Origin of the sequence: Rossellomorea marisflavi, from assembly GCF_009806575.1 — a bacterium.
In the GTDB taxonomy this organism is placed as follows: domain Bacteria; phylum Bacillota; class Bacilli; order Bacillales; family Bacillaceae_B; genus Rossellomorea; species Rossellomorea marisflavi_A.
On the sequence record NZ_CP047095.1, the window covers coordinates 4,138,862 to 4,253,080 of the forward strand.

At 48.1% G+C, this 114,219-nt stretch carries 120 protein-coding genes, 1 pseudogene and 2 riboswitches (2 of these 123 only partly in view); of the genes and pseudogenes, 47 read left to right on the plus strand and 74 right to left on the minus strand.

Annotated elements, in window-relative coordinates; all coding sequences use genetic code 11:
• Window positions 1–9, minus strand: the 5' end (the start) of a protein-coding gene (locus D5E69_RS21240) for an IS110 family RNA-guided transposase (protein ID WP_048007797.1). Its footprint begins 1,275 nt before the window's first position; only the first 9 of its 1,284 coding nucleotides appear in the window; its start codon is at window positions 7–9; its stop codon lies off the left edge, out of view.
• Between the two features lie 753 nt (window positions 10–762).
• Between D5E69_RS21240 and D5E69_RS21245 the strand changes: the two genes are divergently transcribed.
• A complete protein-coding gene (locus D5E69_RS21245; RefSeq protein WP_048004805.1) occupies window positions 763–1,512 on the plus strand; it encodes an RsfA family transcriptional regulator in 750 nt (249 codons plus the stop codon).
• A 40-nt stretch (window positions 1,513–1,552) separates the two neighbouring features.
• Here the strand turns inward: D5E69_RS21245 and lipL are convergent, their stop codons facing one another.
• Both lipL and pta read right to left on the minus strand, forming a co-directional pair.
• Complete coding sequence (gene lipL, locus D5E69_RS21250; RefSeq protein ID WP_414130893.1) at window positions 1,553–2,404, minus strand: octanoyl-[GcvH]:protein N-octanoyltransferase; 852 nt, start codon at window positions 2,402–2,404, stop codon at window positions 1,553–1,555.
• 95 nt (window positions 2,405–2,499) lie between these two features.
• Entirely contained in the window at window positions 2,500–3,471 is a 972-nt protein-coding gene (gene pta, locus D5E69_RS21255) for a phosphate acetyltransferase (protein WP_048004803.1), read from the minus strand.
• 291 nt (window positions 3,472–3,762) lie between these two features.
• Between pta and hemQ the strand changes: the two genes are divergently transcribed.
• Complete coding sequence (hemQ, locus tag D5E69_RS21260; protein ID WP_048004802.1) at window positions 3,763–4,509, plus strand: hydrogen peroxide-dependent heme synthase; 747 nt, start codon at window positions 3,763–3,765, stop codon at window positions 4,507–4,509.
• 217 nt (window positions 4,510–4,726) lie between these two features.
• Window positions 4,727–5,176, plus strand: a complete 450-nt coding sequence (gene gerQ, locus D5E69_RS21265) for a spore coat protein GerQ (protein ID WP_048004801.1) — start codon at window positions 4,727–4,729, stop codon at window positions 5,174–5,176.
• Window positions 5,177–5,222: 46 nt separating this feature from the next.
• Here gerQ and D5E69_RS21270 read toward each other — a convergent pair whose 3' ends face one another.
• The 4 genes from D5E69_RS21270 to D5E69_RS21280 all read right to left on the minus strand — a co-directional run bounded on the left by D5E69_RS21270 (window position 5,223) and on the right by D5E69_RS21280 (window position 6,922).
• On the minus strand, window positions 5,223–5,594 hold the full coding sequence (locus D5E69_RS21270) for a DUF423 domain-containing protein (protein ID WP_048004800.1): 372 nt from the start codon (window positions 5,592–5,594) through the stop codon (window positions 5,223–5,225).
• Between the two features lie 33 nt (window positions 5,595–5,627).
• Window positions 5,628–5,912 (minus strand): YwdI family protein, encoded by a 285-nt coding sequence (locus tag D5E69_RS21275; RefSeq protein ID WP_048004799.1) that lies wholly within the window; start codon window positions 5,910–5,912, stop codon window positions 5,628–5,630.
• A gap of 100 nt (window positions 5,913–6,012) precedes the next feature.
• A complete protein-coding gene (locus D5E69_RS23730; protein ID WP_372907019.1) occupies window positions 6,013–6,144 on the minus strand; it encodes a hypothetical protein in 132 nt (43 codons plus the stop codon).
• A gap of 112 nt (window positions 6,145–6,256) precedes the next feature.
• Entirely contained in the window at window positions 6,257–6,922 is a 666-nt protein-coding gene (locus D5E69_RS21280; RefSeq protein ID WP_159130230.1) for a uracil-DNA glycosylase, read from the minus strand.
• A 194-nt stretch (window positions 6,923–7,116) separates the two neighbouring features.
• Here D5E69_RS21280 and D5E69_RS21285 point away from each other — a divergent pair, with 194 nt between their 5' ends.
• From D5E69_RS21285 to bshB2, 4 genes are all read left to right on the plus strand, one after another.
• Window positions 7,117–7,467 carry a YflT domain-containing protein gene (locus D5E69_RS21285; protein ID WP_063191072.1) on the plus strand — a complete coding sequence of 117 codons (351 nt, stop codon included), beginning with the start codon at window positions 7,117–7,119 and terminating at the stop codon, window positions 7,465–7,467.
• A 151-nt stretch (window positions 7,468–7,618) separates the two neighbouring features.
• The gene (gene pdxK, locus D5E69_RS21290; protein ID WP_148794484.1) at window positions 7,619–8,428 is read left to right on the plus strand and encodes a pyridoxine/pyridoxal/pyridoxamine kinase; all 810 of its coding nucleotides are present in this window, start codon (window positions 7,619–7,621) and stop codon (window positions 8,426–8,428) included.
• 207 nt (window positions 8,429–8,635) lie between these two features.
• Window positions 8,636–8,983, plus strand: coding sequence for a YojF family protein (locus D5E69_RS21295; protein WP_048004795.1), 348 nt, complete (start codon window positions 8,636–8,638; stop codon window positions 8,981–8,983).
• A gap of 29 nt (window positions 8,984–9,012) precedes the next feature.
• Window positions 9,013–9,696: a bacillithiol biosynthesis deacetylase BshB2 gene (gene bshB2, locus D5E69_RS21300; protein WP_048004794.1), complete on the plus strand. Its 684-nt coding sequence runs from the start codon at window positions 9,013–9,015 to the stop codon at window positions 9,694–9,696.
• Window positions 9,697–10,166: 470 nt separating this feature from the next.
• Here the strand turns inward: bshB2 and D5E69_RS21305 are convergent, their stop codons facing one another.
• Window positions 10,167–10,487, minus strand: coding sequence for a hypothetical protein (locus D5E69_RS21305; RefSeq protein WP_159130231.1), 321 nt, complete (start codon window positions 10,485–10,487; stop codon window positions 10,167–10,169).
• A gap of 526 nt (window positions 10,488–11,013) precedes the next feature.
• Here D5E69_RS21305 and D5E69_RS21310 point away from each other — a divergent pair.
• Window positions 11,014–11,805, plus strand: coding sequence for an SDR family NAD(P)-dependent oxidoreductase (locus D5E69_RS21310; protein WP_148794478.1), 792 nt, complete (start codon window positions 11,014–11,016; stop codon window positions 11,803–11,805).
• Window positions 11,806–11,842: 37 nt separating this feature from the next.
• On the opposite strand, the gene D5E69_RS21315 is transcribed toward D5E69_RS21310, so the two are convergent.
• Entirely contained in the window at window positions 11,843–12,187 is a 345-nt protein-coding gene (locus D5E69_RS21315) for a hypothetical protein (protein WP_048004790.1), read from the minus strand.
• 266 nt (window positions 12,188–12,453) lie between these two features.
• Between D5E69_RS21315 and D5E69_RS21320 the strand changes: the two genes are divergently transcribed.
• The 7 genes and pseudogenes from D5E69_RS21320 (at window position 12,454) to D5E69_RS21345 (ending at window position 15,025) form a co-directional block, all read left to right on the plus strand.
• Window positions 12,454–13,029, plus strand: coding sequence for a sigma factor-like helix-turn-helix DNA-binding protein (locus D5E69_RS21320; protein WP_048004789.1), 576 nt, complete (start codon window positions 12,454–12,456; stop codon window positions 13,027–13,029).
• Window positions 13,030–13,034: 5 nt separating this feature from the next.
• Window positions 13,035–13,250, plus strand: coding sequence for a hypothetical protein (locus tag D5E69_RS21325; protein ID WP_048004788.1), 216 nt, complete (start codon window positions 13,035–13,037; stop codon window positions 13,248–13,250).
• 227 nt (window positions 13,251–13,477) lie between these two features.
• Window positions 13,478–13,606 (plus strand): annotated as a pseudogene (locus D5E69_RS24090) (peptidoglycan-binding domain-containing protein); the annotation flags it as partial.
• Window positions 13,607–13,675: 69 nt separating this feature from the next.
• Window positions 13,676–14,092, plus strand: coding sequence for a YcbK family protein (locus D5E69_RS21330; RefSeq protein WP_373921157.1), 417 nt, complete (start codon window positions 13,676–13,678; stop codon window positions 14,090–14,092).
• 30 nt (window positions 14,093–14,122) lie between these two features.
• Window positions 14,123–14,665, plus strand: a complete 543-nt coding sequence (locus D5E69_RS21335; RefSeq protein WP_048004786.1) for an N-acetylmuramoyl-L-alanine amidase family protein — start codon at window positions 14,123–14,125, stop codon at window positions 14,663–14,665.
• Window positions 14,666–14,711: 46 nt separating this feature from the next.
• Window positions 14,712–14,867 carry a YvrJ family protein gene (locus D5E69_RS21340; RefSeq protein WP_048004785.1) on the plus strand — a complete coding sequence of 52 codons (156 nt, stop codon included), beginning with the start codon at window positions 14,712–14,714 and terminating at the stop codon, window positions 14,865–14,867.
• Between the two features lie 8 nt (window positions 14,868–14,875).
• Window positions 14,876–15,025 (plus strand): hypothetical protein, encoded by a 150-nt coding sequence (locus tag D5E69_RS21345; RefSeq protein ID WP_156183323.1) that lies wholly within the window; start codon window positions 14,876–14,878, stop codon window positions 15,023–15,025.
• A 56-nt stretch (window positions 15,026–15,081) separates the two neighbouring features.
• On the opposite strand, the gene D5E69_RS21350 is transcribed toward D5E69_RS21345, so the two are convergent.
• Window positions 15,082–16,155: a PQQ-dependent sugar dehydrogenase gene (locus D5E69_RS21350; RefSeq protein ID WP_159130232.1), complete on the minus strand. Its 1,074-nt coding sequence runs from the start codon at window positions 16,153–16,155 to the stop codon at window positions 15,082–15,084.
• 52 nt (window positions 16,156–16,207) lie between these two features.
• Window positions 16,208–17,080, minus strand: a complete 873-nt coding sequence (locus D5E69_RS21355; RefSeq protein ID WP_159130233.1) for a Cof-type HAD-IIB family hydrolase — start codon at window positions 17,078–17,080, stop codon at window positions 16,208–16,210.
• 184 nt (window positions 17,081–17,264) lie between these two features.
• Between D5E69_RS21355 and D5E69_RS21360 the strand changes: the two genes are divergently transcribed.
• Complete coding sequence (locus D5E69_RS21360) at window positions 17,265–18,578, plus strand: short-chain fatty acid transporter (protein WP_048004782.1); 1,314 nt, start codon at window positions 17,265–17,267, stop codon at window positions 18,576–18,578.
• Between the two features lie 71 nt (window positions 18,579–18,649).
• On the opposite strand, the gene sda is transcribed toward D5E69_RS21360, so the two are convergent.
• The gene (sda, locus tag D5E69_RS21365) at window positions 18,650–18,784 is read right to left on the minus strand and encodes a sporulation histidine kinase inhibitor Sda (protein ID WP_148794474.1); all 135 of its coding nucleotides are present in this window, start codon (window positions 18,782–18,784) and stop codon (window positions 18,650–18,652) included.
• A 379-nt stretch (window positions 18,785–19,163) separates the two neighbouring features.
• On the opposite strand from sda, the gene D5E69_RS21370 reads away from it, so the two are divergent.
• Window positions 19,164–20,525: a YjiH family protein gene (locus tag D5E69_RS21370; protein ID WP_159130234.1), complete on the plus strand. Its 1,362-nt coding sequence runs from the start codon at window positions 19,164–19,166 to the stop codon at window positions 20,523–20,525.
• Window positions 20,526–20,609: 84 nt separating this feature from the next.
• Here D5E69_RS21370 and pgmB read toward each other — a convergent pair whose 3' ends face one another.
• From pgmB to D5E69_RS21415, 9 genes are all read right to left on the minus strand, one after another.
• Window positions 20,610–21,278 (minus strand): beta-phosphoglucomutase, encoded by a 669-nt coding sequence (gene pgmB, locus D5E69_RS21375; RefSeq protein ID WP_159130235.1) that lies wholly within the window; start codon window positions 21,276–21,278, stop codon window positions 20,610–20,612.
• A 36-nt stretch (window positions 21,279–21,314) separates the two neighbouring features.
• Window positions 21,315–22,550 (minus strand): ATP-binding protein, encoded by a 1,236-nt coding sequence (locus tag D5E69_RS21380; protein WP_048004961.1) that lies wholly within the window; start codon window positions 22,548–22,550, stop codon window positions 21,315–21,317.
• A gap of 51 nt (window positions 22,551–22,601) precedes the next feature.
• A complete protein-coding gene (locus D5E69_RS21385) occupies window positions 22,602–24,149 on the minus strand; it encodes a hypothetical protein (protein WP_048004780.1) in 1,548 nt (515 codons plus the stop codon).
• Between the two features lie 195 nt (window positions 24,150–24,344).
• Window positions 24,345–25,295: an L-threonine 3-dehydrogenase gene (locus D5E69_RS21390; RefSeq protein ID WP_048004779.1), complete on the minus strand. Its 951-nt coding sequence runs from the start codon at window positions 25,293–25,295 to the stop codon at window positions 24,345–24,347.
• 36 nt (window positions 25,296–25,331) lie between these two features.
• A complete protein-coding gene (locus D5E69_RS21395) occupies window positions 25,332–26,522 on the minus strand; it encodes a glycine C-acetyltransferase (protein ID WP_048004778.1) in 1,191 nt (396 codons plus the stop codon).
• Between the two features lie 253 nt (window positions 26,523–26,775).
• Window positions 26,776–28,911 carry an immune inhibitor A domain-containing protein gene (locus D5E69_RS21400; RefSeq protein ID WP_048004777.1) on the minus strand — a complete coding sequence of 712 codons (2,136 nt, stop codon included), beginning with the start codon at window positions 28,909–28,911 and terminating at the stop codon, window positions 26,776–26,778.
• A 323-nt stretch (window positions 28,912–29,234) separates the two neighbouring features.
• A complete protein-coding gene (locus D5E69_RS21405) occupies window positions 29,235–30,407 on the minus strand; it encodes a MalY/PatB family protein (RefSeq protein WP_048015000.1) in 1,173 nt (390 codons plus the stop codon).
• Window positions 30,408–30,413: 6 nt separating this feature from the next.
• Window positions 30,414–31,199: a DNA alkylation repair protein gene (locus D5E69_RS21410; RefSeq protein WP_231579010.1), complete on the minus strand. Its 786-nt coding sequence runs from the start codon at window positions 31,197–31,199 to the stop codon at window positions 30,414–30,416.
• Window positions 31,200–31,225: 26 nt separating this feature from the next.
• Window positions 31,226–31,864 (minus strand): YczE/YyaS/YitT family protein, encoded by a 639-nt coding sequence (locus D5E69_RS21415; RefSeq protein WP_048004775.1) that lies wholly within the window; start codon window positions 31,862–31,864, stop codon window positions 31,226–31,228.
• Window positions 31,865–32,109: 245 nt separating this feature from the next.
• Window positions 32,110–32,197, plus strand: a riboswitch (ZMP/ZTP riboswitch).
• Window positions 32,198–32,256: 59 nt separating this feature from the next.
• Between D5E69_RS21415 and D5E69_RS21420 the strand changes: the two genes are divergently transcribed.
• Together D5E69_RS21420 and D5E69_RS21425 are read left to right on the plus strand one after the other, a co-directional pair.
• Window positions 32,257–33,105: a bifunctional 5,10-methylenetetrahydrofolate dehydrogenase/5,10-methenyltetrahydrofolate cyclohydrolase gene (locus tag D5E69_RS21420; RefSeq protein WP_048004774.1), complete on the plus strand. Its 849-nt coding sequence runs from the start codon at window positions 32,257–32,259 to the stop codon at window positions 33,103–33,105.
• A gap of 113 nt (window positions 33,106–33,218) precedes the next feature.
• Window positions 33,219–34,724 carry an FAD-dependent oxidoreductase gene (locus D5E69_RS21425; protein WP_048014144.1) on the plus strand — a complete coding sequence of 502 codons (1,506 nt, stop codon included), beginning with the start codon at window positions 33,219–33,221 and terminating at the stop codon, window positions 34,722–34,724.
• Window positions 34,725–34,798: 74 nt separating this feature from the next.
• Here the strand turns inward: D5E69_RS21425 and msrB are convergent, their stop codons facing one another.
• Both msrB and D5E69_RS21435 read right to left on the minus strand, forming a co-directional pair.
• Entirely contained in the window at window positions 34,799–35,743 is a 945-nt protein-coding gene (msrB, locus tag D5E69_RS21430) for a peptide-methionine (R)-S-oxide reductase MsrB (RefSeq protein WP_269430429.1), read from the minus strand.
• A 2-nt stretch (window positions 35,744–35,745) separates the two neighbouring features.
• The gene (locus tag D5E69_RS21435) at window positions 35,746–36,114 is read right to left on the minus strand and encodes a CHY zinc finger protein (RefSeq protein ID WP_414894157.1); all 369 of its coding nucleotides are present in this window, start codon (window positions 36,112–36,114) and stop codon (window positions 35,746–35,748) included.
• A gap of 35 nt (window positions 36,115–36,149) precedes the next feature.
• Here D5E69_RS21435 and D5E69_RS21440 point away from each other — a divergent pair, with 35 nt between their 5' ends.
• From D5E69_RS21440 to D5E69_RS23740, 6 genes are all read left to right on the plus strand, one after another.
• The gene (locus tag D5E69_RS21440) at window positions 36,150–36,755 is read left to right on the plus strand and encodes an NAD(P)-dependent oxidoreductase (RefSeq protein ID WP_063191079.1); all 606 of its coding nucleotides are present in this window, start codon (window positions 36,150–36,152) and stop codon (window positions 36,753–36,755) included.
• Window positions 36,756–36,860: 105 nt separating this feature from the next.
• On the plus strand, window positions 36,861–38,258 hold the full coding sequence (locus tag D5E69_RS21445) for an MFS transporter (protein WP_249931531.1): 1,398 nt from the start codon (window positions 36,861–36,863) through the stop codon (window positions 38,256–38,258).
• A 140-nt stretch (window positions 38,259–38,398) separates the two neighbouring features.
• Window positions 38,399–39,868: a phospholipase D family protein gene (locus tag D5E69_RS21450; protein ID WP_048014141.1), complete on the plus strand. Its 1,470-nt coding sequence runs from the start codon at window positions 38,399–38,401 to the stop codon at window positions 39,866–39,868.
• A gap of 69 nt (window positions 39,869–39,937) precedes the next feature.
• Window positions 39,938–40,198 carry a GlsB/YeaQ/YmgE family stress response membrane protein gene (locus D5E69_RS21455; protein WP_048014140.1) on the plus strand — a complete coding sequence of 87 codons (261 nt, stop codon included), beginning with the start codon at window positions 39,938–39,940 and terminating at the stop codon, window positions 40,196–40,198.
• Between the two features lie 545 nt (window positions 40,199–40,743).
• Window positions 40,744–41,352 carry an IS110 family transposase gene (locus D5E69_RS23735; RefSeq protein WP_156185327.1) on the plus strand — a complete coding sequence of 203 codons (609 nt, stop codon included), beginning with the start codon at window positions 40,744–40,746 and terminating at the stop codon, window positions 41,350–41,352.
• Between the two features lie 135 nt (window positions 41,353–41,487).
• Entirely contained in the window at window positions 41,488–42,024 is a 537-nt protein-coding gene (locus tag D5E69_RS23740; RefSeq protein WP_053073103.1) for an IS110 family transposase, read from the plus strand.
• Between the two features lie 556 nt (window positions 42,025–42,580).
• On the opposite strand, the gene D5E69_RS23745 is transcribed toward D5E69_RS23740, so the two are convergent.
• The 20 genes from D5E69_RS23745 to D5E69_RS21560 form a co-directional block, all read right to left on the minus strand.
• The gene (locus D5E69_RS23745) at window positions 42,581–42,685 is read right to left on the minus strand and encodes a hypothetical protein (protein WP_231578687.1); all 105 of its coding nucleotides are present in this window, start codon (window positions 42,683–42,685) and stop codon (window positions 42,581–42,583) included.
• 82 nt (window positions 42,686–42,767) lie between these two features.
• Entirely contained in the window at window positions 42,768–43,160 is a 393-nt protein-coding gene (gene gvpU, locus D5E69_RS21470) for a gas vesicle accessory protein GvpU (protein WP_048004767.1), read from the minus strand.
• Window positions 43,161–43,208: 48 nt separating this feature from the next.
• Window positions 43,209–43,949: a GvpT/GvpP family gas vesicle accessory protein gene (gvpT, locus tag D5E69_RS23445; RefSeq protein ID WP_048012086.1), complete on the minus strand. Its 741-nt coding sequence runs from the start codon at window positions 43,947–43,949 to the stop codon at window positions 43,209–43,211.
• A gap of 109 nt (window positions 43,950–44,058) precedes the next feature.
• Window positions 44,059–44,379 carry a gas vesicle protein gene (locus D5E69_RS21480; protein ID WP_048012087.1) on the minus strand — a complete coding sequence of 107 codons (321 nt, stop codon included), beginning with the start codon at window positions 44,377–44,379 and terminating at the stop codon, window positions 44,059–44,061.
• Between the two features lie 13 nt (window positions 44,380–44,392).
• On the minus strand, window positions 44,393–44,677 hold the full coding sequence (locus D5E69_RS21485) for a gas vesicle protein K (RefSeq protein ID WP_048004764.1): 285 nt from the start codon (window positions 44,675–44,677) through the stop codon (window positions 44,393–44,395).
• Window positions 44,643–44,918 (minus strand): gas vesicle protein, encoded by a 276-nt coding sequence (locus D5E69_RS21490; protein WP_048004763.1) that lies wholly within the window; start codon window positions 44,916–44,918, stop codon window positions 44,643–44,645. Before D5E69_RS21490 ends, D5E69_RS21485 begins: the two co-directional genes overlap by 35 nt.
• 15 nt (window positions 44,919–44,933) lie before the next feature.
• Window positions 44,934–45,725 (minus strand): GvpL/GvpF family gas vesicle protein, encoded by a 792-nt coding sequence (locus tag D5E69_RS21495; RefSeq protein ID WP_249931532.1) that lies wholly within the window; start codon window positions 45,723–45,725, stop codon window positions 44,934–44,936.
• 5 nt (window positions 45,726–45,730) lie between these two features.
• The gene (locus tag D5E69_RS21500; protein WP_048004761.1) at window positions 45,731–45,991 is read right to left on the minus strand and encodes a gas vesicle protein GvpG; all 261 of its coding nucleotides are present in this window, start codon (window positions 45,989–45,991) and stop codon (window positions 45,731–45,733) included.
• Window positions 45,991–46,752, minus strand: coding sequence for a GvpL/GvpF family gas vesicle protein (locus tag D5E69_RS21505; RefSeq protein ID WP_048012089.1), 762 nt, complete (start codon window positions 46,750–46,752; stop codon window positions 45,991–45,993). Before D5E69_RS21505 ends, D5E69_RS21500 begins: the two co-directional genes overlap by 1 nt.
• Window positions 46,745–47,677 carry a gas vesicle protein GvpN gene (gvpN, locus tag D5E69_RS21510; RefSeq protein WP_048004759.1) on the minus strand — a complete coding sequence of 311 codons (933 nt, stop codon included), beginning with the start codon at window positions 47,675–47,677 and terminating at the stop codon, window positions 46,745–46,747. The genes D5E69_RS21505 and gvpN overlap by 8 nt, the downstream gene beginning before the upstream one ends.
• 18 nt (window positions 47,678–47,695) lie before the next feature.
• Window positions 47,696–47,962 (minus strand): gas vesicle protein GvpO, encoded by a 267-nt coding sequence (gene gvpO, locus D5E69_RS21515; RefSeq protein WP_048004758.1) that lies wholly within the window; start codon window positions 47,960–47,962, stop codon window positions 47,696–47,698.
• Window positions 47,963–48,007: 45 nt separating this feature from the next.
• Window positions 48,008–48,268, minus strand: a complete 261-nt coding sequence (gene gvpJ, locus D5E69_RS21520) for a gas vesicle protein GvpJ (protein WP_048004757.1) — start codon at window positions 48,266–48,268, stop codon at window positions 48,008–48,010.
• A gap of 14 nt (window positions 48,269–48,282) precedes the next feature.
• Window positions 48,283–48,738, minus strand: a complete 456-nt coding sequence (gene gvpQ, locus D5E69_RS21525; protein ID WP_048004756.1) for a gas vesicle protein GvpQ — start codon at window positions 48,736–48,738, stop codon at window positions 48,283–48,285.
• A gap of 11 nt (window positions 48,739–48,749) precedes the next feature.
• Entirely contained in the window at window positions 48,750–49,205 is a 456-nt protein-coding gene (gene gvpT / locus D5E69_RS21530; protein ID WP_048004755.1) for a GvpT/GvpP family gas vesicle accessory protein, read from the minus strand.
• A gap of 48 nt (window positions 49,206–49,253) precedes the next feature.
• Window positions 49,254–49,511: a gas vesicle protein GvpJ gene (gvpJ, locus tag D5E69_RS21535; protein ID WP_048004754.1), complete on the minus strand. Its 258-nt coding sequence runs from the start codon at window positions 49,509–49,511 to the stop codon at window positions 49,254–49,256.
• A gap of 339 nt (window positions 49,512–49,850) precedes the next feature.
• Complete coding sequence (locus D5E69_RS21540; protein WP_249931533.1) at window positions 49,851–50,402, minus strand: hypothetical protein; 552 nt, start codon at window positions 50,400–50,402, stop codon at window positions 49,851–49,853.
• Window positions 50,403–50,426: 24 nt separating this feature from the next.
• The gene (locus D5E69_RS21545; protein ID WP_048004752.1) at window positions 50,427–51,602 is read right to left on the minus strand and encodes a ParM/StbA family protein; all 1,176 of its coding nucleotides are present in this window, start codon (window positions 51,600–51,602) and stop codon (window positions 50,427–50,429) included.
• Between the two features lie 452 nt (window positions 51,603–52,054).
• The gene (locus tag D5E69_RS21550; RefSeq protein ID WP_200843172.1) at window positions 52,055–52,606 is read right to left on the minus strand and encodes a GNAT family N-acetyltransferase; all 552 of its coding nucleotides are present in this window, start codon (window positions 52,604–52,606) and stop codon (window positions 52,055–52,057) included.
• A 149-nt stretch (window positions 52,607–52,755) separates the two neighbouring features.
• A complete protein-coding gene (locus D5E69_RS21555; protein ID WP_048004751.1) occupies window positions 52,756–53,532 on the minus strand; it encodes a 3-hydroxybutyrate dehydrogenase in 777 nt (258 codons plus the stop codon).
• A gap of 78 nt (window positions 53,533–53,610) precedes the next feature.
• Window positions 53,611–54,891 (minus strand): GntP family permease, encoded by a 1,281-nt coding sequence (locus tag D5E69_RS21560; protein WP_148794465.1) that lies wholly within the window; start codon window positions 54,889–54,891, stop codon window positions 53,611–53,613.
• 156 nt (window positions 54,892–55,047) lie between these two features.
• Between D5E69_RS21560 and D5E69_RS21565 the strand changes: the two genes are divergently transcribed.
• The 4 genes from D5E69_RS21565 (at window position 55,048) to D5E69_RS21580 (ending at window position 57,750) form a co-directional block, all read left to right on the plus strand.
• The gene (locus D5E69_RS21565) at window positions 55,048–55,935 is read left to right on the plus strand and encodes a LysR family transcriptional regulator (protein WP_048015690.1); all 888 of its coding nucleotides are present in this window, start codon (window positions 55,048–55,050) and stop codon (window positions 55,933–55,935) included.
• Window positions 55,936–56,026: 91 nt separating this feature from the next.
• On the plus strand, window positions 56,027–56,416 hold the full coding sequence (locus tag D5E69_RS21570) for a carboxymuconolactone decarboxylase family protein (protein WP_159130238.1): 390 nt from the start codon (window positions 56,027–56,029) through the stop codon (window positions 56,414–56,416).
• A gap of 81 nt (window positions 56,417–56,497) precedes the next feature.
• Window positions 56,498–57,322, plus strand: coding sequence for a helix-turn-helix domain-containing protein (locus D5E69_RS21575; protein WP_063191286.1), 825 nt, complete (start codon window positions 56,498–56,500; stop codon window positions 57,320–57,322).
• Between the two features lie 59 nt (window positions 57,323–57,381).
• Window positions 57,382–57,750: a VOC family protein gene (locus tag D5E69_RS21580; protein WP_148794463.1), complete on the plus strand. Its 369-nt coding sequence runs from the start codon at window positions 57,382–57,384 to the stop codon at window positions 57,748–57,750.
• 61 nt (window positions 57,751–57,811) lie between these two features.
• Here the strand turns inward: D5E69_RS21580 and essA are convergent, their stop codons facing one another.
• The 6 genes from essA to D5E69_RS21610 form a co-directional block, all read right to left on the minus strand.
• Entirely contained in the window at window positions 57,812–58,288 is a 477-nt protein-coding gene (gene essA, locus D5E69_RS21585) for a type VII secretion protein EssA (RefSeq protein ID WP_159130239.1), read from the minus strand.
• Complete coding sequence (gene esaA, locus D5E69_RS21590) at window positions 58,278–61,310, minus strand: type VII secretion protein EsaA (RefSeq protein ID WP_048012096.1); 3,033 nt, start codon at window positions 61,308–61,310, stop codon at window positions 58,278–58,280. The genes essA and esaA overlap by 11 nt, the downstream gene beginning before the upstream one ends.
• Complete coding sequence (gene essC, locus D5E69_RS21595) at window positions 61,307–65,761, minus strand: type VII secretion protein EssC (RefSeq protein ID WP_148794461.1); 4,455 nt, start codon at window positions 65,759–65,761, stop codon at window positions 61,307–61,309. Before essC ends, esaA begins: the two co-directional genes overlap by 4 nt.
• 12 nt (window positions 65,762–65,773) lie before the next feature.
• A complete protein-coding gene (gene essB, locus D5E69_RS21600; RefSeq protein ID WP_159130240.1) occupies window positions 65,774–67,096 on the minus strand; it encodes a type VII secretion protein EssB in 1,323 nt (440 codons plus the stop codon).
• A 15-nt stretch (window positions 67,097–67,111) separates the two neighbouring features.
• On the minus strand, window positions 67,112–67,354 hold the full coding sequence (gene yukD, locus D5E69_RS21605) for an ESX secretion system protein YukD (protein ID WP_048004743.1): 243 nt from the start codon (window positions 67,352–67,354) through the stop codon (window positions 67,112–67,114).
• 74 nt (window positions 67,355–67,428) lie between these two features.
• On the minus strand, window positions 67,429–67,722 hold the full coding sequence (locus D5E69_RS21610; RefSeq protein WP_048004742.1) for a WXG100 family type VII secretion target: 294 nt from the start codon (window positions 67,720–67,722) through the stop codon (window positions 67,429–67,431).
• 540 nt (window positions 67,723–68,262) lie between these two features.
• Between D5E69_RS21610 and D5E69_RS21615 the strand changes: the two genes are divergently transcribed.
• From D5E69_RS21615 to D5E69_RS21630, 4 genes are all read left to right on the plus strand, one after another.
• Window positions 68,263–68,952: a response regulator transcription factor gene (locus tag D5E69_RS21615; protein WP_048004741.1), complete on the plus strand. Its 690-nt coding sequence runs from the start codon at window positions 68,263–68,265 to the stop codon at window positions 68,950–68,952.
• Window positions 68,949–69,950 (plus strand): sensor histidine kinase, encoded by a 1,002-nt coding sequence (locus D5E69_RS21620; RefSeq protein ID WP_159130241.1) that lies wholly within the window; start codon window positions 68,949–68,951, stop codon window positions 69,948–69,950. The genes D5E69_RS21615 and D5E69_RS21620 overlap by 4 nt, the downstream gene beginning before the upstream one ends.
• A gap of 104 nt (window positions 69,951–70,054) precedes the next feature.
• On the plus strand, window positions 70,055–70,816 hold the full coding sequence (locus D5E69_RS21625; protein ID WP_048004739.1) for an ABC transporter ATP-binding protein: 762 nt from the start codon (window positions 70,055–70,057) through the stop codon (window positions 70,814–70,816).
• Window positions 70,806–72,758: an ABC transporter permease gene (locus D5E69_RS21630; RefSeq protein WP_148794457.1), complete on the plus strand. Its 1,953-nt coding sequence runs from the start codon at window positions 70,806–70,808 to the stop codon at window positions 72,756–72,758. The genes D5E69_RS21625 and D5E69_RS21630 overlap by 11 nt, the downstream gene beginning before the upstream one ends.
• A gap of 306 nt (window positions 72,759–73,064) precedes the next feature.
• On the opposite strand, the gene D5E69_RS21635 is transcribed toward D5E69_RS21630, so the two are convergent.
• Genes D5E69_RS21635 through D5E69_RS21645 form a run of 3 tightly spaced genes read right to left on the minus strand, consistent with a single transcriptional unit; the run spans window position 73,065 to window position 75,090 of the window.
• Entirely contained in the window at window positions 73,065–73,982 is a 918-nt protein-coding gene (locus D5E69_RS21635) for a hypothetical protein (protein WP_048004737.1), read from the minus strand.
• A gap of 13 nt (window positions 73,983–73,995) precedes the next feature.
• Window positions 73,996–74,370: a hypothetical protein gene (locus D5E69_RS21640; protein WP_156489317.1), complete on the minus strand. Its 375-nt coding sequence runs from the start codon at window positions 74,368–74,370 to the stop codon at window positions 73,996–73,998.
• A gap of 60 nt (window positions 74,371–74,430) precedes the next feature.
• Entirely contained in the window at window positions 74,431–75,090 is a 660-nt protein-coding gene (locus D5E69_RS21645) for a hypothetical protein (protein WP_053072146.1), read from the minus strand.
• A gap of 572 nt (window positions 75,091–75,662) precedes the next feature.
• On the opposite strand from D5E69_RS21645, the gene D5E69_RS21650 reads away from it, so the two are divergent.
• Window positions 75,663–76,169, plus strand: coding sequence for a PH domain-containing protein (locus D5E69_RS21650; RefSeq protein ID WP_048012103.1), 507 nt, complete (start codon window positions 75,663–75,665; stop codon window positions 76,167–76,169).
• Window positions 76,166–77,608: a PH domain-containing protein gene (locus D5E69_RS21655; RefSeq protein WP_048012104.1), complete on the plus strand. Its 1,443-nt coding sequence runs from the start codon at window positions 76,166–76,168 to the stop codon at window positions 77,606–77,608. Before D5E69_RS21650 ends, D5E69_RS21655 begins: the two co-directional genes overlap by 4 nt.
• Window positions 77,609–77,708: 100 nt before the next feature.
• Here the strand turns inward: D5E69_RS21655 and D5E69_RS21660 are convergent, their stop codons facing one another.
• The 5 genes from D5E69_RS21660 to D5E69_RS21680 all read right to left on the minus strand — a co-directional run bounded on the left by D5E69_RS21660 (window position 77,709) and on the right by D5E69_RS21680 (window position 81,708).
• Window positions 77,709–77,864, minus strand: a complete 156-nt coding sequence (locus D5E69_RS21660) for a DUF1540 domain-containing protein (RefSeq protein WP_079514148.1) — start codon at window positions 77,862–77,864, stop codon at window positions 77,709–77,711.
• Window positions 77,865–77,934: 70 nt separating this feature from the next.
• Window positions 77,935–78,912 carry a hypothetical protein gene (locus D5E69_RS21665; RefSeq protein WP_148794452.1) on the minus strand — a complete coding sequence of 326 codons (978 nt, stop codon included), beginning with the start codon at window positions 78,910–78,912 and terminating at the stop codon, window positions 77,935–77,937.
• A 194-nt stretch (window positions 78,913–79,106) separates the two neighbouring features.
• On the minus strand, window positions 79,107–79,280 hold the full coding sequence (locus tag D5E69_RS21670) for a hypothetical protein (RefSeq protein ID WP_156183372.1): 174 nt from the start codon (window positions 79,278–79,280) through the stop codon (window positions 79,107–79,109).
• Window positions 79,277–79,954: an ABC transporter ATP-binding protein gene (locus D5E69_RS21675; protein WP_048004732.1), complete on the minus strand. Its 678-nt coding sequence runs from the start codon at window positions 79,952–79,954 to the stop codon at window positions 79,277–79,279. Before D5E69_RS21675 ends, D5E69_RS21670 begins: the two co-directional genes overlap by 4 nt.
• Before the next feature lie 11 nt (window positions 79,955–79,965).
• The gene (locus D5E69_RS21680) at window positions 79,966–81,708 is read right to left on the minus strand and encodes a hypothetical protein (RefSeq protein WP_213085568.1); all 1,743 of its coding nucleotides are present in this window, start codon (window positions 81,706–81,708) and stop codon (window positions 79,966–79,968) included.
• Between the two features lie 431 nt (window positions 81,709–82,139).
• Between D5E69_RS21680 and D5E69_RS21685 the strand changes: the two genes are divergently transcribed.
• Genes D5E69_RS21685 through D5E69_RS21695 form a run of 3 tightly spaced genes read left to right on the plus strand, consistent with a single transcriptional unit; the run spans window position 82,140 to window position 85,975 of the window.
• The gene (locus D5E69_RS21685; protein WP_063191279.1) at window positions 82,140–83,843 is read left to right on the plus strand and encodes a molecular chaperone HscC; all 1,704 of its coding nucleotides are present in this window, start codon (window positions 82,140–82,142) and stop codon (window positions 83,841–83,843) included.
• Window positions 83,840–85,315, plus strand: a complete 1,476-nt coding sequence (locus tag D5E69_RS21690) for a J domain-containing protein (RefSeq protein WP_048004729.1) — start codon at window positions 83,840–83,842, stop codon at window positions 85,313–85,315. Before D5E69_RS21685 ends, D5E69_RS21690 begins: the two co-directional genes overlap by 4 nt.
• Window positions 85,316–85,330: 15 nt before the next feature.
• Window positions 85,331–85,975, plus strand: coding sequence for a DUF1266 domain-containing protein (locus tag D5E69_RS21695; protein WP_048012110.1), 645 nt, complete (start codon window positions 85,331–85,333; stop codon window positions 85,973–85,975).
• A gap of 44 nt (window positions 85,976–86,019) precedes the next feature.
• On the opposite strand, the gene D5E69_RS21700 is transcribed toward D5E69_RS21695, so the two are convergent.
• From D5E69_RS21700 to D5E69_RS21715, 4 genes are all read right to left on the minus strand, one after another.
• Entirely contained in the window at window positions 86,020–87,375 is a 1,356-nt protein-coding gene (locus D5E69_RS21700; RefSeq protein ID WP_048004727.1) for a 6-phospho-alpha-glucosidase, read from the minus strand.
• Window positions 87,372–88,931 (minus strand): PTS transporter subunit EIIC, encoded by a 1,560-nt coding sequence (locus D5E69_RS21705; RefSeq protein ID WP_048004726.1) that lies wholly within the window; start codon window positions 88,929–88,931, stop codon window positions 87,372–87,374. The genes D5E69_RS21700 and D5E69_RS21705 overlap by 4 nt, the downstream gene beginning before the upstream one ends.
• Before the next feature lie 127 nt (window positions 88,932–89,058).
• The gene (locus tag D5E69_RS21710; protein ID WP_048012113.1) at window positions 89,059–89,853 is read right to left on the minus strand and encodes a MurR/RpiR family transcriptional regulator; all 795 of its coding nucleotides are present in this window, start codon (window positions 89,851–89,853) and stop codon (window positions 89,059–89,061) included.
• A gap of 66 nt (window positions 89,854–89,919) precedes the next feature.
• Entirely contained in the window at window positions 89,920–90,351 is a 432-nt protein-coding gene (locus D5E69_RS21715) for a MarR family winged helix-turn-helix transcriptional regulator (RefSeq protein ID WP_148794449.1), read from the minus strand.
• A gap of 174 nt (window positions 90,352–90,525) precedes the next feature.
• Here D5E69_RS21715 and D5E69_RS21720 point away from each other — a divergent pair, with 174 nt between their 5' ends.
• The 3 genes from D5E69_RS21720 to D5E69_RS21730 all read left to right on the plus strand — a co-directional run bounded on the left by D5E69_RS21720 (window position 90,526) and on the right by D5E69_RS21730 (window position 91,857).
• A complete protein-coding gene (locus D5E69_RS21720; protein ID WP_048004723.1) occupies window positions 90,526–90,924 on the plus strand; it encodes a CidA/LrgA family protein in 399 nt (132 codons plus the stop codon).
• A complete protein-coding gene (locus tag D5E69_RS21725) occupies window positions 90,897–91,589 on the plus strand; it encodes an LrgB family protein (RefSeq protein ID WP_048004722.1) in 693 nt (230 codons plus the stop codon). Before D5E69_RS21720 ends, D5E69_RS21725 begins: the two co-directional genes overlap by 28 nt.
• Window positions 91,590–91,701: 112 nt before the next feature.
• Complete coding sequence (locus D5E69_RS21730) at window positions 91,702–91,857, plus strand: hypothetical protein (protein ID WP_156183370.1); 156 nt, start codon at window positions 91,702–91,704, stop codon at window positions 91,855–91,857.
• A 157-nt stretch (window positions 91,858–92,014) separates the two neighbouring features.
• On the opposite strand, the gene D5E69_RS21735 is transcribed toward D5E69_RS21730, so the two are convergent.
• From D5E69_RS21735 to licT, 7 genes are all read right to left on the minus strand, one after another.
• Entirely contained in the window at window positions 92,015–92,980 is a 966-nt protein-coding gene (locus D5E69_RS21735; RefSeq protein WP_159130243.1) for a class F sortase, read from the minus strand.
• Between the two features lie 58 nt (window positions 92,981–93,038).
• Window positions 93,039–94,370, minus strand: a complete 1,332-nt coding sequence (locus D5E69_RS21740; protein WP_048012133.1) for a copper amine oxidase — start codon at window positions 94,368–94,370, stop codon at window positions 93,039–93,041.
• Window positions 94,371–94,650: 280 nt separating this feature from the next.
• On the minus strand, window positions 94,651–95,526 hold the full coding sequence (locus D5E69_RS21745; protein ID WP_159130244.1) for an EamA family transporter: 876 nt from the start codon (window positions 95,524–95,526) through the stop codon (window positions 94,651–94,653).
• A 40-nt stretch (window positions 95,527–95,566) separates the two neighbouring features.
• The gene (locus D5E69_RS21750) at window positions 95,567–96,691 is read right to left on the minus strand and encodes a 5-methyltetrahydropteroyltriglutamate--homocysteine S-methyltransferase (protein ID WP_048012116.1); all 1,125 of its coding nucleotides are present in this window, start codon (window positions 96,689–96,691) and stop codon (window positions 95,567–95,569) included.
• Between the two features lie 73 nt (window positions 96,692–96,764).
• Window positions 96,765–96,874, minus strand: a riboswitch (SAM riboswitch).
• A gap of 81 nt (window positions 96,875–96,955) precedes the next feature.
• Entirely contained in the window at window positions 96,956–98,410 is a 1,455-nt protein-coding gene (locus D5E69_RS21755) for a 6-phospho-beta-glucosidase (protein WP_159130245.1), read from the minus strand.
• Window positions 98,407–100,278 carry a beta-glucoside-specific PTS transporter subunit IIABC gene (locus D5E69_RS21760; protein ID WP_148794443.1) on the minus strand — a complete coding sequence of 624 codons (1,872 nt, stop codon included), beginning with the start codon at window positions 100,276–100,278 and terminating at the stop codon, window positions 98,407–98,409. The genes D5E69_RS21755 and D5E69_RS21760 overlap by 4 nt, the downstream gene beginning before the upstream one ends.
• Before the next feature lie 120 nt (window positions 100,279–100,398).
• Window positions 100,399–101,265: a BglG family transcription antiterminator LicT gene (gene licT, locus D5E69_RS21765; RefSeq protein ID WP_048004717.1), complete on the minus strand. Its 867-nt coding sequence runs from the start codon at window positions 101,263–101,265 to the stop codon at window positions 100,399–100,401.
• 328 nt (window positions 101,266–101,593) lie between these two features.
• Here licT and D5E69_RS21770 point away from each other — a divergent pair, with 328 nt between their 5' ends.
• Window positions 101,594–102,511 (plus strand): hypothetical protein, encoded by a 918-nt coding sequence (locus tag D5E69_RS21770; protein WP_048012119.1) that lies wholly within the window; start codon window positions 101,594–101,596, stop codon window positions 102,509–102,511.
• A 44-nt stretch (window positions 102,512–102,555) separates the two neighbouring features.
• On the opposite strand, the gene D5E69_RS21775 is transcribed toward D5E69_RS21770, so the two are convergent.
• The 5 genes from D5E69_RS21775 to D5E69_RS21795 form a co-directional block, all read right to left on the minus strand.
• Window positions 102,556–104,061: a tripartite tricarboxylate transporter permease gene (locus tag D5E69_RS21775; RefSeq protein WP_063191272.1), complete on the minus strand. Its 1,506-nt coding sequence runs from the start codon at window positions 104,059–104,061 to the stop codon at window positions 102,556–102,558.
• A gap of 24 nt (window positions 104,062–104,085) precedes the next feature.
• Entirely contained in the window at window positions 104,086–104,544 is a 459-nt protein-coding gene (locus D5E69_RS21780) for a tripartite tricarboxylate transporter TctB family protein (RefSeq protein WP_048015663.1), read from the minus strand.
• Window positions 104,545–104,558: 14 nt separating this feature from the next.
• Entirely contained in the window at window positions 104,559–105,566 is a 1,008-nt protein-coding gene (locus tag D5E69_RS21785; protein WP_063191271.1) for a tripartite tricarboxylate transporter substrate binding protein, read from the minus strand.
• 162 nt (window positions 105,567–105,728) lie between these two features.
• Complete coding sequence (locus D5E69_RS21790) at window positions 105,729–106,394, minus strand: response regulator (protein ID WP_048015662.1); 666 nt, start codon at window positions 106,392–106,394, stop codon at window positions 105,729–105,731.
• Window positions 106,391–107,980 carry an ATP-binding protein gene (locus D5E69_RS21795; protein WP_159130246.1) on the minus strand — a complete coding sequence of 530 codons (1,590 nt, stop codon included), beginning with the start codon at window positions 107,978–107,980 and terminating at the stop codon, window positions 106,391–106,393. The genes D5E69_RS21790 and D5E69_RS21795 overlap by 4 nt, the downstream gene beginning before the upstream one ends.
• Before the next feature lie 154 nt (window positions 107,981–108,134).
• Here D5E69_RS21795 and pepT point away from each other — a divergent pair, with 154 nt between their 5' ends.
• The 5 genes from pepT to D5E69_RS21820 all read left to right on the plus strand — a co-directional run bounded on the left by pepT (window position 108,135) and on the right by D5E69_RS21820 (window position 113,430).
• Complete coding sequence (gene pepT, locus D5E69_RS21800; protein ID WP_048012122.1) at window positions 108,135–109,367, plus strand: peptidase T; 1,233 nt, start codon at window positions 108,135–108,137, stop codon at window positions 109,365–109,367.
• Window positions 109,368–109,477: 110 nt separating this feature from the next.
• A complete protein-coding gene (locus D5E69_RS21805) occupies window positions 109,478–110,875 on the plus strand; it encodes an RQC-minor-2 family DNA-binding protein (RefSeq protein WP_159130247.1) in 1,398 nt (465 codons plus the stop codon).
• 152 nt (window positions 110,876–111,027) lie between these two features.
• Window positions 111,028–111,591: a DeoR family transcriptional regulator gene (locus tag D5E69_RS21810; RefSeq protein ID WP_048004709.1), complete on the plus strand. Its 564-nt coding sequence runs from the start codon at window positions 111,028–111,030 to the stop codon at window positions 111,589–111,591.
• 15 nt (window positions 111,592–111,606) lie between these two features.
• Window positions 111,607–112,950 (plus strand): PepSY-associated TM helix domain-containing protein, encoded by a 1,344-nt coding sequence (locus tag D5E69_RS21815; protein ID WP_048015660.1) that lies wholly within the window; start codon window positions 111,607–111,609, stop codon window positions 112,948–112,950.
• A 15-nt stretch (window positions 112,951–112,965) separates the two neighbouring features.
• Window positions 112,966–113,430, plus strand: a complete 465-nt coding sequence (locus tag D5E69_RS21820) for a FixH family protein (protein WP_159130248.1) — start codon at window positions 112,966–112,968, stop codon at window positions 113,428–113,430.
• Window positions 113,431–113,479: 49 nt separating this feature from the next.
• On the opposite strand, the gene D5E69_RS21825 is transcribed toward D5E69_RS21820, so the two are convergent.
• Window positions 113,480–114,219 carry the 3' portion of an SDR family NAD(P)-dependent oxidoreductase gene (locus D5E69_RS21825; RefSeq protein ID WP_048004706.1) on the minus strand. 16 nt of this gene lie beyond the right edge of the window, so only the last 740 of its 756 coding nucleotides appear in the window; its start codon lies off the right edge, out of view; its stop codon occupies window positions 113,480–113,482.

Genomic DNA, 114,219 nt, shown 5'->3' on the forward strand with positions numbered 1-114,219 from the left:
AAAATCCATAGTTGAAGTCTCCCTTCGGTACTTAATTCGAGGTCATGCGCATGACACTCTCTATCGTACCAAGGGAGCTTTTTTTATGCACATCGCTAAAATCCCGCTTTATCCTCATAATCTTTTATAACAGGAATGCTCCTCGTGCCTGCGGGGTCTCGGTCATCCCTCTTTTCCGAAGGAGTCCGGACCCCTTCGCTTCATTTCACTTTTTGGTAGGACTCAGGATCTCTTTCTACACTTTTCGTTATTTTGCAAAATGAACATGTCACTTTAGGTTATAAGTTTGATTTCATTCTTTCTCGCATTCTTTTACTTACATTAGCCGTCTGACCCTGTTTGTCTTCTGCTGTCTGTGATCAGTATGGAACACCAATATGCTCTTCTTTATAAACAATAAAACTTCCTTCTTGGTGAGGAAAGTTTTGGGTTATTTGAGTCGGTGCGCGGGCTTCTCCACAATGGGTTTAGCAGGCCGTGCTGATCTGTGTTGAGAGTTATGCAGGTAGGCGGTGCAAAGTCTGAAATTCAGATGGCCTAGCCATCTGGAATTGGCATTGATTTGTCCTTTTCAGACGGTTTTTCTACCTTTGATCCAACACCGTTCCATACGATACTCTTTTCGGCTTTGTTTTGCAAGGGAGGTTCACCCAAGCAACGAAACTAGCAGACCAGAATTTTTTTTAGCATATTCGTATAAAAATGGTGCGAGCTGTCAAAGATGATATCAACGACATATTACTATATGGGGGTTGAGAGGAAATGACAGTTAAATCAAGACAAGATGCCTGGACTGAAGAAAATGATCTTTTACTGGCAGAAACCGTCCTTCGTCACGTGCGTGAGGGCAGCACTCAGCTAAATGCATTCGAAGAAGTGGGAGATCAGTTGAATCGTACGTCGGCAGCATGCGGATTCCGTTGGAACGCAGTGGTGCGCCATCAGTATGAGAAAGCTCTTCAACTAGCAAAAAAACAGAGAAAGCAGCGCCATCGAATTCTGGGGAAAGATCAAGGTGGGAAGAAGAAGCTATTGTATCAGCCGCCTGCACCTTCCTTCGATGATCTGGATGCTATGTCTCTATCAATGCCGGAGGATGATGTTCCCTTCTCCCTTGATGAGTTCATCCATAAGCCCCAGTCAGAGGAAACAGGACAGCCGGAACAACCGGTACATGAAGCAGTACCCGTTGCCTCTAAAGGCGAAATGAGCATCGAGAAGGTCATTGCGTTCCTGCAACAGTACGCCCTTTCCAATTCCGATGTATACAAGATTGAGAATCAGCGTTTAAAGGGTGAGATCCATGAGCTCAGAAAAGAAAATGAGGCATTGGGTAAAAAGGTGAATGAGCTGGAGAACAACACAGTGACCATGCAGGAGGATTATGAAACCCTCATGCAGATCATGAACCGGGCACGTAAGCTGGTCCTGTTTGATGAGGATGAAGCTGCAAAATCACCGCGCTTTAAAATGGACCGCAACGGCAACCTGGAAAAAGTGGCAGAAGGTTGATAAAAGAGGGTGGCCCCGACAAACAATCGGGTCCACCCTCTTATTTCATTCCGAGTACCTTCGCATTCCTGTCTACGACGCGCTCGTAATATGCTTCATACATGGCGTATTCTTCCCCTTGGAGGGATGAATTGTAAAGCTGCCCGCTGAATGAGTGGAGGGACGTCAGGAACCTCATCATCACATCCTGGACCGTGAGCTCGACCCCCAAGAGTTCGGCAAGGCTCGCCATGACGCTTGGGTCGATATCAGGGAAGGTGAATTTCGATGGTTCACCCTGCAGCCCCACCTCGTAGAACCGGCGGATGAGCTCTGCACGTTCCGAGCCGCTTCCGTTGACGCAAAGGTAGATCTGGACCGCCACGCCTCCTCGGATCCTGCGCTGGGAGATGCCGGCGAACTTCCGGTCGTCGATACTCAGGTCATAGCCGCCGGGGCAGTAGGAGCGGGTGATTTCTTTCGCTTCGATCTGCCCGCTTACTTCCGGGAACATCTCTTTGACGAGAAGCCACATGGCATCATATCCCCTGTTGATGTCGATCCCCTTTTCCGAATCGGGGAAGACGAGGGATAGGTTGAGGACCCCCTCATCCAGGACGACGGCAAGGCCTCCTGAGTTCCGGACAATGTAGTGATACCCGGCTTCTTCAAGCACTTCAAGGGCATCATCCAGAAATGGGAGTTTGGTGTCCTGGATGCCGAGGACCACGGTCTGGTGGTGGACCCACGAACGGGCAGTGGGGTCGGAGTCTCCTGATCCCGTGACGGTGCATAGCGTATCATCCATCGCGAACGACTGCAGGGCACCGAAGACCGGTCCGAGGCTCGATTGATCAATCACCCTCCACCGGTCTTGGCGGAGGAGCTCATATACTTTATCTTTCTCCATCATGTTTCTCCTTCGTATATCTTCGATTTGTCCATTATAGCATAGCGCCCATAAAGCAAAAAAGACCGGTTCCCACCGTGGGAACCGGTCTAAAGCTCTTACAGTGCTTGAGCTGCCGTGATGAGGGCAAGCTTGTACACGTCTTCTTCATTACAACCGCGTGAAAGGTCGTTCACCGGCGCGTTCAATCCTTGAAGGATCGGTCCAACCGCTTCGAAATTACCAAGGCGTTGAGCAATTTTGTATCCGATATTCCCTGCTTCAAGGCTTGGGAATACGAAGACGTTGGCATTTCCTTGGATGTCTGCACCTGGAGCCTTTTTCTCTGCAACGGATGGAACGAACGCTGCATCGAATTGGAATTCTCCGTCCACTGTGATGGAAGGTGCTTTTTCTTTTGCAATGGTTACGGCGTCAACCACTTTTTCTGTTTCAGGTGATTTAGCAGATCCTTTTGTTGAGAAGCTCAACATGGCAACACGGGGATCGATATCGAACATTTCCGCTGTTTTTGCACTTTCAATGGCAATTTCAGCAAGATCTTGGCTGTCAGGGGAAATATTGATCGCGCAATCTGCAAATACATATTTCTCTTCTTCACGTACCATGATGAAGACGCCTGACGTTTTACGCACGCCTTCTTTTGTTTTGATGATCTGAAGGGCAGGGCGCACAGTGTCTGCTGTTGAATGAGCCGCTCCGCTTACAAGACCATGAGCTTGTCCAGTATATACAAGCATGGTTCCGAAGTAGTTTCCATCAAGAAGGATCTTTTTCGCGTCCTCTTCCGTCGCTTTGCCTTTGCGGCGTTCAACGAATGATTTCACCAAATCATCCATGCCTGCAAACGTTGCAGGATCAATGATTTCGCAGCCTGCGAGTTTTACATTCTGTTCATGTGCCTTCGCTTCGACCTGCTCTTTGTTTCCGATCACGATCGGCGTCAGGATGCCGTCTGCAGCAAGGCGGGAAGCGGCAGTAAGGATGCGCTCGTCAGTGCCTTCAGGGAAAACGATCTTCAACTCTTTACCTTTTACTTTATCTGTCAATGTCGCAAATAAATTACTCAATAGAGGAACCTCCTTGATTTATACATATCCAATCTTAGAATACTCTTCTCATAGAGGAATTCAAGGGAAACTCGATTTGGTATCGCTTCCACTATAAAATTCTTTGTTTTCAAAAAACGATGCGCTCTTCCTTTACCCGGAATCTCTATGAATACTCATATAGTCTGTTCCCTCGTGTTTCCCTTTATCCCTGATTGTGCCATTTTTACGACATTCAAGTATGGGTATGCGCTTTCATTGGTGAAACTATGATATAGTAATGGATGGATATTGATTAAAGGAGTGATCAAGTTGGCAGAACCGGCACAAACATTGGATGGTTGGTATTCCCTTCATGATTTCCGGGCAATCGATTGGACGACATGGAAGATGCTCTCCAGCGAAGATCGTACGGAAGCCATTGCGGAATTCCACCGCTTTTTAGATAAGTTGAACAGCACACAGGATGCGAAGGAAGGCAGCCATGCCCTCTATTCGATCGTCGGACAGAAGGCTGATTTCATGCTGATGATCCTGCGTCCTACCATGGAAGAACTGAACGAGCTTGAGAACGAGTTCAACAAGTTGAAGATCGCTGAGTTCACCGTTCCGACATTCTCATATGTCTCAGTAGTCGAATTGGGTAACTATATGCCTTCAGAAGGCGATCCTTATGAAAATCCTTATGTGAAAGAGCGACTATACCCGATCCTACCGAAGGCGAATCACGTCTGCTTCTATCCGATGGACAAGCGCCGCCAAGGAAACGATAACTGGTATATGCTCCCGATGGAAGACCGTCGCGATATGATGAGGAGCCACGGGATGATCGGCCGTCAATATGCCGGCAAAGTGAAGCAGATCATCACGGGCTCTGTCGGTTTCGATGACTACGAATGGGGCGTCACGCTGTTTGCAGATGATGTCCTTCAGTTCAAAAAGCTTGTTTACGAAATGCGTTTTGACGAAGTCAGTGCACGTTACGGGGAATTCGGTGCTTTCTATGTCGGGAACCTTCTTCCTGAAGAAAAGATCGAAACATTCCTGCATGTGAACTAAACCAAACGCGTCCCGGAACCTTTTCCGGGACGCGTTTTCTTATGTAAAAAGCTCCTTTCTCCAATCAATAGAGGATTTACATGAATAATCCCCTTTTCCTCCTCATACAGTGAATTAGTGAGACAGTCAGGTACCGTAAATTCTAAAACGGTCCACAAAGTATAGGAATCAAGGTGCTGATTGATGGGCATCTGGAGAATAAAGGGAGGTCAACGCGTTGTCTAATTATCCTAACTATGGGCAAGGATACAACCAGTATAATCCGTATAGTCAGTATGGAGGCCAGCAGAGTCAGAGTCAGGGACAGAACTTCAATATGCCGCAATCAGGGGGGAATTACATCCCTTCCCCGACAAACGCCCCGGCACCATCGTCACAGAACGTTCCCGGTATGCTTCCGATGGAAGAATCGTACATCGAGAACATTCTCAGGTTGAACAAAGGGAAAGTCGCCACGGTATATACCACGTTTGAGAATAATAAAGAATGGAATGCGAAAGTCTTCAAAGGAATCATTGAAGCTGCTGGGCGGGATCATCTCATACTCACCGATCCACAGACAGGCATGCGCTATCTTATCCCGATGATCTACTTGGATTACATCACGTTTGATGAAGAAATCGAGTATGAATATCCATATGCTCAAGGATATTCACCTCGAAGATAATGAAAAAGCCGTCATCCTCCGTGGATGGCGGCTTTCCATATTATCATTATAAATTTTTCGTGGCAAAAATGATCAGGAGCACCCAGGCAGCAAGGAAGCTGACACCTCCAAGCGGTGTGATGGCCCCCAGCACCTTGATTCCTGACAGACTCAATACATACAGGCTTCCTGAGAAAAGAATCGTTCCGATCAGCATCAACCAGCCTGACCATGATAAGAGAGAGCTTGGTGCAAGGTTTCCAAGCATGACCCCAATGATCAGGATCCCGATAGCATGGAACATCTGATATTGAACACCTGTATTCCAGGTCTCAATATATTTGGCGGAAATCTTTCCTTCTAGGGCATGAGCACCGAACGCGCCAAGTGCCACGGATAGGAAAGCATTTATCGCTCCGATGATGATGAATGTCTTCATTGCTCTTCGTCCTTTCTTTATTTGAAGCTTTTATTAGAAATCAAAAAGGGATGAACCATTCGCACCATCATCCGTTTCCAGCGGCTCTTCCTTCTGGAGGGAAACCGGCTTGGATATCGGTTCCGGCTGCGGGATATATTGAACGGCTGACTGTTGGAAAACCGCAGGTGCTTCTCCCGCCTGCTCTTCGAGGAGCAATTCGCACATCGCCTTGATGGAATAAATGTGTTCCCGGATCTGGCTGGCCTTTTCAGCATTCCTTGCCTTCCCGATCTCCATCTCCATCTTCTTGATTAAAGACTGATGAGGGATATTCATGTTGTCGTACTCCTTTCAACATCCTCATGAATTCGTTTACCTACTCCATAATCCTAATTGTTCGTGATGAAATTAGCAACTGGTCGGACCCTTCGTTTTCTCAACGAATTTCAAGCAGGGATGTCCTGAGGATTGGTGGACAACAGCCGAGGGCATCGACTTCGTTTTGAAGCCGTATCCCCTGCAGCCACGCGGATGCGCCGGTTCCCAGGTTGTATAAAAATAGGCGCATTGAAAACAGTTTACTTGCGTCGCCTTTGACTTCATTCCTCCACTTCCTTTTCTAAACGTTCACAGAATTGTAAGGAACCCTTCTCCTCACTGGATGTTTCACGTGAAACAAGCTAGTCGATGCACCAATCGATCTCCGGGATATGATGTTCTTTCAAAAACTGATTCGTTCTGGAATATGGTTTGCTCCCAAAAAAGCCTCGATGTGCTGACAGCGGACTCGGATGCGGAGATTTAATGATGAAATGGACGGATTGATCGATCAATTTTTCTTTTGCCTGAGCAGGTTTTCCCCACAAGATGAATACGATCGGCTTATCCCGATCATTCAACATTTTGATCACATGATCCGTCAGACGTTCCCATCCATTGTTCCGGTGGGAGTGAGCTTCCCCGTCCCTCACCGTCAATACCGTATTCAAAAGGAGGACACCATCTTTTGCCCATTTTACCAACGAACCATGTTCCGGCACAGGGCAGCCGATGTCGCTTTCAAGTTCCTTGTACATATTCCGCAGGGACGGGGGAATCTTTACCCCTTTCTTCACGGAAAAGCTCAGTCCCTCTGCTTGATTCGGTCCATGATAGGGATCTTGGCCGAGCAGGACCACCTTGACGTCGTCATATGAGGTGTAGTGGAATGCATTGAAGATATCGAACATGGGCGGGTATACCGTATGCTCGTCATATTCTTTCTTCAGCCACTCCCTCAGGGACCGGTAATAGTCCTTATTCAACTCATCATCTAACAAATCCGCCCAGTCATTTTGAAAAATCATGCCAGACTCCTTTCCACTCTCTCTAGTTGGTTATCTGCTCTTCTACTATAGCTTCATCGCGGAACACCTGTAAATCCACTACTCCCTGCCAGAGGGTTTCATTTCTACGGACTGCACCCCTGACGTTTAACTCTATGTACAGCGGGAACAGTACTCATAAGAAATCACAATTTTTTATTGGAGGGTATTCATTCATGTATAAAGTACACACGGTAGAAAACGTAGTCGAAGCAAAGAAAGAAATCGAAATGCTGACAAGCCAGGGATATACAAAGGACGATATCTTCGTATTTGCACATGATAAGAATCGTTCCCAGCATATCACCGAGGGGACCGATACGGAATCGGTCGGACTCAAGGAACAAGGGGTATTCGACGCAATCGGGAACCTTTTCCAAAAACGCGGTGATGAGCTGCGCTCCAAGATGAAAGCAGTCGGACTCAATCAGGCAGAAGCTGATACGTATGAGGAAGAACTCGACAAGGGGAAATTAGTCATTGTCGCTTCCAAACACGGAATCGATCACAACCAGGGCGTCCTTTAAAACACAATTTGGAGAAGACACCGGCCACCAAGCCGCCGGTGTCTTCTTTTGTATGTCATGAGAATAAACAATTTGATATTCCCTATGTGTTAGTTTATTCTTTAGTCAGACTTTTACATTTACACCCGCACTATTTAGGAGGAGTTCAACGATGACATTGAAAAAAACACTAACCATTGCTGGTTCTGATACAAGTGGGGGCGCAGGCATCCAGGCGGACCTGAAAACCTTCCAGGAGCACGGCGTTTATGGCATGACCGCCCTTACCACCGTCGTAACGATGGACCCTGCCGATCATTGGCACCACAACGTACACCCCCTTCCTGTAAGCACCCTTGAAGCTCAGCTTGAGACCGTCCTTTCTGTCGGGATCGATGCGATGAAAACCGGGATGCTGGGTACGGTGGAAGTCATCGAGCTTGCCGCAAAAAAAATCGATCAATACGGCTTAAATAAAGTCGTCATCGATCCGGTGATGGTATGTAAAGGGGAAGATGAAGTTCTTCACCCGGAAACAACCGACGCTATGAGAGAGCACCTCCTTCAGCGCGCCACGGTGGTGACTCCCAACCTTTTCGAAGCTGGACAGCTTGCTCAGACTGGTCCAATCAAAACCATTGAAGGCATGAAGGAAGCCGCAAAGAAAATCCATGACCTCGGAGCGAAGAACGTAGTCATCAAAGGCGGAAAGCAGCTTGAACACACAAAAGCCCTCGATCTCTTCTATGATGGAACGGACTTCACCATCCTGGAAGAAGATAAAGTGGATACCACATACAACCATGGAGCAGGATGCACATTCGCTGCTGCCATCACTGCAAATCTTGCCAATGGACAGGATGTAAAAGAAGCTGTGACAAATGCAAAAACATTCGTAACAGCTGCCATCAAGCACGGATTCAAGTTGAACGAGTATGTAGGGCCTGTCATGCATGGCGCTTACAATCGATTTGATAAATAAGCCTTTCTCAAGAGACCGTCCTGAAGCTGAGCACAGCATCAGGACGGTCTCTTTTTTGATCCTTTGGCCCGGCATACGGATGCAGAAGATGCCGGATGGGAATACTAAAATCCGCATATGCGGATTCTCAAACAGAGTTTTCGCTTTCGGACACTAAATTTAGTAAGATAGTACATAATGGTTTTTTCATTATGAGGAGGATATGATATGAAGCCCATTCAATTAGCGGATGTGCAAGGACTGATCAATCAGTTCGCACGTCAAGATATTTATATACATTTAGAAACGACCAACGGTGCGTACGCATCTCATTTCAACGAGAACTTCTTCTCCGCAGGCGCCTACATCCGAAACGCCAAGGTCAATTATGAGCATGGAAAGATCGTCGGAGACGGTCCCTTCCGTGTCGGATTGAAGCTTGAAATCGGCTGGATCTATGCTGAAGGCTTGACCCATTATGAACAAGATGATGAAGGCAGGCTGCTGATGGCCGGACACGGAGCTGATGGAAAACTGGCCGTTGCCCTCGAAATCAGCCCTACCCCATTCAAGTAGAACGATTTTTTGATAAAGGAGATTTCAAAATGGAAAAAGAAAGACAATTACTCGTAATCTTTCCCCATCCCGACGACGAAGCGTTCGGTGTATCCGGAACGATCTCATCTCATGTCAATAACGGAACCCCTGTCACATATGCATGCCTGACCCTTGGTGAAATGGGCCGTAATTTGGGGAATCCACCATTCGCCACACGGGAATCCCTCCCTCTCATTCGTAAGAAGGAACTGCAAAAAGCAGCTGAGGTCATGGGAATTCAAGACCTTCGCATGATGGGTTACCGCGATAAGACTGTCGAGTTCGAAAATGATGAAAAGCTCGCGAATATGGTGACGGAACTGATCGAAGAGCTCGACCCTTCCCTGATCATCACATTCTACCCTGGCTATTCCGTCCATCCAGACCACGAGGCAACCGCCCGCGCTGTCATCAGGGCCGTACGCCGTTTGCCAAAAGCTTCCCGTCCGAAGCTTCACTGCCTGGCTTTCTCGAATGGATGCGAAAAGGAACTCGGCCAACCGGATATCACAGTCGATATTTCTGCTGTGAAGGAGCAAAAGCTCAACACGATGAGAGCCCATATCTCCCAAACCGCCTGGATGCTGAAAGATTTGGACAAAGGCATCGAGCAAAATGATCCTGAGGCCCTTCGCTGGGTAACCAACGAGCGATTCTGGAGCTATCAGTGGGAAAAAGACTCTGTTGAATAACGTTATTACGTGATAATACACAACCCCCAAGTCCGGGATTTCAGCGGTCTTGGGGGTTGTTTGCGTTCTTTTTGAGGAGAGATTCCTTGAGATGGAGACCGTTCCTTTTCGAGTTAAGTACCTTCCGCTTTGTCAGTAAAACTGGATTTATCCGTGTGTATAAGGGGCGTTCCTTTCCGCTGGAGTCAAGCACCTTCCGCTACAATCCACTCTGTAGTTTTAAACAAGGTGGGATTCCATTTCTATAGGCTAGTTGCCACTCTTACAAATTACGATATTGTGTAAAATTCATATGCATATTCATTTGTGCGATAGTCTGATAAACCATCGCAACTTCCTCTATTTCCAATCACAATCTAATGATTTTATCTATCCCATGAACGATAGTTATAACGCCTTGAAAAGCACACAGTGCAGTGTAGCAATGGCCTCCACTCCCTACCTATTCAGAGAGGGAGATGATCCTGACATCATCCAGGTTCATCCGCCTCATCGACCGGCACTGCAAACTGGACTAGTTCTGGATGTCTCTTCATGTCTTCCTCCACTTTTTGTTTAAGTCCCTCTGTGTCCTTTTCATCCCCTTCTGTTAACTCGTGAAAAGCGTTTGGATACTTCTTCTGAATTTCCGAGAAATCCACTGGTTCAGTAGTATGTTCCTCTAGTTTTTCAACCGCATTGGGGTACTTCTTTTGAAGCTCCTCGAAGCTACTTCCATCCACCAGAACATTATCCACTGAAAATGATAAGGTCATAATAATGACCACCATCAAACTACTTAACACTTTCATCCGCTTACCTCCCTACTCATTTTCCATCAACCGTATTATTTCCAATTCCCCTTTTAACAATAGGTTAACCGCAACAAAATTGGTTATTTGTGCAAACTATGAACACAAGGAAAAACACTAACTGTAGTGACTCAAACCATATATAACGGTGTTAAGAGTCAGAAGGATTTTTTTGAAAATGAGAAGATTAGAGCCAGGCTTTTCATTATCCTAAAAAAGAAGCTAATGAGCATCTAAGAGAAGGTACAAACCGAACCGCCCCTTCCCCACCCCTTGCCAAATGTAAAAACGGGGTGGGTTCTTTAACCCCCGATCTTTGAAGCTATCACTCATGCAAAACTGCACAGTGTAGTGCAGCGGAGGCCACCCGACTCCTATGGGAATAGCGGGCAGGGGTAGACCCTGCAGGCGCAGGAAAGCGAACGACCGCAGCGGAACGGAACGAACCCTTCCACCCACCAGACTGCCCAAAATGGTTTCCACCCCTCCCCGACAGGGTAACCCTAAAACACAAGGAGGAAAAAACATGACCATCTTTCACAACCAAGCACTGCAAAACCAGCACATCCTCATAACCGGTGCCACAGGAGGCATCGGTCACGAAACGGCCATCGCCGCCATAGAGGCAGGAGCGAACGTCACCGTAACCGGGCGGAACGAAGACAAACTTGCCAAACTCAAAGAATCCGTCCAGTCCCCCCATAATCTCCACGTCTTCCCCGCAGACCTGACCAAACAGGACGACCGGAAGCAGCTCATCTCCCATGCAATTGAAGCGTTCGGTCCCATTACTGGACTGGTCAACTCTGCCGGCATCGGGGGCGGCGACCTTGTTGAGAAACTCTCCGATGAAGACATGCGCACCATCATGGAGCTTAACTACTTTTCCCTCGTCTCTATCACCCAGGACGTGTATCGAGGTATGAAGGAACATGGAGAAGGATCCATCGTCAATCTATCGTCCCTTTCCGGCTTACGGGGAACACATGGAAACAGCGCCTACAGCGCCTCCAAATTCGCTGTCACTGGCTTCACCCAGGCATTCGCCCATGAAGCCATCGAGCACGGCGTGAGGGTCAATGCGGTGTGTCCTGGCTATGTCGACACCGAGATGGGACAAAAAGCCATCGCCTCAAAAGGCAAACGGGAAAACCGCACATATGAAGAGCAGCTGGAAGTCGCAAAGTCTGGAATTCCATCCAACCGGCTGACTTCTCCCCGCGAGGTGGCGAACGTCATCCTTTTCCTGCTGAGCGACGCCGCCTTCAATGTGGTAGGCGAGTCCATGAAGATCTCAGGTGGAAGCGTCATGAGATGATAAAAAAGGAAGCCGCCGATTGCTTCGGCGGCTTCTCTCATTGTTCGTTTTTGATCTTTTCTTTAAGCTCCTCGATGTATTTCTGTTTTTCTTTTTCATTTTTCAGCGTGTCAGCGTTTTTATCTTTTATATAGTCCTGCAGTGCTTTCTCAATGTCTTCTTTCGTGGCGTTCTCAGGTATCTTACCTGATTCTTTCAGCGTTTTGATGATCTGTTCATCGTTGGCTATGATATCCAAATGTTCAACACCCTTTTCTGCCTCGGGAACGACGGTTTCTTCCGCATCGTTCTTCGGCTTTTCTTTAGATGATCCATCTGTACCGCACCCGCTGAGGATGACGGCCAGACTCATGACACCAGAGAGGATCAAGCGCGTTTTCATGCAAGCACTCCCTTTCAAAGGACTGTCTAGTAACCTTCTACTTTCCAAGTGAAAAAGCCTTCTTCCCGGGAAAAGAAATGAAATTAGTGCCATCCTCACTTTTAGCTGATGCCTTAATATGGTTTAATTAGTAGTACATTGGTATGAATAGTGGATGACAGGTTGTTTTTTTATAACGATTTTATTCTTTATATAGTAAAAGGCGAGATTTCTCTCTCTTTTTTTTACTACAAAACCGAACATACGTTCTAATGGTGGTGAAAAAAATGGACACATTGATGACCCGGTTTTACGAGCATTATCCCCATCTGAAGCATAACAAAGCGGTCGATACGTTTATCAGCAAGCAGGAAAACAGATCATTGATCGAACAGTTCCTAAAGGAGCCGAACGCCGAACGGGAACACGAATTGAACGAAGCATTCAAGTCCCATTATTTTGATATCCGTTTTACGGCCTATGTGAGTTCTTCCCTTTATTTCCATAGTGTGAATTTTGATAAGAAGCATCGGACGTATTCCGAGAGGCACCCACTCACTCTCGACAAGAAAGCTGATCAGGGGGACGGGCAGGCGTTCATTGATCTTGTTCCGGATCAATCGGACAGCCTGTCGCCGTTCATGAATTTCTCGACACTGGCAGAATGTCTGGAGGACGATGATCTTCTGGCAGGCTACAGGACCCTTACTGAGAGACAACAAAGGATCCTTGACCTTGCTTACGTCCTGGAATGGAGCGATACCGAAATTGCGAGGAGCATGGGGGTATCCCAGCAGGCCATATCCAAGAGCCATCGAAAGGCATTGAATGCATTACGTACCCTATTACAGAAGAAGGAGTAGATGCAATGGGCGCACTTTATGAAATGGTAAAAGAAGCACAGGCTAACGGAGAATATGAAACACAGGTGATTACGACATTCGAACCGAAGATCAAGAAATCCCTCTACATGACCCGTGCCGAAAACCGTGATGACCTCGAGCAGGAGCTTAAGATCAAGATCATCCACTATGTGAGGGAATATTCGATGGATCGCATTCCAGGACTGTTTGATCTGAAGTGATCAAACAAATCAGCCGGCTGAATTCAGCCGGTTTTTTTATGCCCTGATGCAGTGATTTTTCAAGGGGGGTTGTAGTTTCACTCCCTTCTTTTTCTTTAGTAAGTGTAAGGCAAACGAAACGGCCGCGATGAGGTTGGGATGACTTCGATCGCCGTGCCGCATCCCTTTGGTTTGTCTCTTACCATTCATATCATAGGGAGAGATGTTACATGAACTGGACAAGGACAATGAAGCAAGGTGACTCAGGTAACGATGTTCGAGAATTGCAAATCCGGGTGGCAGGCTGGGCAGCCGCATCACCGGCAAAGACCCATGTGACCGTTGATGGAGTATTCGGTGCAGGGACTGCAGCAGCCGTCAAGCGATTCCAAAGCGCTTATGGCCTTACAGCAGACGGCGTTGCCGGTCCTCAGAGCCATACTCAATTGAACGCACTGGAAGCAAGTGACGGATCGACTGCTCACTTCAACTTCTCTGAATTTTATTCCAAGGACGGAAGCACCTTCAATGGAGGGAACGTCGGATCCACTCAGGTCAGGGAGAATATCCGCCGCCTTATGTACAAGCTGGAAGCACTTCGCAAAAAGCTCGGGAACCCTCCTGTCACCATCAACTCAGGCTTCCGCAGCATCAGTCATAACCGCAGTGTCGGCGGAGCGTCGAACTCACAGCACACCTACGGGATCGCAGCGGATATCAACCCTTCCGGAAAAACCCCTTCTCAGGTGGCGGAAGTGGCAAAAACATGCGGATTCAGCGGAATCATCAAATACAATACGTTCCTGCACGTCGACAGCCGCGCGGAATACTCATACGGCGCCCAAACCTACTACTGGGCTTAAATCAATATAAAAAACAGGAGGAATGCTATTATGCCAATCATCGTACTAGATCCGGGACATGGCGGCTCTGATCCAGGAGCTGTCGGAAACGGTCTTCAGGAAAAGAATCTTGCCTTAACCATCGGACTGAAAGTGAAAGCCTACCTCGAATCCAATTACGGTGCCGATGTCCGCATGACCCGCTCCACGGACGTTTTTATTGAATTATCCCAGCGTTCCGCTTTTGCGAATGGGCTCGGCGCTTCCTATTTTGTTTCCCTTCACCATAATGCAGGTGGTGGAACAGGGTTCGAAAGCTTCGTCTATACCGGCACCAGAAATACAGAAACCGGTCGCAGGCAGGATGTCGTCCATGCCGAGATCATGAAATTTTATTCCCAATATGGCCTTCGTGATCGTGGCAAAAAAGAAGCTAACTTCGCCGTACTGCGTGGAACGTCCATGCCGGCGATCCTCCTCGAAAATCTATTCATTGACAGCGTGAATGACACGAACCTGTTAAAAAGTGCATCGTTCATTCAGGGATTATCAAATGCCATCGGTCTTGGCATTGCCAAAGCACTAAATCTGTAAATCCAAGGCGGGCTCTCAGCCCGCTTTCTTATAAGGAGGAGTGATCATGGATTATTCTGTGTTCGTCCAATTGCTCGGTAACTTCGGATTTCCGATCGCCGTCACCCTTTTCCTGCTTGTTAAATTGGAGAAGAAGCTCGAGCAGTTGGAGCAGGCCATTCAGGCCCTGTCCCAGACTTTCTCCAAAGAAGACAGGCAGTAAGGAGGCTCATGAATGTGATATCGTATGTATCCAATATGGTCGCCATCGGGATCGGCATGGTGGGGATCGGTCTTTGGTTGAGTCAGTTCCATGCATGGATGGCTGTGCTGCTTCTGATCGGAAGCGTGCTGCTGCTCAGGGTGGAGAAGAAGGGTTGAGCGCAGGCTCTGCCCTTTTTTTGATACAAAAAAAGAGACCCGAACGGCCTCTTCATCTATTGCTTTCCTTCAATGGCGGTAAGGTCCACTTTATACAGTTTGTCATCCTGCTCGCGCGGGATGCCCCTTCCGTCCGTGTTATTCGTTGTGAAGTAGAGGGTTTCCCCATCTATATGGACATCCCGGATGCGGCCGAATCCATCCAGCAGGTCGGTGACCTCTTTGGTGACCGGGTCGAACTGCTTGATGCTCTGTCCTGCGAGGGTTGCAAACAGCAGTTTCCCTTTACTGAAATCGGCTCCTGATGGGGCCCAGGATGGTTCTCCTGAATGAACAAGAGGAGGAATGGTGCCTTTCTTTTCTTCGTCACCCGTTACCTCTGGCCAGCCGTAGTTGGCCCCTTTTTCAATCTGATTGACTTCATCATAACCTTTCGGGCCATGCTCCGTTGCATAGAGGGTCTCCCCATCCCATGCAAGACCCTGAGGATTTCGGTGTCCGTAACTGTATAGATAGCTATCGGAAGGATTGTCGCCCGGGATGCTTCCGTCAAGGTTCATCCTCAGGATCTTTCCGCCAAGGTATTCGGGATCCTGAGCCTTCTCATCATTTGTGGCATCCCCTGTGGTGATGTAAAGCTTCTCATCGGGTCCGATTTTAAGGCGTCCTCCGTGATGGAACTGGCCGCTCGGAATCCGGTCCAAAAGGACGCTCTTCTCTATCCAGGATCCGTCCTGTCTTTGAAGAAGGACGACCCTGTTATAGGGGGAGCCTTCATCGTCATAGGTGTAATAGGCATACGCTTGCTGGTTTTGAGAGAAGTCCGGATGAAGGACAAAACCCAACAGGCCAGCTTCCGGGTTGTCCGATAACGGCTTTTCCAGGGAAACGTCCTTTTTCACTTTCTTCCCGTCCTGTACTTCTACAATGGAACCTGTCCTCTCGGTTACATATAGCGTCTCTCCGTCTTGGTCGATGGACCAGGGAATGGAGAGCGCATCGGCTACGACTTCATATTCAACGCTTGGTTTTTCTACTGATGCATGTTCTTCCTGCTGTTTTTCCTCCTGATCGGCACAACCCGCGATCAGGACCAAGCTGAAGATGATCCATATGAATGGATGTTTCATGCATTCAGCTCCCTTTATGGTTTTTCACCAGTATGGCCTGTATTTCTTCATTTCAATCCTCTTCCGACTGCTCCATCGCTTCCAAGATTGCTTTTGCCACGCCGTCTTCACGATTCGTTTCCGTCACATGGGAGCAGAATTCCTTTACTTCAGGAAGGGCATTTCCCATGGCGACCGGCCTGCCGACGACTTTCATCATGGAGAGGTCGTTCAAGTTATCCCCTACGGCCATAGCGTCTTTCACATTCAACCCTTTTGATGATAAAACTTTTTCAAGGGCCACCCCTTTTTGTGCGTCGATGCTATTGATCTCAAGGTTGTTCTTACCCGAAGAGCTGACAGCAAGATCCTCCAGTTCTGCCAAGACAGATTGGGCCTGCTGAAGTTTATCCCCGTCCTTTGAGAATACGAGGAATTTAAAGACAAGGTGCTCCGGATCTTTGAAAAGGACTTCATAATCCTCCACGACATTGATGAGGCCTTCGTCGTACCGTTCTTTGGCTGCCTGCCTCACCTGTTCTTCTGATACGTCGGGATTCGACGTTTTGAAGATGTCGATAATGAGATCGATCCCCTTCTCATACTCTTCCGTGTAGGTCCCCTGATTTGTATACACCTCGAAGTAGATACCCAGCTTGTTCAGCTTCGCCGCAATTTCCCTCGAACGCTCATCCTCTATGCCTGCCTGATAGACGATTTCACCATCGGCATCCCTGACCTCTGCTCCATTGGCACAGATGATATCGCAGTCGATTCCTGCATCCTTCACCACATAGGAGGCTTCTTCGTAGGAGCGACCCGTTGCCACAATCACTTCGATACCAGCTTGTTGGGCTTTCAGGATCGCCTCTTTGTTCCCTTCGCTGATTTCTTGTTTTTCGTTCAATAATGTTCCATCCATATCACTTGCTATGCTTGTAATCATTGGTCAGACACCTTTCTTTCAGGAAAATATTCTTAATTAGGTTATTGTATCATGAACCGCTATCATTTATTAGTTTGCACCACTCCACTTGAAGAAAACCCCTTTATATGAAAGGGTTTTCAAACATTTTATAGAACTAAGTAAGGATATCAACCATTTACATAGCCTAAAGGAGTGACATTCATTGAAGAAACTCACAGCCCTATCGAACCGAATTATGCAGCGCTATCTGCCAGATCCATTCTTATTCGTCATCATCCTTACCCTCTTTGTTTTTGCTTCCGGAATCATTTTTACAAAGAGTTCACCCGTCGACATGGTTAAATACTGGGGTGAAGGCTTCTGGGGGCTTCTTGCCTTTTCCATGCAAATGGTGCTTGTGCTCGTGACAGGTTATGTCCTTGCAAGCAGTCCCTTATTCAAACGACTGCTGGGCTATCTTGCTTCACTGGCAAAATCACCGGGGTCGGCCATCATCATCGTTACCCTCGTCTCTCTCGCAGCGAGCTGGATCAACTGGGGGTTCGGCCTGGTCATCGGCGCCCTGTTTGCAAAGGAATTGGCCAAACGGGTCAAAGGGGTTGATTACCGCCTCCTCATCGCAAGTGCATACTCCGGTTTCGTGGTATGGCATGGTGGATTTTCCGGTTCCATCCCTTTATCGATTGCGACAGCGGGCCATCCTTTCGAAGACAAGATGGGGGTGATCCCTACAAGTGAAACGATGTTTGCGGCCTTCAATATCTTTATTGTTGTCGCCCTCTTCATCATTCTTCCCATCGCCAACCGGCTGCTTATGCCTTCAAAGGAAGATACCGTTTCCGTTGATCCATCCTTGTTCAATGAAACTGCAGCCACCGCAGAAGTGGTCGACCCTACTCCCGCCGAACGGTTGGAGAACAGTTCGATCCTATCGGTCATCATATCCCTTCTCGGAATAGGGTTCATTGTTTACTATTTCATCAATAATGGGTTTGCGTTGAATTTGGATATCGTCAATTTCCTTTTCTTATTCCTCGGGATCCTCTTCCACGGAACCCCTAAAAGCTACCTTGATTCCGTGCAGGAAGCCATCAAAGGGGCAAGCGGCATCGTCATCCAGTTCCCGTTCTATGCGGGGATCATGGGAATGATGGGGGCTTCGGGATTGGCCGTACTCGTTTCCGAGGTCTTCGTGTCCATTGCAAATGACACAACCTTTTATTTCTTCGCCTTCCTGTCAGCAGGGATTGTGAATTTCTTCGTCCCGTCCGGCGGCGGCCAGTGGGCCGTACAGGCACCCATCATGCTTGATGCGGCACAGGCCCTCAATGCGTCGATTCCCAAGACGGCCATGGCTGTGGCGTGGGGGGATGCCTGGACGAACCTCATCCAGCCGTTCTGGGCCCTGCCGGCTCTCGCCATCGCCGGTCTCAAGGCCAAGGATATCATGGGCTTTTGCGTTCTGATCCTGATCGTGAGCGGTGTCGTCATTTCCATCGGACTCCTGATATTATAAATACACACAAAAAAGGCTGTTCTCATCTGGAGAGCAGCCTTTATACCTATCATTTACGAGATTCTATGAAATTACATTTCATTCTCTCTTCTTCTCAACAGCTCCACTTCCAACATCTCGATGAACTCTTCTTCCAGTCCTTCTTTTTGTGCCATTCGGTGGGCATTGGTTAATTGCTCTTCAGTAAGTAATGTTAGTGATTGCATCTACTACACTCCTGACTAACCTAGTTATGGGTTCCATTTACCCCTAATAATCCCTATTAAACCTATTTACCAGAAAAATATAATTTTTTCCTTTTCCTACTTTTTCTATCGGCTCAAGACGGGACTTATGAATGGGTTTCTAAAAAGAGTTGAAATGATTGACCCATAGGTTAGAATAAAGTTGTAAGCGTTTACTCGGTTTAAATAGAGGCAGGAAATTAAGATTTCTTCAAAGATTGTTTACCAGAGAATCTTTTTGGGAAGATAATCAAAGGCATCTATTGTTAACCAGTTTGAAGTAGAGTATGGACAATTAAATATGTATGCATTAGAATGAATAATGTTTCATTTTTCGTCATTACTTTTTTGAGGTGAACCTATGAATCCGCAACAACGCTTTACACTTGGACAACAGCTACGTTTTATCATTCCCTCTTTGTTGGGAATTTTATTATTTATAGTTCCTTTACCTGTCGACGGTGAAGTGACGATCCCGATTGCCGTTCTATCGAATGGACTGCTGGATGCGATCGGCCCCGTGATTCCTTATGTCATGACCATCCTGATCGCCTTGACGATCATCGGCACGTTCATCACCAAGGCTTTAAAACCGGCGGTCATCATGGACTCACCGTTTTTCAAGACGCTGTTTAATGTTACGCCCGTCTGGTTCGTCATCAGGATCGTCGGCGGTATCTACGCTGTCATGACCCTTTTTAAGTTAGGGCCGGAGTGGATATGGTCAGAAGACACAGGGGGACTGCTCCTGAGCTCGGATGGGCTGATTTCCATCCTGTTCTGCGTCTTTTTATTCGCCGGACTCCTTCTTCCCTTACTGCTGAATTTTGGTCTTCTTGAGTTTTTCGGTTCCATCCTGACGAAGGTCATGAGGCCGATCTTCAATCTGCCAGGTCGATCCTCCATCGACTGTCTGGCTTCGTGGCTGGGCGATGGGACCATCGGGGTCCTGTTGACAAGCAAGCAGTATGAGGAGGGCTTTTATACGAAGAGGGAAGCAGCGGTCATCGGGACAACGTTTTCCGTTGTATCCATCACCTTCTGTCTGGTTGTCATTTCGACGGTCAACCTGAGTGAATTCTTCTTCCCCTTCTATCTGACTGTGACGTTCTCCGGCCTTGTTGCGGCAATTATCCTGCCGCGGATCCCTCCACTGTCCCGCAAGCCTGATACGTATTTCAATGATCAGGAAGGGAAGGATACAGCAGAGACCATTCCTGACGGATATACCCGTGCAGGCTATGGCTATGAACAGGCTGTCCTTCAGGCAAAGAAGAACAACAGTGTGTCAAAATTCATCACAGACGGCATGAAGAACGTACTTGATATGTGGATGGGCGTAGCCCCGATCGTCATGGCGATCGGGACGACGGCACTCATCGTCGCGGAGAACACGAAGTTCTTCGAATGGATTGGTATCCCCTTCATCCCGGTACTCGACCTCCTTCAGATTCCTGAAGCAGCAGAGGCTTCAAAAACGATCCTGGTCGGTTTTGCGGATATGTTCCTCCCTACCATTTTCGGTGCCGGCATCGAGAGCGATATGACCCGGTTCATCATCGCCTGCCTGTCCGTCACTCAGCTGATCTACCTGTCAGAAGTCGGGGGACTGCTCCTCGGATCAAAAATCCCTGTATCCTTCTGGGATCTGGTGGTCATCTTCCTTCAACGGACGATTTTGACTCTACTCATCATCGTCGGGATTGCCCATCTCTTATTCTGACTTATACGAAAGGAGTACCCGGAACGGATCGGGTACTCCTTTTTTCATGATGGGGATGAGCAGCAAGTATAGACGTCTTCCTTACTATCCGCACCACTTCTGATATTGTTCCTGTAGTGCCGTCAGGGTCAGTTCCAACGTGGAAGGAATCGGCCAGTCTGCATGTTTCATGAACGGATCGCTTCCGATTCCTACCGTGAACATCCCTGTCTCAAGAAGGCCTCTTAATCCAGCTTCCCCGTCCTCGATCCCGACACACCTTCTTTCTTCGACTCCCAGCAGCTCCCTCGCCTTCTGGAAGATCTCGGGATCGGGCTTCCCCTTAGTAAGGGAAAGTGGATCGATGGTGTATTCAAATGCCCAAGAAAGACCGGTTTTCTTCAGGACCTCTGGTGCGTTCCGGCTGGAAGAGGCAACAGCCATCCGGATTCCATTCTCCTTTAGTTCTTTCAAGAAGGATTCCATACCAGGGAGGACATGATCAGGCGTCAGGGTATCCATCAGTTGCAGGTAGCGTCGATTTCTCTCCTCCGCCAGCCGGATTTCCAAGTCCTCTTCAATCTTCTTCCCCGCTTCCTTCCATACGGTTCGGATGGTCTTCCTCCTGCTGATTCCCTTCAACCGATTATTCTGCTCCCATGTATAGTCGATGCCGAATGGAAGCAGGGTATCCCTGGTCGCTTCGTAATAAAGGGGCATCGTATCCGTCAGGACCCCATCCATATCAAAAATGACTGCCTCGATCGTTTTCATCGTCAACCTCCTGTATATGAATTGAAAAGCCTGCCATCATGGTGCTGACGGCAGGCGTGCATGGATGGGGAACCCGATTGTGACACGGGTCCCTTCCCCCAATTCTGATTCGATCTTCAAACTTCCTTTATGACCTTCGATAATTTTTTGACTGATGGTGAGTCCAAGGCCCATGCCTTTTTCCTTGAGGGTGAAGAAAGGTTCTCCCAGACGTTCCAGCCTGTCTGCAGGAATGCCTGCTCCCTGATCCTGTACAGTGATCAATATCTCTTCCTCCAAGCAGTGGGCCTTGATGGTAATGAGCCCCTCTTCCATGGACTCGATGGCATTCTTCGTGATGTTGATCACGACTTGTATGCACTGATTCCGGTCCCCGACGATCTCGACCGGCTCCTGGGGCAGGTCCACCTTCAGATTGATGCCTTTCATCAGTGCTTCATGTCCCATCACTTTACCGACATAGTCCAGCACTTCCCTTATATCGAATGGACGTGATTCCCTCAGATGCGGCTTCGACAAAATGAGGAGCTCTCCGACAATCTGATTGATGCGGTCCATCTCGGTGCTCATGATGGTTAAGTAACGGTCTGAAACATGTTCGTTTTCCTCCAAAAGCTGAATGAATCCTTTTATGCTTGTAAGGGGATTACGGATTTCATGAGCGATACCGGCTGCCAGTTCACCCACGACGGACAGCTTTTCATTTCGAAGAAGCATCTCTTCTGCAACCTTTTGCTGGGTAATATCCCGGCCGATGATGACAAGGCCCTTCCTCTCCCCGGATGAATGGAACAAGGGGACCTTGATCACATCGAATGTCTTATGCTCACCGGAAGGCAGGACAAAGCTCTCTTCGCAGCGGGTCCCTTTTTCACCCCAGGCCCTTTCATCCGATTCAATACAGAAATCAAAGGCGTCTTTGAAAAAAGGGACAAGCTCTCCCAGCTCTCTGTCGGTCTTTCCGATATAATCGATGCCTTCCAGGTTATAGAGCTCCCTCCCAAACTGGTTCACTTTCATCCATCTTCCCTCTCCATCCTTGAACGATACAAAGTCCGGCAGGGAGTGGAGGAGGGTGGAAAGTTGATTCTCTTCCTCCAGGAGGGTCTCGTGGACAGAAGAAAACGTAAGGGCTTTCTTGATAGACTGATAGAGTAAACTTAAACCGATGCTCGCAACTACGGGAATGGCGATCAAAAGGGCCACCCCCTCAAGAACAAACACCATGATCATAGCGGAGAGGAACAGCACGGCTGACAGGACCAGTCGCATAATGATATAAGAAATGTCATATGAGCGCACGTGCCTTCCTCTCCTTTCACCTTAGAATAGATTGAACATATACGGTCCGATAAGTGATATATATAGAAGGATGTAGGTTCCCATGAAGTAAAACACTCCGGCAAACGGACCCCACTCCTCATTTCTTCCAAACTTCCATACAAGGGCCGTCAGTAAGCTGATCACGATCATCACTGCATAGCCACTGCCGTTGAAGCTCAAGAAGCCCGGTGCGACTTGATGAAAATAATCCCCCATCGCCTTGCCTGTATAGGTGAACGGCATGATCAAGAAGATCAAAATGGTGACATATTCCGCCATGCTGATGCCTTCCTTCTCCAATACATTCGGTTTGAAGATATTCAAGAGAATCAGGATAAATAAGGAAGGAAGCACCCAATAGAATGAGGTCAGCCCCGTTACCAAACTTGAAAATAGCATAAGAGTCCCATTGAGTAAAGCCTCTTTGACGGACGCTTTTGTCCAGTGCAGACTCGATTGGGTCACCTCGTCATTTTGCGAAGCGCCATATAGTTCATATGTACCACCATTGTAATTGAACCAAACCACTTCATTGTCTGATAATGGAAGAGGTGATTGTGTCAAATGCCTCGTGGTGTTCAGGCGAAAAGCCTGATAAGAGCCATCTTCATTCGGAACGGCCTTATAAAGGGCAATCGCATTGAAATCCCCGATTTCCTGCCCCTCTGCAGTGAGCAGCAATGTGGCTTTCCCATCGATCTCGGCCAGTTGGATATCTCCCGGTGACTCCAGATCGAGCCCATTGTCTGCGTTGACGAATCGGATCTTTTCTGGCTTTTGAAGCTCATCGCCCACCTTATCGACAGGCAGATTCACCTTATACGTCGCCGTGGTCAATTGCCCTTGTGAGCGGGCTGTTTCACTGTAGAACAACGTCAGTTGCCCATCTGCTATCTCATAAGTCGCATTTTCAACTTGTTTACTAGAGTTCTTCTCCAGAAGCAAAAAAGGGGCGCTTACATGATGCTCTTTATCAATATAATGGAATTGTACATGGGTATCGTCTGCCTTGGTCTGAACTACGGAATCCCCATCCTTACCGATGGTCACACGATCAATCTCCTGTTGAAATGAATGAAGCTTACCAGCATCTTCTGTTTGAGGGTCCATTTCGTAGAGCGTGCCACCCGTCCAATAATACACACGGTTTTCACTCGTTTGAAGGCCTGTGATCCCTTCTGACAGGACGGAATTCTTCCCGCCTGCATAGGACACTAATTTAGTATCCTCATAGTAGATGACCTTCTTGCCATCAGTCCAATAGGGGTAACTGCCGGAAACATCGACGTCAAGCTTCAGCTTCTCCTCGACCCGGAGTCCTTCTTTAACGTTGAGCTCCTGGATCTCTCCTCCACTTGAGACGAAGAGGTCCCCGCTTCCTCTGAACAACTGAGGCCTGTCCTTATATGATTGATCAAGGTATACCGAACGGCTCCAATCCTTCTGAGGGGGCTCTTTCACCTTCAATAACTGATGGAGGAACATCCCTCCGATCATAAGGATGACCAATGCCATTGGAATACCCAAAACCTTCAATTTTTCTTTCACTGTTCATTCCCCCTGCTTTAAAAGCATATTCTCTATATACACTTCTGAATTTTAGCACAATTAGTGCCTTTATTCACTTAATTTTCCATATTAAGGTATAAAATAGAGAGTAAGGGCTATATAAGATATACCACATCTGCTATAATATGTCGAAAAAAAACCGCTCCTATTCATATCGGAGCGGTTTTCCATTTCTTATATTCTTTTTTCGACCTTCAGCTTATGAAGCATATCGGCTGTCATCTTCGACAGGTCATACGTGCAGCTGAATCCCCACTCTTCCACCGCGGCGGAAGAATCGATGGCATCCGGCCAGCTTTCAGCGATGGCCTGTCTGACGGGATCGACCTGGTAGTCGATTTTGAAGTCAGGCTGATGAACCTGGATGGCCTTCTCGAAATGCTCAGGCGCTGCGCTCATGGCACTTACGTTGAAAGAATTGCGGTGGATGAGCTTCGATCCATCCGCTTCCATCAGGTTGATGATGGCATCAAGGGCGTCCGGCATATACATCATATCCATGAAGGTACCCTCACCGATATAGGAAGTGTAACGATTCTGCTTGATGGCTTCATAGTAGATTTCTACTGCATAATCCGTCGTCCCTCCACCCGGAAGCGTTTCGTATGAAATCAAGCCCGGGAATCGCAGCCCCCTGGTATCCACACCGAATTTTGTGAAGTAATAATCCGATAACAATTCACCGGACACTTTATTCACCCCGTACATCGTCGTCGGTCGCATGATGGTATCCTGCGGTGTCGCCTTCTTGGGTGTACTTGGTCCGAATGCTCCGATCGAGCTTGGGGTGAAGAATTGACAATCCAATTCCCTGGCCGTTTCAAGGGCATTGACGAGTCCTCCCATATTCAAGTTCCATGCAAGCAGCGGCTTTGCTTCGGCTGTAGCCGACAATAGGGCGGCAAGGTGGATGATCGTATCGACTTGGTTCGTCTTGGCTAGCTCGAACATGCGCTTTTCATCGGTTACATCCAGCTGCGCGAAGGGTCCCCCGGTCACAACGGGACTGTCGGTCTCCCTGATATCTGTTGCCAATACGTGATCCGCGCCGTAAACCTCGCGAAGACGGGTCGTAAGTTCCGAGCCAATCTGTCCCAACGCACCGGTGACAAGAATCTTCTTCATCTTAGTTCCTCCTGTATATCGTTGATGATAAGGGAATTAAAGGATTCCCAGCTCTTTTCCGACTTTTTCATATGCTTCGACCGCTTGATCAAGCATCTCTTTCGTATGGGCAGCCGATGGCATATTCCGTACCCGACCCGTTCCCCGGGGCACTGTAGGGAATACGATGGACTTCGCATAAACCCCTTCTTCATACAGGCGCTTACTGAAATTTTGGGTAGCCTGCTCATCACCGATGATGACAGGAGTGATCGGCGTTTCAGATTTCCCGATATCAAAGCCAAGCCCTGAAAGTTTTTCCTTGAGATAGGCACTATTTTCCCACATTTTGTCCTGTAGTTCCGTGCTGTTCATCAACAAGTCCAGCGCTTCCGTACACGCGGTCACATCCGCAGGCGTCAGGGATGTCGAGAATAAGAACGGGCGGGATCGCACCTTCAACCAGTCGATCAGGTTTTGAGTACCGGCCACATATCCACCTACTACCCCGATGGCTTTAGACAGCGTACCCATTTGGAAATCGACTTTATGAGAGAGACCGAAATGCTTCACTGTACCGGCACCTTTACCAAGAACACCGGAACCATGGGCATCATCCACATAGGTCATGATATCGAATTCCTCTGCGATTTCGACGATTTCAGGTAGCTTGCATACATCTCCGTCCATAGAGAAGACCCCGTCCGTGATGATCATGATTTTCGCGTAAAGACCCGATTCTTTCGCTTCCTTCGCCTTCGCACGCAAATCTTCCATATCCGAGTGGTTGAATCGGATGATCTTGGCACGGGACAGACGGCATCCGTCGATGATGGACGCATGGTTCAATTCATCGGAAAGAATGGCATCATGTTTATCCATCACCGCAGAAATGGCTGCCATATTGCAATTGAAGCCCGATTGATACGCGATGGCCGCTTCGGTTCCCTTGAATTCAGCAAGCTTTTCTTCCAGTTTCACGTGAAGGTCGAGTGTTCCGTTGATTGTCCGGACAGCACCTGCTCCGACACCATATTCTTTCACCGCTTCGATGGCCACTTTTTTCAAGCGCTCATCTGTTGCAAGTCCAAGATAATTATTTGAAGAGAGATTCACAAGTTCCTTGCCTTTAATCGTAATGACGGGTCCGTTTGCCCCTTCCAACGGATCGATTTCATTATAGAGACCTTTTGATTTTAGATCCTGCAGATTGTCCTGTAAGAAATGGTCCAGGGTTTTACTTGTCATCTTTGTGACCTCCTTGTTTATGTAAGCGTTTTATAGACAATTGTGCACTCCAGAAAGACATTCACTAGTATAATATTAGCTATTTTCATACCATTTTACACAGATAAGTTTAACATGTTTCTCCGTGATGGACAAAATAATTCTTTCGGAAATGGGGGATTCTCTGTCTATGATGATGTCACTAGTATGCGGTTGGCGGGACAAATTGATTCCTATAAAAAAAAAGCCGACCCTAAGGACGGCTTCTTGATGGTCAGTGCTTCTTCTTTGGTTTTTTCTTATCCTTCAATTTGACTTCATACGTGAAATCGACTGGGTTTTTATCATGTGGCGGAGCTGCATAGGAAGTAATCATATAGTTACTTCCATCCTTGAACAGCTGTCGAAGCTTCAAGGCATTGGTTTCCGTCACATTGAATGGGTCGACCTGAATGACTTTATACTTGGTTTTCGGGTTCTTTTTGTTGCCTACCTGTCTTTCATTGATGAATGTAACCGTATATTCCACGTACTCTCCTAGGATTTCCGCTTTCGATTTAAAGACGTCCAGATTGGACCCATCCTGCTTGAAGCCGATTTCCGGGATCTCAATATTATCAATGAACCAGCCTGAGTCATTATAGCCCCAGTCCGTCAGATAGCGGAAGGAGATCAAGATTTCCTTCCCGGCGTATTGATTCAAATCAAATGTTTCTTTTTGCCAGTCTTCATAGTGACCGGTGAAACCAGGAACATTATCTTTGATTTTAGGATATCCCTGTCCATCCACATCCGAACGGGTATTTTCGTTCTCAAGCGATGTCCATGTCTTCCCATTATCTTCAGAAACTTGGACCATAGCGTAATCCCATGCTTCTTCAATATCGATGAAATTGTCGAAGGAGAGGGTGGCTTTGTCCACTTTTGACAGATCTGCTTCTAATACGATGGCACTGTCCAGTTCGTCCCCTTCATTAGCCCAGAGCACTTTGTTGCCCGACCCTTTGGGATCATCGACGCTTTTCCATTTGACCGGAAGGAAGTCCACTCCATCGAAATTGATCGTGTCGACCTTCCCTTTAAAATCAAGCTCTTTGAAGTCCCCTCCCCATGCAGGGACCCCTTCTTTTTCATACTCGAGCGCTTTCTCATAATCAACGGTCTTGCCGCGCTTCGTGCCTTTACTGTCGACAGGTAGATCCCTCAGATCGATGCTGTCGAAATCATACTTCCCTCCAGAACCGTCATCGATGGCGAGGGCCGTGATGAAGTGTTGATAAAGGGTGGTGAAGTCCTCCTTCGCTCCATATTCCTTCAGCATGTGATCGACACTCTCAATTCCATGCTTCTGGTCTGTGGCAAGATCCCTGATGAATTCCTGCCCATACTTATCGTACATATAGAGGGTGAAGAGATAGACCTGTCCATAGTCTGCAATCGTTTCCGGTCCTGTTTCCGCACTGCGGTGTTCATCCCAGTTCACCAGGGAGTTTTCCGGGTGATCAAGATAGAAGTTCACAGAACCCTCATTGGAACCATATCCTCCGAGGAACTCGGAGAATGTTGACATCCCTTCATTCAGCCATGTCTCTTCAGCCGGGTCGTTATCGGCATGGATCAAATGCTGGAGTTCATGAATTGTCGTACCGAAGAAGGTATTCTCGAGCCTGGTTTCCCAGCTGTTCGTATCAATCGTGATGATGTTCCGGTCCGTATAGTTTTCAAGGGTCTGCCAGAAGAAGCCTGCCACGAAGAACGGATAGCTAGGATCGTAGTAGCCGTCATCCTTGATGTTGTCGACCAGCATGATCACCTTGTCACTGCCCTCGTAATAGTTATCCGGCAAGCCAACCATTCTTGGAACGGTGGCATTTGATCCATCCAACTCATCCGGCATGCCGAAGAAATCCGTCGCAGTCGGATAGATGTTCGAATCGAACTCATCCTTCAGTTTATCTACCTGCTCCTGAGTGACCACATGGGGAGGACGGGGATCTCCTTCAGGGAATGCAAGGTCATTCGCCACCCAGATCTCCACGTTGTCGCCCACACTTCTCAGAGTGAATTGTTTGAATTCCAGGTCCCGATCAAGGAATAGCTTTGTCCCTCCGTCATATGTAAATTCACTTGTCTGTTTATTGCTCTGGGCTTTCACTTCACCTTTTTGATCGAACTTGAACTCTTTCACCTGTTTTTTCAGCTTTCCTTCAGCTTTATTCAGGAAGTTTTCGTTTTCAGACAGTGACTCAAGATGACCATCGATATCGATGCGATCACCGTATCGCTCGGTGTTCCAGTTGGCAGTTGTCGGAGTGGACTCGGCCGAGACCTCCTGTGAGAATGGTGCCAACAGTCCCAGTGCCAAAGCACCGGTGGAAAGAATGGAAAACAATTTAGTTTTCAAATACATAATCCCCTCTCTATGAGAATAGTTATAATATAAGCGAAATAATCATAACACACTAAATTTTCAGAATATATAAGCCGAAAGTTTCTTCTCTCTCTTCGTTATTTATGGTATTTTCTGATATTACGCTTATAACTGATACTGACGATCTATGGTTTCGACATGGTTCGATGATCCTTATACGTTGATGCGTTTAAAACAGGGCCTTTTCCCCCATCCCATCGACGAAATCCCATTCTCAACTGCAAAGGTTAATTGAAAGTGGGGATACCCGTCGATTGATATCGAAGAATACAGGACAGGGCATTAAAAAAACAGCCCTATCTCTAAGGCTGCTTTCCTATTCTATGCTCAAGCAAAGCTTCATTCATCCGACGCAACGCCATGTCGATTCTCTCTTTGGGACAGGCAATGTTCATTCGGATGAACGCACTGCCGGTCTCTCCGAATTTGAATCCTTCATCGAATTTCACTCTGGCCTTCTCCAGGAAGAAGGTACAAAGCTCTTCACCGCTCATGCCGAGTTTCTGACAGTCGATCCAGATCAGGTGGGTGGCTTCCGGCTGAATCGCCTGAAGTTCAGGCATGTATTCCTTGATATAATTCAATACATACTGTTTGTTATCCTCCAACACCATCAGAAGTTCTTCGAGCCACGGAATCCCTTCCTCATAGGCAGCGATGGTGCCTTCAATCCCGAATACGTTGGGACGCATCAGCCCGAAGGATGTGAGCTTCTCTTGATAACGCTGCTGCAATTCCTTATTCGGGATCATCAGTATGGACGTCTGAAGCCCGGCGATGTTAAACGTTTTGCTCGGGGCCGAGCAGACGATGGTACGATCCCTCACGGAAGGATCCGCCTGGATGAAAGGAAAATGCTGATTCCCCTCGAACACGAGGTCGCCATGCATTTCATCTGAAATGATCCAAAGATCATGTTCTTTCGCAATCGCCGCTACCCGCTCCAGCTCTTCTTTTGTCCACACCCTGCCGACAGGATTATGGGGACTGCAGAGGATCAGGACCTTTGCTTTTGAAGAACGCGCTTTTTCCTCCAAGTCATCAAAGTCCATCTCATAGCGCCCATTTTCATAGAGAAGCGTATTCTTCAGAACCGTGCATCCATGCGCCTCGATCGTGCTGTAGAAAGGATAGTACACGGGATCCTGCAGGATGACGCCATCCCCCGGCTCTGTGAGGACCGAAAGAAGGACGTTGATGCCCGGAATGATCCCAGGACTGAATGAAATCCATTCCTTCTGGATCTTGATGCCATACTGCTTGTCCCACCAGCCGATGATCGAGTCGAAGTACCGGTCACTGAAGGTGGTATAGCCGTAAATTCCATGAGCAGCTTTCTTTTGCAATGCCTCCACGATGGCAGGGGAAACCTGAAAATCCATATCTGCTATGCACATCGGTATGACATCCTCCTGTGGATACGACCATTTAACCGAGTGGGTATTCGTTCTCTCGATGCAATCATTCCAGTTCATGTTCCCTTACCCCCTGATTTTGTTGATATGCTTCATTCCCTCGCGCTCACTGAGCGGTGCGAGATCCTCGTTTGCGATAAAATCCTCCACCGTTTCCGGATTTGTCTTGGAGTACTCCCGGAGAGCCCAGCCGATCGCTTTTTGGATGAAGAATTCCTTGGAATCTTGTTTTTTCCTGATATAGCCGAATAGTCGGTCCTCTTCGGTCTTATCTTTATATTTCAGCTGATAAAGGATGGCCGACCGATTCAGCCAGATATGATCTGATGTGATCCACCGTTCAGGATATCCTCCATCTCCATGTTTCAGGAAAATGGATCCTGCAAGGTTCGGGGCGATGCCATCAATGGTATCCCACCAGGACTTTTTGACGATGAGCTCTTCAAGGAGCGGTAGATGGTCAAGGGTCAGCTTCTTGACCTGCCTTGAAAGGAGATAGAGAGCGGCATACTGACACTCCCGCCCCGGTTCGTCCCAGAGCAATTTCGTGACGGAAGGCAGCTCTTGCAGAGGGGGATCCCCGTACTGTTTGACAAAGTCCTTGAGAGCAGCGTTGCGCTCAGGCGTTTTGATGCCATAAAACGAGAACTGATTCCGCATATACGCTTCCATCGGCACCCGGTTTTCTTCTGATTCCATCTCTTTGAAGCATCGGAGGAGGGTGGCCGTATATGTCCTCACATGACTTGAACATGCGAGACAGACCCTAAGTTCCTCATCTCCCTGATAAAAGCCATTCTCACAATAGATGTCACACCCGCATGCTTCACAATTTGTCACAAGCTCTCTCATCCCGGTTCCCCCTCATTCTGCTCAAGCTACCCTGCAAGGGTTGCATCCTCTCGATGACGTGCAATCGTTGTCTCAACCCAATTCCTGCTCATAGGCAAGGACCAGCCTACCACCTGTCCGACACCTAGAGCGATGACGATCGTTCCGAACCCGACGGGGCCGCCAAGCAGCCAGCCTGCAATCAATACGACCAGTTCCATGCCGTTCCTCACCCACTGGACGCGCCAGCCGGTCTTATCCACGATTAAGAGCATAAGACTGTCCCTGGGGCCAGCTCCCAGTCCTGCAGCTACATAAATACCGATCCCGATTCCCATGATGATGATCCCGATACACAGTACACCTGCCTGTATCCATAAAGACGAAGGGTCAGGAAGAAGATAGTTGAAGATGTCTATAAAAATCCCCACAAGGAGCATATTGATGAAGGCACCCAGTTTCGGGATTGATTTTGTCATGATCCCGGTGAAGGAGAGGATGACGATTCCCGCAATGATCGACCAGGCCCCAATGCTCAATCCGGCATTCAGGAATAGCCCATAATGAAGGACGTCCCATGGACCGATGCCAAGATCCTTCCCTTTAATGGTCAACGTAATGCCGAACGCCATGATGATCAACCCGACAAAGAAAAATCCCCAACGGGTCATCCGTTCCCTTTTCATTTTCTATCACTCTTTCTCTCTTTCATAATGCACCCACTTTACCACAGATTCACCTTCAAAGAAATTTCACCAAGCCGATTGGGTTTGTTGGATATTCATTATGAAAAAACGAATTGGATATCCGGATGAGATTGAGTTGAACGCGCTTTCTTCACTCCTTCCGTCATTTCCCAAAATTCGACCCCTTAAAACCGAACAATACGACTGGATTCTTGTTTTATATTCGTGTTATAATCATTTTGCATCTATTAAGCAGTGACTGGCGAAAATGTGGAAATGACCACAAGGGAGCTGCGTTCATATACCCATTTGCCGTTCGCCTGGGCATAATGATTGGGCCATATCCATGAGCTACACGATAACAGCCTTAAAACATTTCAGGAGGGATCGCAATGGAACCATTGATCTTAAACGGAAGTAAAGTCGCAACAGACGTAAAGGAACAATTAAAAATACGTGTTGAAGCATTGAAAGAACAAGGGGTTACCCCATGCCTTGCCACCGTACTGGTAGGAGACGACCCGTCCTCTGCCACATATGTCAAGATGAAGGGGAACGCCTGCGCGAAAATCGGTATGGAATCAAGAAAGATCCATCTCCCGGCAGAAACGACGACAGAAGAGTTATTGGCCGTCCTTGATGGACTCAATGACGATTCTACGGTCCATGGCATCCTTCTCCAACACCCCGTGCCGTCCCAAATCGATGAGCGCGCCGCTTTTGAACGCATTTCCATCGAAAAGGATGTAGACGGTGTAACCAGCCACGGCTTCGGTCAAAACGCATTGGGCTTTGGTGAATTCCCGTCCTGCACCCCGGCAGCGATCATGGAAATCATCGATTACTACAATGTAGACCCCAAAGGAAAGCACGCCGTAGTGGTAGGAAGAAGTCCGATCCTGGGTAAACCTGTCTCCATGATGCTATTGAACCGAAACGCCACGGTGACCACGTGTCATTCCTATACAGAAAACCTCCCCGCCCTCCTTGCTGATGCGGACATCGTCGTTGCAGCAGTAGGTAAACCAAACTTCATCCAAGGAGATTGGTTGAAAGAGGGAGCCATTGTCCTCGACGCCGGATACAACCCCGGAAATGTGGGCGACATCGATTATGAAAGCTGCTATGCAAAAGCATCGGCCATTACACCCGTCCCTGGTGGTGTCGGCCCCGTAACGATCTCCATGCTGTTGAAGCAGACGGTGGACGCAGCTGAAAAATACGGAAAAACCAATTCATGATGCACCCGACCGCCCCTAAAGGGCGGTTTTTTTATTTTACTCTCCCAACGACTTATGTTTTCCAACCAGTTCGGCAATCATGGTAGTGACGTAATGAAAAGGAGCGTGAATTCATGAATCATCAGCATCCGGAACCTTATTGGAGGAAGGATATCCACCTCCCCTCCTACCCAAAGCTTGACCGTAACCTCAAGGTGGAAACGGTCGTGGTCGGTGGGGGCATCGCCGGGATCACCACTGCATATTTCCTTGCCAAAAGCGGAAAGAAGGTGGCTCTGATCGAAGCAGACCGGTTATTGAATGGGACAACCGGTCACACGACAGCCAAGATCACAGCGCAGCATGGCCTTATATACGATGAACTGATTCAGCATTTCGGTACAGAATACGCCAGGCATTATTACGAATCCAATGTGAAGGCGCTGGACTGGATCAGAAATTTGGCAAAAGAAGTCGACTGTGGCTTCAGTGAACAGGATGCCTATGTCTATGCGGAAACGAATGAGTATCTGCAGAAGGTACAAAAAGAGTATGAAGCGTATCTTGAACTTGGAATCGACGGAGAACTGGTGGAAACCATCCCCCTCGACATTCCCATTAAACAGGCCATCGTCATGAAAGGGCAGGCCCAGTTTCACCCTCTGAAATTCTTTAAGCACCTCATTGAATCCTTTATTGAACTTGGCGGTCAAGTATTCGAACAAACCCCTGCCGAGACCATTGAAGACGACACGGCAACAAAGGTCATAACATCGAGCGGTTATCATCTGGAATGTAATAAGGTAGCGATCTGCACACACTTCCCCTTCTTTGATGGAATGGGGCTTTACTTCACCAAGATGTATGCGGAGCGCTCCTATATCATCGGAATCAAATCGGAGAAAAAATTCCCTGGTGGAATGTATATCAATGCGGAAGATCCTTCCCGTTCCTTCCGCTCGGTCGTGCATGAAGGCGGGGAGCTGATCCTGATCGGTGGAGAGAATCATAAAGCCGGGCAGGGCAAGGATACACAGGAACACTATGAATCCTTGGAGAAATGCGGAAGTGCGGTGTTCGGGAAATCTGATACACTTCACCGGTGGTCTGCCCAGGACTTGATTTCAGTTGATAAAGTTCCTTATATCGGAACACTCACAGAGAAGCACCCTACCATCTTCGTAGCCACGGGCTTCAAAAAATGGGGGATGACGACCGGACCTTTATCGGGAATGATCCTGTCCGATTTGATACTTGGTCATCATAATATATACGCTGACCTCTACACCCCTTCACGATTTGTCGCCGACCCAAGCATTAAACACTTCATCTCGCAGAATGCCGATGTGGCCAAGCATCTTATAAAAGGAAAACTCCAGATTCCATTCAAGTCTTCCCGGGACCTCAAGAACGGGGAAGGAGCTGTCGTCTGGCATGGAGGGAAGAAATGCGGAGGGTATCGGGACGAGGAAGGCAGGCTCCACCTCGTGGATACCGCCTGTACCCATTTAGGCTGTGAAACTGCTTGGAACCAAGGTGATCTTACATGGGATTGTCCTTGTCATGGATCGCGTTTTTCTCCTGAAGGTACAGTCATTGAAGGACCAGCCCAAAAGCCGCTTCCATCGATTGATGAATAATCTATGACCCGGGAAATATTTATCGCAGGATATGACAAAACTAATTGAAAAGGGACCGCTCAAGCGGTCCCTTTTCAATTAAATAAGATTCTGAAATCCCCATACCCTTCTTCCTCAAGCAAATCTTTCGGGATGAACCGGAGAGCCGCTGAATTGATGCAGTACCTCAACCCGTCAGGTCCTGGTCCGTCGGTAAACACGTGGCCAAGATGGGAATCGGCTTCCCTGCTGCGGACTTCCATACGTGTCGAACGATGACTGAGGTCATACCGTTCCGTCACACTTGCCTTCATGACAGGTTTTGTAAAGCTCGGCCATCCGCATCCACTATCATACTGATCCCTCGAGGTGAATAAAGGCTCCCCGGAGACGATATCGACATAGATGCCTTCTTCCCGGTTATCCCAGTACTCATTCTCATAAGGAGGCTCCGTCCCATTTTCCTGGGTGACACGGTATTGCAAGGGAGTGAGCGTCTCTTTCAGATAAGAACGGTCTTCTGGCCAATATTCCTTTATAAACGCGTCCCTTCCAGACCCCCGTTTATAAAGGGCATAGCGGAACATATTCTTTTTATAGAAATCCTGGTGGTACTCCTCCGCTTTGTGAAATACAGCAGCAGGAAGGATCTCTGTTGCAATCGGCTTTGCAAATTTCCCGCTGTGTTGAAGCTCTTCACGCGATTTCACCGCCGCGATCCGCTGTTCTTCGGAGTGATAAAAGATCACCGTTCGATAGGGTGTACCCCGATCATTGAATTGTCCTTCAGCATCCGTGGGATCGATCTGCCTCCAATACACCTCAAGAAGCCGTTCATATGGGAAAAGCGAGGGATCAAAATGAATTTCGACTGCCTCCACATGGCCGCTTTCACCCCTCACGACCTCTTTATAGGACGGAGCATCACCTTTGCCTCCGGTATATCCTGAAGTAACGGAAATAATCCCATCCAGTTGATCAAAGGGCTCGACCATGCACCAGAAGCATCCTCCTGCAAATGTTGCTTTTTCCACCAGAATCCCTACCCTTCGAAATATAGATGATAATGATTGCTGCAGCCCGGATTGAATGGAGCCTGACAGTGAGGACAAGAGGACTGACAGTTCATATACTGCAGGATACTCAATTCCGATCGACACTTCCCACAAAGGACGGCCTTCTCATTCCACTCTTCCCGTCCCCATAAAACCGGCTCATGATCAGTCATTTCTTCATGGCATTTGTGACATGGATAGTAGGTGTCACAGCATTTGAATTTGATGGCGATTATATCCTTTTCTGTATGGTAATGTCCGCATCTTGTTTCTTCATCGACGTTTATGCCTGTGACTGGTATCGCTTGATTGGACATATTCATCCCCCGTTCAGATTCGTCATTCTCTTCCCCCATACTATACAATATTCATAAAGAAGGAGGGAAATAAAATGAAAATCATCGTCTTTGGCGCAACAGGTGCCACCGGAACAGAAGTGATGAAGCAGGCAAAAGAACGGGGATTGGACGTGACTGCATTCGTGCGGGATCCTGCCAAACTTCCCGATCATTCAACCTTCATCCAGGGAGACGCCACGGACAGAAAGGCTGTCCAGGCAGCGCTGCAGGGACAGGATGCGGTCATTTCTTGCCTGGGGGCATCTGGTCTTGGAAAGACAACACAGCTCAGTATCATGACCGGTCATATCCTCTCCGGCATGCAGCTCCACGGAGCGAAATCGATCCATTATGTCGCCTCTGCCGGCATTGATCATGAAATATCAGGATTACAAGGTAAGTTGGCCCAGTTCATTCTGCGCAATGTGCTGAAGGACCACCGGGAAGCCGTTTCCCTGATCAAGGACAGTGGATTTCGCTATACCATCGCCCGACCCATGCAGCTGATCAATGGACCTTTCACAGGTGACTATCGGACTCACCCCGCCTCCATTCCTGAAGGAGGAAGGAAAATATCCAGAGCGGATGTTGCCCATTTCCTGTTGGAAAGCCTCCACCAAGACGCGTATGCCAACGCATCAATCGGCCTTGCCTATTGAAGGACTTTCGGGGTGAACCCCGGAGGTCTTTCCCCCAATCTCTTTCATCCCTCACAGTGCGTTTCCCTTTGTAAAAGCAAAAGGTTTTTCAGACAGGTTGGTTTTGTGGTATATTACTTCGAGTGTCTAAACAAAATCAACTACGGAGGTGGTCTTATCAAGACTGAACAACCGACCAAGACCGCTCCTTCTTACACAAAGACGGTTGCATTCCTCAGCCTGACCATATGGCTGGTCGTCATGAACACGACCATGTTCAATGTCGCCCTTCCAAATATCCTTCATGAGTTCTCTTTGAAGCCTTCAGAGGGTGCTTGGATCGTATCGGGCTATTCTATCGTCTTGGCGATCGGGACGATTACGTATACACGCCTGTCCGACTATCTCCCGTTCAGGCGCTTGATCATCATCGGGATTGTTGTGTTCGGTTTGGGTTCCCTTTCTGGTTTCTTTGCCGATTCATTCTTATGGTTACTGCTGTCCCGTTTGTTCCAGGCAGCCGGTGCCGCGGCCATTCCTGGACTGTCCATGGTATTTGCCAGCAGATTTATTCCAATGGCGGTACGGGGTCGCGCCCTTGCCATGATCGCCTCTGCATCGTCCCTCGGCTTCGGACTTGGACCTGTTGTAGGAGGAGTCATCACTGACTATCTTAACTGGAATTATCTCTTCCTGGTTACCCTTCTCGTCATCGTCATGATTCCCGTCCTTTATAAGCTGTTGCCCGCTGAAACAGTCCGAAAAGGCGCATTCGACATATGGGGAGCCATCATGACCGGAGTGGGTGTCACATTCTTCCTTCTCTTCATTTCCGGATTCAATTGGATTCATCTCGCAGTAGCCCTTATATTCTTTGCAGTCCTGTGGATCAGGATCCATAAAATCGAACTCCCTTTCATTCAGCCAAAACTGATCAGGGATAAGGGCTATAGGAAGATCTTGTACATGAGCTATATGGGGTTCGTGACGCACTTTGCCATTCTGCTCGTCATGCCCCTTATGCTAAAAAGCATCTTTGACAAGAATCCGACCACTATGGGATTGATCATCTTCCCGGGTGCGATGCTTTCGGCTGTTGCCGCCATCTATGTGGGCAGACTGATCGATAAGTACGGGAATATGCGTGTGATGGTGATGGCCCACTGCCTTCTCCTGATCTCGACCATCCTGTTCTTCTTCCTGTCACCGATCAGCGAATACATGATCATGCTCGCCTATATGTTCACGAGCTTCGGATTCTCAAGTCTCTCTTCAAGTACCACAAACGAAGTCTCCCGCGTGGTGAACAGGGATCTTGTCGGATCCGGAATGGGTATGAAGCAGCTGCTTCACTATGTCGGCAGTGCTTCCGGCTCGGTCATCGGAGGCTTGATCGTAGAGATGGGCGGAGTCGATTATGGTGTCGATGCGTTCAGGAATACGTTCCTTGTCCTCATCATCGCCATGATCCTATCCTTCCTGATCCTGATGTTCTATCATCGTCAATTAAAGAAAACGGTATGATTCCCAAGCCCTGCGCCTTCAAGCGCAGGGTTTTTTCGTATCGGCAGGAGCGTGCTGAATAAAATAACAATGCCTGGGTTCCCTTCTTACCTTTGTGGGTATAGTAGGAAGGACATTATATATAGAATAGGGGAGTCCATTTGAAAAAGCGCCCATGGTACAAAAAGAAACGATGGTTGATCGGTCTTGCGATCATCATGCTTTTATCAACCATCATGTTTTATCAGCGCACCAAACCTCTGCCTGACGGTGTTTCATACGCTGGAGGCATCCATTCCATTCCTGAAGAAGACGTTGAGTTCATCTACGACCTCACGTATCAAAAGGATGGAAAGGAGGAATACGATCATTCCATATTTGATGAAGTCAACAAAACCGTCAGTGAAGCAGAAGACTTCCTGATTCTCGATCTTTTCCTCTTCAACGGCTACACGAAAAACGACCGGAACTATCCTAAGATAAGCGAAGAGCTATCAAAGACGATTCAGGAACGGATGAAAGAAAAACCCGATCTTAAAGTCGTCTTCATCAGCGATGATGTCAATACAACATACGGTTCCCATAAAGCCGACCAGCTCGAACCGTTGAAAGAACTCGGTGCCGAAGTGATCTTCACTGATCTCGATCGTCTTCGGGACCCGAACCTCCTGTATTCAGGCGTGTGGAGAGCCTGTATTCAATGGTTCGGACAAAAAGGAAATGGGTGGCTGCCGAATCCCATGGCCCCATCGGCCCCTGAAGTAACGGCACGATCATACCTCAAACTGCTGAATGTAAAAGCGAATCACCGGAAAGTGGTAATCAGCGAGAAGGAAGGCATGGTCCTTAGCGCCAATCCTCACGACGCCAGCGGGTTCCATTCCAATATCGCGTTCAGGGTGAAGGGGGACATCCTCAAAGATATGATCAAGGCCGAAAAGGCCGTCGCCGCTTTCTCAGGAGGAAATATGAACGCGTTCCCTTCTGATAAGGAAGTGGATGAACTCATCACCCATGTAGAAGCATCTGGTGGAAAAGAAGTAAAAGCACAGATCCTTACTGAGAGAAAGGTCCAGACCAACGTCGTGAAGGCACTCGACAAGGCGAAAGAAGGAGATGAGGTGTGGATCGGCATGTTTTATCTGGCAGACCGTGATATCATCGACGCCATTGAAAACGCAGCAGATCGCAAAGTAGATGTTCGCATGGTCCTTGACCCGAACCAGAATGCGTTTGGACAGGAGAAAATCGGATTGCCAAACCTCCCCATCGCATCAGAGCTGAACAAGTTGGATAACGAACACATCTCCATCCGCTGGTACAACACCAACAAAGAGCAGTATCATACCAAGTTCATTTATGTAAAAGGAAAAGAAAGCTCCACCGTCATAGGAGGCTCAAGCAACTATACGTCAAGGAACCTCGATGACTATAATCTCGAAGAAAACATTCTTTTCACAGGAGCTCCGGACAGCCGTCTCATGACAGATGTAGATGATTACTTCCAGCGCATCTGGAATAATGAAAACGGAACGTATACCGTCGAGTATAAGAAATATCAAGATAAATTACCGATCTTCAAATACATCATGTATGTCCTTCAAAAAGTATTCCAAGTCACAACGTATTAGGGTTTAACCTCTTCTAAATGGGGAATATCTAAAGTAATACCAATAATACATCATAAAGGAGAGACAAACATGGGACTAATTATTTTCTTGATTGTCGGAGGCATCATCGGTTGGCTGGCAGGACTAATTCTAGGTAAAAATGTACCAGGCGGAATCATCGGGAACATCATCGCAGGAATCATCGGAGCATGGATCGGTGGAAAACTACTTGGAAGCCTAGGACCTGTCGTAGGAGGAATGGCTATCATCCCGGCATTGTTGGGAGCCATCATCTTCGTATTTATCCTGAGCCTCATCTTACGCTCCACTAGAAGAGCATCACACTCATAATGGATTTTGAACAAAGCGCGGTCAGAGAACATTTTCTGATCGCGTTTTTTATGTTGAGTATATATCTGGTGAGTATAGCTTTCTGATTTTCCTGGGAGGGTATGAAAGATACAGACCGTTCCTTTCCGCTGCAGGGACTTGCTTTCCGCGGGGAGGTAGTCGAGCCTCCTCAGCTGCGCTTCCGGGATCTCTAGATTTCCTTCTTTTCCTCAGGATCAAGTCCCTTTCGCTCCAATCCACTCTTTATTATTGGTCGTAGATATTCGTTGGAATGTACTTGTGTCTTTAGTCAATCAGTATGAAAAAGTCATCTTGCTTCTAAATGCGGGGGTGTAGAGAAGAGGCAGACCGTTCCTTTCCGCTACAGGGACTTGCTTTCCGCGGGGAGGTAGTCGAGCCTCCTCAGCTGCGCTTCCGGGGTCTCGAGCTTCCCACCTTTTCCGCAGGAGCTATTCCTGTGGGGAAAGTATGGACCTATTGCACAAAAAAAGATCCTCCTTTATGATGCAGGTGCGAAGCCACACACAAAAAGGAGGATCTTTAACATGCATGATAATCGAAATGAACGCATTAATCAAATTTCTGAGGACACATTGGTGATTGGCGTCGACATCGCCAAGTGTGTACATTATGCCTGCGCAGTGGATGAACGAGGTAGGGAGGTCAAGAAAAGCTTCTCATTCCGTCAGTCCAGACAAGGCTTTGAAACCTTTTACGCTACCATCCTAAAGGTGATGGAATCTCATCAAAAGAAGAATGTAGTCGTTGGATTTGAACCTACCGGTCATTACTGGATGAATTTATCCTCGTACCTTACGGACCGGGGCATTCGCTTTGTTCTCGTCAACCCTCTCCATGTGAAGCAAACCAAAGAATTGGATGACAACCTACAGAGTAAAAACGATCCGAAAGACGCTCGTGTCATTGCCAAGATGATACCGCAAGGCTATTACAGTATTCCTCGTGACATGACTCCTATTGAAGCAGAGTTGCGTCATGGTTCGGCATTTAGGGCTCGTCTGAAAAAACAAGGAGCGTCGACTCAAAACCGGATCAAGCGATGGATTGATCTATACTTCCCTGAGTTTATTTCGGTTTATAAGTCCATTGGAATGAACGCCTCCACTGTTCTTTCTTCTTATCCTCTTCCGTAAGACCTTGTGAGAGAAGATCCTGAGAAGCTCTTGGAAAACCTCAGGAACCTGGGGGGTAAGCATTTCTCGGTTAAAAACCTTACTAAGCTTCTTGATGTCGCGGCCACATCTATTGGCTATCAGGAGAGTCCTGAAATGGCACGGGCAGAGATCCAAATTCTATTGACACAGATGAAGCTGCTTGAAGAACAACTGGTAAGCATAGAAAAGCAGTTAGTGACGTTGGCGAAACAGATGACAGATTTCGATCTGTTCCTTTCGGTCCCTGGTATTGGAGAAAACACCGTAGTAGAGATCCTTTCAGAAATAGGAGCCTTTTCACACTATAAGAGTCCACGCCAAATCCTAAAATTAGCGGGTCTTACGTTAGTCACCAATTCCTCGGGAAAAAAAGAAGGGAACAAGCGATTGTCTAAACGCGGGCGGAAACGGCTACGCTCCTTGATATATAAGGCGATTTTCCCGATTTTACACGCCATACCAGCGTTTCGGTCCCTGTACGATTACTATAGTGAACATCGCGAACACCCCGTCGCTAAGAAAGAAGCGTTGTTAATCCTATGTCGGAAATTGATTCAAGTCCTTCATGGTTTAAGCAAAAGGGGCGAAACATTCAATGAAGAGCGTATGGTAGCTGATATCTCCTTCTTTGGTAATCAAGAAGCTGCGTAACATCTACGCTCGCTTAATTAAAACAACCTAGACACTGAGAAGCCGGCACACACAAGACTTTCGACGATCATCTTAGATCAGTCCATGCAGGAGCATAAGCTGGCCTCTGCGTTAAGGCGAGACCCAACGAAGGAATGTGAGCACATAGATGCCAGGAGATGTGGGAGGGTGAGTCCCCCTTAACAAGCAGAGATCAAAGGTGCCCATAAGAATTAAAAAGGGGGGATTTATCCAATCTCCTGACGCAACGCGTAGGCTCGATCCCCTTTATTTTGAATAAATGATAAATGAAGGAATGAAGAAAATCCGAAAGGATATTCAAAAAAAATTTTCACCTAAGAAAAGTGTTGGGAACACCCGTCATAATAACTTTTTCCGAGGGAGTCAAGTCCCTTCCGCTCCAATCCACTCTTTATTATTGATCGTAGATATTCGTTGGAACGTACTCGTATCTTTAGTCAATCAGTATGAAAAAGTCATCTCGCTTTTATATGCGGGGGTGTGAGGATGATTGCATGTCCAGAAAACTTCGAAACATAATAAAAAGCAGCCCGGATCAGGCTGCTTTGGTTTTCTTGGCTTTTCGTTCATTCATGATCTTTCTTACTACAGGGTACACGACTGGAGCCCATTTAATCACGTTTTTAACGAGTCGTTTCATTCATGTAACCTCCTTTATACTTTCCATTTACCCGGATCGGGTATGGAGGAAACCTATATGAAAAACCTTCCATACCCAGGGTTTACTTACTTTTTGACTCTGAGATTTTCCCAAGGAAGAATCCATCGATTTCGGATAATTTACCCCTCCAGAGGATTTTCCCCTTGGAAGGGGTGGGTTTGCTGTCACCACAGTAGACCTTTGCATTTTTAAGATGGATGAAATTCGCTTCTGACGGCTGATTTTCTTCTACCGCTTCACCGGCACCAGAAAGTTCTTCACTCACTTTCTGGGCTACTTCACTTCCCTCCTCGAATGCTTCGCTTAACGTCGAGAAGTACTCGGTTGCAGAGATCATGGTACCCGTCACCACTGCTCCCTTAAGGTTCAGTGTGATATCGAGGGAGAAATCATGTTTATTGGCAGCTATTGCGAAAAACTCCAAGATACTATCCTTATCCGTATGCCCGCTCATCTGGTCACCGCTCCTTCCATTCCCTGATCATCGGTCAACTGCATCCGATTACGATAGTGTGTCGTCATCGCTGGATAGCGTTGTATCATCGTCATCGTCTTTTTTGGAAGATTTCTTTTTAGACTTTGAGGAAGATTTTTTTGTTGAACCTTTCTTCGCTTTAGATGACTTGGATTTTGTTGATTTTTTCTTGCTGGATGGTTCATCATCCTCATCCTCGTCATCTTCATCATCTTCTTCGTCTTCTTCCTCTTCGTCCTCATCCGCATCTTTAGCAGCTTTACTTTTCTTTGTGGATGTTGCTTCTTCCTTTTCGTCCTCGTCTTCTTCGTCCTCTTCTTCCTCATCCTCTTCATCTTCACTTGATTGAGTCAGTTGATTCAATTTTTCCTCAAGCTGTTGAAGTCGATTTTGCAGAGATTCATTTTCCTCTTTTAGAGCTTCATAATCCGACCCTTCCCCGCTTTCATTCACTTCTTCCTGATCTTCCTGATCCTCATCTGTTTGATCACGCTTGAACAGATTGGCGGTTGATTGTTTCAACGATACGACAGCTTTCCGTGATGTTTCTTTTGCAGAGTTCCCAATTTCCAACCCTTTGCTCTTCAGCTTCTCCTGATCGATCTTACTAAGAAGTTTTTTCCCGTTTTCAGGCGTTGCCAGGTATCCGACTGTGGCTCCAAGAAGGCTTCCGGCCACTGTGCGTGTAATCGGACCGCTCTTACGTGTCTTTTTCTCTTCTTTGTTTGATTGAGTCGTGTTTTCTAATTCAGTGTTTTTTTCTGCCATTATGGTTCCCTCCAAAATAATTATCGTTTTATGGTTTATCCGATTTTTCAAATCGGTTCTTTCAATGCGATAAGATATTCAAATGATGATTTCAACTGGTTCGCCTTCATTACACTTGGTTGAGGCGGTTCGAACTGCTAAGCTGCTTCTCCAGAGATTCCAATCGTTCGGATAACTTCCGGTTCTCTTCTTCAAGGGCTTTTGCCTGTTGGTTTTCGGCTTTGGAACTCAGGTAAGGATCATTTTCCCACCAGTCCATCCCAATTTCTTTTGCTTTATCAACCGATGCCACGATGAGACGGATCTTGATGGTCAATAGCTCCACATCTGCGATTCCGACGGTGATATCACCAGCGATGACAACACCTTTATCAAGGACTTTCTCTAACACGTCCACGATGGTGCTTGATTGCATGGAATGTTCCACCATTTCTCCTCCTCTCTTACATCAGGCTTCCTAATGGTCCAAGGTCGATGTTCAGATCCTCTGCATCAAGGCCGAAAACTTCCTTCAGTTCTTCCATTTTTTCTTCCAAGTTCATCAAAGCGACTCCGAGGTCTTCAATTTGCTGATCGGTCAGTGTACCGCCTTCCACCCTGCGCATGGCATGTCTTTCAACGATTTGCCTGAGAAGCTCCACAACCGTCAACACTAGCTGTGCCAAGCCCTGCTCTGCCTTATCGGGGTCGAAGTTAATCCGTCCACTTGTCTGGCTGGCCGGTTGCATGGATCAATCCCTTCCTTTCGTGTTCCAATTGTTCTGAAGATATGGTTTTTCGAGTGCCATTTTTATGTTGAACCAACGTTTCCACTGAAGAAATCAGCACCCGAAGATCAAGGTACACAAGGTCCACTCCGGCAATCGAGATGACCAAATCTCCTTTGATAGCAACACCTTTGTCCAAAATGATATCCAAGATGTCGATCAAAGCGACATCCTTATTCTCGATTGATTCCCTGACGGTCATATGCTCATCCCCATTCTATGAGAAACTTGAAAAATGATAGGGTGGCCATGGACCCGTTGCTTCGAATGTCCAGCCCGCTTCCTTCCACTTGCTTTCAGACTGTTTGATTTCATCAACGAACCGATCGACTCCCTCTTTCGGAAGGAAGTAGACGCTATTCCAAGCCATCTGATCGGCTCGTCCAGTAACATCCTTACCCCAGTTTTTTTTCACTGTTCCCTCGGTTGCGTATGATTTCAGCCGTTCATGAAACTCCTCGCACATACGGTTCTTTTCATTTTCAATTACTTTATTTTCAAGCTGTTCCATTTTCTTCTTTTCGAAAAACTGTCTTCCCTTAGGGAGCTGTTTGATTTCCTCCCACTTCTCCGTGATGGAGGGGTGACTGATTGTTTCTTTGAGACGTTTATCGTCACAAAAGATTTTCACATTCCATTCTTCCTTACCTTCAAGATCTTTGAAGGCGTCCTTCAGAGAGGAAAGATGATTCCCCACTTTTTCCTTCAAACTGTCTTCATGCTTATAGATCGTGCAGAACTTCAGGGGAATGATGGTGTAGCGCTTTGACATCATCAGGACCGTTTCGTGGTGGTGGAATGCCTTATCCTGCAGCCACTCCATGTCATTCTCAATCTTGTTCTGGAGGACGGACTCCGAATATTCTTCATCCGGCAGGCCACATACGATGGCTGTGATCCCATCGATATCCAACGCATAAATATCATGTTCCCCGTCGAATCCCTTCATGGTTGGGACGGGCTCAACCTCCACCTCACTTGAAGGGACCAGTGCGTACAAGTAGAGCATGCGAGCTAACCTCCTTTCTTCTTCGTTAAATCTTCCCATTGTTCCATTTCCTTTGTTTTTGCTATTTCGTAACGCATCAGAAGTTCATCTTCTTTGACTTGAAAGGCCTCTTCAGAAATCTCTCCGAGTTCGAACATCATCTGTAACTGAATCAGCTTTTGCTGGATGGTCGGCAGGTCGTAGAGCTCTTTATCTGCTTCTTCCTTGATCTTCTCACCGACCTTTATGACGAGATTCAAGGGTGCCGATACAAGTTTGTGAAGCATTAGGCTTCCTCCACCTTCAATCTGATATTGACGAAGTTATAGGCTGGCCATGGACCGCTGTAATTGAAATCCGCTTTATCCTTCCAGGCCTCATGTGCCTTGTTGACCAATTCATCGAATTCCTTTTCTTTATCCCGGTCAATCAAGAAGGCTGCATTCAGAAGCATACGCTCACTTGATGGATCATTGGCTTTTGCCGATTCAGCTGCTTCCTGAAGGGGAGCAAAAATCTCTGATTTTATCTCTGTCTGAAGGTTCTGGAATACTTTCTGAGCCATCCCACCAAGCTGGATGCGCTCATAGTAACCCGCCGATTCAGATTTCCCTTTCAGTGATGTCGACATTTTTTCAACACCGGGAGATTCTTTTACGACTGATTCCAGCCACTCAGATTTCCCGATAACTTTTAAGCCGATCTCGATTTTCCCTTTAATGGCTGGGAATAACGTTTCAAACTGCGGATAAAGGTTTTCTAGGAGTGCCTCCACGTCTTCCTTCGATCGGAATACGTTCCCGAAGCTGATGGGAACGACCGTGTCACTCTGTTCCATCACCCTGGAGATGACTTGTTGGTGCATCATAAGGTTCTCCCGTTTGGGATGATAGATTTTCTGAGGGACCTCTGCTGCCACCATGGATGCATCTTTATAGGAAATCAAAAAGATGTCCCGCTGTTCTCCTTCCAGTTCCACTTTGCCTAGATCCATTTCCCCTTCGTGCCCGATGGCACAAAAGATATAAATCCCTGTTTCTTCACTCATCTGAATTCTCCTTTGACGTCATGTTCTTGCAAGCTTCCAACACGATTTTCTTTGCCTCTTCTTCAGGATGATCGGATTCAATACTGCGGCTCAGGGAATGGGTCGTAATATCCAAACAAAGGCGCTGAAAATCCTGATCATCCCCTTGTATGGGAATGTCCTGTTCCAGTGCGATCCGCGCGATCATCAGGGAGGCGCGCAAACTTGGCCCGCCGAGTCCATCGCGGCAATGACTGCGAAGCTCTGCAATCAAATTCGTAATCTCACGAGCTTCCGAAAGCACAAGATCCACTTTCTCAGAAACGATATGGGCTTCTTCTTCACTGGTCTTGAAACCTATCGGGATCGTGATCAAGCGGTCCAGAAGGGCATCCTGTGTTTTATATACGCCTGCATACTCAGATGGGTTGCTTGTAAAGATCATCCGGAACTCAGGATGAACCCTGATGAACGGCTCCGTCCGTTTCGAACCGTAAAGGGGGATGATCCCCTCTTCCAATATGGAGAGGAAAAGGTTATTCGTTGTCGGTTCGGAACGAGTGAATTCATCGTATACAAGCGTATATCCATTTTTGACAGCTTCCAAGAGCCGACCGTCCCTCCAGTTCTCCGTGACCTGCTCATCCTTCTTGTAGACAGATCTCACGTAGTTATCCACCGTCTGTTTGCTTGAATAACCAATGAAATCCCCGATAAGATCACTGTTGTTCAGTTCGTGGTTTCCATGCATCAGCATGACCGGACGCCTTCTTTTCTTTGCCAGCGTGAGGGCGAGGGATGTCTTCCCTGTCCCGGATGGCCCCGTGAAATGGACGGGATAACCAAGCTTCAAATAACTCATTGAGCGGCTGATCAAGTCGTTGGTCCCTTCATCTTGGACATACGATTTGCTGCCTTTATGGATCTTCTGGGTTAAAACCGTCACTACCCATTCCTCCCGAATCTACATTTCCTGCCCGATGGCACTCCTGTACCTGACGTCCTTCCGTTTGAAGGAGATGACCTCCTTATCTTGATTGAGGAGGACATCATATGTTCCGAGCATTTCGTCCTTTGCGTACCGTTTCATATATTCTTTCTCTTCGACTACTTCCACCGTGAGCCTCCAGCCTTCATCTTCCGTCATTTCAACGGATGTGACCTTATGGACCGGGGCTACATGCTCTTCGAAGAATCCTTTCACACTTTTCATGATTTCAGTGATTTCCATAATGTCCTCCCAGTTTGAACGCCTGACTGCATCAGGTGAAATAGGTTAGATGCTGAACTGTGAGTTCCGTTCATTGGACTGCGTTGCCAATCCTTCTTCCTGCACTTCATCGCGAAGCAGCCCGACGGCTTCTGCATAGCGCAACCATGTATCCACACTCGCGATCACCACTCTCGCCTCGATGGTCAAGATCTCTATCCCAACAACGGAAACCCTTGCGAATGCATCGATTACGATTCCTTTATCCAAAATGCGGTCAATGACCTCTGCCAGACTGGAACTATCCGTACTTTTTTGAATCGCCATACCTAAATTCCTCCTTATGAAGTAATGGTTTTAATATCCTTGGACGATTTGATGTTTTCCGAGCTTTTGATATCCGTAGAGCTCTTGATAGACTGGGAGCTTTTGATGTTGCTGACGCCTTTTAAGTTCTTGGCGCCCTTTCCACCCCGGTCATCCGAAGAAGACATCTTTTCCTGAAATGCTTCGCCCGCTTCCTTGGCCTTTTTTAATTTTTCACGTACAGATAATAGGACATCCTGCACCTTGTCTTCTGCATTATCTGCTTTGCCATGGACTTTATCAGCGTTCTTTTCCTTGGCGTCCTCGAGCTTTCCGGATGCTTTCTTTGCTTTGGATTGGACGGTTTCTTCCACTTTTTCGACCGCTTTTTCCTTTGCCTTGTCCTTGAGCTTATCCTTTACGGATTCCGGAGCATGTTCATAGGCTTTTTTCGCCGTTTTTGTCGCTGCTTTTTTAATGGGATTCCCCACGGGATCACCTACTATTTCTTGGAGTCGACAAGTTTATTCAACATTTCTTCAATTCGTTCGAGGCGTTCATTCAAATCCTGATTATCTTCTTTGATCTGCTTGATTTCGTCGTTTTGGGATTCCTTCTCACCCGAATCCTTTTTATCGATCAGCTTATTCTTCAGCGGGGAAAGAACCCCACTGTCCATCTTGTTGAAGTATCCTGAAGCCGTTTGTCTAAGGGAAATCATCGCCTGCTCTGTGACGAACTCTTGGGCCGTCCTTCTCAGTTCCTTTGTAGCGGCCTTCATCAGTTCTGATTTACCAAGGCTCGCTGCCATCTTTTTTGTGGTACCCGGATTCGAGAGCAAGCCCAGCCCGGCTCCGACCACTCCGCCGATGATGGCATATTGCATTGATCCGTTCGCGTTTTCTTCTGTTGATTCAGGCTGCTTTTTCTTCTCTTCGGTTTGATTGTTACTTGCCATGCCCATCCTCTTTTCTGTTCGTAATTTTGGAATATTTCAGATACTTCTTTACACGCTGAATGATTCTTTAGATGTTGTCCTATTCTCGAGTCCTTCTTTTTCCACTTCATCCCGCAGAAGACCCACGGCTTCCGCGTACCGAAGCCACGTATCAACACTGGCGATAACCACCCTGGCTTCCACGGTGAGGATTTCTATGCCGACCAGCGATACTCTTGCGAAGGCATCGATTACAATACCTTTATCCAATATCCGATCGATCACCTCTGCCAGGCTCGAACTGTCTGTGCTCTTTTGAATACTCATTCAAACTGACCCTCCAATTCGTTTTTACACAAGGTAGCTATTCAATTTAGTCGGTGTTTACCTCTATTCCAACCATTGCTAAACCAGAAAATAATGGGTAAAGACTATTTCAGATGCATCTTTTGGCGAATCTAGTCGACATGTAATATTCCACGGCAGTCAAACCCTTACGAATACTCACACTCTTGTTTTTTCTATCTTATATATTACAAATGTGTTACAAATATCAATAATCAACTTTCCTGCTCACTGAATGGGCTTATCCTGTTAAACGCCTCTATCACCAACCATTTTGACAACAATAAAGAAGGCTGCACCCAAAAGGATGCAGCCTTACTTTCATTTATTCATTTGTGATAAGAAATCGCCCAGAAGATCGTCGAGACTCTCTTCTTCAGATTCATTCACTACCGGTTCTTCTGGTTTCATCGCACTTTCCCAATCGAATTGATCAAGATCCTCATCCGATGAAGCAGGATGGGATTCTTCAGCCGGAGCCGCTTCTACCTCAGGCTCGAAAGTGGCACCAGCCGCCTCTTCCTGAAGGTAGAGCGCCTCGTCTATATTGAGGGAGCTGCTGTTCAAGGATGCGAGTAAAGAAGCTGTCCTAACAGGATTCGACAGCAACTGATATACAATACTGCCGAGCAGTGCCTCCGAATGCTCATGCTTCAACCAGTCCCGTTGTGACTTATCAAGCCCTTTCGGCAGGGGGATCGTGATGGCTTCCCGCTGTTTGGATAGGTTCTCGTTCACTCCGTTGACGACCAGCTCAGCGATGCGGCTTGAGAAATTGCGCCTCTCCGTTTCTTTTAGTCTCTGAAGATGTTTCAATATGTGATCCGGAGTATCCGAAGGAATCCTGAAGGTAATCGGTTGCCCTCTCGACATCCCTTTTTCGTTCATATCATCACCCTATTTTGATTTCGCCAGTTTTTGTTCTTCTTTCACTTTATCGGCTTTTTCGCTCTTTCTTACATAGTCAGAGATGAGCTTGTAGTAAGCTTGGACCATCATCCAGATACTCTCTTTCTCATCCTCAAAGAAGTCGATGTTATAGCCATCGAGATTATTGTTCAACGTCTTGATATATTCCTTCAGGACGCTTGAACCGCCCCCGATGAAATAGCAGATTTCCGTTTGGGAATTCTTTTGCCACATGTTTCTAAGATGACGGTATTGCTTCTTGGCCAATTCAAGCATGATCCGATCTACGATATCGTGGACGCTTGTACGGCTTCCCTTCACCATGATGTGATTGCGGTCGCTTTTCTTCGTGATGATTTCTACGACGTCGCGCCTGCTGTCAAGCTCCACACCATGACGTGAGCGGATTTCTTCCCTGATCAGCTCGAGTGATTCAGATACCCCAAGATTGAATCCTTGGGCTTTGTCATCGTCGACTTTGCGGTCTTTAATGACGGCGATATCAGTCGAGAGACCTCCTATATCCTGAATCAGGATGCGCTTATCGATCAGTTCTTTATTAATAATGTTTCCGTTGTTATCCATTACCAGGTTGATGAACGCTGCGAAACCTTCCGGATACACCTTCACTTCATCAAAACGGATATTGACCTTCACACCTTGATACTGAGGGGTGACCAGGAATTCCACCTGATGAACGGATCCAAGAAGTTTTGAGCGGTATCCGACATCCTTCCCTTCCTTTACTTCACGGAGCGGAAGTCCGGTACCAAGCGTATAATTTGCTTCAATTACTTTATTATTCTTTTTAAATCCATCGTGTGCTGCTGCATCAAGCGCAAGGGAAGCGAAGAGCATGACGAGCGTTTGATCTTCTTCCGATTTGCTGCTTCCTGGATCAAGTTCTGTTGAGTTCGTACTTTTCGTTGCGAGATTTCCTACACGATAGATTGCGTTATTATCTTTGAGAGTAGGGGAGTGGACACGGATATGTATACCGTCTAGTGGGCTTTGAGCGTCCAGCTCTTCAATTCCGATGATAGGACGATCTTCAATATCCCTTGCAATGACATTAGGGATGTTTACTTCTGATTCCAATTTACCAAATACACCTTTAAGAGAGTCGTTACCTACATCAATTGCGGCAATACGAGTCGTTGTCATACTAGCCATCCTTTCTCGAGTAAGAATTTGTAAAATTAGCACTCTTACTTTCAGATTAATGGATAGAAGAAGCGCGGTCAATCCTACTTTCTATCTTTAATTCTGGAAGAAGCATCCTGCGTTTGTTTACAATTTTGCATCGTTGTATACGTTTTTCGTACACATGTTTTCATATCAACTTGTATACCACTTTGTATACTTGTATACATTTATGAATACAATTGTGTACATTTATGTAAACATGTAAACTTATTTGTTTACATGTAGTGCGTGGAAGTTTTTTCATTAAAAAGGAAAAGCTATCCTTTCTTCCTTTTACCGAAAATCAGTTTCCATTCCCCATAATCTTCGGTTAAAGAGATTCCCCTCCAACCTGCATTTAGCAAATCCTGTTGTTCCTTGAATTCCTTCATGGATACTTCCTTAAAAGGAGGAAGTATCTCAAACTCCTCCTAGAGATTCTTGACGAAGATGTATCGCCAATTGCCTCCGTATTTTCGTTTAAAGCCGCCAATGGCCAGTCCCTGATTAAATTTATCTTTTAAACTTGGAATATTGTATGGGGCAACGGTACAGCAGACATACTTAAATTCATCCCTACGGCTCTTCAGTTCTTCCATGATCAGTTGGCCTAGGAGTTTCTGCAATCCATTGCCGCGTACATTCTCCGATACAAGAGAGATCTCCTGATACACTACTTTTGGCCACTCCGAACGTGGAATCCCCACATCATTGCCCAAGTGATCTTCATCGATGGCAGGAAATAAGACCGCTCTTGCTCCAACGAGCTCACCTTCGACATAGACCCCCAAAATCAACCCGTTTCCAGCCAGAATATGGTCGAACTCCTCTTCAGAGAGAGGCTGAAGGATGGCAGGTTCCTTCAATGCAGATCGGACAGATTCCTGTAAGGAGAGCAGTTCCCCACTCCCCTCCCCTGGTATCACCTTTACTAGAAAGGGGATATGTGATGTTTTTAACGTCCCTGAGTATACGATCCTCAATTTGATTCCTCCCATTTTTCACAACCTCACTCCAGTGTAGTAAAGATTCAGTATGGTGAATAGTCGACATAGAAAATCATCTACATCAAGTCAACAAAAGAAGCCCGCCGTAAAGGGGTGCAAACCCTTTACGACGGCCTTCTTTTGAATTATTGAGCTGTATACCCACCATCAATGACAACGGCTTGTCCTGTGACGCTTTTTGCTTGATCACTTGATAAGAACATAGCGTAATCTGCGATTTCTTTCACATCCAACAGACGTTTTTGTGGAACGAGCGGGTAGATTACTTCTTCAAGGACCTTTTCGACTGGTACGTTCCTTGAGCTTGCGATATCCTTCATTTGTCCACGAACGAGCGGAGTGTCAACATATCCCGGACAGATGGAATTGACGGTTACACCATCAGCTGCGGATTCGAGTGCTGCTACCTTCGTAAGCCCAATGACACCGTGCTTGGCACTATTATAGGCTGCTTTACCTGCAAAGCCGATCAATCCATTGATGGAAGAGATGTTGAGGATACGTCCGAACTTCTGCTCTTTCATAATGGGAAGGACGTGTTTAATGGCGACAAACGGTGCCGTCAGCATGATTTTTATCATCAACTCAAACTTTTCTGTCGGGAATTCTTCAATTGGGGACACGTGTTGAAGACCGGCATTGTTGATGAGAACATCAATGCGGCCATATTCTTTATGGGCTGCCTGGATCATATTCTTAATGTCTTCCTCGCTTGTCACATCTGCTTTCAAACCAATTGCTTCATATCCAAGATCTTTTAATTCCTGCGCTGAAGCTTTGACACCCTCTTCGTTAAGGTCGGTCAATACGACTTTACTTCCATTTTCGGCGAAGGTTTTACCGATTTCGTATCCAATTCCACTTGCTGATCCTGTGATGACTACTACTTTGTCGTTTACCATGATTCAAACACTCCTTGTTGGTTAGATATCTGTTTTCTTTTACCCATTTTTACCTTTTTCCAATACTTACAGTCTGCTTTAGATGATGCCGAGAGACGCCATGATGATGGCAACGATGACGGCAATCGTCGGGATGATCAACCCTACGATGAATACGTCTTTGTAGGTTTCCTTGTGCGTGACGCCAGTGACTGCCAGAAGCGTCAAGAGGGCGCCATTATGAGGCAGGATGGATGCTCCCGAGGCAATGGATGCCATGCGGTGGAAGGCTTCAGGGCTGATGCCCGATGACTGGGCGAGTCCTGAATAGGTATCGCCCAGTGCCTGCATGGCGATTCCCATCCCGCCGGAGGCTGAACCTGTAATCATGGCAAGTACCTGTACGATCAGGGACTCTGAAATCAAGGGATTATCTGAAAAGCCAAGCAGGACATCGGTGATTCTGTCGAAATCCGGAACACTTGTCACAACTGCCCCGAATCCGACAGCGGCACTTGTGTTGATGATGGCCATGACCGACCCCTTTGCCCCTTCATTTACAGACGGAATGAACGCCTTATACTGCTTGGCATTCAGGATGAGAATCAAAAGGGTCCCTGACAGCAAAGACGGAATGGGATCCCATTTCACACCGTTCAACAGGATGACGACGACTAAAAGTGGTAACAGGGATAAGATCCAATGTGGCAGAGGGCCATCTTTCTCCACTTCTGTTGAGTTTTTAGGTGCGATAAAGTGCAAGCCCGAGGAGGCGAGTCGTTTCTGTCTCCAGGTGAGCCAGAAATATCCCCCCACTGCCATGACGATGGTCGCCCCGATACCCATGAACGTTCCTGCCATAGGCGTCGTTCCGAACGTTTTCATAGGTATCAGATTCTGGATCTGCGGTGTTCCCGGCACTGACGTCATGGTGAACGTGAATGCACCAAGTACGATGGTCGGGGCAATGAGGTTGCGGGTGATATCGGCTTTTTTGAATAGAGCCAATGCAATCGGATAGATGGCGAATACGACCACGAAGAGGCTGACGCCCCCGTACGTAAGGACTGCGGAAGCGACGAGCACGCCGAGGATGGCCCTCTTTTCACCGATGATTCTGGTGATTTGGAAAGCAACTGATTTCGCCGCTCCCGTGTCTTCCATCAGTTTTCCGAATACGGCTCCAAGAAGGAAGATCGGGAACCACTTCTTTGCGAAGTCGACAAAACCTGACATATACGTGTCGGTGTATGCGTCCATCAGATCAAGGCCGCTTAACAGTGCGACGATTCCCGCGACGATGGGGGCCACCCAGATGATGGACCAGCCTAAATATGCGAAAAACATCAGCAGTGCAAGGCCGATGATGATACTTAACAATGAATTTCACCTTTCTTTCAAGGACCTTGGTCCTGTTCATAAAATAGACACAAAATGAATGCATTAGAAATTTTACTCCTCCCATTTCGATAAGTAAAATGAATTAATACTATAATTAGTATGCATAATATTTATATAAAACGGAGGCGAGTTCCCATAGATATCCGTCAACTCACCTACTTCAACGAAGTAGCCAAACATAAAAGCTTTACCAAAGCATCACGGGTCCTTCACCTGTCCCAGCCTACCCTCAGCAAGATGGTGAAAGGCCTTGAGGATGAGCTGGAAATGGAGCTTATCGACCGGTCATCCCGGCAAATCCAGCTGACAGAGGCCGGACAGATCGTCTATGAACAATCAAGCGTCATCCTTGAATCACTCGACCATCTGTCCACTCACCTGTATGATCTGATGCACTTGAAGAAAGGGAAAATCAAAATTGGAATCCCACCGTTGATCGGGTTCCTATATTTCCCCAAGCTGATCAAGTCATTTAAGAATCAGTACCCCGATATCGAGATTCAGCTGATCGAGCATGGGGCCAATCAGGTGACGCAAGAGGTGAAGGACGGTCTTCTCGATCTTGGGGTCATCGTCATGCCCCTTGATGAGGATTCACTCGATATCATTTCCATCATCGAAGAGCGGTTGCATTTGTTTGTTCATTCGGATCACCGGTTTGCAGCTCGTGAATCCATCACGATGAAAGAGCTGGAGGAAGAAGAGTTCATCTTATTCAGCGAAGGATTCACTCTTCATGATCGCGTAATCGAATACTGCAAGGAAGCTGGATTTAGCCCGAAGATTGCCTACGAGAGCTCACAGTGGGATTTTATCAACGAAATGATCGGAGAGAATCTCGGGGTGTCCATCCTTCCCCAGTCCCTAACGAAGAAACTGAAGACCTCTTCCGTCACTTCTGTCCCCATCAAGTCTCCCGGGCTGCCTTACAAGTTGGGTGTTGTAACGAAGAAGGGAAGGTATGTATCCTTTGCGTCCAAGAAATTCATTGCGCATATGAATAATCATTTCTCTCATTCATAAACTTCATATATCGTATAATATATATGTATTTTACTCATAGTTTCTCCTGCGTTATCGTAGTAGGTGCAGATCACAACAGGAGGGATTCAACATGAGTAAGTACGAAGCCGGACTGGAAAAACTGATGGAATACACCCTTTCAGGCAATAAAGACGTTCCCAGCCACCTTAAGATCTCAGAGGACTTGGAGAGCATCGCACCTGATGTGGGGAAATACATTATTGAATTCGCATATGGAGACATCTACTCACGCTCCGGTTTGACGAACCAACAGCGCGCATTGATCACGATTTCGTCGCTTGTGACCCAAGGTACGGAGCCTCAATTGGAGCTTCATATCAATACGGGCCTGACGGCAGGACTGACGGAAAAGGAAATTGTAGAAGCTATCATCCATTTGATCCCTTACACAGGCTTCCCGCGCGTGCTCAACGCCCTTGAAGTGGCCAGGAAGGTCTTTGCCCTGAGAAAAGAAGAGTAACACTCAGAGCGCCCGTTCATCGGGCGCTTTTTTCATTCCACAGGCATCCGTTATTGTATAATGATGGAAGGGGTGAGGATCATGAATCATAATTATGTACTTCATGAGTGGGGAAAGGATTTTCATTGGGAAGGAACGGGACAGATGTCCATAAAAACCTTCAGACGAGGGCGTGCTCTCTATGAAGCGAACGGTGGCTTCTACAGCGTGGAAGAGAATCGATATCTGCTCGTGAATGAGGGCGAATATTCCCTCCATATCGAGGAAGAGGAGCCTGTTGAATCATTCTGCCTCTTCTTCCGATCAGGCTTTTATTCAGAAGTGTCTCGGACGTTGGAAGCCTCCCAGGACCAACTGCTCACAGATCCTTTCAAACCTGTTGGAGAAGATGGATTTTTTGAAAAGACCTATCATCTCGGGCCACGTCTTGAGAAGATGCTTAGACTGACGAAGCACGCCCATCACGACAGGGAACTTGAAGAATCCTTTTATTCCGTCATGGAAGCCATCCTGGCCGATCAAACCACTGTTCCTCAAGAGCAGGAGCGTTTATCTTCTTTAAAGCGGTCAACACGTGAAGAACTATTCAAAAGGCTCAGCAGGGCCAACGAATACATACGAGCCTACTGTCATACAGCCCTCAACCTTGAAGACATAGCGCGCGTTGCCTGTCTATCTGCCAATCACCTGCTCAGAAACTACGGGCAATTGTTCGGTGTCACGCCAAAACAACACCTGATGATGTACCGGATGGACAAAGCCAAACTCCTCCTGAAAGAATCCTCTAAGTCCTACACAGAGATGGCTTATGATCTCGGATTTTCAAATTCAGCATCCTTCAGCCGTTCTTTTAAGCTCCATACAGGATTATCACCCAGGCAATATTTTAAAAAAGGTGATTTTTGATAAGTATTGGCGGCGAAAATCAATTACGATGGTGGAAACACACGAAAGGTGGACATAAAATGATCAAATCAGTCGGACAAGTCGGGATCCCCGTCAAGAACATCGAGAGGGCGACAGCCTTTTATCAGGGAACCCTGGGACTCCCGCTTCTCTTCCATACGGATACAATGGCCTTCCTGCAATCAGGGGACGTAAGGATCCTCCTCACCTTGCCGGAAAAGCAGGAATACGACCATCCTAGCTCCGTTGTGTATTTCAATGTGGACATTACGCGTACTGCTTATTTGGAGTTGAGGAATAAAGGCGTGGAAGTCTCCGGGGAACCACATGTGGTGTCCAAAATGGGGGAAATTGAGACGTGGATGTGTTTTTTCAAGGATTCTGAAGGGAATACGCATGCATTAATGAGTGAAGAAAGAGCTGAATAGCATATGTATAGCACGAAAAAGCCGGGAATCCTGAATCGATTCCCGGCTTTTTCATATTCGATTACGCTTTTATCATGTTCTGACCTGCACGTGCCCAGGCAATCATCACCGCGATGAGAAGCAGGAGACAGATCCCTGCAAAGATGATGATGAGGAGAGACAGAGAGGATGATTTTTCCCCCTGCTCTTCCAACGAGCCCAATTTGGCCGTTTCGGTTTCACTGAAGAGCTTCAGATTATCGGCTTTTGCCTTGATGGTATTCGTATCTTTTTCCGTTCCTTGAAAGAGGGCATCCAATCGCTCTTCAGATGTTTCACTCCCGGCACCATCAAAGGTCAATCCCTTCTGCTCTTCAGGAATGGTGCTCCGTTCGTTGTTATACAGATTCCTTTCATGAATCAGGTCTGTATTTTTCCGGAACTTATTATCCTGATAATCATTCGGGACGAGATCTTCAATATCCGTATTGGCAAGTACCGGAGCCCCTGTGAAGAGGAGGCTTGCGAGAATGGCCACCAGAAGGATTTTAGCCTTCATAGGCTTCATCACCCTTGCCGCCCCCTCCATGCCCCTTATTGCGTCCCAGGAGCACTTGTAGGACGACAAGTGCCGCCAGGATGAGGCCCATGATGAGAGCGGCCTGTCCGAACTTGGAATCCGTGCCGTATTGAATCGATAGATACACTGTCGACATCGGATCTTTAAAGCTGAAGTTCGGCGTTGAAAGGGCGAGAAGCGGCGTGACAAACAGAGCGACGATCGCGACTGAGATGAACCAGCCCAGGAGGCGATGAGTGACAAAGCCCATCCGGACCAGTCCTGAACCTGTCAGGAGGAGCAGGATGGTGAATACCGTCCACTCCACTTCGCGCGATTCTCCAAGGGAATAGATATCGAGTCCGTAAAGACTGATCAGGAATCCTACAATCAAATTCAGCAGGAGGAACAGCACTCCCTGGAGCCAGAGCGGTACACGCTGGAAGTAATAGCTTGTATAGCCGATCATAAGGCTCGAGATCAGGATGATGAACAGGATGACGACCGGAGGAATCACGCTGTCTTTCTTCTCCTGAGGTACGTCTCCATTCACCTTCAGTGGATTGGTAAGGAAGTCATATACGTATCCGTTGGATTGACCGTCAACAAATGCGTTCCCGAGGATGCTGAATACATCATCACGCACCATTTGCGTGGATGCGACATTCGTCGCCCACTTGTTGTTCAGCGTATCGGCATCATTTTGTACGTTGGCGACATTGGATTGCAGATCGGTCGTATAGGATACAATCGTACTTTGATTGTCCTGCACATTCGTCAGGAACGAATGGATCGTCTTGACTTCACTCACAACCTGCTGCTGATTTCCGACGACTTCAGTGCCTGATGCACCATTGTTCGGAGTCGGAGCGGTTTGTTCAGGCTGCTGGATGCGCTGAAGCACTTTCCCGGCATCCTGGCTGATGGCGTTTAGGTTTTCTGTGAGTTGTTTTTGGTTATTATTGAGGGTTTCATTGTACTCTGCCATGAAGACGGTAAATGAATCCTGAAGGGTGTTGAGTCCATCCTGGGTGGTAAGAAGCCTGTTCGTATTCATGTCTTCCCACATGGCTTTTTCCCCATCGGTTACAGAAAGGATCCCCATGACTTCATTTCGTACATTTTCATCATCCAGTACGGTCTTCTTCACTCCATTTTCCTGGAGCATCCCGTTCAATACAGCTTCATACTGATCCAAGTAAGCATAGTATTTGATCAAGTCCATGAGCTTATAATTATTGATGCCCCTTGCGAAATAGCCGCCAAGCTCTTCTTTTCGTTTAGAGGACAGGGCCGGTGACTGAAGGATGGATGCTTCCTTGGCATCAATCTCTCCGACGATATTCATGATGTTGTCCGAGAACATTTCCAGCTGTTTCGTCAGGATGTCATTATTCTCGTTCAGTTCTTCGATATGCTTTTTCAGCGATTCTTTATCGGCAAGCAGTCCGGTAACCTTTGCTTCGAGCTCTTTGATGCGCTCACCGAGACCGCTGTTCTGATTGGTCAATGCCTCTACTTCTTTAAGAAGCTTATCCACTTCTTTCTGAAGGGGATTTTCTGTGTTCGTGTTCTTTTGGTCGAGGCTTGACTTTACCCCGGCCAGGCGCTCACCAAGGGGTACCAGCTTTTGAATAGCCTCGGTCAACTGTTCAGGAGTTGGTACTTCCTCCCCGGAGAGTATTCCTTGAATGGCTGCCATATCTGCGGAAATTTCATTAAGCTGTGCAATTTCCGGAGTCAGGTCAGGCGGGACAGGTGCAGAATCTCCCGGTTTTCCCGGTCCATTTCCATTTCCAGGGTTTTCGCCGTTGCCTTCACCTGGTGCATCAGGGTTTCCTGGATTGCCTGGATCCTCATTCCCCTCTTCATCATCGGATTCCTCAGGCATTTCAGGCTTCACCGGTGGATCAAAGATCACACCGTCCCCCTCGGAAATTTTATTGTTCCATTCCTGGATCGTCCCCTGCAGATTATCCAGTTTCCTTGTATCCTGCAGTTGCTGGTAATAGTCCAATACTCGGTCCTGGAAGCTGTAGAAATCCTGAACTTGGCGATCGACCTCAGCCATTCGGTTCTCTTTCAGCGCAGCAAACGCATTCTGGTTGTCCTTCATTTTTGCATTCAGCTGCTCCATGCCGTTATCGATTTGACTGCCCTGCTGTCCGAACAGCTCTTTTTGCTTCATATACATCGGCTGGGCGTTTTGAGTAGACTCGTCGATCATTTGTACCGACTGGGATTGCACCTCGGCAAGGAGCTGCTTTTGGTTATCCTGGTATTCCCGGTACTGGTCGACGTACTCAACGAATTGAGTCAGCCTCTCCTGGAAGGACTCGAGGGTATTTTCCTGTTCAGGCACACGGCTGTCTGCCTGTTTGATGGACTCCTGGAGCCCGAGAAGCATGTTTTGTTGCTGTTCGATCTGGCCGGCAAGATCCTTGGACGATGGCTTGTAGAAAGCAAGCATCGTTTGCTGGAAGGTTTGCTCCTTTTCAAGGATTTGATCGAACTCATCTCGGACATTTTCCATATCCGCAGATACGTAGTTCCAGTAGAGGGTGGACATTTTGTTGTTCACTTTTTTACTGGCCGTTTCAATTTCACGTAGGACCCTTTCTTTATTCACTGAATTCAATTGGGTTTGCACTTTGAAGTTCAAATTGGTTTTAACCGGTCTTTCTTCATCATAGGTCATGATCTTTTCAGAAAAGTCGGAGGGGATGTAGACCACTGCATCATATTTCGATGTTTCAAGGCCGTTCTCACCCGCACTCCTTCCGACGACCGTCCATTCATAAGAAGACTCATCACCGAGTAATGATGTGACGTCGCCCCCGAACTGCAGGGATTCCCCGTCCACTTCAGTACCCGCATCTTCATTGACGATGGCAATCGATTGGGTGGCATTCTTCTCTACCTTCAGAGGGTTATCACCGACAGAACGAAAGAAGAGTAACGGTGTGGCCAGGATCATTAAGATGGCTACCAAAAGTTTGACCATGCTTACTTTCTGTGTCATGCGAGTACTTTCCTTTCTGTTACCATGAGTGGTATTTGTAATTTGATTTCCTTGCTATTTTCGACATAGTAGCCGAAGCCCGGTTGAATATCGGGTTCCTTTCGGTCATAGCTGAGCGTATAAAGGGTCTGCTCGGACTTCTTCATCAACACGATGGCCTGTCTGATCTGCTTCAACTCGGTGGTGAGTGCGTCATACCCTTTGGACAACTCATTATTGCTGCCGCTCATGATGATATAAAAGCCCAGGTGGGAGTAATTCTTCATGCATTTGACGATGCGATCCTGCAGTTTGGTATCCACATTCTGAAGGAATCTTCCATACCCGTCCGCCATGAGATAGATTGGCGGGAATTGGGGAAGGGAGTTTCCGTCGGTGATGGACTGGTTGTATTGTTCTTCCCTTGCAGCGAAGATCTCTTCGGCTTTCGTCAGCCAAATATCGATATGCTCGCGGTTTTCCATATAAACCACCTTGTCCTCTTTCATCATGTGGATAAGACCCCTGTCGATGGAATCGAAAATGGCCAGATGCTCCGTATCCTGTTGAAGGATCGTATTGGCCATCACCTTCAAGACGTTCGTCTTTCCTTTTTGGGCTTGTCCGAGGACGAGGCAGTGCTTGGTCTTCTGGAAATTGACATAGACCGGTTTGACCGTCTCTTCGTTCAAGCCTACAGGCAGCAGTCCCTGTCGCTGGGTTTGGTCTGTATACTGTGTGAAATTGACCATGGTCAGTTCTGTTGGAAGCATCGGAACCGGTTCTGGAAGGCTCATACCGGAATATTTCTCCCGCAGGAACTGGACGTCTTCTTTTAACCGGTTCAATTGTTCATAGTCATCCTTCCCTTCTGAAGGGAGGAAGATCTGGGAGAAGAAGGCTGTGTCCTTTTTGACGATGGCACGGCCCGGAATGGCTTCCGGTTCGAAGTCGACGCGCCCAACCAGGGTCTGGGTCTCCGTTTGGTCCATCAGATAATGAGCAATCTTCGTCTTCAGGTTATTCATCAATGATTGACGGACGGAGTTCACCCGGGTCGCTGTAAGAAGCATATAAACCCCGAGGGATTGGCCGTCCCTCGCCAGCTGATTCATCTGTATTTCAAAGTCCATCATTTCATCTTTGACAATGTCATAATTATCGATGGTCACGAAGAGGAGGGGCAGCTTCTCTTCGCTGACCGTGTTGTACATCTTGATGGAGCTTACCTCTTTTTGCTGGAATAACCGTTTCCTGTTGGCCATTTCTTCATCCAGGATCGACACGAATTTTTCAATCTTCCTCTCCTGATCAATGAGGAAGTAATCGGCCGTGTGAGGAAGCTGTTTCAATGGGAGAAGCCCCCCATTGCCGAAGTCGAGGAGATAATAGTGAACCTCTTCTGGCGTTAAGCTCCTGGCCATCCCCATGAGGAGCGTGATGGCCGTTTGCGTCTTCCCGTAGCCTGATGATCCGAAGATGCCGACATTGCCGTCCTCGACCACTGTATACCAGTAAGGCGATTGACTTTGTTTCTCCGGCTCATCGATCGTTGCCAGGAAGACCTGGTTTTCTTTAGGCGAGGTCTCCCTCGGCAAGTACAATCGATCAGCCAATGGCGGCAGCCAAGGGCTCTGGAGTTTCTCGATATTCATCGCTGACTGCATCTCTTCGATGCGATCCACGACGGCGTCGATCTCTGATTGCACATCTTTTTGACCACCCGGGCTGGATGACACTTCGGATAGAGGAATGAGGCCAAGGTCGGTCACGATGGCCACCTCATCTTCCGCTTCATAGGAATCCTCCTGATACGGTGCACCGCTCCATGCCGATTGGAATAGATCGTATACTTCATTATTTCCGACTTGGAGATAACCACGGCCCGTCACGGTAATGGCAGCTGCATCGGAATTTTTAAGGATTTCTCGACTATCTTCCGAGTTCTGTACTTTCAATGCCACCCTGAACCGGGCATTACTCCAGATCTGATTATCGATGACCCCTCCAGGCTTTTGAGTCGCCAGGATCAGGTGGACACCGAGGCTCCGCCCGATACGGGCAGCGGAGACAAGCTCCTTGATGAAGTCAGGTTCTTCGCTTTTCAACTCTGCAAACTCATCGGAAATGAGGAAGAGATGCGGAAGCGGCACTTCGGTTTTTCCTTGCTTATATAAACGGGTGTAATCATTGATATGATTGACTTCATATCGGTCGAACAGGCGCTGGCGCCGCTTCAGTTCACTTTTGATGGAAGCAAGGGCGCGGTTACTGAAGTTCTTGCTCCCTTCGATATTGGTGATGGTCCCCAACAAATGCGGAATATCCTTGAACGGCTGCGCCATTCCCCCACCCTTATAGTCGATGAGCAGGAAGGCCACCTCATGTGGATGGAAATGGACCGCGAGTGAAAGGATATAAGTTTGCAGGAACTCACTTTTCCCTGATCCCGTGGTACCTGCAAGGAGTCCATGGGGGCCATGTGCCTTTTCGTGAAGGTTCAACTCCACGAGGTCTTCCTTTCCTTTCAGTCCCACCGGTACGGCGAGGGACTTGGCCGATTCCCTCGTCAGCCAGTTTTCCTTGATCGGAAGCTGCTGAACGTCGTTCGTTCCGAGCATCCCCAGGAACGACACACTTGTCGGGATTGAATTGGTCATCCCGATCTGATGGTTCAGTGTCCTTAGCATGCGGGCATAACGCTCATTGCCTTCCCGGTCGTAAGCATCCAATTTGAACGGGATCTTGACCGCTTTCTTCTTCTGAATCAAGATATCCCCCTGCTGATCATTGATGTACCGGACAAGGGTATGGATATTTTCCGACAGGCTCTCCTTTGCTTCCGCCGCGAAAATGACGGACATCCCGAGATGGGCATACTCCCCTTCAAGATACTGAAGGATTACGTGGTCGGAGATCAGCTGATGGTTCGTGACGATGAACACATAGTGGGGTGAATAGATCACCTTTTCCTTTGCATCATCGTCTATATCCCTTTCCCTCAACACTTCATAGATGGAAGACAGAATCTGATCGCGGGTCTTTTCGTTATAAATGAAGCCTTTGGCATAGGATTGCGGGAGTTGGAAATGGGGCAGATATTTCATCCATTCCCACTCGCCGTATTCTTCTTCGTCAAAAATGAACACGAAGCGAAGATCATGATAGCTGTGGAAAAAGGCAAGCTGTCCGACCATCTGATGAATTTCGTTCTTGTAGACGGCTTCCTTCCCGATCAAGCCGATTGCCCCTAGGCTCAGTTCTGCTTTGACGGGCAGATGGTCGATCTCACTATAGACTTCTTTCATTTTTTGAGATTGCTCCAATAGATCATCCATTTCCCGGTTGGCCATATCGCTTGAGCTCAACGAAATAGTGTAACTTGCGGGAACCTTCCCTGTCCCAAGGCGGAACTCAAGGAAGTCGGGGCTGTCAAGGGTCCTTTCCCACAAACGGTCAGAGAGCTCTTCCGTCAGGTACTTGATCCGTTCATACGACGGATAATGGAACTGGAGCACATCGGTCTGCTTCTCGGCGAGGTCCTGGAGCTCCTGCCGTTTATTTTTCAAATAGCTCGTATATACGCGCTCCCGCTTTTCTTTCGCCTTTTTCCTTGTTGATTTATCCTTGAAGAACTGAACGGTGGACGTAATCAACGTCGTGGTGAACATGACAAGCGAGATGATGATGAAGATCCCCCTTGGAATCACAAGGGCAATGAAGCCCATTACAACAAGCATGACAAGCGGCGGCAGGATGATGATCCACAAGCTGCGTCCAGAGTCATCAGATTCCTGGCTTGGGAACGACAGCTGCACTTTTTCTTCGGGAAGGTCATAGACCATCCGGGGCGTCCGACGATAATTCGGATACTTCTTCTTCATCTCGGACAACGGCCGACGGGACTCGGGCAGATCAATCCCCATCTCCCCTACTCCATGGATAGAGATCAGATCATCCTCCAACAAGGAGATGGTCACATAGGGGGTGAAGATCATATCTCCCGTGCGGATCTCCGTTTTTTTTCTGATCCGCTCCCCGTTCAAATAAAACGATCCGGAGTCTGGATGCAGCACCCATCGTCCGTTCTCCCCCCTGTACCATTCTCCCGATACTCCCTCATGATGGGGGATAGCGATATGCACACCCTTCCGAGAACCTATGAACATCTCTTCCAAATGACCGATGAAGTACACATTGTCTTCTTCCGCAAGCGGGGCTATGAGAATGGAAAGTTTCTCACTGCCAGCCTGGCACGTCCATTCCTTTCCGGGCTTGATCTCTTCTTCCAAATCTCCTTTGATCCGGAACGATGAACCGAGCTTTTCAATAGACAGCGTTTGCCATTCGGTAGGGAGGGAAGGAAGGGTCACCGAATCCGTGAGATCGCGCCCGATCGTTACCGTTTCCCTGTCCGTATTGATTCTGTAGTACTGGTACTGTTCCTTATATAAAATCCACAGGGCATACATTCAATCACCCACTCAGTCTGTTTTTTTATCATCTTTCTTCTGCTGATCTTTTTTCTGGTCTTCTTTTTTCTGATCGTCAGCTTTAGGGGCCTCTTTTTCTTTCTGTTCGGCATCCTGTTCTTCTTGAGGAGCAGCATCTGCTTCCTTCGCCTGCTCTTCCTCAGCCGCTTTTTCTTCCTCAAGTTTCTTCATTTCTTCTTCGTACTCATTGATTTCACTTTCAATATCGTTCAGCTTTTGCTGTCTTTCTTCACTGTCCAGCTCGCTATCGGACTTCACCTGTTCGCGATACTTAAGCAGGCCAAACAGGATCAGATCCCGGTCTTCGAGGAAACGGGCTGTATCAAGGGCTTCCTTCGCCTTTCCGCGTCCGATGTTGATCCAGTACTCGTAGTACATGGGGTCGGACTGCAGGGAAATCGTATTCCTGACGTTCTCCTTCTGATCCTCTGACAGGGACTCATTCACAATATAGGAGAGGGCCAGCTGATACTGGGCAACCTTTGGAATATCGTCGATGTCATAAGGCTCCAATTCAGTGACGACATCACTGTATTTATTCAATAAGAAATTTTCCTGAGCGGAAACAATGCTCTCCTGCTTCGGGTTGATGAAGAAGAATGAATAGATTGAATAGATGATGGCTGGAACCAATAGTATGGATACACCCAGCAGGATATAGCGGTTGGTCTTCCATTTCTTTTTACTGATGGACATATAGGATGCAGCCACTTCCTTCGCGTCGAAGATACTCTTATTCAGTACATCTTCGAGTTCTTCGAAGGTGGCCGTTTCCATGATGGCCCGTGTCACTTCGGAAAGTTTGATCGTTTCACTGAATTTGATATAGTCATCGAACGAGAGCTTCGGATCGGCTATGAAAGCAGCCATTGCCTTCGTTTCCCTGAACAGGGCCTCTCCGTCCTTTTCATATGGAGGAAGGCTCTCTTTCACTCCGTAGTGCAGGAAGTGAGGGCTTAATCCCTGGTCGAATACAATATTCCCGGGGCTTACTACTAAATGAATCCTTGAGAGTCGGTGCTGCTGCACCCTATGGACAAGTTGGAGTGCCGTTATCAGCCTTTCCTTCTCACCGATATTCAGCTTTTCAGAGGGAATATATGAGGCAGGGATGGTGTGGGAAATGCTCAGTTCATCATTTTCCATCCTGATTTCCTTTTGAATGGTCGGATCCAGGTCTTTAAGGAACATGATTTCTCTGACATGGTCCAATTTAATCTTTTCATTCTGAAACACGAACGTGATGACGTCTTCAGTCCGGTTCACAACAATATCAAGCTTTTCTTCTAGGTACGTCCGTTTCGTTTCGGCCATGGTCATTGTTCTCCTTTATAAAATTTCAACCCGGTCACCCGAGAGAATCTCGGCCTCATTCAGGCGGGCGTTTCCTGAAATGACCCGGTCCTTATTGGCGATCCTGATCCAGTACCCTTCCCTCGGTTCCGAGGTGAGCTTTTGGGACTGCCATACGAGGTCGATGAGTTTCTTGACCGTATGGTAATTGGATAGACGAAGGTCAATGACCTTCCCCTTCTGATATCGATTGAGATCGACGGTGATTTCTATGTACATCGTTCATTCACCTCATAAAGAAGGAGCGCTTCATCACGTTAAGCGCTCCTTGATTGAAATGTCGTCGGAAATGATTATCCACGAATTTGGCTGGCGATTTGATTGTCTGCATCCTCGATGGCTCTTGCAGTATTTTTAAGTTGTAGTGAGATATCTCCTAGCAACTCTTGCATTTCAACGAAGGACGGACGGAGGCGCTCATATTGATCGCTGAAGGCACGGCTTGATTCACCTTCCCACATTGATTCAAGTTCACGGATCATTCCATCAAGATCGCCGATTTGGCTTTCGAGTTTACCTTTTTCGTTTGAATAACGGCCTGACATACCATCCAATTCTGCTGGGGTTACGCGAATTCTTCCTGACATGTAATTTCCTCTCCCTTATAACGTTTTTAGTTGGTAATCATCTATATAAAGTCTGAATACCCATAACAAAGAATAGATTCCTTTTACTGACAACTTCATCTAACATACTATTACAATCTTACATAAAAACACAGATTTTACTCCCAAAAGGAAACTTTATAACTATTAAAATCTCAGGTTCTTTAGGAATAATGTAATGTCATGCTTTGTCGATTAGGTCTTTCCGACCTGTCGAAACGACAGATATCGACACACCCCTTTTCAGACATCGGGATACGCTGACACACTCAGGCTGATACGGTTACAAGTACTTACTATATATCCTGATATTTACTTTTATAAACCGAAATTTTCAGAAATTGTTAAACTTTTTGGTTCTAAGGGTGGGGGACCAATTCCTGCAGAGGGATTAAAATCCTTCTCCCAACACGCAATCACTTCCATTCAGTCAAAAGGAAACACATAAGAATGGCCGATATTTCTGGTAAAACCTTTCATTATTCGGTAAAATTTTTTAAAAACAGTATTGTGGTGGTTTAGTTGTTTACATTGCTTTTGATCGAAGATGATACAAGTTTATTCAATGAGATTCGTGACCGGTTGACCCAATGGTCGTATGAGGTCCACGGTGTGAAGGATTTCAGTCTGGTAATGGAGGAGTTCGCAGCGGTTCAGCCTGACCTGGTGATCATTGATATCCAGCTGCCGAAGTTCGACGGTTTTCACTGGTGCCGGATGATCCGCTCCCACTCCAATGTGCCGATCCTCTTCCTCTCTTCCCGGGACCACCCGATGGATATGGTGATGTCGATGCAGCTAGGGGCCGATGACTTCATCCAGAAGCCTTTCCACTTTGACGTGCTGGTGGCAAAGGTGCAGGCAACGCTCCGGCGGGTCTACAACTATAATGCCGAGGTCGTCAATCTGAAGACCTGGTGCGGGGCAAAGGTTGATTATGAGCGGAATACCGTGGACAACGATGAAGGGAACATCGAGCTGACAAAGAATGAAATGTTCATCCTGAAGCTCCTGATCGAGCATAAAAACCGGATCGTCACCCGTGATGAGCTGATCAACAAGCTGTGGGACGACAAACGGTTCATCAGTGACAATACCCTCACGGTGAATGTGAATCGCCTGCGTAAACGCCTGGACGAGATCGGCCTGGGGCAAAACATCCTCACCAAGGTGGGACAGGGGTATATGGCCGTTGAAGGAGATCCTTCATGATCCGGGCATTTATGTGGGAGAGGAAAAGCTGGATCCTCATGTTTATCTTCCTCCAGCTTTTCTATCTCGGAATTGCCTTCCTCGATGCAGCCATACCGGTAGCCTCCATTCTTTATATCTCCTTCCTGTCCTCTCTTTTCTTCCTCGGATTCCTTTCCTTCCGCTATCAGAGGGAGACCCGTTTTTATAAGGGCTTGGAAGAATGGAGCCGGAATTTCACGATCAGCGGGGTCCCGGAACCGGATTCTCCTTTTGAGGATATCCTCTACAACATCCTCACCGAACAAGGGCAGAGCCTGAAAGAGGCCGCTTCGGAAAACCGGATGCGTCTCGATCAGGAGAAGGATGACCTTCTCGCCTGGATCCATGAGGTCAAGACGCCTCTTACAGCGATGCATCTCATCATGGAACGCATGGAGAATGATTCTCTCAAGGCCCCTTTGAAATATGAATGGTTGAGGATTCACCTGCTTCTTGACCAGCAGCTTCATCAGAAGCGTATGGATATCATGGAGAATGACCTTTATATTGAGAAGATCGATGTAGAAGACCTTCTCTATCAGGAAATCAAGACGCTGCAGTCTTGGTGCATCCAGAAAGGGATCGGTTTCGATATCGACCTTGCCTCCACCGAAGTGCTGAGCGACTCAAAGTGGCTTTCGTTCGTATTCAGGCAGATCCTCACCAACGCCGTCAAATACAGTGAAGCAACAGACATCGAGATCACCGGCACTGCCGGGGATCAGATGACCTTGTCTATCAGGGACAAAGGCAGAGGGATCGAGCCTCAAGATCTGCCCCGGATTTTCGATAAAGGGTTCACATCGACTGTCCACCATAACCATGCCGCCTCCACCGGCATGGGGCTTTACCTGACCAAGGCTATCACCGATTCCCTCCTCATCAGAATCGAAGTCGATTCCACTCCCGGTGAAGGATCGACCTTTACCCTGATCTTCCCGGACCGCAATGAAATTCACCAGGTGATGGGCATGTGACAACATTGTCACATGCTTTTCTATTTTGTTCGCTGAATGAAAGGAAACGGGACTCCATGCTTCCTATAATGAAACTATCAACCAACGCAAAGGAGTTTTGACTAATGAGCATACTGGAAGCCGTCAAATTGCATAAAAGCTATGGGAACAAATTCAATAAACAAGAGGTTTTGAAGGGAATCGATCTCACGATTGAGAAAGGGGAATTCGTGAGTATCATGGGAGCATCGGGGTCAGGTAAGACGACGCTGTTGAACGTACTGTCCTCCATCGATAAAGTAACTGAAGGCTCCATTAAGATCGAAGGCAACGAAATGACCCGCATGAAGGAAAAGCAGCTGGCCGAGTTCCGCAAGAATCACTTGGGCTTCATCTTCCAGGACTATAATCTTCTCGATACCTTGACCGTAAAGGAAAACATCATGCTTCCCCTCTCCATCACCAAGACGCCAAGGAAGGTGGCCGATCAAAAATTCACTGCTCTCGCCTCACAGCTTGGGATCAATGAACTGAAAAATAAGTATCCGAATCAGATTTCCGGTGGGCAGAAACAGCGAACATCGGCAGCGCGCGCCTTCATCCATGACCCGAGCATCATCTTCGCCGATGAGCCGACAGGTGCCCTGGATTCCAAATCGGCATCCGATCTCTTGAACAAGCTGAGCGACCTGAATGAAAAGCTGAAGTCGACCATCGTTATGGTCACCCATGATCCGGTAGCCGCAAGCTACTGCAGCCGGGTGATCTTCATCAAAGACGGGCAGATCTATACCCAGTTGAATAAAGGCCATCAGGAGCGACAAGCCTTCTTCCAGGACATCATGAAGACCCAGGGCCTCCTGAGCGGGGTACAGCATGAACGTTAATTCGCTTATCCTGAAGAATCTGAAGAAGAACATCAAGAATTACTACCTGTATGTATTCGCCCTTGTATTCGGTGTCGCCTTGTATTTTGCGTTCGTGACGCTGCAATTCGACCCGGCACTTGATCAAACAAAGGGGGACGTAAAGGGTGCGGCCGCCATCAAGGTTTCTTCTTACCTCCTGGTGATCATCGTGGCGGTCTTTCTCCTGTATGCGAATACCATTTTCATCAAAAGGAGGAGCCGGGAAATCGGGCTGTTCCAGCTCATCGGGATGACTAAAAACCGGATCTTCAACCTGTTGACCGTAGAAAACGCCATCCTTTACTTCGGTTCGATGGTGATCGGGATCCTTGCCGGGTTCTCCTTCTCGAAGTTGATCCTGATGGTCCTTTTCAAGGTGACCGGGGTGTCTTCAACCGCAGAGCTCCGATTCTCCGGAGACGCACTTCTCCAGACCATCATTGTATTCATCGGCATCTATCTCCTCATCATGATGATGAATGCCTTCTTTATCAAAAAACAATCGATCCTTGCCTTATTCAATGTGAAGTCATCAACGGAGAATTCAATGAAAGGCATGTCGATCTGGGAAATCATCATGGGGCTTTGCGGAATCGGACTGATAGCGGCGGGCTATTATGTATCTACCAGGCTCTTCGGAGGCGATTTCACCTCCATGACCGAATTATTCATGGCCATGGCGTTCATCCTTGGGTCTGTCATCCTTGGAACCTATTTCTTTTATAAAGGGTCTGTAAGCTTCATCTTCAACGTGGTCAGGAAGCAACAAGGGGGCTACCTCAGCATCAATCAGGTGTTGTCCCTCTCATCGATCATGTTCCGGATGAAATCCAACTCCCTTCTCCTTACCGTCATCACCACGGTATCGGCCCTTGCCATCGGTCTCTTATCACTGACGTATATCTCTTATTATTCAGCCGATAAAACCGCGATCAGCCAGACGCCGAACCACTTTGCCCTTCAGGATGAAAACGAACTGAAGATCTTTGAGGAGGCGCTGAAGGATAAAGAGATTCCGTACGATGTCACCAAGATCGAGGTGATACAGGTACAGGCAGATTTGTCTGCCATCATGAAGCAGAAAGAAAACGAAGGATTCCAGATGGATACCCGTAATACCCAGATGGCTGTGATCAGCGATAAGGACGTGAAGGGAGTGAATCTCTCTCCTGGCGAAACGATCCTGACGGGCTACAGTGATATGCTCAGCCGCTTCATCCCTATGAAGGATTCGGGCACGATCCTCTATAAAGGGAAGCAGACAAAGGTCCAAGAGGACTACCTGAGCATGGAGGATGATTTCTATGTTTCCTGGAAGTTCACAGGGGGAGGTTTCCCCATTGGAATCGTTGATGATACGGTATTCACCCAGCTAAAAAACGATCTGAATCCTTCCATTCAAAAGGAAACCAGTCTATATCTAGGGGTGGATGTGAAAGAAACGTCCCAGTTGAAAGATGCCAACAAGCTATTCAATCAAACGTTCGATCAGGAAACCACCCAATCCATCTCTCAACTCAACAACAAAGATCAACAACGGTCCAACATGGGGATCGCCATGTTCTGTGTTGCTTTCCTTGGACTTGCCTTCCTTGTCACATCAGGCTGCATCCTCTACTTCAAGCAGATGGATGAAAGCGAAGACGAGAAACCGAATTACACGATCCTGCGTAAGCTTGGATATACCCGTGGAGATCTTCTCCGAGGGATTCAATTCAAACAACTGTTCAACTTTGGGATTCCCCTCATGATCGGGCTCCTCCACAGCTACTTTGCCGTCAAGTCGGGCTGGTTTTTCTTCGGGAACGACTTTTGGACTCCAACCTTGATCGTCATGGGTGTGTATGCCGTTCTTTATTCCATCTTCGGCATCCTGTCGGTTCTCTATTATCAGAAAGTCATCAGGGACTCCCTGTCATGAAGTGAAGAGGTTGGGATAAAACGAACCATTTAATGACGAACACGATCAGGTTTTTTATACCGCTTATGATTTCCGTGCAAGACTACACTTTCCGCGGGTAGCCCGTGAGCCTCCCCGGCAGGCCGTCTCACATCAGCTACTCTTCCCGCTGGAGTCTTCGTCTTGCACTCCAATCAACCGCTGGTAACAATGAAATACAAATGGTCATGAAACAAAGTAAAAACCCGCATTCATTTGCCTTATCGCAGGGCAAATGAATGCGGGTTTCACCATGACTATAACAGGGTTTCCCAGCCTTTTCCTCGTTTATATATGGAATAGTCTCCGTGGACTAAGACAGGCAAACAAAGAGAGGATACCCAGGAAAAACTCATAGAAAATCACCATGACAGCAATCTCAAGCCAGCCATCCGCTTCCCATGCCTGCATATTCACACATAGGATGGCCACCACTACAAGCAGTGGTATCTGCCCTTTCAACTGGAACATCATCCCGCGCTTAATTGAGAATTTTTTCACTTCCGCTTTATGCGGTGACAGGACTTCTTTTGCCTGAAGGACCAGCCGCTCCACATACTCTGCAACCCCGATCTTCTTCAATCCCAGGAAGAAAGAATCCTCTACCGTCTCAGGGTCAAGAAGCCATACGTACCCTTCTCCTGCAATAAATGCTTCCTCCCGATAAGAAGTCAGCCTGCCCGGAAAGATGGTTGTCACAACATTCGGGGGCCCGTATCCTTTTTCCTTGAACTCTCTCACGGTTTTTCGTTCTTCTTCAGAAACCCCTTCTTCTTCCAAAAGCTCATTCCATTCGTCCTCTTCGAATGAATCCTCATAGATCAGCCACTTCTGGATTTTCACTTCCTCCACCTGCACAGTTTCCTGTTCTTCCTGCAGGGCAAAGAAATCCTTGAACAGCTCCTCCATACCCTCATGGTAAGGCTGGAACCAGAAGGTGTATTGATCACCTTCAACCCATTCCACAAGTGCCTCTTTCCCCGATGAAGCATGAAGAGCCATGCCCCTTTGTTCTTCCGCATGATAAAAGATAGACATGCTGCTTTTCCCTATACATGATATGACCCGATCAGAAAAATCACTTCCTGCTGCCGGAGGAATCTCGTTCAATCCGTATTGCTTTTTTATATTTTTTGATTGTCTACCGTATCCTCCTTCTTTCAATAACGATGCAAAGTCCGATGCACTGAGCGTCAGCTTTTTCATCTCATCCCCTCCTTCACACTTCAAATACGAATGATACCAACATACTGAGTATGAACAACACCAATGCATATAAAATGCCCAATGCTTTATTGACGATAAACGGAAGCCGACAGAGCACGAGCTGGACATGGTGATTAAGGATCATGCCCGGCCATAGGACAAATTTCAGGACTGTTTGAAAAAAGGTATCTTTATGATCATGAATCCGATATTCATAGAAAGCGATCACCACCAGTTGATTAAAAACGGACCATAGAGCACATAGCCCATTTATGAAAAAGAAGACCGGAAGATAAGAGCTTGGAAAAGGCAGCCCCATCTGATAAGGAAAAAAAGAAATGAGACAAACAGCCACCACCATCGCGATCGCTCGCTTCATCATTGTCACCTCGTCATCCAAAGAGTAAAAAGGCCCCTTCCGCCTGGGGAAGGGGCTTCAGCGTCACAATCAGTTAGAAAACTGTTGATTGTCGGGTTGGTAATCCACATTGTATTTTTTAGCCAGATCACTCATGGCCATGTGATATTCCTGTGCTGCCAGAAGGTATTCCTGCGCCACCGCATTCGATTCTTCAATCAAAGAAACGTCCTGCTTTTCGATCCCTTCTTTCTGGAGCATGAGGGCCTCATGGTAAGTCGCTACAATATCTTTCAATTTAGCCGTCATAGGCTCAAGTTCATCAAACGGAGTTTCAATGTTTTCAGCCGTGTCCACCGCTTTTTCATAAGTCGGGATGACCTCTTTGGTCAAGACTTCGTACATCTCTTCATCGTTTGTATAGTTCTCTCCTGATACACCTTGAAGGGCCATAACAGCCTCGGTTTCATAATCCGCAATTTTGCGTACATCATCGTTAATATACGTAATGAGGGCTTCCTGTTTCTCAGCATCGGAGAGATCTTTTTTTGGCTCTTCTTTCTTGGCCGTATCCTCTTTATCGGCTTCTTCCTTGCTTTCGTCTTTAGTGGCTTCTTCTTTTTTGCTGTCGTCCTTCTTCTCTGTTTGAGCGCTCTCTTTTTTCTCCGACTTTTCGTCAGAAGACGTGCTCTGGCTGCAGCCCATCACGATGAATGATAAAGCCACGAGCATGATGATTAATTTTTTCACGCTGATCCATCCTCTCAAGATTGTTTTGGTTATTTAAGAAATCAATGGCTTCTTCCGCTTCATCCATGAACGCGAGACAGCAATCAATTAATTAAAAAATCGCTTCTGCCAATATCCCCATCGTTCCGGGTCCATTGGCGTCATCATGGCTTATCCCTGGATCATCAGGGACACACCCACTAAAAATTCCAATCTTTTCAACTATAGCATGATTGGTAAAATACTGTTATGATAGCATCTGTTTATTTTTGGATGCAGCTCACCTGGGTTATTAGCCTCAAAAATTCCGTTGTCTGGAAGGAGATTACCTTCTACTATTTCATACATCAGGGGTGCTTAATAATAATGTAGGTCTTTTAGGCTATACCTTTTTATTTACTTTATTTCGTAAGGAAACTACTACTTTTTCATCAGTCGACCAATTGTTGAGCATATAGTCTCCAACAGTTTGGACTACATGTTAAATATCACTTATAAAGGAAAGTTAAACCTTTTATGAGAAATATTATTTTAAGGTAAACCTGAAACCATTCATTCCATATATCCGTATAACAGGTGAGGTGAAAGACAGAATGTACATACACATTGAAGAACCAACCGAAAAGATATCAAAAGATGCCGTCCAGATGTGGCGGCTGACCAATACCATCGGGCATGCTATTGCACTGATCATCATTGCAGTGCTCCTGTACTGCACGGATTATTTCCACTGGTATGGGTGGGTGAGTCCTGTCCTGTACTCTTTGGGAGGACTCCTGATCCTATCCGCCCTGTACTCCATTCTCCTGGAACCGGTTTTCGTCCAGCGCCATTGGCGGTACCGGATCGATGAAGAGTTCATCCAGCTCAAGAACGGGAAGTGGAATACGAAGCATGTGGTCATACCCATGGAGAAAGTCGAATATGTACGAACGGAGCAGGGACCTTTCTTACGCAAATATGGGCTGTACGATTTAGAGGTGGGTACCACCACATCAAATCATACGATCCCTGCCATCCCGCAGGCTGAAGCAGAGCGGCTAAAGGCCGTCATCGCAACCTACGCGAAAGTCCGGGATGAGGAGGAGGAAGCCATATGAGCGGCATCCAGCGGTTCCACCCTGCCTTTCTTGTTGTGGAGCTTGTGTCTTTTGTAAAAGGGATTTTCTTTGTTTATTTCTTTTTATTCGTCCTGAAAGCCCAATCCACTTCCGGATGGGTGGTATGGGGAAGATACATCCTCATTGCCTGGTCGGTCTGGGCCATCGTGAATATCTTCTTGAAATGGAGATTTCACGGCTATGAAGTGACCGAGAGGACGATTGTTCTCCATGAAGGGGTATTGGTGAAAACACGGCGGACGGCGGGGCTGGACCGCGTTCACAACCAGACCTCCAACACGACATTTGTCCACAAATGGTTCGGCCTTACATCGTTGAAACTTGAGACCGGGACTTCCGGTGATCACGGGGAGATAGAGTTTCCCGTGATCACCCAAGAAGAAAAAGAACGGATCCTTTCCCTGATCGGATTGCAACAGCAGGAGAACGGAAGCAGGGAAGGGGATGAGTTCTTTGAGGCGGAAACCGTCCGGACGATGCGCTTCCAGTCAAAGAAAAAAGACCTGATCCGGGCTTCCTTTACGTCTTTGAGCTTTCTTGCGATCTTCCCGCTCCTCAGTGCCGCCTATTCGAACCTTGCCGTGTTCTTCAATCTTGAAGACGGGGCGGAAGGAGCATGGGATTACCTGGTCCTCCACTGGTGGATGCTGATCATTCTATTTGTCATTGCCCTTCTCATTTCATCGGTCATCGGCTATGTACGGGTCTATTTGAAATACGGGAAGTTCACGATCAGCGACGATCATGATAAGATCTACATCGAAAAAGGAGTGGCGAACGTGACCCACTTCTCCATCCCGAAGCGGAACGTACAGGCCGTCGTGGTGGAGCAATCGATTTTGAAGCGTCTCTTGGGCCTTGCATCAGTCAAGCTGATCAGTGCCGGATCTTCGGAGCTTGAAAGCGAGGAAACGAGCTCCCTCTACCCATTCCTGCCGAAGCATGAAGCCTATCGCATCATACAGGACATGCTTCCCCATTATGAAATCCAAGAAGAAATGAGGCGCTTTCCACGACATGTTCTTTGGGCAAAGCTTCTCAGGCCTTATTATGTAACCGCCCTGTCCATTGCAGGCTTCCTTATTTTCAAGCCAACCTTTCTATGGGTTTCGGCCATTCTCTTTATGGTGGCAATCATTCTGAGGGTACTCGACTACACCTTTACAAGCTACATCCGTCACGGGGACCTGATCCAGATCCGGAGCGGCGCCCTCACGACAGAAACCTTTGTAACCCATAAACGAAGGATCCAACAGGCCACCGTCACCCACTCATGGCTACAGCGCCGATTCGGGATTGCCACTCTTTCCTTTACCAACAGGGCCGATCCCACCCACGTCAGCGAGCTTTACGGGGTATCCAGGGAAGAAGCCGGTGAATTCTATGATTGGTACAGACAAAAATCCGCTTCGTCTTAAGCAGACGGGCGGATTTATTTTTTGAAGACGAATAAGATTGAGAATTATTATCAATACTAAAAAAACAAGACAACCCCTTGGTTGCCTTGTTCTTCTTGAATTACATACCAGGTTCGAACGTCTTACAGTCGGTTTCCTTGCTGTCATGGGCTTCATTTCCTCTGTGACTCACCACAAAGATCTGATCAGCCGAGCAGCGTTTACCCTCTTTGTTGTAGCGGCAGTTACTGACTTCGCAAAGTACATCCTGTGCCATATCATTCACCTCCCCGTATCATTTAGAATTTACTTTTTTGGGGAGGTTCATACAGGCCTTTTGTGATCATTCATTCCTCTTCAGGTGGAAAACATCGATCGAAATCCTCCCTGGCTTTCACATCCTGGACGGTGCATAGAGGTTCTTCTTCCAAGTTAAACATGTTTGTGGACGAAATCGGATATGCCCCATACCCATTCTCCTGTAGGTATTGAATGACGGGAAGGGCTGCTGATGGAGAATCCGTTGCCATTTCTATGTAATAATAGGGATTGACACTTCCTGACTCTTCCAGAAAATCTACATGTTCCGCCTTCGCCATGACCAACCTCGGTTGATAATCATACGATAAGGAACTAACCAGTTCATATAACTCTTCATTTAAATCCAACTTATTTTCGTCTTCCTTGAACTTAAAATAGTTATTCACCTCTTCGGAAAAAGAAGCTTCATCCCCTGATCCGAAAGGACCGAAAAGGTGTTTGTTTTGTCCTTCTTCCAGTTGGAGGACGGCTTTAGTTTGGACCGGAGCCATTTTCTCCCTCATGGAATTCAACAGGCTCACCACTTTGTCTGCATCAAACTCGTCGACATCGGTTGAAGCACGATAAGTAATGACCGGCTCCTCACTACCAAGTCGATCTTCAAGATGCGTCTCCTCGACCACCTCGAGATAATTAATCTCTTCACCCTCCAAATCGGCCATCAATCCTTTGTACTCTTGATCGTTTTCACTTAAGTATTCGTGTTTATCCCGAATATACTCATCTTCAAAGTTCTTCAACCTGGACTCGATGCTACCGGTGAAGGTGAAATCATCCTCCTTCGATTCGAATTCAAGAAGGCGGGTATCACCGAAAATCGCCATCAATACGATGATCAGCGTGGATCCCATGCCGTAATCCTTTTTCATCGATGTCATCTCAAACTCTTCTCCGTACTTTTCGCTGAGTTCTTTTTCTGTATACTCCTTGACACGTTCTTCATACGTCTGACATCCAGACGTGATGATAACCGATAAGCCGAGGATCAAGAGCAGCTTTTTCATATGTATCCCTCATTTCTATTAAGCCCGCAATTCAAATTATTTACATTATTAAAAGGTTATACCACATGAGTTGGGAAGTTAAAACCTCTATACAGCCTTATTCACAGAAAAAGACTGAAAATCCGGTCACTCGATCATTAACCGGATTTAGCTTGCGATGGCTGCTCCTTCTCCATCTGTCTGCCAATTTGTTATCAGGCTCTCTTGTTTTTAAGGTAATCGGTCAATGTCACACCCAGGACCGCGATCAGAATGAGCGAGATGATGACCGAATCCTTCATATTCCCTTGAAAGAGCGAGAAACCGAGGGGAATACCGGCAAACATGACGAACAAGAGGCTTGATAAGAATAGGTGTTTCTTCGTCATGAATTGACCTCCTCCTGCATCATATGGATAAAGTAATCTTCCAAGCTAGAATGGGTCTCAGAAATGGTTTTAAGCGGTACCTTTTCCCCGAGAATCCTTCCATCTTGAATAAGGACGCAGGAGTCACAGAATTCCTGGGCGACACTGAGCTGATGCGTGGATAACAAGATGGCATTGCCCTCGGCGGCATACGCCCTCAGAAGATCCTTAACCAGCCTCATGTTCAAAGGATCGATACCGGAGATGAACTCATCAAGGAGCAGTACATTTGGCTGCGGGATGAGCGCTGTGTACAGGGCCACCTTCTTCTTATTACCGAAGGACAGCTCTTTTATTTTCTTCTCCAGCTCTTCCTCCAACCGGAAAGCCGTGTGATCCGGGAGTGCGTTCACCCGGTGGAGCTCCTTCATCATCTGTATATATTCCCGGACCGTCAGCTCTTCATAAAGAAGCGGATCATCCGGTATGAATACGGATGTACCATCGATGTCGATTTCTCCTTGATCTGCTTTGTATAGCCCTGCGGCAACTTTAAGTGTCGTCGTTTTCCCGGCTCCATTCTGACCTAGGAAAGCAACGATCTCTCCCCTGGAGACCGAGAAGCCGACATCGCGTATGATGGCCTTTTCGCCTATGGATTTTGTAATATGACTGATCTGGATACGTTCGTTCATTTCCATTCCTCCTAAAGGTTCAAATGATCAAGGTGGGTCATGCGTGAAAGGCGTCTATACATAGCGAACAACAAGCCGAAGATAAACAGAACCATAACTATAAGGAGCCCCGGTCCGATCACCCAGAGATACGACCTGTAAGAAAGACTATCCGTAAGATAAAAGGCGCATGGAAGCATGAACACCATCGGGATCATGACACCGACAACTGCTCCGCTAGTCATATTCCTGATTTTCTCCTGATCCGGATAGTCCTCAAGCTCTTCAAGGGAAGGATAGTGAAAGTGAGGAGTCAGAACAGAAGGCAGGTACATGATCAAGCTGAATAGCATACAAGCGCATAAATGCGAGAGAAAGAGAATGATAGACTCTGTGACTCCGGGTTTGACCAACGTAATCATGATGACATCACCGACAACCAGTAGCGGGACCGTCATCGCAAGGAAGAGACGGAGCCTTAAGCGCAGGAGGGGCCAAATCCCTTGATCGGGATGCAGATGGGATTGGACTCTCTTCCCTACACCATCCATGGCATGGATGCCATTTAGCGCTGAAAAGCTGGCTTGGGTATAAAAATAAACGAAATAAAAAGTATAAAAAGAGAGGACCATATGGAACATCTTGCTCCCGTGATCGATGCCGTCAAGAAACCCCCATATGAGGCCCATAAAGATCCAAAAGGAAAACGGACCCATGATAATGGGAAACCTTGAAAGGAAAAAAGTCGAACGAAGATCGTTCCGGGTCATGAACTGCATATGCCCTTTTCCTCCCGACAATATCAGTAGGAAAGAAATCCATTTTTCATAAAAAGTGAACGGATACCAGCTTCTTTTTGTATCTGAATGATTCCGGGTGGGAAGATAGAGAAGCACTCCTGCCACCAACAACCCAGTGAGGAAGGGAAGCCCTCCATTTCCCGTTGCCAGCTCGGCAAGCAGGTTATGTGGCCAAAAACGCCAGTTGAATACCATCGCAATCGACGAAGTCATCGAAACGATGGAGGCACTACCCGTATCCAGCCACCCAAAGAAGGTCTCTTTCTCGACGGTCTTTGATATAAGGGGGAATTGCTCCACCCACGGGACAAGCTTCCTGGCAAACTGTACGGATAAGACCAAAAAGGCAATCCGCAAGGCAAGCTGACATGTCATCCTTATGAAGAATGATTGTTTAGTGGCTTGACGACTGAGAGCCAGTCCATAGTAAGACGCAGCAAGAAATCCGAATACTAAGTAGAAGAGCCATGCAAACACCATGGTGATCAATGGAGCCGGAAAATAACTCTGAACGGCAGCCATGATCGGTATGTAAACCATTAAAAATTTCTTGGATTCCCAGAGTAGCAACTCTGCCTCAACCATTATTCTGGCGCGGGAAGGAGTAAGCTTTACATTCATCTGCAGCCATTCTCCGTCAAGTGACTGCTTTTGCCTTCTGGCAGTCGACATTCCGGACACAATCGCATCCAGGAATATAACGAAATAGAGGACTGACCAGATTAGGAGCGGCTCTTCCCTCATCGCTTTTATAAGATGATCAACCACCGCATAGAACACATTTGACCCGATCTCGAACCTCCCATTAAGGATGACTTGCCCCATGGTCACATAGCTTGCAGCAAACAGTAGGACCGCCTTCATGATTCCCCATGCCAATAACCATTTCCAACTCAGATAAGGTGTGAGAAACCGGCTCCGATACTGATCCTTTATCCTGATTTTCCATCTCCATTTTATCCAATGGTACACCATTATGAACCTCCATATGTTGTAATGCAAGGTAGTTGGGCATATAATCACTACTTTGCATTACCAAGTAGTAAACCAACTATATCCAATTAAGGAAATAAAGTCAATTACTTATTCTACATTCCTTTCCTGCTTTATTATTTGGCATTGATTACATCTTGAACCTGTGGCCTGCCTTATTTCTTTGAAAATTCCCAAAACATTGGTTTACATTTGGGTAATTAAGGGTATAAATTTCTGTTATTAATTGTAAAATAATTCTTTTGTCCTAAACCAACAAAGGTCATATGATTCATCCATAACATTTGTTATTCTAGTAAACTATTTAGTGGTATATACATCCCATCTTTTCCATTTAAGGGGTGTACCATTCCCGACGATCAAAAAAATGATCAGTGACCTGCACTGATCTGACCGAAAAAGGAGAGAGAACTATGACGGCGATTGGTATTGACTTGGGCACGTCCAATAGTCTGGTATCCTACTGGACCGAGGACGGTCCCGCACTTATTCCAAACGTACTGGGGAGCCATTTGACCCCTTCCATCATCAGTGTGGATGAATCAGGAGAAATACTCGTTGGCCAGGTGGCGAAGGAGCGACTGATCACACACCCTCAAGAGACCGTGGCCGCATTCAAACGCCATATGGGTACACAAAAGACTTACAGGCTTGGGTCGTACACCCTTTCCCCTGTTGAATTATCTTCCTTCGTCCTCCAATCGCTGAAGCGGGACGCGGAGAGTCATCTCGGTGAGGATGTTTCCAAAGCCGTCATCAGCGTACCGGCATATTTCAATGATAAACAAAGAAAAGCAACAAAACAGGCAGCGGAAATGGCGGGGCTGAAGGTGGAACGCCTGATCAGTGAACCGACGGCGGCTGCCATCGCCTATGGGTTCCACCAAGAGGAAGAAGATACGAAATTCCTCGTCTTTGACCTCGGAGGAGGGACCTTTGATGTATCCATCCTCGAGCTGTTCGAAGGGGTCATGGAAGTGAAGTCTGTAGCCGGCGATAACTTCCTCGGAGGAGAGGACTTCACGTCCCTCCTCATGAATGCCTTCCTGCAATCAGAAGGACTCAAGGCGGAAGAGCTCGATCCCCAGAAGCTTTCCCTCCTCTTTAAACAGGCGGAGGAATGCAAAAAAGCACTCTCAGGGAATGGTCAGTCATGTACCATGACCCTCAAGGCGAACGGACGGGTGCGGGAAATGGAAGTGGATCGGAAGCGATTCGAGAAGCTTTGCCAGCCCCTTATGCTGAAGCTCCGAAAACCGATCGAACGGGCCCTTCGCGACGCGGATCTCATGGTGGATGAGATTGACGCCATCATCCTGATCGGCGGTGCCACCAGGATGCCGATCATCAAGTCGACCGTGAGCAAGATGTTTGGCAAGCTCCCGTTCCTTACCATCCACCCTGATGAAGCCGTCGCTCTCGGTACGGCCGTGCAAGTAGCCTTGAAGGAGAGGAACGAAGCCGTCCAGGAGCTGATCCTGACAGATGTATGTCCGTTTTCCCTCGGAACGGCGATTTCCAAACAAGTGGGCTACGATCAGTATTCCGACGGTCATTTCTTCCCCATCATCGAGCGGAACACGCCGATTCCGGTCAGCCGTGTAGAACGATTGGCCCCGATCGCAGATCAACAAAAGACGATCACGCTTGAAGTCTATCAAGGGGAAAGCCGCATGGTGGAGAACAACTTGAAGCTAGGCTCACTGAAAGTCGATATCCCACCCGGTCCTGCAGGAAAGGAAGAGGTGGATGTCCGCTATACGTATGATGTGAACGGTCTTCTCGAGGTGGAGGTGACCATCCTCAGTACCGGGGAGAAGAAGAATATGTTAATCGAACAAAGCGACAGCGGCCTGTCCGATAAGGAAATGCAGGAACGGATGGAACAGCTTGCCAGCATCAAGATCCACCCCCGCGAGCGGACGGAGAACAGACTCCTGGTCGCCCGTGGGGAACGCCTCTACGAGGAGGCACTCGGTGACAAACGGAGTGTGATCGCAAGAGCCATCGAACAGTTCGAAATGGCTCTTGGAACCCAGGATGATCAACTAATCAAGCGCGCATCGTCTGAATTCAAAGAAGCACTAGACCAATTCGAAAGCTGGAATAATCTATGACACAGTGGGAAATACTCGGCATCAAACCGACGGATGACCTCTCCGTCATCAAGAAAGCCTACTCCAGGCAGTTAAAGAATCATCATCCCGAAGACGATCCTGAAGGGTATCAGAACCTCAGGGAAGCCTACGACAGCATCACCAAGATGGTGAAACAGCAAAAACGTGCGGAAAAGGAAGCGGCCTTCGCGACAATGGACGAAGTGGAAATGGAAGTGGACATCCCGGAAGAAACAATCACAGAAGACGAGGAGTATGTCCCTGCCTCCAGTCCCTTCCCCGATCACATCGGCTCCCATCATCAGCCTTTGAGTGATATTGCTTTGCTCCTTGATCAGGCCGAGGCCCTTTACGGCGATTTTGAAGCAAGGCTCGATGAGGGGCGCTGGATGGACCTCCTTGATCAAGATGTACTATGGAATATGGAGCTTCAACAGCGGGTGAGTGAAGAAATGCTCCTTTTCATCTGGCATCACTGTCTCCTTCCAAAGAGGATCTGGATCCTTCTTGAAAATCAGTTCGGCTGGCATCAGATGCTGAAGGACGGGAACCATTCACTCGATGAGGAGGATGCCGAACAATTCTACCGCTTCTATGATCGTCGACTCGGCTACTTTCCGGCACTGCGCTATGACTGGACCATCGGTGAGGACATGGATCACGAGGCCTTCTTCCATGCGCTTGAGTCTGCTTACGATGAATGGTTCAGAGGGAACTTCGAAGCATCTGAAGCATACGCCAAAACGGCACTTTCACTCTTTGAACGTCATCCCGATGTCCATAAGCTTCTCGGCGAACTTCATCTCCAGCAAGGAAGGGTGAAGCATGCTCTTCCTCACCTCGTGGAAGTGACGAAGCTCGATCCCGATGACCTGGATACCCAGCTGTCCACGGCGCGTGCCCTCTACGACGATGGTGCCTATGAGGAATCCGCAGCGGTCCTTGCTTATCTGACAGAGCTGGAACCGGAAAACACGGACTTCCTGAGTCTTTACGGGAAGGTATTATTCAAGCAGAAAAAGCTTGTGGAAGCCCGCAGGGTATTCAAAAAGGTCAAGCACATCGATCCTCTTGGAGATTCTGAAGTACTAGTGTACCTGGCCAACATCCACCGGATCATGCGGGAGGATCCTGGGAAGTTCAATGCCTCCATGAAAGATATCAAAGCGGAATTATATATGTACTCCCCCGGCAAGAAATTCAAAGTGTTCTTATGGAACCAATTCAGATGGAAGCTGATCTTTTCCTATATATTCTTATTCGTAAGCTGGCATCAGCTCGGCAATATGGCTGAAGAGATACATGTGAACCGCGTTGCGTTTACATTGGTGACGATATTCAGCATGGGCTCAGACTACAGACAGCCTACGTCCACCATTATCTGGACCCTGATCTGGACAGCGATCCTTCTCTTGGCTCTGATACAGATCTTCAAGCAATGGAATCGTATCAGACGGTCGTTGGTGGCTTAGAAAGGAGAGATTACCATGAATAAAGAACAGCAGCGGTTTATCGATACAATGGGATCCCTGAACTATACTGGAGATCAATCTTACTATGGCATACTCCATTACAAACCCCGTAAACTTCCATACTCCCAGGCCAAAAAAATCCTCGAGTATTGGGGGATCGTGGATACTGAGTCGGCCCATGCCACACTGACCTGGTTTCTTGAGGAAGGATTGCGCAAGGATTTCAATCGTATAAGGAATATCCTTTTATTTATGTCAGACGCTGACAGGGAGCATTGGGTCTCTTCCCTCGAAGACGAAAAGACCCGGAACCAGTTCAAGGTCGTAAACCGGTACCTGCACAAGTTGAACAGCAGTAGCATTGCAGGTGCAGATTATGGATTCTGTGTGATGTTTGCTCAAAATGCGTTTCGCATGGGGTTCATCTCACTCGACGATTCGGATGAGTACGCCCTTCAAGCCGGTAGAAAGGCTCAGAAGGACTTCCCTAACTGGAGCGATTACTTGATCTCCCACTCGGCAGGAGCAGAATTCAATAAAGAAAACGAAGAAACCACAGTAACCTTTATGAAAAGTCAGCAGTTCACGCTGACCAGGGTTCTGACAGCTCCCAACAGTCCTTTAAGAAAGGTGAGCTGGAATACGAATCTAGCCTTGTAACCAAAACAAAGCGCATGCCCGCGGCATGCGCTTTTTCTATTGAATTAAACCAATACACCTTCAGAGAACGATTTGTTCAGGGTCGGCCAGTACGCTTGATTCGCTTCGATAAGATCATCGAGGATCTTTTTCGCCACGATGGCTGAAGGAATCGTTTTATTAAGGGTGAAGGCCTGCAGTGCCTTTTCATAGGATCCTTCTGTGATGGCTTCCACCAGGAGCTTTTCAGAGGCAAGCTGCTGGTCGATCATGGCTTTATGGAAATAAGGGATTTCTCCTACATATTCCGGTACCGGACCATCACTCGTGATGGAGGCAGGCACTTCGATCATGGCATCAGCAGGCAGATTCGGGATCGTCCCGTTGTTCTCCACCATGACGAGATGGCGTTCTCCCAGGTTTTGTGCAAGGGAGACTGTCACATCCACGATGAAGATGCCGTGAACGCCCACGTGGAACGCGTCTTCAAGGACTCCCGTCTCTTCATACTTCCTGACGGTTTCAAACAGTGATTTCTCGCGTCCATCCATGACTTCATTGGCGCGGGTGTATTCCTTATTGGAATTCTCCACGATGTATTCCGGCAGCAGATAATATTGAAGGTATGGATTCGGCAGATAATCCGGGAAGAAGTCCATGATCGGCTTGATGTTCTTGAACGTCTTGATCCATGACGCATCCGCATGTCGATAGTCGATCTTCGATACGTCCTCTGTCAGGAGGCCATGCTCACTCACATGCTTCCTCAGCTCAGGAAGGCGGTCGACGCCGTCCACTTCCACCCTGGTGAACCAGCCGAAGTGATTCAACCCGAAATAGTCCACTTTCAGCTCATCCCGTTCAACCCCGAGGATTGCACTCATATTCCTCATGGTGGCGACCGGCATATCACAGATATTGAGGACGCGTGCATCAGGACGAAGCTTCCTTACCCCTTCAGCGACAATCGAGGCGGGGTTGGAATAGTTCACGATCCAGCAGTCCTTCTTCGCATACTGTTCAACAAAATCGATCAGCTCCACCATCGGGAAGATCGTACGCAGACCGTAAGCCAGGCCACCCGGTCCGCATGTTTCCTGTCCGACCACGTCATGGGAGAGCGGGATCTTTTCATCCAGTTCCCTCATGGCATACTTTCCGACCCGCATCTGGGCGAAAACGAAGTCCACATCCGTGAAGGCCGTCTCAGGATCAGTCGTATCAAGGACTTTGATGGAATCGGAGTATTCACGGATCACGGCTGTTGCTGCCACGACGACCTTCGATTGTCGCTCGCCGTCAATATCGTAGAACCTGATTTCCTCGAGTGGCAAATCCTCCAGGCGATCCATCAGACTCCTTACAATCCCTGGCGTATATGTGCTTCCTCCACCTGCAATTGCTAGTTTATATGTTTTCATAGCTGCATTCCTCCTAGATTTTGATCGACTTGATCCCGTACGGATTTCACGTTCAGACCATAGACTACCTGTACGTTGTTACCTGACTTGATGACTCCTTTAGAGCCCGTTTCTTTTAGCTTCTGCTCATCGACCGCTCCCGGATCCTTCACGACAAGGCGAAGCCGGGTATAACAGTTGTCGACGTTTTCAATGTTTTCACTGCCTCCAAGGGCGGCAACGATCGTTTCCCCAAGGGGTGCTGCGGTTCCAGGGGAAGCAGCACTCTTCTCCTCTACCGGAGCCTCTGCCTCTGCCTCTTCTTCGCGACCCGGTGTCTTCAAATTAAGCTTCAGAATCAAGAAGCGGAAGACGACGAAGTACACGGCAAACATGAGCAATCCGACAAGGATGAACATCGGCCAGTTCGACTTGGTCGTACCCAGCGGTAGATTGTAGAGCAGGAAGTCGATGATGCCATTTGCCCCGATGGCATGGACCCCAAATACATTCAGGAGCATCATTCCCGCTCCTGTCAGGACGGCATGGACGACGAACAGGATCGGTGCCGTGAATAAGAAGGCGAACTCAAGCGGCTCTGTCACCCCGAGAAGGAAGGACGTGACGGCTGCCGGAAGCAGGATGGCCTTGGCCATTTTCTTTTTATCCTTGTTCGCCGTTACATACATGGCAAGGGCTGCACCCATGAGACCGAACATTTTTGCAAGTCCCCTTGCATCCCAATTCACCGTGCTGCTCAGCACCTTCGTGCCGGCATCGGCCATTTCCGCAAAGTAGATGTTCCGCGCCCCGTAGACGACTTCTCCTGCCACTGTCGACGTTCCGCCAAGCTCCGTGTAAAGGAATGGCGTATAGACCAAGTGGTGGAGACCCGTTGGGATCAGGATCCTCTCAAGAAATCCATAAATCAGGAAACCGACGTCCCCAAGGCTCTTGATCCCTCCGGCCAAAGCCGTGATCCCATTTTGGACATATGGCCAAAATTCAGCGGCCAGGAAGCCGAGGATCATAGCACTCGGTATCGCCAGGATGGCGACGAAGCGATGTCCGGAGTAGATGGAAAGGACACCCTTGAATTCCGTGTCACAGTATTTGTTGTGAAGGATCCCTACAAGGGCCCCGATCAGGATACCGGCGAACACGCCCATTTCAAGTACTTGTACGTTCAGAACCATGGCCTGTCCTGCAAGCTGCATCTCTTCAGCAGGGACAAGATTGCCTGAGATCTTCAATACTTGGTGCATGGCGTTGATGAAGATCACGAAGGTGACAAGCCCTGTTAGAGCAGCATACCCCTTATCCTTCCGCGCAAGACCGATGGGGATCCCGACGGCGAAGATCAGCGCCAGATTCTGAAGGATCGATACGGCTGAGGACGAGATGAATGTCCCGAAGTTTTGTATATAGGGATGTGCAAGGAACGGTACATATTCTGCAAGATTTCCATTCCCGAACACATTTCCGAAAGCAATGAACAGACCGATGATCGGTAGGATCAAGATCGGTGCAAATAATGATTTTCCGAATGTTTGAAGACCATTGACGACTCTTTTCATGTGCAGCCTTCCTTTCCTGTGAAGTAAACGCTATCATTTACATCCAAAGTATAGCGCGGATAACCGGCTCATGTAAGGGATTACAGGGAATCTGTACAGTGTGAACAAAAGATGTAACATGTTACATCTAATATTCTTCAATGATTCCCTGCTCAATGGCGAGGCTCAGGAGGATGTCGATGAGCATGAACATATTGGACTCATAGGAGGTCACCTGGAATTCCTGCTGTGACTCGATTGTGGGGTCGAAGACGGGGAAGACGATATCGGCAAGGGCAGCCGTCGTGCTTTGACGATTCCCCGTGAAGAGGACGGTCTTAAGGCCTTTGTCCTTGGCAATCTGCACCTTCTCAATGACCTTGGCCGTCTCACCGGATCGTGAAAAGATGATCAAGAGGTTGTAGCGCTGGATGTTATTGAAGAAAATCGCCCGGCTGTCACTAGTGGACGTATTGGACACATAGTAACCATAAAGCTCGAGCTTCTTTGCCAGATAATTGGAGAACAGGGTGGAGAATCCGGCTCCATAGAAGTAGATGAGGTTGTGCTGCTTCAGTTCATCGAGGAATTTTCCGATGCTGTCTTCCCCGATGGAATCAAGGGTCCAACGGGCATTGGAAAGAAACTCTTCTTTTTTCCTGACGAGGGGATCGTGAAGGCTGGTGGCGGGACCGGGATCCTGCATATTTTTCACTTTCAAGCCCAGGTTGAAGATAAATTCGCTATAACCGCTGAATCCGAGCTTCTTACACAGGCGGATGATGGAGGTGGTGGAGACGAACAGCTGATCCGCCGCCCTCCGGATGCTGAGCTGTTCTCCTTTATCATGTGATTCGATCAGAAACGAGAGGATTTCTTCTTCCGAGGGGTTCAGATCGTGATCACTTGCATAATCCAAAAACAATTTCTCTGTTTTTTTCATGTTCACTCGTACCTTTCTGTGATGGCAGACCTATATTCTGTACCCCTATTTTCTCATGTTTAGGCCTCAATCAACAAATCCCCTGTTCAACCTGGTAAGGAATTCACCGAAAAGCGCCCGTTCCTCTTCACTCCATCCGTCCATCCATTCATTGTAGCGCTCCAGCCTCAATCGCTTATCTGCTTCGAGCTTCTCTTTGCCGAGCTCCGTGATCTTGAACATCCTGACGCGGCCGTCACCTGGATCGGAGAAGCGCTGGATGAGTCCTTTCGTCTCCAACCCGCCCGCCTGTCGGGATAACGTGGAAATATCAAGCTTGAAGGAATCGGCGAGGTCTTTGACCCGTGATGGCCCGAATTCATCGAGCTGGCGAAGGAGCAGATAGGAAGCACGCTCCAGGAACCCGATCTTCCGTTCAGACTGATCGAGGTAGACCGCTCTTCTGATAAAGGTCGTCAATTCATATTCAACACGCTCTAGAGGGTTTAATTCATCCATATATTTTCGCTCCTTTTCGGTATGAAAGCTGACAGATTCGTTGACAAATGATCAAATGCTTGTATAATACAAATATATTAATTGTATCGTACAAGCAATTCGCTGATTTGTAAAGCGTTTTCTTACCGAAAACTTACGTGAAAGAAGGGTTCAAAGCTGTTTTACAGCGACGTTATGAAAGTACTCCGCATTATTTTACAAGTCGGAATTTTATATGGGTTTTCCTTTGCAGGAGGATGGATTCAACAGGCATTGGATCTTCCGATTGCAGGCAGCATCGTCGGCCTGCTCCTTCTCCTTCTGTGCCTTGCAATCAAAGTCGTCCCGGTTGTGGTCGTGGAAGACGGAGCAAGCTTCCTCCTGTCCATACTTCCACTATTATTCATCCCCGCCATGGCGGGCGTCATGAACTACCCAGGCCTTGTATCACCAACCGGGGCCGCCTTATTCTTGATTGTCATCGTCAGTACCGTCGTGACCATCGCTGTAGCCGGACATGCGAGCCAGCTCCTTGAGAAAAGATCAAAACGGAAGGAGGAAAAACGATGCAGCAATTCCTGCTCACAATCGTAAGCATTGCGGCAACCGTGGGGATCTACATCGTCATGGCGGGAATTTATAAACGCTTCTCCCTTCCCGTTCTGATCCCCGTTTTGACCTCCACGATCATGGTGGTCGGTCTCCTTGTCGGCTTCCATATTCCTTATGAAGACTACATGGTCGGTGGACAGTGGATTCATTCCCTGCTCGGCCCGGGAGTCGTGGCCCTCGCCTACCCTCTCTATAAGCAGAGGGACGTCATCCTGAAGTACAGCCTGACCATCATCGGAGGAGTCTTGGCAGGCCTCCTCACTGGCATGATGAGTGGATTCCTGTTCGCACGGATCCTTGGGATGGATCATGACCTGATCCTCTCCATCATCCCTAAATCGATCACGACGCCTGTAGCGATCCAGATCGCCTCCGGAATAGGCGGCGTACCGGCCATGACCGTCGTCTTCGTCATGGTGGCCGGATTCTCAGGCGTCATCCTCGGACCGATGATCCTCAAATGGGTTCGGATCAGGAGCAAAATGGGACAGGGCATCGCCCTCGGAAGTGCATCCCATGCCCTTGGCACCTCAAAGGCCATGGAATACGGTGAGCTTTCCGTCTCCATGAGCTCTGTCTCCATGACCCTGAGCGCCCTCCTCGGCTCCGTCATCGGACCGCTTGTAGTATGGCTGTTCCAGATTTGAGGCTGACGAAGCTGAGAGCATGACCTGTTCATGATACCCCTTGTAGATGTGGTGGTGTGCGTGCACACTCAACCTTTCTATATAAGGGGTTTTTGCATTTTTTAAATGAAGGATGAATGAATACAAAGTCCGTTCCTTTTCGCTGCAGGCGCTTGCTTTCCGCGGGGAGGAAGTCGAGCTTCCTCGGCTGCGCCTGCGGGATCTCGACCTTTCCTCCTTTCCCGCAGGAGTCAAGCGCCTTCCGTTCCAATCCACTCAGAAATTCTGATCGTTGTAGCGAATCACCTCATATATGCTCCGTATTAAAAGGATCGAATCCTTTAGCTGCACATAACCTACTTCCTAAAAACAATAAAACGGCCGATTACTTGAGATCCACTCTAGTAATCGGCAGCTTTTTTCTTATTGTTTTCTATTTCTATGCGTTATTCCCCAGGCACCTTTTCAGATGGCTTGGATTCGTTTTCCTGGATGTTGACGGTGGTGACGTAATAGGAGTCACCCTCTTCATGATTCTCATCAAAGAAGCTTTTCCGTTCATGGGCAGAAATGCTGGCTACGTGGGTGTACTCTTCTTCGGAAGCAGATTTTTTATAGACGCGATAGCCGATGACATCGTCTGCACGGACGGCGTGCCAGTTAATCACATTGGACTCCTGGGTGACGTCGGTCGGTGGCTCAGGCGTTTTTTCCTCCTGCTTCTGCTTTTCACTGATCAGCTCAGTGTACACGACCAACCGATCTGGATACTCATGCTTATCGTGATCGAACGTACCGGTACAGGTGATGACATTGAGCTTCCGTTTATCCGATGGACCGAAGATCTTTTCAATCGGTGCGTCATTGTAAGGATAGCTCTCTTTTGATTTTACTTTGAATGTGCGCTCATTGCCGTTTTCGTCGGTGAGGGTGATCGTTTCCCCGACCACGATGTTCTTCAGGTAAAAGAAGATGGCGGGACCTTCCTTACTGTCGACATGCCCTGCCACAACAGAACTTCCCTTCCCACCCGGCTTTGGCCCGCGGTCATACCACCCGGTCACTTCTGTAGACTCTGGAACATCCATTTCACCGGATTCCTTCAGTCCGACAGGGATCACCTTTGTATCGATATCCATACTCGGAATTTGGATCCTTACGGGGGTAATTCCCTCTTCTTGAACCTTTAATTGTTCTTCCAGCTCGGCTTTCTTCTTCTGTAAAGAGTCAAGAAGAACAAATTCTTCCCCTTTGTGGCCAATCGGTCTCGTCTTTTGCTTTGTCTCTTTCTCAGCTTTCACCTGTTTTTTCTCTGATGTCTGCTGAGGTGTGGTATTTTCCTGGGCGAATACCTGGAAGCTTATGATGCTGAGGAGCATGACAGTCAATACGATCAATAATCTCTTTTTCATCTTCTCACCTCTAGTAGGAAAAAGAGAAGAGCGGTAAAGCCCTTCTCTCTTCATTTAATTATTGTTGGTTTGATACTTTTTTGCGGATAAGGAATACTCCAGCTGCTAGTAGAGCAGTGATTCCTGCTGTCCAAGCCATGATTGGTGCATTGGAGTCTTGTGCAGCTCCACCCATACCTGTGTTAGGCATAGCAGATGGCATATCGGAACCTGCGAACATATCAGGGTTTTGTTTCACGATGGCATCTCCAAGTGCTTTACCTACTCCGAACATGTACGCATATCCTTCACGGAAGTCTGCAGTGCTTGCATCGTAGTCTTCAGCCAAGTAGTCATCGAATGCTTTCAATACTTGCTCTTCGTGGCCTTTTACTGCTGCGATGGCGTCTTCAGCAGGTAGATTTCCTTCTGTTGCTGTTCCTAGGAAGTTACCGAAGTCTTCAGAGAACATGCTCAAGCTTTCGCGTGCTGCTTCTTCTTTTTCTTTATCATCAGCCAATACAGCTGCTACTAGATCAGATTGGGCATTGATGTGCTCGCCAGTCCAGATTTTTTCGAATTGTGCTGCACCTTCATCTCCGTAGATGGAAGCAATGGCTGCTTTGAAGTCTTTTGTGTGCTCATCTTCAGCCCAGTTGGCGAAGTCATAGTCAGCTGCTCCGTCAACGCCTTTTTGCATTCCCATTGTTGCAAGGGCAAAGTGCTCTGCTGCCAGATTGTTCAATGTAGAACGAAGATCAGCTGCTGCAGAATCGGCTTTTGATCCTTCGAATTTATCAGGCATTTGAGTCACGATCGCTGTTGAAAGAGCTTTACTGATATCGAACATGCGGTCATATCCTTCACGGAATGAAGAGAAGTAGCCTTTGTAGTCTTCTTCTACGTATGCATCGAATGCATTAAGGACATCTTCTTCATGTGCCTTCAGTACTTCAGCTGCTGCATCTTTCGGAAGATTTTCTTCCGTTGCTGTGCTGAGGAAAGTCGAGAACTCTTCTACGAATTCATCCACTTCTTTTTCAGCGGCCATTCTCGCATCTTCATCACCAGATTGAGCGGCTTTTACGAAGTCTTCTGAGTAAGCATTATGTCCGCGGAAGATTCGTTCGAATTCCTTCGCTCCTTCTTCACCGTAGATGGATTCGATCGCCGGCGTCATATCCTTGGCGTTGTCATCCAGTGCCTTCATGGCTTGTTTTTCGTCCGGTGCGTCGTTATAATCTTTTACCATTGCGTCAACCGCTAGCACAAAGTGCTCTGATAGAAGCTGATCAAGAGTGGAACGCAAGTCTGATGCCGGAGTGACGGCTGTCGGTTGCTCTGCTGCGAAACTTGCTGTCGGTGCGGCCAGTAGGGATAGCCCAAGTACAGGTGCTGCGATTTTTTTCATTAGCTTTGATTTTTTCAATGTATTCCTCTCCTTTTATCCTGGTTTTTTATATTTACACTAAGATAACGAGAGGGTTTTGTATTTGGATCACTTTTTTTAAAAAACTTTTTTACATCTATGCCGATTATAATGTGGATTGATTCAATTAATGACTCATAAATGGCTTTAAATAAGGCTTTGAGCAAGTATGAGGGAAATTAAATTTTTTCGTAATTTCTGTCAATTAGTGTTTCTAATAGAAAAAAGACCAGCCTAAGCTGATCTCATTTGTTCTTTATCTTTATCCGATTCCACTCCCTGTTTCCCCCACTCCCTGTTTCCCCACTAATAACATGATCCCTAGAAGGAGGAGACCGACGCCCAACCATGACAGGGCATCAAGGGATTCGCCGATCAGAAAGACCCCGAGCATGGTGGCGGTGAGGGGTTCGGCGAGGGAGAGCGTCACGGCGGTTGAGGCAGGCACCTTCACCAGTCCACGTGCAAAGAGAAGATAGGCAAGTCCTGTTGCCACGACCCCGAGATGCAGGGCAACCCCGGCTCCCCTTACCTCCATAAGCCACGATAGATCATAGAGGAAGAGGAAGGGCGTGAGGAAGAATGCACCCAGCATGAACACGACAGCGACCACGGGAAGTGTTTCCCTTCTATTGACAAGGGTTCCGCTGATCATGGTGTACCCGGCAAATGAAGCCCCCGCCCCCAGTGCGAGGAGGATGCCGCGCGGGTCGGCAACGACCGATCCTCTATTCGTGAACAGAAGGATGCAGCCTGCGATGGCCAGGGCGGTGGAGGCCCACCAGGAAGCTTGGGGGACATTCCTTTTTATTCCCCATTCAAGGAGTCCTGCTATGACCGGGGCGCTTCCGATGGCGATCACGGTCCCGATCGCAATCCCCGTCATTCTGACTGCCGAGAAAAAGAAAGGCTGATAGAGTGCCATACAAAGAGCGGCCGCCACGGTTCCTTTCAAGGGCCACCCTCTCCAATGTATTTTTCCCAAGGATAATAGAAGGAGGAACAAGCCTCCTATGGCCAGGCGCACCGCTCCGATGGCAATCGGATGGACGCCTTCAGGAGCCAATGCCTGCACCGTCCCCGTTGTTCCCCACAGCATGGCTGCCAGGAGGATAAACAGAGCATACTGTATCCGCAATGAAACCCTCTCCTAATCGATTACTGGCTGAATGGGAACCTCATTCCCACACCCGATCGGCAATGGCGATCACGTGTTGCAGCTTCTTCCATTGTTCTGCTTCGGTCAGCAGATTTCCTTCTTCGGTTGAAGCGAATCCACATTGGGGACTGAGACAGAGCTGGTTGATGTCCACATAGCGTGCAGCTTCCTGTATCCGTGCCTCGATGTCTTCCGTCGCCTCGAGATCTCCATGCTTGGACGTAACAAGACCGAGGACGATCTGGAGATTCGGATTCTTCACATAGCGTAGCGGTTCGAAGCCTCCGGAACGCTCATCATCGAACTCCAGGAATAGCCCGTCGAGGTCGAGCCCGCCGAAAATGGTTTCGGCAGCCGCTTCATATCCGCCTTCAGCTGCCCATGTCGATTTGAAATTCCCCCTGCAAATATGCATGGTCACGACAAGGTCCTCTGGGCGATCCTTCACAGCCTCATTGATGGTACGGGCGAAGGATTCCCTGAGTTCGTCGGGTTCGCGGCCAAATGCCTTGATCTGCTCATGTCCCTGTTTCGAGAAGAATACCGACCATGCCGTATCGTCGAGCTGCAGATAGCGGCAGCCTGCATCGTAGAAAGCACGGATCGCCTTTTTGTAGGCTTCGGCTACATCCCGATGGAATGCCTCCAAGTCATCTCCGTATACGTCCGTTTCAATTTTCCCCCTGAAGAAAAGCATATTTGGACTCGGAATCGTCATCTTGGCAGTGTGATCGCCTGCAATGCCATGAAGGAATTCATAGTCTTTCAGCATCGGATGATCCGTGAAGTCCACTTTTCCCGTCACTTTGATGCCACGTGCCTTGGTCGTCGTGTTATGGAACTTGATCCCCTGGTCCGATTCATATCCTTCGACGCCATCGAGACCTTCAAGGAAGTCGAAGTGCCACCACGCCCTCCTGAATTCACCATCGGTCACGACTTGGAGGCCGATTTCCTTTTGCTTGTCGACGATGCGGATGATTTCTTCATCCTCGATTCGTCGGAGTTCAGCTGCGGATAGCTCTCCATTCCCTCTCCGTTCGCGTGCTTCCTTGATCCGCTCCGACCTCAGCAGGCTGCCCACCTGATCTGCCCGGAACGGGGCTTTTATTGCTTTCTTACCTTTTGTCTGTACGTGTGTCATCTGAATCCTCTCCCTTTTTTCATATAAAAAGGCCCTTCCCGGTAAAAGGAAGAGCCTGATGATTCTCGTCTCTTCCTCATCTCCGAACGAATCTCGTTCAAGGATTTAGCACCATTCTGTTCAAGTTTGAACAGCGGTTGCCGGGTTTCACAGGGCCAGTCCCTCCACCACTCTTAATAAGGAATATCGCTATTTAATTTTCTCAATATAATAATTATTCAGGATTTAGCTCCTGTTGTCAATGGGATGAGGGAAATTAACCGCTCAACTTTTGACGGTTTCGTTCTCCAATGACGCTCCATTCGTCTTGATCACCTGTCTGTACCAGTCGAAGCTGGCCTTCTTAGAACGGTTGAGGGTGCCATTGCCTTCGTTGTCTTTGTCCACATGGATATAGCCATACCGTTTTTTCATTTCGCCGCTTGAGGCGCTGACGATATCGATTGGTCCCCAGCATGTGTAGCCCAGCAGTTGGACTCCGTCCTTGATTGCTTCGTTCAGCTCGCGGAGATGGGCTGAGAGATAATCGATTCGATAGGCATCGTTGATTTCCCCATCTGCGCCGGGCTCGTCGATGGCTCCGAGGCCGTTTTCCACGACGAATAATGGTTTTTGATAGCGATCATACAATTGATTGGCCGTAATCCGGATCCCTTTTGGATCGATCGTCCATCCCCATTCCGATGTTTTCAAATGAGGATTTTTGACCGAAGGGAACACATTGCCTGCCGTCATCTTCCCGAGGATTTCGGGATCACGGCTGATCGTGCGGCTGGAGTAATAGCTGAATCCGATGTAATCCACCGTATGAGCCTTGAGGATGTCTTCATCTCCTTCTTCCATCTGGAGATCCCACTCCTGCTCCCGGAAGAAGCGCTTCGCATAGCCCGGATACGCTCCACGGGACTGAACGTCGATGAAGAAGTAGGATTCGCGATCACGTTCGATTCCCGCCCAGATATCTTCCGGATTACAGGAGTACGGATACGTGACACCTGCGGCCAGCATGCACCCGATCTGTGCCTCCGGATCGATCTCATGGAGTGCCTTCACGGCAAGGGCACTAGCGACAAGCTGATGATGAGCAGCCTGATAGAGGACCTGATCCCGGTTTTCACCTTCTTTGAACACGATTCCTGCCCCAAGGAAAGGCAGATGGAAAAGCATATTGATTTCATTGAACGTCATCCAATATTTCACGGTTCCTTTAAAACGATTGAAAAGAGTGCGGGCATACGTTTCGTAGAATTCGACGAGATCACGGCCCTTCCAGCTTCCGAACGTTTCAATCAGATGGACAGGCACATCGAAATGGGCGATGGTTACAACGGGTTCGATTCCGTTCGCTTTGAGCTCTGCGAAGAGGTTTTCATAGAATGTCAATCCTTCTTCATTCGGCTCAGCGTCGTTCCCGTTCGGGAAGATCCTTGCCCAAGATACAGACACCCGAAGGCATGTAAAGCCCATCTCGGCAAACAGCTTGATATCTTCTTTGTAGCGATGATAAAAATCAATGGCTTCATGTGACGGGTAGTAAAGGTCATCTTGAAGTTCCAGGTGTGGGATATTCCCTTTCATATAGGAGAATCTCTCTTCACCGCGTGGAAGGAGGTCGACGTTGGTCAACCCCTTCCCGCCTTCGCGGTATCCTCCTTCTGCTTGGTTTGCTGCAATGGCCCCTCCCCAAAGGAAGGATTTTGGAAATGTAGTCGTTGTCATGATACTCGCTCCTTTTCTTTCATATAAGATAGCAGGCGTGCTCCTGCTTTGATGTCCCCCGGTTCTTCTGAGAGGACGTCCATGAATTCATTCGTATTGGTCACGACGATCGGCGTGGACAGGTCATACCCGGCTTCCTGGATCGCCTTCACATCGAATTCCACAAGGAGCTGACCCGCTTCGACGCGGTCCCCCTGGGCGATATGTGCGGTGAAATGCTCACCATTCAGCTGGACGGTGTTGAGACCCACATGGACGAGGATCTCTGCTCCATCGTCTCCTACAATCCCGACGGCGTGCTTCGATGGGAACAAGGTGCCAATCACACCCGTGACCGGAGAGTACAGCTTGCCTTCTGTCGGAAGGATGGCGACTCCTTTTCCAAGGGCTTCTGTAGAGAAGGCGGCATCTTTGACGTCAGACAGGGGCATCACGATGCCTGTCAGCGGGCTGACGGCGCCGATAGTGGAAGATGGCGTGACGTGTTGATCAGTAGGAACTTCCTGGTCCGTCCCTTCTTCCACGGGATCCTTAAAGCCGACAATATACGTAAGGGCAATGGACAAGATAAAGGATACAGAGATCCCGATGATCAAGCCGATGAAGCCTTCGCCATAGAAGATCGGGAGGGTCAATAATCCCGGAGGGCCCGTAGCGATGGCGGCGCTTTGGGAATAGCCGACGATGGCTCCCCCGACACCTGCACTGATCGTGGCCATGATGAATGGCTTTTTCAGCGGCAGGGTGACACCGTATACGATTGGTTCCGTGATCCCGAATAGACCGGTGATCGCAGTCGAACCAGAGAGGGCCTTCAGTTTTTTGTTCTTCGTCTTCAGCATGACACCAAGGGCTGCCCCTGCTTGTGCAAAGATAGCCGGAGCGGTTACAGGCTTGACGTTATCATAGCCTTGTACGGTAATATTGTTGATGAAGATCGGAATGATCCCCCAGTGAACACCGAAGATGACAAGTACCTGCCAGGACATGGCGACAATGGCACCGGCAATGATCGGGCTCAGTGAGAATACATAGAGGATGCCTGCTGCAATTCCATTCCCCACATACACACCGAACGGTCCAAAGGCGAGAAGCGTCAACGGCAGGATCGTAACCAACAAGACAAATGGCGTAATGAATGTACGCACGGACTGATGGATCCTGCGGTTAAGGAATCGCTCGAAATACCCCATGACGAGGACCGCCAGGATGATCGGGATGACAGTTGATGAGTATTTCATCATCACGACAGGGATGCCGAAGAACGTGGTTTCAACGTTCCCGTTGGCAAGTTCAATGATGGACGGATAGATCAACGCCCCGGCAATCGTAGCGGCAATGAATGGGTTCGCATCAAATTTCCTCGCGGCTGTAAACGCTAACAACACAGGCAAGAAGTAAAATAGGCTGTCCGCTGCAGCATATAGAATGATATACGTCGTATTATCCGGAGTCATCACCCCGGTGCTCGTCAAAATCTGAAGGACCCCCTTCAGAACACCTGCGCCGGCCATGATGCCAAGAAGCGGTGTGAAGATCCCAGCAATGATATCGATGACTCTGCCGACTGCAGATCCTTTATCCCCTTCTCCGTCCGTCTGTTTTGAAGACGTATCCGATAGGAGGGATGTTTGTTTCCCGATCTCACGGTAGACGTGGGAGACGTCATTTCCGATGACTACTTGGAATTGACCGCCGCTTTCCATGACGGTGACTACACCATCAAGTGCCATGATGGCCTTTTTGTCTGCTTTTTCACGCTGATTCAGTTTGAACCTGAGCCTTGTGGCACAATGCACGAGCGAGGCGACATTTTGTTCCCCGCCGATATGGCGGATGATCAGTTCTGCTGTTTTTGCGAAATCCATTGTGAAAACCTCCTTTATTTAAAAGCATTGATTTTTTAAAAAGAAAAACCTAGACAACGGCAAAGAAAAAACAATGTTTTTCCCTTGCTGTCACCTAGGTTTAGCCTGCTTGACCAGTAACTATCCTCTTGGACTATGCTGCATCGCATGACGTGATGTCACGCGATGGATATGAAGTGTGAGGTATATGCGTTCGTCTTTTGATAATACCCAGTGGAGCTCCTTCTGGATGTAGACGGCAATCTTCCCTGAGCACTCGAATGCCTGTGGATATTGACGCTCGACCTGCTGATAGAAAAAGTCGTCATTCTGCTCCTCGACGATCTGCTCCTTTTTCATGAGCCTCCATGCAAAGAAGCGGAGATGGGTGAGAAAGCGCTCGTAATTCATGGATTCTTCATCGAGTGTCACATTGAAGTGATACTTGACGATGGTCAAGATATCGTTGACCGTCGTCACGACTTTGGAGATGGATTCAAGCCCTTCACCAGACACTTGACTGTTCACAAGGTGCATGGCAATGGACGCAGCCTCATTCTCATCCATCATGATCCCTGTCTCTTCCTCGATGATCGTCAGTGCCTCAAGTGCGGTTTGGTATTCTTTCCGGTAGTACTTCTTGATCTCCCATGCGAGAGCATTCTGAAGCTTGATTCCTTGCTTGTAGCGGGTGATGGCAAAGCTCAAATGGTCGGTCAAGGCGACATACAGATAGTCATCCAGCTTGACCCCGAGCTTCATCGCAGCCATCGTCATGATTTTCTCAGAGAGTACGAGATACTTCTCCGACACGTCTGCCAAAAGCTCTGCAAGTTTGGCAGATACGCCTTCTCCCTCAAGTACGAAGGTCTTCTCCACCAGTCCGGTATCCACCTGATCGCCCGGCCGCTTCTTGAAGGCCAGTCCCCGTCCCATGACCACCAGTTCTTTCCCTTGATCGTCGTGGGTCAGGACCACATTATTATTGATGACTTTACTAATCTCCATATCTCTTCGCCCCGTCCATCCATATTCCCTGAAACAAAAATAACCCAAATCTGCCCACACGTCACCTCAAAAGGTAACCAGCAAATTTAGGTTTTGCCTGCCCGAAGCAGTAACAATCCTGTTTTATATCGTTAGTTGTAAACGGTTACTTTATTTTGCCACAGGTCTTTAAGGATGTCAATCCTTTTTACTAGTTTTATATATCCCACCTCTTCCACAGAGCGTTTTCTTTTTGGGAATCTGGGTATAAAAGGAAAGATGTTGGTTTTTTACACTATATTCCATATTAACAGGGTCCTGGAGGATCAAGAACACAGGAGGGAATTCGATGGTAAAGAAATGGATGGTGATCCTGGTGGCATGCGTGTTGCTGACCGCCTGCGGATTGGGTGAAAAGAAAGAGACAGCTTCAAAGACTGAAGCTGCATCCGATGAAAAAAAGGCAAATGTTTCAGAAGCGGAGAAGGCTACAAATGAAAAGGAAACAAGCGCTTCAACAGCGGAGACGGATGAGCCGGAGCAAGAGCAGCCGCTGAAAACCTTCGACGAGCTGACACCGGAAGAGTTGAAGATCCCGACAGTCCCTATGGAATCCCCATACGGAGAGGATGGAAATTTCAAACATGTGCATACCGATAAGGAGCTTGCCCGGGACTTCACGGATGAGAACAATATGATCCGATTCGACCTGGATGAGGATCCCATACGCATCATGCGTACGGGTAATATAGATAATGTGATGAACTACAGCGATACCTTCATTGATCTTTCCGAAAATCTTTCCTATAAGCTCCAGGATCCAGAAGAGATTGAAATCGCCTATCAGCTTTTTATCGACCATCCTCCCGTTCAGCTTCAAGGAAAGGAAGGGATCGAATACAGATCATGGGAGGAAGCAACCAATATGGAACGTGGCATCATCCAGATGACCATCCTGCTATCGGTTCCCATGAACTATCTCCAGTATGCCATCGAACAGGATGAGTACGATACGGAACAATTCAAGACGGCTCAGGCAGAGTTCAAGCGAATCGGTGATCCGATGGTGCTTTTCCCGTCTCCCCAGACGCCACTGGATTATGAGTTATACGAAAGTATACGTACGGTCCATGCCCTGTGGGGAAAACTGGGACTCTATCAAAAGCCCGAGCAGGATAAAGAAGAATTCAAGGCCCTCTACGATCAAACAAGGCAGGAAGTGAATAACCTGTTCGCACGGGTGAACTATACGCTATCCGAAGAGTGACGCAAACACAGAAAAGAGCCCCATTAGGAAAGGGCTCTTTTTCGTTACATATTCACAGTCGTATCTTCCTTTTGCCGCCTCACTCGCTGACGCCAAGCCGGAACGATAAGCGCCAGGATGGCAATAACAAAGAGGGATACAGCCAGCGGACTTGTATAGAAGATGCTCCAGTTCCCGCCGGATATGGTCAAGGATTGCCTCAGTGCCTGTTCCATCATGCCTCCGAGGATGAAGGCCAGGATGAAGGGGGCAGCAGGGAAGGCAAAGATCCTCATCAGATATCCGATGATCCCGAAGATCACCAGTAAATAAAGATCAAATGTACTGAAGCTGACGGCATATACCCCGACCAAGCTGGAAATGATTACGAGAGCAATCAGCAGCGGACGCGGTACAGAAAGGATCTTTACAAAGTATGGGATCAGCGGGAGGTTAAGAATCAACAAGAATACATTCCCAACATACATACTCGCAATGACTCCCCAGAAGATCGTCGGATTTTCCGTCATGAGAAGGGGGCCCGGCTGGACGCCGAGGACAAGGAACGCACCGAGCATGACGGCAGTCGTCCCGGAACCCGGGATCCCGAGGCTGAGCAGCGGTACGAACGCCCCGCTCGTGGCAGCGTTATTTGCCGTCTCGGGGGCTGCAAGACCCTTGATGGAGCCTTTCCCGAACTCTTCCGGTTTCTTCGCAAGCTTCTTCTCGGAAATATAGGCAACAAAGGAAGAAATGGTGGCGCCTGCTCCAGGCAGCACACCCAGGAGGAAGCCGATGAAGGATTGTCTCGTCATCGGGCCTTTCATCTCTTTGAAATCTTCTTTTGACAGCTTCAAACTGCCGATATTCTTGAAGTCGCTCATCTTCGCCTTGCGGTTGAGGATGAGGAAGCAGACTTCAGCCAGGGCAAAGACGCCAAGGGCGATGACCAGAAAATCAATCCCATCGAGAAGGTTGACGTTCCCCATGGTAAAACGGCTCGTGCCCGTTTGGGAATCGATCCCGATGGTCACGACCATGAAGCCGAGGACCGCAGACGTAAGCGCCTTGAGGGTGGAGCCGTCCGAAAGACTGGATATGGCCGTCAAACCAAGCAGCATGAGGGCAAAGTATTCAGGCGGACCGAAAATGATGGCCACGCTTGCCAATACGGGGGCAAACAGCATCAAAAGAACAACGCTGACCGTTCCTCCCACAAAGGATGCGATGGCGGAAATGGCAAGGGCCTTCCCCGCCTTACCCTGCTGTGCCATAGGGTAGCCGTCAAAAGCCGTTGCCACCGTACCGGCAACACCCGGTGCATTCAGAAGGATCGAAGACGTAGACCCTCCGTACATGGAACCGTAATATACACCAGCCATCATGACGAGGGCAATGGTGGGGTCCATCCCGTAGGTAACGGGGATCATGATTGCGATGGCACTGATTGGACCGAGACCAGGGATCATTCCAATAATCGTCCCGATTAAGACACCAATAAATACGAACATAATTCCTTGTAAACTGAAGGCTATCTGAAAGCCTTGCAGCAATCCATCAAACGAACCCATACGTTCACTCCTTTCTATCCTTGGTTAAAATGGCAAGATCCCTGCCGGCAGACGGATCGATAAAGCATAATTAAAAAGACTATAGGCACTGCCGGAGAAGACGATGGCCGTCAAGATATTCGGTACCCACTTCTTATATCCCAGCAATCTGGAACAGGCGATGATGAAGGCCGTCGTCATAAGGACAAAACCTGCTACCTCAAGGAACGTGATATAGATCAGAACCAGGCCCATGACGGCCAGAAGCATCAGGACTTCCTTCCTCGGGATCACCCGTTTGGCCTTTTGGTCTTCCGTGTCTATATCCTTACTGAAGAAAAAGCAGACGGATAGAATTAGAAGACAAAAGCCCAGGATCTTGGGAATCAGATCGGCATCAACCGGAACAAAGGGGTATTCAGGAAGAAGGAACGCCATGATCAAATACGTAACCGATACAAGCATCAATACAATGGAAATACCTTTATTCACTGTTACTTTCATTTCTCCGTCTCCTCCTAATCTCTCTTGAATCCAAGTTCATCCAGAACCTTGGTCAGATCTTCCGCTTGATCATCTAGGAAGGACTTGAATTCTTCACTTCCCATATACTGCTCATCCCAGCCGTATGCCTTCCTGACCTTATCAAAGGATTCTGATTCGGATACACCTTTTGCAATGTCCTCATAATAGGCAATCTGTTCTTCGGTCATATCGGGCGGTCCGAATAAGCCTCGCCATACGATGAATTCTGCATCGATCCCCTGCTCCTTCGCAGTCGGAAGGGTTTCGAGGAATTCGTCACCTGAAAGTCGTTCAGGAGAGGTGACCGCGAGGATCTTTAATTTTTCGGCTCTTGCCTGATCCATGGCATCGGATACCCCTGTCGAGACGACATCGACACTACCATTAAGAACGGCTGTCATGGAGCCTCCATCCTGATCTGATACATATCGAATCTTACTAATGTCCACACCTGCCGCTTGGGCGAACATGATGAATTGAATATGGTCCATACTTCCGGGAGATGAGATTCCGACGACTGTCACGCTCTCCGGATCCTTCCTCATATCGTCAAACAGCTCATCGAGTGTATCCCATTTGGCATCGGCTCTTACGGCAAATGCTCCGTAATCTGCAATCAGATTGGCAATGGGAGTGAAATCTTCGTAGCCGTAAGGGGATTGCCCGTTCAGTGCTACAAAGTGTAACGGAGGTGAGCTGATGAAGATATTATGGGGATCATTCCGCTTGTGGATATACGACCAGGCTACTGCTCCCCCGCCGCCCGGTTTATTGACAACACCGAAGCTACGATCTGATAGATTTTCATCTTCAATGCTTTTCGCAATCATCCTGGCGGTCGTGTCCCATCCGCCACCTGCTCCTGCCGGGGCGATCACTTCAATGGAGCGGTCCGGTTCCCATTCTCCATCTGCATTGACCGACCCTTTTTGGACGGGAAGGGAACAGCCTGTCATCAGAATGAGGCCAAATATGATAAGTACAATCAATCGTTTTCGCAACACTAGCGCCTCCTTGCCATTTTTCAACCATTTTACGGGGTGTTCACAATTTTGTAACCGTTTCCAATTTAAAGTTCTTAGAGTCCTTTTTGCCTTTTATGTTCATAAAGTTCACAAAAAAGCGGTTTTGAAAAGGATTTCTCCTTCTCAAAACCGCTTTGATCATTTTCGTTTGTATTTCCTTTCCGGTCGACCCACGATCCCATACACGAGCTCTGCTTCCGCTTCTTTGATTGATATAAGGTATTCCAGATACCGGCGGGAAGTCGTCCGGGAAGCCCCGAACAGTTTCCCGAGGGCTTCCGCCGTGATCCCTTCTTCCTGCTGTCCCAGAAGCTCCTTGACCTTTTCAAGCGTCAGCTGATCGATTCCTTTCGGAAGAGCCTCCCGGGGAGAAGACGTCTCGGACTGGAAAAGCCGGTCGATGAGGGATTGATTCACATCCTCGCTTCCCTTTAGGACATGACGGGTCTGCACAGCCCGCGAAACGGCCTCAGACAGGCGTTCGAGCTCAATGGGTTTGATCAAGTAATCGACGACCCCATGATTCAACGCCTTGGTCAGGATCTCCCGGTCCGTCGCCGCCGTAATCAGGATGATCTGAAGATCTGGGCATTGTTCCCTTAGAGGGCCGATGATGCTGATTCCAAGACTGTCAGGTAGATACACATCCAAAAGGAGCAGATCTGGCTTCAGCTCCCCTGCCAGCCTTAGCGTTTCCCCCGCAGTGGTAGCCGAAGCAAGAACCTGCAGGCCCCCGACCCTTTCCAGGAACTGATGATGGATGTCTGCTACACGGTAGTCATCTTCTGCAATAAGGACCTTCACTGAGTACTTCCTCCTTTCGGAATATAGACGGTCACGACCGTCCCTTCCTGTTCATCGGATGCGATCTCCAAACTCCCCCCGAGCTCCCGCAGAGAAGCGTGGACGAGGGACATGCCAAATCCTCTGTCGCTGCCTTCTTTTGTGGTGAATCCCTGCTCATGAATCCGTTCCATCAACTCAGGCGGGATGCCTTTTCCATTATCGGATACCTCCAGGATCAGATCATCTGCGATATCCGTCGTATACACCTGTACCCAGGGTTCCGGTTGACCCACCACTGCTTCAAAGGCATTGTCGATGATATTCCCTATGATCGTCACCAGGGGGGAGGCGGCATCCTGAGGCCATTCATATTCGATGGAGCTCGTCTCATCCAGGGCGAAGGCTATTTTTTTCTCAGAGGCCTTTGACAGCTTCCCAATCAATACAGCTTGAATCGTCGGATCATGAATCTGCTCGAATAACACGCGTTCATATGCCTTCTGCTGACCTGTTTCATCATGGATGAAGGCCATCGCTTTCGTGACCTTACCGAGCTGAAGCCATCCTGATATAGCATACAGCTTATTTGTATACTCGTGGGTCTGGGCACGAAGGTCATGGGAGTACTGCTGTACCTCCGATAACGTGCTGATGAGCTCCTGTATTTCCGAGCGGCGCTGGAAGCTTGCGACCTTTCCCCCGTAGCGCCCCTCATCGTCGACCCTCTTATAACGGACCACAAGCTGCTGGCCATCATACACGGTTTCATATTGTCCTTCCGCTGCTTCACGTTCCATGACACGGGCGATCGTGGACCCCGGAAGGACAGCTTGGATGGGGTGACCGATTGCATTTTCCGAGATGCCGAGAATCTCTTTTGCCGACTGGTTGACGAGGGTGACCCGGCCATCCTGATCCGTCGCCATGACCCCTTCACTGATCGCTTCAAGCACGGCCCCCCTCTCCTTGTAGATCCTGGCAATCTGATAAGGCTCGAGTCCGAATGTGTCTTTCCGTATATTTCGGGTCAGCATAAGACTCCCTCCGACCCCAATCATAAAGATGAACAGGAGCCACAAAAGGATGCCGATCAATCCTTCCTGATAGGTGGAGTCGATTTCCGAGAGGAGGAATCCAACCGATACAACACCGATGATCTCACCTGCTTCATTGACGATCGGCGTTTTTCCACGGACCGATTCCCCGATGGATCCTTCAGCCATGGAAACATAGCTTTTCCCATTGATCAGTGCCTCATCGTTGTCGCCGCCGACCATTGCCTTCCCGATCTTTTCCCTTGTGGGATGGGTGTAGCGGATGCCATCCACATCGCCTATGACGATGAACTCGGCACCTGATTTCTCTCGGATTGTTTCTACCACGCGCTGCATATCTGAAGCGTTTGCATTTTCACTTAGCACCCGTTTCACGACCGGGATCTCTGATACGGTCAATGCCGTTGTAAGGGCCTGCTGGCCGACGATGTCCTGTGCCTGCTTGCGCTCAAAATACATATACACCACCGTCACCATCAGCATGATGATCGTGATCAGCGTACAGACCAGCACCATGATCTTCCGCTCGAGGGGCCATCTGTTCTCCATATCTGCATCCCTCCCGCATCACCCCGATGCAGAAAATTCTAACACTTTATGGAATAATAGAAAAGGAGACATTTAGCGGAAGACTCCTTCCCCGCTTCAAAGGACACAGTTTGATATAATGGTAGGAGTACATAATCGAAAGGGGAAATGAACATTGAAGCAGGAAATCATTGAACGCTTTACGTCCTATGTGAAAATGGATACCCAGTCCAACGAACAAAATGAATCTTGCCCCTCCACTCCCGGACAGCTCGAACTCGGGAAAAAGCTTGTTGAAGAGTTGAAGTCGATCGGGTTGAGCGATGCCTCCATGGACGACTTTGGATATGTGATGGCCACCCTGCCAGCCAATACGAAAAAGGATGTACCAACAATCGGATTCCTGGCGCATGTGGATACGGCGACGGACTTTACCGGGAAGAATGTCAATCCGCAGATTCATGAAGAATATGACGGAGGCGAGATCGTCCTGAATGAGGACCGAGGCGTCACGCTATCACCCCATGAATTTCCGAACCTCGGAAACTATCATGGCCATACCTTGATCACAACGGATGGAACGACGCTCCTTGGTGCCGATAATAAAGCCGGCATCGCCGAGATCATGACCGCCATGGACTACCTCGTAAAACACCCTGAAATTGAACACGGACGGATCCGTGTCGCCTTCACACCGGATGAAGAGATCGGACGCGGCCCTCATCGATTCGACGTAGAGCGATTCAATGCACAGTATGCCTATACCGTCGACGGAGGCCCACTCGGTGAGCTGCAATACGAAAGCTTCAGCGCGGCAGGTGCCGTTATCACCATCAACGGGACGAACATCCATCCGGGGACGGCCAAAGGCAAGATGGTCAATTCCATGAAGATCGCCATGGAGCTCCAGAGCAGACTGCCTAGAGAGGAAGCACCTGAGTATACGGAAGGATATGAAGGCTTCTTCCACCTCCTCTCCTTTGAGGGCGATGTGGAAAAGACGACCCTCACGTATATCATCAGGGATTTCGACCGCGAGAAATTCACCGCGCGGAAGGAGCTTATGACCTCCATCGTGAAAGAACTTCAGGAAACATACGGGGAAGAGCGCGTTTCCCTCTCCTTGAAAGATCAGTATTACAACATGCGCGAGAAGATCGAGCCCGTGAAATTCATTGTCGATACGGCATATAAAGCCATGACCAACCACGGCATCGTCCCGATCGTCGAGCCGATCCGCGGCGGAACAGACGGTTCCCAGCTTTCCTACATGGGACTCCCGACCCCGAATATCTTCACAGGCGGAGAGAACTTCCACGGAAAGTTCGAATTCATCTCCGTGGACAATATGGAGAAATCGGTGAACGTCATCGTGGAAATCGCCCGTCTATTCGCTGAAGAAGCATAAGATCAGAGCAGTCCTTGAACAGGACTGCTCTTTTTTTGCACATGCACATTCGCTTCCGGCAAGACAGGAAATTATAATGTGGGATACAGACTAAGACGAGGTGACCCATTATGAGATATGTTGAATTAAATGACTATCCCTCCCTCCTGATCATTCCCGTCGGCAGGAAATTCCCTGAAGTCAGGTCCATCGGACATAAGAAGCAGCGGGCTATCCTGAGCCGCCTTCAACACGCGGTCGATGGGATCATCGAGCAGGGAAATATCATACAGGCTTTCTTTCCGGACATCAGTGGTACGCGACTCCCCGTCCCGATCTATCGAAAGGAAGAGCTCTATCCCCATCTCATCAAACCTGAATCCTTCCTGTGGAAAAAGCATTCCGACCAGCGGGGGCTACCCATAGAAAAGGAATCCTTTTATACCGTGGAATATGAAACCCTTTCTGCTCAAGAGCTGGGGGATCATGTGCAACGTGTGATGACTGATTACTCGTTCGCCGCCATCCTTCAGCAGCGGGAGAGGAACGAGTGGCTGGAGTCGATCCGGTCGGCCTATTCCCGGCATCCTTTCATCCGGTTGGCACGTACTAAACAGGACGTCGTTCAGGCAGTGGAAGTCCTTAATACCTCTTCCCTTCTCGGCCTGTTGAATTCACCGGAGGATGTGGCCTTCTGGAGACACCGGGTGGAGATCGTCCTTCGCCCCTATAGAAGCGTTCCTCCCCATTGGCGCTGGGACATGTGCGCTCATGAGAAAGAGCTTGTCCTGAAAGCGAAGGAAGGCGTCCTCTCCTGTACCTGTCATGAGTGCAACTACACAATCGACTATTCTCCGGAAACAGACCGTGTGACCCTGCCGACCGAGGTCAATATGGAGCAGGCGCGTAAACGCATCGCCACCATCGAAAGGCAGTTCAATGCCATGGCTGAAAAAACAACAGACGTCGTGAACGCAATCCGCCGCCTCCAAGACCTTAAGGCAGCGTTAACACCTTTTGAGGGCATAATCGAACGGGCATGGGATCTTGAAGAACAACTTCGGGGACGTGCAGCCTCCCATCCCATCCTTTCCATCTATCAATCCTTAAAGGAATGTAGCTTGTCTGATACCTATGTGGAACCAGATGTAATGAGCCTGTCCCGTGTCCATATTCCTGATATTTCACTGCTTAAGATGAACTGGGAAGGAGAAGATCTTCAGCAGACACTGGAAGACCACCTTTCCTATCTTGAAGAAAAAGCGCAGGAATACCGCCCATCACCGGATGATGTGATGGTAGAGGTCAAAGGGTATGAGCTCACCCGTGGAATGACGGAAGAGATTAATGGCACTCCCGGTTCGAAAGACATTCCCATCCACCTGCTTGTTCAATTGTTAAAGGGAGAGGCCACCAGCAAGATCAGGCGCATGGAGCTGAATGAAACATCGATTTTCGGCATGCTCTCCTCATGGCCGGCGAAGTATATCACACAAGCTATGATTCAATGGAAGAAGAGCGGAGCATGAGCGTGCGCCGCTCTTCTTTGTGTGGAAAAAAAGAAGTTTGTTTGTCTTCTTTGTTACACGACAACATATTTTCACATTTTTCATCAACATTTTTCTTGTTCCACATCCTTTTCTCCCATACCCTTAAATTAGGAATGAAAAGGAGTGATCATATGCTTCCCATTGAACGCCGCCAACAGATCCTGATGTGGCTTGAAGAGGAAGAAACCTTGAAGGTATCGGAAATGAGCGAGCGCCTCGGTGTCTCCGAGATGACGGTTTATCGGGATATCAAACCTCTAGTGGATGAAGGAAGAGTACAGAAGACCTCTAACGGGATCGCATCTATCCAAGACGTGCCTGCGAACGGGTGCAGCCTTTGCATGAAGTCCATCGGAACGAGACACTCCGTGCAGATCGTGAAGACGAATCACCGTGTTGAACAAACTTGCTGTCCACATTGCGGGCTCCTCCGCTTCAACGATATCCGTGATGAGGTCGTGCAGATCCTGTGCCGTGATTTTTTGACGGATGCGACAATCAGTGCCAAGACCGCCACGTTCCTCATTGGGGCCGAGGTGAATCTGAACTGCTGTCAGCCACAGGTCATGGCCTTCGGTTCACCCCTGCACGCAGAAAAATTCCAAACTGGATTCGGCGGCAACTTACATTCATTCGAAGAGGCCATTCATGCCATTTCGGATACGATGCAAGGGAATGGCTGCTGTCACTCATAACAAAGGAGTCTACATATGAAAAACCAATCTAAAAAATCTCCTTATCAAACGATCTGGAGATGGCATTTCTACGCAGGGGTCATCTTCGCTCCCTTTCTATTCATTTTGGCGGTGACCGGTTCGATTTATCTCTTCAAACCGCAGATCGAGGGTGTTCTGTACAACCAGTACTACGATGTCCAGCCCCAAGGTGACAAGATCGCACCTGCCGATCAGATCGAAGAAGTGAAAAAACTTCATCCCGATGCCACCGTAACCTCCTATCGACCGGGAGAAAGCGCCGATCGCTCCAGCGAAGTGGGCATCAGTACGGAAGAAGGGTCATCCACTGTATTCATCGATCCCTACACAGGCAAATCCCTCGGTGAACTGAAGGCCGATGACCGGATCATGAACAAAATTGAAGAGATCCACGGAGAATTGATGGCCGGTACACTTGGCGACCGGATCGTGGAGCTTGCTGCCTGCTGGGCGGTCGTCCTCATCGTAACGGGACTCTTTCTCTGGTTCCCGCGGAAAAAGGACAAACTGTCAGGGGTCTTGTTCCCGCGGTTCAATAAAGGGAAGAAAATCTTCCGCCGTGACCTTCATGCCGTCCCTGCGTTCTGGATCACAGCAGGGATGCTGTTCCTGATCCTGACGGGACTGCCGTGGTCAGGATTCTGGGGGACGAACTTCCAGAATGCCGTCACTAATTCAGGCGCAGGCTACCCTCCATCAGTCTGGACGGGAAGTGCACCTCAATCAGAATTGAAAACGAAGGAAATCGCTGAAGTACCATGGGGCGCAGAAAACCTGGACGTTCCCAAATCGGCCCTTGAAGGATACACTCCCCTCTCCATCAACGACGTAGTCGACATCGCCAACAATCAGGATATTGATCCGAGCTATACGGTGTACATCCCTCAGGACCCGACAGGCGTGTATACCCTTTCGGCATTTCCTGCCAGGGCGCAGGATGAATTGACGATCCATATCGATCAGTATTCCGGTGCGGTCCTTGCCGATTACCGGTATGACCATTACGGTCCTGTCGGAAAAGCCGTGGCACTCGGCATCACCCTGCACAAAGGGACACAGTTCGGGATCTTCAATCAGATTCTCAGCCTTCTCATCTGCCTTGGAATCATCCTTGTGGTCGTGAGCGGATTCTATCTGTGGCTGAAGCGGAAGCCGAAGCATGAGATGGGCGCACCGAAGGGACCAAGCATCTGGAGGTTCAGGGCGTTCCTCGCCGTCATGATCGCACTCGGGATCATCTTCCCGCTGGTAGGATTGAGTCTCATCGTCGTCTGGCTCCTGGACTGGCTCATCATCAGACGTATACCCAAGGTAAAAGAATTCCTCGGAGCGGCGTAAGAAAGGAGACGACTTATGAGATACCTGTTGAAACTACTGCCTTTTATCCTGATCCTTCTCCTATTGGGGGCATGTGCCCCTAAAGAGGACGCAGCCGACCTGTACAAGCAGGAATTCCCTCTAGAGGCCGACGTGACCCTGCCAGACCCTTACACCAGTAAGGAACCGATCAAGATCGTCCTCACCCTGGACGGGGAAAAAGTGGAGAACGCCAATTTCGTCCATGTGGAAGTATGGAAGGCAGACGGCAGCTTCCGGCAAGGGATGGAAGAAGCGGAGAACGAAGGAAAAGGCCTCTATACCTTCAAGACAGACTTGAAGGAAGAAGGGCTGTATTATGTAAAGGTCCACGCCGGCAGTAACGGCTCCACCATCATGCCGACCAAACCCCTTGCCGTCGGTGAACTGTCAAAAGCAGATATCGAGGCCCTGAACGGGAACGCTCCACAGCAAAGCGGAGGCAGCGGACATCATCATTAAACGCAAAAAGACCGGAAGAAGGTGCGCCTTCTTCCGGTCTTTTCATATTTTATCGGATTTTATAGCTCAGGAACCCATCTTCTACCGGGATGGTTTGTCCGTTAATGGCGCTGGCCGCATCCGTGAATAAGAAGGTGACGACGCTCGCCACTTTCTCCGGCTTGATCAACTCTCCGCGCATATGCTGTCCGGCCAGATAATCTTTTGCATCCTGATCATCACCAAGGATCGGTGTATCAATGAATCCAGGTGCCACACCAACCACGCGGATGCCGTGTTCAGCAAGCTCGAGGGCTCCCGATTTGGACATCATGACGACAGCCGCTTTTGCCGCGTTGTAGTTGAAGCTTCCGACCGCAGCAGCTGTTCCATAAATGGATGCCGTGTTAACGATCGTTCCGGTCGTACCCAACTCCACCATTTTCCTGGCGCCATAGTACATGCCATAATAAACGCTGTGCTGATCCACATCGATGACGCGGTGATACGATTCAGGGTCCATTTCAAGGAATGGTTTCACCAACCCGATACCGGCATTGTTGAAGATTCCGTTGAATGTGCCGAATTTCTCAGCAGTCCAATCGATCAGCGCCTTGATTTCTTCACCTTTTGAAACATCTACTTTATAATGAGCGGCATTTCCTCCCGCTTGATTGATCTGCTCGGCTACTTCTTTTGCACCGCTTTCGTTAAAGTCAGCGACAACAATGGATGCGCCTTTCCCGGATAACTGAAGGGCAGCTTCCTTCCCAATTCCACTTGCTCCCCCTGTAACTACGACAACTTGAC

Bases quoted from the DNA above. Each gene is read 5' to 3' on its own strand.
- D5E69_RS21245 (WP_048004805.1), top strand. From the start codon at position 763: ATGACAGTTAAATCAAGACAAGATGCCTGGACTGAAGAAAATGATCTT.
- lipL (WP_414130893.1), bottom strand. From the start codon at position 2,404: ATGATGGAGAAAGATAAAGTATATGAGCTCCTCCGCCAAGACCGGTGG.
- D5E69_RS21270 (WP_048004800.1), bottom strand. From the start codon at position 5,594: ATGAAGACATTCATCATCATCGGAGCGATAAATGCTTTCCTATCCGTG.
- D5E69_RS21275 (WP_048004799.1), bottom strand. From the start codon at position 5,912: ATGAATATCCCTCATCAGTCTTTAATCAAGAAGATGGAGATGGAGATC.
- D5E69_RS23730 (WP_372907019.1), bottom strand. From the start codon at position 6,144: ATGCGCCTATTTTTATACAACCTGGGAACCGGCGCATCCGCGTGGCTG.
- D5E69_RS21280 (WP_159130230.1), bottom strand. From the start codon at position 6,922: ATGATTTTTCAAAATGACTGGGCGGATTTGTTAGATGATGAGTTGAAT.
- D5E69_RS21285 (WP_063191072.1), top strand. From the start codon at position 7,117: ATGTATAAAGTACACACGGTAGAAAACGTAGTCGAAGCAAAGAAAGAA.
- pdxK (WP_148794484.1), top strand. From the start codon at position 7,619: ATGACATTGAAAAAAACACTAACCATTGCTGGTTCTGATACAAGTGGG.
- D5E69_RS21295 (WP_048004795.1), top strand. From the start codon at position 8,636: ATGAAGCCCATTCAATTAGCGGATGTGCAAGGACTGATCAATCAGTTC.
- bshB2 (WP_048004794.1), top strand. From the start codon at position 9,013: ATGGAAAAAGAAAGACAATTACTCGTAATCTTTCCCCATCCCGACGAC.
- D5E69_RS21305 (WP_159130231.1), bottom strand. From the start codon at position 10,487: ATGAAAGTGTTAAGTAGTTTGATGGTGGTCATTATTATGACCTTATCA.
- D5E69_RS21310 (WP_148794478.1), top strand. From the start codon at position 11,014: ATGACCATCTTTCACAACCAAGCACTGCAAAACCAGCACATCCTCATA.
- D5E69_RS21315 (WP_048004790.1), bottom strand. From the start codon at position 12,187: ATGAAAACGCGCTTGATCCTCTCTGGTGTCATGAGTCTGGCCGTCATC.
- D5E69_RS21320 (WP_048004789.1), top strand. From the start codon at position 12,454: ATGGACACATTGATGACCCGGTTTTACGAGCATTATCCCCATCTGAAG.
- D5E69_RS21325 (WP_048004788.1), top strand. From the start codon at position 13,035: ATGGGCGCACTTTATGAAATGGTAAAAGAAGCACAGGCTAACGGAGAA.
- D5E69_RS21335 (WP_048004786.1), top strand. From the start codon at position 14,123: ATGCCAATCATCGTACTAGATCCGGGACATGGCGGCTCTGATCCAGGA.
- D5E69_RS21340 (WP_048004785.1), top strand. From the start codon at position 14,712: ATGGATTATTCTGTGTTCGTCCAATTGCTCGGTAACTTCGGATTTCCG.
- D5E69_RS21345 (WP_156183323.1), top strand. From the start codon at position 14,876: ATGAATGTGATATCGTATGTATCCAATATGGTCGCCATCGGGATCGGC.
- D5E69_RS21350 (WP_159130232.1), bottom strand. From the start codon at position 16,155: ATGAAACATCCATTCATATGGATCATCTTCAGCTTGGTCCTGATCGCG.
- D5E69_RS21355 (WP_159130233.1), bottom strand. From the start codon at position 17,080: ATGATTACAAGCATAGCAAGTGATATGGATGGAACATTATTGAACGAA.
- sda (WP_148794474.1), bottom strand. From the start codon at position 18,784: ATGCAATCACTAACATTACTTACTGAAGAGCAATTAACCAATGCCCAC.
- D5E69_RS21370 (WP_159130234.1), top strand. From the start codon at position 19,164: ATGAATCCGCAACAACGCTTTACACTTGGACAACAGCTACGTTTTATC.
- pgmB (WP_159130235.1), bottom strand. From the start codon at position 21,278: ATGAAAACGATCGAGGCAGTCATTTTTGATATGGATGGGGTCCTGACG.
- D5E69_RS21380 (WP_048004961.1), bottom strand. From the start codon at position 22,550: ATGCGACTGGTCCTGTCAGCCGTGCTGTTCCTCTCCGCTATGATCATG.
- D5E69_RS21390 (WP_048004779.1), bottom strand. From the start codon at position 25,295: ATGAAGAAGATTCTTGTCACCGGTGCGTTGGGACAGATTGGCTCGGAA.
- D5E69_RS21395 (WP_048004778.1), bottom strand. From the start codon at position 26,522: ATGACAAGTAAAACCCTGGACCATTTCTTACAGGACAATCTGCAGGAT.
- D5E69_RS21400 (WP_048004777.1), bottom strand. From the start codon at position 28,911: ATGTATTTGAAAACTAAATTGTTTTCCATTCTTTCCACCGGTGCTTTG.
- D5E69_RS21405 (WP_048015000.1), bottom strand. From the start codon at position 30,407: ATGAACTGGAATGATTGCATCGAGAGAACGAATACCCACTCGGTTAAA.
- D5E69_RS21410 (WP_231579010.1), bottom strand. From the start codon at position 31,199: ATGAGAGAGCTTGTGACAAATTGTGAAGCATGCGGGTGTGACATCTAT.
- D5E69_RS21415 (WP_048004775.1), bottom strand. From the start codon at position 31,864: ATGAAAAGGGAACGGATGACCCGTTGGGGATTTTTCTTTGTCGGGTTG.
- D5E69_RS21420 (WP_048004774.1), top strand. From the start codon at position 32,257: ATGGAACCATTGATCTTAAACGGAAGTAAAGTCGCAACAGACGTAAAG.
- D5E69_RS21425 (WP_048014144.1), top strand. From the start codon at position 33,219: ATGAATCATCAGCATCCGGAACCTTATTGGAGGAAGGATATCCACCTC.
- D5E69_RS21435 (WP_414894157.1), bottom strand. From the start codon at position 36,114: ATGGGGGAAGAGAATGACGAATCTGAACGGGGGATGAATATGTCCAAT.
- D5E69_RS21440 (WP_063191079.1), top strand. From the start codon at position 36,150: ATGAAAATCATCGTCTTTGGCGCAACAGGTGCCACCGGAACAGAAGTG.
- D5E69_RS21455 (WP_048014140.1), top strand. From the start codon at position 39,938: ATGGGACTAATTATTTTCTTGATTGTCGGAGGCATCATCGGTTGGCTG.
- D5E69_RS23735 (WP_156185327.1), top strand. From the start codon at position 40,744: ATGCATGATAATCGAAATGAACGCATTAATCAAATTTCTGAGGACACA.
- D5E69_RS23740 (WP_053073103.1), top strand. From the start codon at position 41,488: ATGGCACGGGCAGAGATCCAAATTCTATTGACACAGATGAAGCTGCTT.
- D5E69_RS23745 (WP_231578687.1), bottom strand. From the start codon at position 42,685: ATGAAACGACTCGTTAAAAACGTGATTAAATGGGCTCCAGTCGTGTAC.
- gvpU (WP_048004767.1), bottom strand. From the start codon at position 43,160: ATGAGCGGGCATACGGATAAGGATAGTATCTTGGAGTTTTTCGCAATA.
- gvpT (WP_048012086.1), bottom strand. From the start codon at position 43,949: ATGGCAGAAAAAAACACTGAATTAGAAAACACGACTCAATCAAACAAA.
- D5E69_RS21480 (WP_048012087.1), bottom strand. From the start codon at position 44,379: ATGGTGGAACATTCCATGCAATCAAGCACCATCGTGGACGTGTTAGAG.
- D5E69_RS21485 (WP_048004764.1), bottom strand. From the start codon at position 44,677: ATGCAACCGGCCAGCCAGACAAGTGGACGGATTAACTTCGACCCCGAT.
- D5E69_RS21490 (WP_048004763.1), bottom strand. From the start codon at position 44,918: ATGACCGTCAGGGAATCAATCGAGAATAAGGATGTCGCTTTGATCGAC.
- D5E69_RS21495 (WP_249931532.1), bottom strand. From the start codon at position 45,725: ATGCTCTACTTGTACGCACTGGTCCCTTCAAGTGAGGTGGAGGTTGAG.
- D5E69_RS21500 (WP_048004761.1), bottom strand. From the start codon at position 45,991: ATGCTTCACAAACTTGTATCGGCACCCTTGAATCTCGTCATAAAGGTC.
- D5E69_RS21505 (WP_048012089.1), bottom strand. From the start codon at position 46,752: ATGAGTGAAGAAACAGGGATTTATATCTTTTGTGCCATCGGGCACGAA.
- gvpO (WP_048004758.1), bottom strand. From the start codon at position 47,962: ATGGAAATCACTGAAATCATGAAAAGTGTGAAAGGATTCTTCGAAGAG.
- gvpJ (WP_048004757.1), bottom strand. From the start codon at position 48,268: ATGGCGATTCAAAAAAGTACGGATAGTTCCAGTCTGGCAGAGGTCATT.
- gvpT (WP_048004755.1), bottom strand. From the start codon at position 49,205: ATGGCAAGTAACAATCAAACCGAAGAGAAGAAAAAGCAGCCTGAATCA.
- gvpJ (WP_048004754.1), bottom strand. From the start codon at position 49,511: ATGAGTATTCAAAAGAGCACAGACAGTTCGAGCCTGGCAGAGGTGATC.
- D5E69_RS21540 (WP_249931533.1), bottom strand. From the start codon at position 50,402: ATGTCGAGAGGGCAACCGATTACCTTCAGGATTCCTTCGGATACTCCG.
- D5E69_RS21545 (WP_048004752.1), bottom strand. From the start codon at position 51,602: ATGACAACGACTCGTATTGCCGCAATTGATGTAGGTAACGACTCTCTT.
- D5E69_RS21555 (WP_048004751.1), bottom strand. From the start codon at position 53,532: ATGGTAAACGACAAAGTAGTAGTCATCACAGGATCAGCAAGTGGAATT.
- D5E69_RS21570 (WP_159130238.1), top strand. From the start codon at position 56,027: ATGAGTAAGTACGAAGCCGGACTGGAAAAACTGATGGAATACACCCTT.
- D5E69_RS21575 (WP_063191286.1), top strand. From the start codon at position 56,498: ATGAATCATAATTATGTACTTCATGAGTGGGGAAAGGATTTTCATTGG.
- D5E69_RS21580 (WP_148794463.1), top strand. From the start codon at position 57,382: ATGATCAAATCAGTCGGACAAGTCGGGATCCCCGTCAAGAACATCGAG.
- essA (WP_159130239.1), bottom strand. From the start codon at position 58,288: ATGAAGGCTAAAATCCTTCTGGTGGCCATTCTCGCAAGCCTCCTCTTC.
- esaA (WP_048012096.1), bottom strand. From the start codon at position 61,310: ATGACACAGAAAGTAAGCATGGTCAAACTTTTGGTAGCCATCTTAATG.
- essC (WP_148794461.1), bottom strand. From the start codon at position 65,761: ATGTATGCCCTGTGGATTTTATATAAGGAACAGTACCAGTACTACAGA.
- essB (WP_159130240.1), bottom strand. From the start codon at position 67,096: ATGGCCGAAACGAAACGGACGTACCTAGAAGAAAAGCTTGATATTGTT.
- yukD (WP_048004743.1), bottom strand. From the start codon at position 67,354: ATGTACATAGAAATCACCGTCGATCTCAATCGATATCAGAAGGGGAAG.
- D5E69_RS21610 (WP_048004742.1), bottom strand. From the start codon at position 67,722: ATGTCAGGAAGAATTCGCGTAACCCCAGCAGAATTGGATGGTATGTCA.
- D5E69_RS21620 (WP_159130241.1), top strand. From the start codon at position 68,949: ATGATCCGGGCATTTATGTGGGAGAGGAAAAGCTGGATCCTCATGTTT.
- D5E69_RS21625 (WP_048004739.1), top strand. From the start codon at position 70,055: ATGAGCATACTGGAAGCCGTCAAATTGCATAAAAGCTATGGGAACAAA.
- D5E69_RS21630 (WP_148794457.1), top strand. From the start codon at position 70,806: ATGAACGTTAATTCGCTTATCCTGAAGAATCTGAAGAAGAACATCAAG.
- D5E69_RS21635 (WP_048004737.1), bottom strand. From the start codon at position 73,982: ATGAAAAAGCTGACGCTCAGTGCATCGGACTTTGCATCGTTATTGAAA.
- D5E69_RS21650 (WP_048012103.1), top strand. From the start codon at position 75,663: ATGTACATACACATTGAAGAACCAACCGAAAAGATATCAAAAGATGCC.
- D5E69_RS21655 (WP_048012104.1), top strand. From the start codon at position 76,166: ATGAGCGGCATCCAGCGGTTCCACCCTGCCTTTCTTGTTGTGGAGCTT.
- D5E69_RS21660 (WP_079514148.1), bottom strand. From the start codon at position 77,864: ATGGCACAGGATGTACTTTGCGAAGTCAGTAACTGCCGCTACAACAAA.
- D5E69_RS21665 (WP_148794452.1), bottom strand. From the start codon at position 78,912: ATGAAAAAGCTGCTCTTGATCCTCGGCTTATCGGTTATCATCACGTCT.
- D5E69_RS21670 (WP_156183372.1), bottom strand. From the start codon at position 79,280: ATGACGAAGAAACACCTATTCTTATCAAGCCTCTTGTTCGTCATGTTT.
- D5E69_RS21675 (WP_048004732.1), bottom strand. From the start codon at position 79,954: ATGAACGAACGTATCCAGATCAGTCATATTACAAAATCCATAGGCGAA.
- D5E69_RS21680 (WP_213085568.1), bottom strand. From the start codon at position 81,708: ATGGTGTACCATTGGATAAAATGGAGATGGAAAATCAGGATAAAGGAT.
- D5E69_RS21685 (WP_063191279.1), top strand. From the start codon at position 82,140: ATGACGGCGATTGGTATTGACTTGGGCACGTCCAATAGTCTGGTATCC.
- D5E69_RS21690 (WP_048004729.1), top strand. From the start codon at position 83,840: ATGACACAGTGGGAAATACTCGGCATCAAACCGACGGATGACCTCTCC.
- D5E69_RS21695 (WP_048012110.1), top strand. From the start codon at position 85,331: ATGAATAAAGAACAGCAGCGGTTTATCGATACAATGGGATCCCTGAAC.
- D5E69_RS21700 (WP_048004727.1), bottom strand. From the start codon at position 87,375: ATGAAAACATATAAACTAGCAATTGCAGGTGGAGGAAGCACATATACG.
- D5E69_RS21705 (WP_048004726.1), bottom strand. From the start codon at position 88,931: ATGAAAAGAGTCGTCAATGGTCTTCAAACATTCGGAAAATCATTATTT.
- D5E69_RS21710 (WP_048012113.1), bottom strand. From the start codon at position 89,853: ATGAAAAAAACAGAGAAATTGTTTTTGGATTATGCAAGTGATCACGAT.
- D5E69_RS21715 (WP_148794449.1), bottom strand. From the start codon at position 90,351: ATGGATGAATTAAACCCTCTAGAGCGTGTTGAATATGAATTGACGACC.
- D5E69_RS21720 (WP_048004723.1), top strand. From the start codon at position 90,526: ATGAAAGTACTCCGCATTATTTTACAAGTCGGAATTTTATATGGGTTT.
- D5E69_RS21725 (WP_048004722.1), top strand. From the start codon at position 90,897: ATGCAGCAATTCCTGCTCACAATCGTAAGCATTGCGGCAACCGTGGGG.
- D5E69_RS21730 (WP_156183370.1), top strand. From the start codon at position 91,702: ATGAATGAATACAAAGTCCGTTCCTTTTCGCTGCAGGCGCTTGCTTTC.
- D5E69_RS21735 (WP_159130243.1), bottom strand. From the start codon at position 92,980: ATGAAAAAGAGATTATTGATCGTATTGACTGTCATGCTCCTCAGCATC.
- D5E69_RS21740 (WP_048012133.1), bottom strand. From the start codon at position 94,370: ATGAAAAAAATCGCAGCACCTGTACTTGGGCTATCCCTACTGGCCGCA.
- D5E69_RS21750 (WP_048012116.1), bottom strand. From the start codon at position 96,691: ATGACACACGTACAGACAAAAGGTAAGAAAGCAATAAAAGCCCCGTTC.
- D5E69_RS21755 (WP_159130245.1), bottom strand. From the start codon at position 98,410: ATGACAACGACTACATTTCCAAAATCCTTCCTTTGGGGAGGGGCCATT.
- D5E69_RS21760 (WP_148794443.1), bottom strand. From the start codon at position 100,278: ATGGATTTCGCAAAAACAGCAGAACTGATCATCCGCCATATCGGCGGG.
- licT (WP_048004717.1), bottom strand. From the start codon at position 101,265: ATGGAGATTAGTAAAGTCATCAATAATAATGTGGTCCTGACCCACGAC.
- D5E69_RS21770 (WP_048012119.1), top strand. From the start codon at position 101,594: ATGGTAAAGAAATGGATGGTGATCCTGGTGGCATGCGTGTTGCTGACC.
- D5E69_RS21775 (WP_063191272.1), bottom strand. From the start codon at position 104,061: ATGGGTTCGTTTGATGGATTGCTGCAAGGCTTTCAGATAGCCTTCAGT.
- D5E69_RS21780 (WP_048015663.1), bottom strand. From the start codon at position 104,544: ATGAAAGTAACAGTGAATAAAGGTATTTCCATTGTATTGATGCTTGTA.
- D5E69_RS21795 (WP_159130246.1), bottom strand. From the start codon at position 107,980: ATGGAGAACAGATGGCCCCTCGAGCGGAAGATCATGGTGCTGGTCTGT.
- D5E69_RS21805 (WP_159130247.1), top strand. From the start codon at position 109,478: ATGAGATATGTTGAATTAAATGACTATCCCTCCCTCCTGATCATTCCC.
- D5E69_RS21810 (WP_048004709.1), top strand. From the start codon at position 111,028: ATGCTTCCCATTGAACGCCGCCAACAGATCCTGATGTGGCTTGAAGAG.
- D5E69_RS21815 (WP_048015660.1), top strand. From the start codon at position 111,607: ATGAAAAACCAATCTAAAAAATCTCCTTATCAAACGATCTGGAGATGG.
- D5E69_RS21820 (WP_159130248.1), top strand. From the start codon at position 112,966: ATGAGATACCTGTTGAAACTACTGCCTTTTATCCTGATCCTTCTCCTA.